The following is a 99,145-nucleotide window of genomic DNA, read 5'->3' on the forward strand; positions in this document are numbered from 1 at the left end:
TTTGTTCAAACCATCGATGAAAGCATTTGGATCTTTCTGATACGCAAAAGGAAGGTTTACGAAGTGATTGCCCAGTACCCACCACTCGCCATATCCGGTTTCAAAAGGGGTAATCCCTTGAGCTTGCAGCTTTTTAGCGGCATCTTCCAGCTGTGTGATTGTTTTTGGTAGCTCAGTAATACCCGCTTTCGCGAACAAATCTTTATTGTATTGGAAACCATAGCCTTCAAGGTTCAGCGGTTGGCCGTATAGTTTGCCATTTTTGGTCATTGGCTCTTTCGCCACGTCTACAAGGTCACCAACCCAAGGTTGGTCGGAGAGATCTTCCAGGTTGTCGATCCATTTATCCAGATCGGAGAAGCCGCCATTGTTGAAAATGTCCGGTTTGTCGCCGGAGTTGAACTTCGCCAGCAAAGCTGCGCCATAGTCTGCGCCGCCGCCTACCGTATCGATTTGAATTTTCACATTTGGATTCAACTTTTGATATTCAGCTACCAATTTACCCAATTGATCAGCAATTTCTACTTTGAATTGGAACATTTTAATCGTTACAGGTTTACCGGATGCAGCAGGCGCTGCTGATGCTCCCGCTCCTGCTGAAGCAGCCGGTGCAGGTGTCTCTTCTTTTTTAGCGCAGCCAGCAGCGACCAAAGATAGTGATACTAGAGCCGCCATACTGATCATCGTTAATTTTTTCATTGAGGTGAAGCCTCCCTTTTTTTGTTTACTCAGCTTACCCTGATAACAGGCCGTTCATTCCCTCGTCATCAGCTTACATGGTTTATTGTAAACACTTTCTTGAACCCTTAACACAGAGGATATTGAACATAAAGGTGGAAGATTTTGAACTTCCTAACAAAAATGTCACCCTTTTACGGAACCTGCCGTGATTCCTTCAACAATATGTTTCTGCATGGCCAGGAAGAAAATAACGATCGGTAGAACACCTAGGGTTAGACCCGCCAAAGCCAAATCCCATTGCTTCGTATATTGTCCAAAGAAGGAGAACGTCGCCAAAGGAATGGTTCGCAGATCAGGGCTGTTCAGCACGAGTGATGGCAGCAAATAATCGTTCCAAATCCATAAACTGTTTAAGATTACGACCGTCGTAGACATCGGTTTTAACAACGGGAACACGATTCGCCAGAACACGCCATAAGGCGAGCAGCCATCCACCGTAGCCGACTCTTCGATTTCGAGTGGAATGGATTTGATAAAACCGTGGAACAAGAACACGTTTAGGGATACACCGAAACCAAAGTAACAAATAATCAAGCCTATTTTGCTGTCCATCAGTCCGACACTGCTTGCTACACGAACCAACGGGATCATAATGGACTGAAACGGAATGACCATCGCCGCAACGAAGGCCAAGAAGACAAGATTGTTGAATTTACTTGGCTTCCGTACCATGCGATAAGCAGCCATAGAACTAATAACGACTAGCCCGATATTACTGAAAACCGTAATGATCAACGAGTTCATGAATGCGCTAGGGAACTTCATGATCGTCCATACTTTTTTGTAATTATCGAAATACAATGTTTGCGGCAGCTTTGCCGTACTGGCAGCGAGCTCCGGGAACGTTTTGAGCGAGTTGACAATAACAAAGTAGAACGGAACTAGGAAGAGCAGAGCGATCAGGATACCCAGCACTTCAAGCGTGAATAACCGTCCGGAATATTTTTTGACTGTTTCCATTACACTTCAACCTCCTTGCGTTTCGTATACATCACTTGGATGGTCGAAATAATGGCCACTACGATGAAGAACACTAAAGCTTTCGCTGTTCCTAAGCCATAGTTATTGTTGCGGAACGCTTCTTGATAAATATTGATCGATACGGATTCTGTGGAGTTGAACGGTCCGCCTTTCGTCAAAGAGAAGTTCAAGTCGAACATTTTGAAGTTCCACGAAATCGTCAGGAATAAACATACTGTCACCGCTGGCATAATGAGCGGAACAATAATACTTCTAAGTACTTGAAAACGGGTCGCTCCATCAATATATGCAGCTTCGATCATATCTTTGGGCACATTGGAAAGCGCCGCAATATAGATGATCATTAAGTAGCCAGCACCTTGCCAAATACTAACGATCGCAATCGCCCAGAAAGCCGTAGGCGCGTCGCCCAGCCAAGGCAGTTGGAAAAAGCTCCAGTTCGTCAATTCGCCCAGTGTTCCGAAACCTTTGACGAAAATAAACTGCCAGATGAACCCAAGCAAAAGTCCGCCGATGACGTTCGGCATGAAGAAAATGGTGCGCAGCAAATTTCTTGTTTTCAGCGCTTGTGTTAACAGCAGCGCCAACAGGAATCCGACGACATTCGTTAGAATAACATCCGTTACGGTAATCCGCGTTGTGAACCAGAAAGCGTTGCGGTAATCCTTGTCATCAAATAGAAGGTGCTTAAAATTGTCCAAACCGTTGAATTTCACGTTTGTCGTGACACCATTCCACTCTGTAAATGAATAATAAATGCTCATGAGAAAAGGAACTACTACAATGAGCGCGAAAAATAGGAACGCAGGTCCGATAAACACCCATTGCTGTAATAGTCCTGATAACCCCTTGCTCTGTTTCATGGGAATTTCCCCCTTACGATTAGGTAACTATAACCTATAGTATAAATACCTTTATCCTCCTGAAACACAGATAATCGTGATGCATTAGGTGGAATTTGTTGACCTCTACTGCTACAATATAGGGTGAAAAGTCCACGAAGAAACCGAGTTGATTCGACATGTTTCGTCACAGCATACGCAACAAACTGATCCTTTTTCTGCTGATCGCCACACTCGTTCCGTTCATTACCTCCATCGTAGTCTCCTATATATTCACCAAGGAAAAAGTCACCGAAGACACCATCACCAACAATTCGGCCCTCATCTCCCAAGCGAAATTGAATATATTAAACTATTTAAATGGGGTTGTCCAAGCATCCACGACGATCTATACAGGTCAGCATTTGTCAGAGCTCGGACAATTATACGAAATTCTGGAGCGTAAGCAGGATATCGATTATATGAGTGATAAAGTGATCAAAAGCGGATTGCAGGTCATGTCGCATGCCATTAAGGAGTTTAAACAAGTTTACTTGTATGCTTCTGTAAGCGATCGCTCTTTTTTGTCGATTAACGATTTTACAGGAAGCACAATTGGTAAATACGCAGATCTGCGTCCTTTTCCGGAAGGCAAAACCGTTTATTTTGAAACCACTCATTCGAGCCATAGTTACAATATTGCAATTAACGTGTATTCTGCTCCAACACCTGTCCTGTCTATGCATCGCAAGCTGATGTACTCACCGAACAACACATCGATTGGAGAACTTATCATTGATCTTCATTTGGATCTGATATCGGAAATTTCCCAGAGCTTGTACACACATGACACAGAAGAGCTGTATATTCTGGATAATGAGGGCAATATTGTTTTTGGTCCGGATCCCTCCAAATGGGGGCAGCGGCTTGAAGGCAGCTGGGGGAATGAAGCGATTCACAGCACATTGGATAAGGGCTCGTATGAATGGAGCAAGGGGCCTTACGCCGGCGTCAATGTTTTTGAAAAAATGAAAACAGACTATGTCGACTGGACGATTGTCAAACGTCTTCCCTATGATCAATTAACCAAAAATGCCAAACAGTTAACACTCATTAACTCATTGGTCCTGACTTTTTTCATGTTGATCGTTATCGGTGGAACGATTTATATTTCCATTCGTTTTACAGAACCGATCAAGCAATTGATCCGTTATATCACGCGCATTCAAGCCGGCCAGGTACAACTGGGCCAATTGCATAAAGATATCGAATTGACGCGCACCGATGAAATGGGCATTCTGGCCAATCGCTTCCACGGCCTTATGCAGGATTTGAATCAAATGGTCATGCGCGAATACCGCCTGGAGCTTGCGAACAAGTCCAATCAGCTTATGGCGCTGCAAGCTCAGATCAATCCGCATTTTCTGAACAATGCGCTGCAATCTATAGGTACGCTAGCTCTGCAGCACAATGCGCCCAAAGTGTATGCTTTAATCGCTTCCCTGGCCAAAATGATGCATTACAGCATGAATACGAATGAATCCGTCGTCCCTCTGGGCAAAGAACTTGAACATATTAAAGCTTATCTGGAGCTGCAAAAGCAGCGCTTTGAACATCAATTTCAGATTGTCTATGACATCGAGGAAGGCACCAAGGCCATCTCAGTGCCCAAAATGATGATTCAGCCGCTTGTCGAAAATTATTTCAAACATGGTTTTAATCCAAGCGCAGCTGAAGATGGGCTCTTGCGTATTCAAGCATCCAAACGCATAGAGGAAGAATATGAATTTTTAGAAATAATGGTTGAGGATAATGGAATTGGCGTTACGGAGGAGCGTTTACGCGAAATTAGAAACAGGCTGAATGCCCCCTCCACGGGCGATGAGGCCTGCATTGGGCTTAGCAATGTGCTGACTAGAGTAAAATTGTATTTCACTGACGATGCTACTCTTGAAATTGAACATGCGCAGCCCCGGGGGTTAAGAATCGTCATCCATATCCCGATGAATAAGGGAGTCAACAGATGAAAGTTTTACTTGTCGATGATGAGAAACATGTGCGTGATGCCATCCGACTGCTTGTGAACTGGGAGCAGCATGGTATTGATACGATATTGGAAGCGCCGGACGGCGAATCCGCCACTGCGCTTATTGCCCAGCACCAACCTGAAATCATTATGACAGACATGATGATGCCTATCATGAACGGCGTAAAGCTGCTGGAGTGGCTGCAAGCGAATGCTCCAAACTCCAAAACGATTGTCATCAGCGGTCATGACGATTTCTCCTTACTTCGCCATACCTTGAAGTATGGAGGAACCGACTACATCCTGAAACCCATTGATCCGGATCAACTGAATGAAGCGCTGGATAAAGCGATCCAGGCTTGGTCCAAGGATGAAGAGCTTCGTCAAACCAATCGCGAGCTGAATATCGAAATGAATACGATTAAGCCGATGTATTGGGACAAGCTTCTTTCCGGCATCATCGCGGAGCCTTCCACGTACGAGAGCGCCGCTGACCAGCTCGACAAAGAGCTTCAGTTAACGCGGAACATTAACGAATGCCGGGTTGCCATTTTATCGCTGGATACCATGGAGCGCAGTGTGAAAAATAAGTTCAGCCAGAACATGGACCTCTTATTTTTCTCCCTCATCAATATTTGTAATGAATTTCTCACGACGGATGGCCGCGGCTACGCTTTCCGCCATTGGCACAGCGACACGGAAATTGTTCTTCTATTATGGAAGGATCTTCTCGGGGCTGAAGCTTTTTTGGAGAAAATTAATGAAGGCATGCGTACGACCCTGCACACACGCGTTGATTTTGGAATCGGCCGCTTGCATGTTTTCCCTGCTGATGTGACCTTATCCTATCAAGAAGCGCGTGATGCGCTTCGCAAACGCAACCTGAAAGCTAGGGATACCTGGATTCACAGCATGTTGAACCCTGCCAAAGCCCCTCAAGCTGCTCTAACTTTCACCCAATATGAGGAGAAAATCAATCTGGCTATCCGCAGCGGCAGCATAGAGCAGATTGAAGAAGCCATCCAGCAATGGATGGACACCGTAAAGCTTAGCGAGGTCATTACGTTGGAACAGCTCGATCTGTGGTGGCGGGAGTACACCGTCATGAAACGTCGCTGGGTGCAGCAGTTCTTTTCCGGCATTAGCGAGGACAAAGTCAAGGAGATGCTCTCGGATGAGCCAACGAGCTTTATTGTACCGCTTGACGAGCAGGGCATTTTGTCTCTTTCCCAGTGGCAGCAGGAGACTACACGAAGTATTGTGCATATGTCCAAGTTGCTGCTTGAGAATCAGCACAAGGACAAAAATGTGATTTTCGAAATTGCCGAATACCTGCAAAATCATTATCACGAAGATGTGACCTTGCAGGAAATTGCGAGCCGTTTTTTCCTGAGCCGCGAATATATCTCCCGCAAATTCAAGCAGGAATTCGAGGTGAACCTCTCGGATTATTTAGGCCAGATCCGCATGAGCAAAGCGAAGGTTCTGCTGCGTAATCCGCATCTTCGGATTTCCCAAGTGGCCGAAATGGTCGGTTATCAGGATGAGAAATATTTCAGCAAAGTTTTCAAGAAATTAGAGGGGATTACCCCCAATGAATATCGAAAAACATCGAATTCCATCTAAATTTCTGTATAAAATAGGGAATATGCTATACTAGGAGACAGAGGTGATTATCATGAGTATGCAAATCGAGACAACAACAGCGAATTCCTTCCCTCGCGCGGCCAAAGCCACAAAAGCTGGAAGAAAAACGTACGTTTACTTGTTTCTTGGTTGGGTCATGCTGATCGCAATCGGAGTGGCAGCAGCCATGCTGTATACAGAGCATTTAAGACAACAAATCGCAACCGATATCGCACAGCAAACCCAGCAGCAATTGCAAGTCGTGCAGGAAGATTATCAGAAGCAAGTGACCGATTTGAAAGACAACGTTTCAACAGAGATGAAAGCTTTACAGACCAAAGTAGACTCCTTGAATGAATTGCTTGCCTTTACGAAGGACAGCGCCAACAGCAAGACCGATAACAGCAACCAGCTCTACACCCAGTTGGCTGATGTGAAGAAGAAGCTCGATGAGCTGCAAAAGAACCTGGATGTGTTGAAATAATGACAACCATTCAAGGTATCAATCGCGTCTTTCTTCTGGCTTGCGCCCCGTTCGTGGGCATGTTGATTTGGCTGCTTTTCGTTACCGCGAGTATCCCTATTCATCCCTGGTCAACTGCTCCTGCAGTTCCGGTTTCCTTTCAGCAAGAATCGTCTGCGCTTGACGGCTTGCTGACCAAAGCAACGACGGATGCAGCGCAAACCAAGACGATTATTCAGAAATATTTTGAACTGTATGAGAAAAGCACAGCCGAAGTCACGGCTGCCCTACAGAGTGCCACAGCCCAAGTCGCCAAGCCCGGCATCATCTACGATGCGCGGATTACCGCGAAGCTGGGCAGCCCCATTCGACAAGCCTCATCGGGGAATATCGATTTGAAACTGTTTGCTTTGAGTGAAAATAACTACAAAGGTTATGCGCTTAAAGTAAACCTCAAAAGCGATAAAGCCATTAAGCTTGTTCTCGGCAAGGATAAGATGGGCTCCAGCGAGACCACTTTGGAAGCTGTGTCACGCTACGGTGCTATTGCCGGTGTGAACGCAGGTGGCTTTGCCGATGACAGCAAAGGCAAACGCTACCCGCTCGACACGACGGTGATGAACGGCAAGTACTTAAACGGCTTCTTCCCGACGAAAAACGATACGATTTTCATTGGCTTGAATAAAGACCGCCAGCTGATCGGCGGCAAGTTCAGCTCCCAAGCTGAGCTGGACAAGCTGAATCCTCTGATGGGTTCGACCTTCGTTCCGACGCTCCTCAATAACGGAGCCAAAGCGACCATCCCGTATCAGTGGCAGAGCTCGCCGGCGCGTGCGGCCCGAACCGTGATGGCCAATTACAAGAACGACCAGCTGCTGTTTATCGTAACAGATGGTTATGATGAGAGCGGCAACTCAGGTGCAACTCTTGCTGAGCTGCAGGACAAAATGCAGCAGTTAGGCATTGTTGACGCTTATAATCTGGACGGAGGCGGTTCTACCACGCTAGTCATGGGTGGAAGCGTCATTAACCGCCCGTCCGATGGAAAGCTGAGACCGCTCGCTACGAACTTTTTATTTTTCAAATAACCGCATTTATTCACATTTTATTCAATATTTTTTTTAGAATGTTTGGGGTATAATAAAGTTTAACTATATGCTTCTACGTTCTTTAACCTATAGGGGGTGCAGCAATGTTTGGCTTATCAGCAACATTTTGGCTCGTTAATTCCGTTTTTGTGCTATTTCTCGTCGCAATGATGACGGCTTCCTATAACGAGGACAAAACTAAGGGCCTGTAAGTTTACCAAAGACCATCGGAATGTCTCATTCCGGTGGTCTTTTTACGTTCGGCTGAACGAAAAAAGCACCTCTTTCCATGAAGGAAAGACGATGCTTTTTCATTATTACGCTCTCACTTTAAGTACATTCATTTCTGTTACACAAGTGCTGCATATGTAACGTTCTTTGAATTCACTTACGCTCTCCATACTGCCGCAAAATACGCATTTCGGGCGGTATCTCTCCAAAATGATATGATCACCCTGCACCAAAATCTCGACAGGATCCCCTTCATTCATCTGATATCGTTTACGTAACGATTTAGGCAGAACAATACGTCCCAATTGATCGACTTTACGAACGACTCCGGCTGGTTTCATCATAGGACTTCACCTCTCTTCCGCTATCATTTTCTATGCTCGCGTTTGGCTTAGCATATCTATACGGACTGATAGGGAATACTATTCGCCGTTGGTCAAGAAACTCCTTCTAATTAAAAGCCGAAATTTCTTTTATTGTCAATTTTGTCGACACAGACCTAAATAAGGTTGTCATTCTACGATCTAGTTAATCTAGTCAAGCCCCTCGAAACCGGTCTGCCGCAATGCCTCATAGAGCATAATGGCAACCGAATTGGATAAATTGAGCGACCGGACGTTATCCGACATCGGAAGCCGAAGCAGCGTTTCCGGGTGCTGACGCAGAAGATCTTCGGGGAGCCCTTTCGTCTCTTTGCCAAAAACCAAAAAGTCGCCATCCTGAAATGTAAATTCTGTGTAACGCTTCTTCGCCTTCGTCGTTGCAAAAAAGAAGCGATGCCCTTTATACATCTCCAGCACTTCATCAAATGAATCGTGATACTCGAGTTTTACGGAGTGCCAATAATCCAAACCAGCGCGCTTCAGTGTTTTGTCATCCGTCTGGAAGCCCAGCGGCCTGACCAAATGGAGATGCGTGCCTGTTGCCGCGCATGTCCTTGATATGTTTCCTGTATTTGCAGGAATTTCGGGTTCTACTAGTACAATATGGAAAGCCATCTCTGTCAAATTCACCTCATCTTCTATCCTATTATATGCGCCCAAGGATTGCAATTTTACACAGGGTTAACTTTATCTTAATATGTCGATGATAGAGCCCCCTCATAATAGAGTTATCCTTCTCGATAAAAGGAGTCAACCTAAATGCTGAAAAAAAAGATCCTCGTTGTCGATGACGAACCTTCAATCTCCATGCTTATAGAGTTCAACCTGAAGCTCGTGGGCTTCGAAGTATATTGCGTATTCGATGGTGAAGCTGTATTTGATGCGATTCAAACATTTCGACCTGACCTCATTGTTCTAGACCTTATGCTGCCGAAAATGGACGGCTTTCAAGTATGCCGCAAACTGAGAAACCAGAATAACCTCGTACCGATTATTATGCTCACAGCCATGCAGGACCTTACGGATAAAATTGCGGGGCTCGATAACGGGGCCGACGATTACATGACGAAGCCGTTTTCGCCGCAAGAACTTATTTCCCGTATTCATGCGATTCATCGACGGATTCAAACGTTGCCGTCTGCATCCGAAAACACGCCGATTACAATTGGCCAGATTTCCATCAAAGCTGACCAACGCGAAGTTACGATGAACGGCGCACCGATTGAACTCACACCCAAAGAATTTGAACTGCTGCTATTCCTATGCAAACACCGCGGTAAAGTCCTAAGCAGACAACAGCTGCTTCATGGCGTCTGGGACTATCACTTCCTGGGCGATACCCGAATCGTCGATGTGCACATTTCCCATTTGCGCGATAAAATCGAACAAAACGCCCGCAATCCGGAATATATCATGACGATCCGCAATGTTGGTTACAAACTGACAGAGCCTGTCGTGAAAGAATCACTAGCTTAAGAAATGACAAAATCGCCGCCCACTCAAGGATGCAGGGGCGGCGATTTTTCATTTGTCAGATATCTGCATAGCTTCAATCAGCATTCGGAATAGCTTCAAGTCCTCTTTCGCATCCTCCGGCGTTGTTTTCGGCGTTAAATCATTCACGACTACATCGTAAAAATATTCAAATTGACAAGTGTACGCATCCTTAAAGGTAGGTCGAACAACCGTTTCGTTATAAGCTTCCCCATTGGTTTCGTTCACCTGCAGTGTGGTAGGAAGATGACGCATGTACGGTGTATTGTACTGGACTTTCAGCGATTTGTTGTTGCCGTAAACTTCAATGTGCGCATCAAAACGTCTTATATTGTCTATTCCCGTTTCATAGGTAACATGAAATCCGTCATATTCCAATATCGCGCTCATAAATCGGCCGTTATTCCATTGCCGAGCGGAAACCACTCTTTTGGGGAATCCGATCACTTCCCGCATCGCGGAGAGATCATGGCTGCCTAGCCCGCAAAGCAAACGATAGGCTGAACGCAGGTCCGCGGAGGCTTCGCCAATGGCATCCTTCACTAATTTATCCGCCCGATCGGCACGGTCTAGTTTGGCATGCTCACTGATATCATCGAAACGGTGGATCTTGCTGGATTGGTCGATAAACAAATGATTTCCACCAATAATATCGCGGACCCTCACATAGTTGATTGTATCCAGCTTTTTCACTTCTTCAACCAGTTGCACGAATGCCGGGGCGTACCTTCTCATATAACCGACCATCACCTTCACGCCCATTTCATCCCGGACACGAATGATGTCATCGGCTTCTTGCAAGGTTAAGCACATCGGTTTTTCGATTAACACATGCTTTTTGTTCTGGAGTGCGGCAATTACACAATCCGCATGATATTCATCACTATTGCAGATGAGAACGGCATCCAGCTCTGAAAGGCTCGTCATTTCGGCAGCATCAACATAACGGTTCGGCACGTGATATCTATCCCCGACAACCTCTAATAGCTTAGGTGAAATGTCGCAGATGGCAGTGATCTCATACCTCTCAGACAAGGATTCCAAGACGGGAAAATGGATAATTTGGGCAACCTCGCCAAGACCGATAAGGCCAATTTTTATTTTGGACACGAAAATCCCCCCTTGTAGACGACCAGCATAGTTTTACGGACCGCTAACAAATGCAGCTATGAACACAGGTAGTATCTCTTCCCATATGTACGCTGGCATGGACAACTTCATACATGTTTGCGCTTACAATTCTTAGCTTACAAAAACCAAACACCCAACGCAACTAAAATTTCAGCGTTACTGAGCTACGTGGCGGGGCTAAACCTCATGAGGAACTACAGGCTGCTATACTAGCAAATTCAACCCGTTTCCGCGCTCAAGCGGAACTATAGGGCTTTATTTGACCGCTCGATCCAATTTTCTTTAAGATAACGGACAATTAGCGGCCCACAGTTCCTCTCCACGCGAAAAAGAGTCTATAGCGACCAAATAGCGCCCTGTAGTTTCCCTGCCAGGGAGGAACCACTCAAACGATTTTAATATGCAACAAAAAAAGGCACCCAAAGGCACCTTTTAATCAAAACCTTAAAAAACAAAATCATCATCCGTCAAAGCTTCAACGTGAATCGTCCGCACATACCCGTTCCCTTTTTTCGAGAAAAAGTCATGCTGCTTCGTCTTCGTGCTGAGTCCGTTCAGAACAATCGGGTTGATATCCTCTTCCGGGAACAACGGCTCTACCCCTAAGTTCATGAACGCTTTGTTCGCGTTGTAGCGCAGAAATGCTTTCACATCATCCGCTAGTCCCAGAGGCCCATACAGGCTTTCCGTATAGCCTTCCTCATTCGCATGAAGCTCTTTCAGCAGTGCAGACAGCGTCTCATATGCCTCATTTTGCTCAGCAGGGCTAAGCTCTGCGTAAACTTCCTGAGCCAATACACCAATGTACAGACCGTGAATACTCTCGTCGCGTAAAATCAAATCAATGATTTCCCCGCTGCTTGTCATTTTACCCTGTCCGGCCAAATAAAGCGGGTAATAGAAGCCGCTGTAGAACAAGTAGCTCTCCAGCAAAACCGACGATGCCATCGCTAAGTACAGCTCTTTGGTCGTTGTAATATTCTCATAATAATGGGAAATTTTATTCGCTTTGAACTGCAGATAAGGATTCTGCTCTACCCATGCAAATAATTCATTGATCTCTTCCGTAGTCGACAGAGTCGTGAAAATAGAGCTGTACGACTTCGCATGAATTTGCTCCATCATGCCCATGAAGCTGAGCACCGCTTTGCGCTGCAGCCCGTCAACATGCTCAAGAATCTTCGGCATGCCAACGCCGCCTTGCATCGTATCAAGCAGCGTGAGACCGCCCAGCACCTTCATGTAGAGTTCACGCTCAGCTCCGCTCAGCGTGATCCAGGACATTTTATCGTCAGACAATGGAATTTCTTCATCCGTCCAGAACTGCATAATGTTCTGATTCCAGAATGTTATCGTGAAATCATCATCCGGCCGGTTCCAGTTCACCGCTTTTTTGACGATTGGCTGATTAATGGTAGTTGCCGTGCTCATCTATGTTTGGTCCCCTTCCCAATTACACCGAACAGCTGACACATTCCTCAACGGATAGTTGATTCGTTCGCGTGTAGTAGAGCGATTTAAGTCCTTTGTGTGCCGCATACAGATACAATCTAGCAAGTTGTCTCGTAGACACATCACTATTTACGTGCAAAATAGTCGAAATGCCTTGATCCACATGCGTTTGAATTTCTGCGATTAGATCGAGAATTTTGAATTGATCCATTTGATACGCGGATTTATAGTAAAAATAATTGTCACGAGCCATGAATGGCATCGGGTAGTATGTCGTTGAGTTCGCATATGTACGAGTCTCGATCGGTTCAACAATTGGCATTACGCTCGAAGTTGAGTTTTGGATATACGAAATACTTTGTGTTGGCGCAACAGCCAAACGATACGCATGGTACAAACCGTGCTTCTGGACTTCTGCCTTCAGCTTGCTCCAGTCGCTTGGTGACGGAATCTCCATCCCTTCGAACAGATCCTTCACTTTATCCGTAAGCGGACGGTAATCGGTCTCGGTGTAACGGTTAAAATAAGCGCCGTTCGCATATTCAGACAGCTCAAAGCCCTCGAAGACCTGCCCTTTTGCTTTGGCAATTTCCATACTTTTTTCAATCGAATAGTAGTTCATCGCCATGAAGAACGTGCGGACGAAATCCTTCGCTTCTTCGCTCTCATAGCTGATTTTGTTCTTGGATAGATAGCCGTGCAGATTCATGACTCCCAGACCAACCGAGTGCAGCTCACGATTCGCTTTAGCTACGCCTGGCGCATTGCTGATCGTCGTCATGTCACTGACTGCTGTCAGAGCCGTCATGCCTTCATGAACGGTTTCACGCAGTTTCTTGTGCCCCATTACATTCGCAATGTTCATGGATGCCAAGTTACAGCTGATATCACGCAGAATCACATCATCTTGACCGTAATCATTGATTTCCGATGTTTCTTGCAATTGGAAAATCTCTGTGCAGAGATTGGACATTTTGATCGATCCGATACCTTTCAAGGCATGATCCTTGTTCGCATTCGTACGATTCATCATATAAGGATAACCGGATTCCAGTTGCGTTGTCGCAATTTTGACCAGCATGTCCCGCGCACTCATCACGACTTTTTTCTTCACTTTCGGATTTGCTAGCAGCTCATCGTACATTTCATCGATATCTAGATCATCCAGATGCTTGCCGTAAGCTTGCCACACCGTATAAGGAGCAAACACATGAAGAGGTTTGTTCTCTTCCGCCAGCTTGTAGAACTTATTCGGTACGATAAGACCGATCGAAAGTGTTTTCAGACGCGATTTCTCGTCCGCATTAATTTTCTTGCTATCCAGGAACTCCATAAGATCCCAGCCGAAAATATTATAATAAGCCGCTCCGGAGCCTTTGCGCTGTCCCATTTGATCCGCGTAGGAGAATGCATCCTCCATCAGCTTAAGAACAGGCATAATCCCTTTGGCTGCGCGTTCCACGCCTTTAATAGACTCACCGCGCCCGCGAAGTTTGGACAAGTTAACGGCTACGCCGCCGCCAATTTTGGACAGCTGCATGCATGTCGCCAGCACGTAGTTAATCGAGTTGAGAGAGTCATCCATCTCCAGCAGGAAGCAGGAAACCATCTCGCCACGGCGGCTTTTCCCTGCATTCAGGAATGTCGGCGTCGCCGGCTGCAAACGCTGCTCCATCATCGACACAGCAAGCGTACTGGCAGTTTCAACGTTACCGCGTCCCAAGTAAAGCGCTACGATCGCAACGCGATCCGGGAAATGCTCCAGGTATAAGGATTTATCGTCACTGCGCAAAGCGTAATCCGTATAGAATTTCGAAGCTGCCATATAGGAGGCGAACTCGAACTGATGATCGTGGGCCACTTGATAAACTTGATTTACTTCTTCTGAGGTGTAGTACTCATAGACATTCTCATAATAATTGTTATCAATCATATAACGAACCTTCGAAGAGGTATCGGGGAAAGTGAGGCTTTTACTGTGAACATCCTGCATAAAAACTTCAACAGCTTCTTTATCCTTCTCTAGTTGAAAAAAACCATCCGCTCCGCGTTGCATTAATAAATTATTCAGCTCAATGTGCCGCAATTGCATGTACCCCCTGAACAAATCGTTCTACATCATTTTTGGTGCCGGATAACTCAAACTTCGTTAACACAGGCACATCATACAGCTGTGAAATGGTGTCTGCGCTTTTGGCAAACCCGTCTCCCCAGTTGCGGTTGCCGCTTGCTGCCACTCCGATCAGATTGGAGGCGTTCGTTTCCAGGAAGGAACTTACCTTCTCAGGAACTTGGCCAAATCCGGTTGTGTAGGTAACGAGCACGAAAGGCTCGTCCACTTTCAACGCTTCCTCGATTTGGATCGCCGGCATTTGAAGTTTGTTAATAAAGCGGCGAACATTCCCCGTTTTCGAATCGTAAGCAATCAGCATGGGCTCCGTCTCCTAACATCTCTATCATTGGTTCAAGCATTCTCGTTCTTGTGTCTGTCTTATGTAGATAACCTATATGTAGTTAGTAATATAAATCTTACCGTCCATCCATATCTAGTATTGTCCTCTGTCTCCTCGACAAAATAAGCGAATTTCCGCAAGCAGGAAAACGGCTGAAAATAGCGGTAAATCGGGCATTTCCCCGGTATTACGCGGTATTTCTGCTGCGAATTCAGGAGTTGCCAAATCCGCTTTTTCCCACGACATCTAGTTGATAGATTCAAATTTATATCAATATATTGTGTTTGTCAACGTGTATTATGACACATTTCCGAGCCCAAAATAGGCAAACCCAGACGGGGCGTGGCTCGAGAGGATTTGAAAAAATATTTTCATTTTAGACTTGAAATTTTCACATTTGTCGAAAGGAACTTCGCTTGGAATCTCTTCGTTTCCCCTACTAGATCTAGTTCCGTACCTCTCTCAAAAAAAGCCTCTCAAACCGTCTCAGAGGCCATCTTAAGACATTGTAAACGACAATCCGACCCTTCTATCCTGAGACATAAAAAAAGCTATCCACGCGCACATGAGGGTGCCATGAATAGCTCATTGATTTAGCTCATTGATTTAGCTCATTGATTTCGTCCGTTACTAGCCGTTGCGTTTTTGGAAATCAATCATGAAATCTGCGAGTGCTTTGCAGGAAGCGTAAGGAACCGCATTGTAGGTAGATGCTCTCAAGCCGCCTACACTGCGATGGCCTTTCAACCCGACAAATCCGTTCTGCTCGGTTTCCTTGATGAATTTCTTCTCCAGCTCTTCATCCTGCAAGCGGAACGTGATGTTCATTGCCGAACGGCTGCCTTTATCGACAGGACCACGGTAGAAACCGCCGCTTTGATCAATTGCGCTGTAGATCAATCCTGATTTCTCCAGATTGTTTTTCTCGATAACAGCTAGCCCGCCTTGTTCCTGAATCCATTTCAGCACAAGGTTCACCATGTAGATGGAATACACAGGAGGCGTATTGTACAGAGAATTGTTTTTGCCGTGAATGTCATAACGAAGCATGGTCGGGATTGTTTTCGGCAGGTCCTGCAGAAGATCTTCTTTGACGATAACGACCGTCACGCCGGATGGACCTAGATTTTTTTGGGCACCGGCATAAATCATGCCGAATTTCGATACATCAACCGGACGGCTCAAGATATCGCTGGACATATCCCCGATAAGCGGCACCTTGCCTGTGTCCGGGTAGCTTTGGAACTGAGCGCCTTCGATCGTTTCATTGGAAGTCAAGTGGAGGTAAGCGGAATCCGAATGAATGTTGATTTCACTGAGATCCGGAATTTTCATGAATTTGTTCTCTTTGGAGCTGGCAGCAATCGCTACTTCTCCGAAAAGGGCTGCTTCTTGTACCGCTTTCTCAGCCCAAGCACCGGTCAGCACATAGCTGCCCACTTTGCCCTGCTTCAAGAAATTCATAGGAATCATAGCGAACTGCGTACTTGCTCCGCCTTGTAAGAACTGTACTTGATAACCGTCAGGAATAGCAAAAATTTGCTTCAATAATTGCTGCGTTTCCGTATGTACTTGCTCGTACTCCGCGCTGCGATGCGAAATTTCCATGATCGACATGCCGATTCCCTTAAATTCGACAAGTTCCTCTTGCGCTTTCTGCAAAACTTCGAGCGGTAATGCCGCAGGCCCTGCGTTAAAGTTATAGGCCCGATTTCCCATGAATGACCACACCTTTGCTTTTGTATTATGGCTATGATAGCAATATTCTCCTCATGCATCAAGTAAAACCTTAGTTGGCAATGCTAGTTGAAGCAGGAAACCGGAACCAGCATACACCGACATAAAAAGCCAAAAAGGAGTCCTCACTCGCATGCATCCTTCCGCTCATTCGACAAAAGCGCTTTCAACACCGTCCGACACGTACCGGCTTTTCGTCGGCATCCGGCTCCCGCAAGAAGCGCAGCGGGAGCTGGCTCTCGTGGCCGCCGCCCTCAAGGAGCGGCTGCCTTTCCAGAAGTGGACGCATCCGCAGGACGTCCACGTCACGTTAAGCTTTCTCGGCGACGCATCCGCCGAGAAAGCTCAGGCGCTGGCGCACGACCTGCGCCAGCTTGCAGCAGCTGCGCTGCCGCTGACCCTGCACGCCGACGGGCTCGGCGTGTTCGGACCTCCGGCAGCGCCGTCGGTGCTGTGGGCGGGCGTCGCCGGCGACCTGGACGCGCTGGCTGTGCTGCAGCGCGAGGTCGCGGGCGCCTGCGCCCGCCATGGCTTTCCGGCCGAGGCTCGCGCCTATCGACCGCATCTCACGCTAGCCCGCCGCTACCGGCTGGCGGCGGAACCGTTCTCGCGCGCCTCCCTGGCAGGCGCGCCTTCGCTGCCCGCGTGGCGGGTAGAGGACATCGTCCTCTACCGCAGCCACTTGGGCCGGCAGCCTTCGTATGAGCCGTTGGGCGTTTTTCCTTTGGGCCCCGGCGTATAATTTCCATTATTTTCACAAATAATGTATAAACTTAATGTAAAACTCGCCTACTGTTTCTGACATCATCCTCAATTAGAGGAACTATGGTCCTCTATTCAGCGTGGATTCAATGATTTAACCCTTCAATAGGAACTACGATCCTCTATTCAATCAATTTCAGCCTAAAACCAGGCTTATCGCTGTAAATAGAGCCCTGTAGTTCCCGCTATTCCTGAAAGCTGGATATTTCGCTCAAATAGAGCCCTGTAGTTCCATCATACTCGACAACTACTGCCTACCACCAAGTTCTTTTTGACATGTAAGGAGGAAATCACATGCCCGATGCTTATGAAGTCATCGTACGCACCCTTTTAGCCGTAATCGTATTGTTCATCATGACCAAGATTCTTGGCAAAAGACAAGTGTCCCAATTATCTCTGTTCGAGTACATCACGGGTATTACCATCGGAAATCTGGCTGGAGCGATATCCTTGGATATCGATGCGAAATGGTACCTCGGCCTGATCTCGTTAACCGTTTGGATCGCGTGTTCGCTGGGCATTGAACTATTACAGCTTAAAAGCAAAAAAATGCGCGATTTTATTGACAGCAAAGCCACTGTACTCGTTAGGGACGGGAAGGTTTTAGAAGATAATTTAAAAAAAGAGCGGCTCACCACCGATGAACTTATGGAACAATTGCGCAAACGTTCGGTATTCAAAGTAGCGGATGTTGAATTTGCAATCATGGAGCCAAGCGGTGAAATTAACGTGTTGCTGCATCGGGAGAATTTGCCGCTCACTGCGAAACATTTGGGCATCAAGGTTGCACCGGAGAAAGAACCGCAAGCCGTCATTATGGACGGTGAGATTTTAGATGAAGCATTAGCAACCCTTTCATTTAACCGGGGATGGCTGAAAACGGAGTTGGACAAGGTCGGAGTAACCGTCGAAAATGTATTTCTAGGGCAAGTCGATTCTTACGGCGAGCTGTATCTTGACTTATTTGACGATAAGATCAATGTTCCCATACCGCAGGAAAAAGCTACTCTCTTCGCGACACTGAAACAGTGCGAAGCTGATCTCATGCTGTATGGACTGACAACCAACAATAAGCAAGCCAAAGCGATGTACGAGCAATGCTCCAAGCAAATGGAGGATATTCTCGATCAACTTAAACCTATATTAACGCGATAATAATAAGACTCCCGCCGTGGCTACACGACTGGGAGCCTTATTATTTCAATCCAGCAGCACCTGTGATGCCGGGCCGCCTGCAAGCTCTATCATCCGTTTGACCTGCTTGACCGTATTCCGCTCGATCGAGAGAGGCGGCAGCTCATGTTCACCGAAAAAGCCAACTTCGGTCGTTTCCAAGCTAACCTCTAGCGCCTCACCGCCGACCAATTCGCATAGGATAAATATTTTGTAGACATAGTTGGGGGCAGGCGGGTGTGCATGGCACTTCTTGTCCAGAACCCCCAGCAAACGCACAGGCTTGACTTGGTAACCGGCTTCCTCGCGTGTCTCTTTGACTGCAACTTCGCTCGGTGTGTAGCCAATATCCGCCCAACCACCTGGCAAAGCCCATGCGCCGTCGGCTCTTTCCTTCACAAGGAGCACTTTGTTCTCCTTTAGGACAACCGCTCGAATATCAACCTTCGGCGTCTGATACCCCGTATCGCTGGCGAATAATTCCGTCACTTTGTCAATCGGAGTGTCCGTGAAGTGGCTCATCATCTCCACACTGATCTTGCGCAGCGCCTCGTAGCGCTCCAAATCATAGCCGTTCTCACCGTAGGCAAGCCCGGCTTGACTAATCGCTTGAATTTCTTTAGCCCATTGCAGCCATGGAATATTCATCCATTCCCCAACTCCATCCCGATAAATGTTTTAATTCCGGTATAGATAGCGACCATTTCTTCCAATTTCATGCGAACGAGCCCGCTGGAAGAGGGACATACGTACTCTACTACGCCTGGTACGATGGGATCTGGCTGGCTGCCCCAAGCCATCCCTCTGCGTCCGCTATACTGCTCGTAAACCCCCTTGCCTACAAAACATACAACCCTTGGCTGCATACTTTGAATCTTCTCCCTGAGAATGACACGGCCTTGCTTGTACTCCTCAGGCGTTATTTCAGCAGCCGTTAGTGAGGGTCTCGCTACGATATTCGTAAACCCGTAGCCAAGTTCAAGCAGGTCTTGATCTTCTTGCGGCTTATAGAGCCGTGGCGTTAATCCAGCTTGAAATAATATGCGATAAAAGCGATTGTTCGGATTCGCATAGTGATGGCCGGTTTCACCCGATCGAATACTAGGGTTGTACCCCACGAAAAGGATAGATAAGTGCTCCTTCAAATGATCCGAGATCGGTTTTATATCCACCATCCTTCAGCCCTCCTTCCATGCTTGTATCACTTTGTCTAACTTTTTTAGCTCCTTCAATTAGGTTACCACTTTCCCTATATAAACTTCAACGATTCATAAGGTTTCCCAAGAACAGCCGAAGCATCTCCTTTTAACCAATGATCCACCAGCGTACTGTACACAGAGCGGAAATCAACCTCATATTTCAAATCCCCGTTATCCAAATTGCTTAAACTCGGGTAAGCGCCATAGAGACCGCCTTTCACTTTCCCGCCAATCACAAACATCGGTGCTGCCGTGCCGTGATCCGTGCCGCCGCTCCCATTTTCCTTCACACGACGCCCAAATTCGGAAAACATCATAATCGCAACCCGATCCTGCAATCCTTGCGCTTCCAAATCCTTATAAAAAGCCGTCAGACCCTGATCGATCTGTGTCAAAACTCTGGCATGCTGCTCCTTTTCATCGGCATGATCATCGAAACCGCCAACTTGGACATTAAATACTCGCGTTCCCGACTTTCCCGCCAGCAGCTTGGCAACGAGTTGAAGATCACTGGCAAAATTCGTTTTGGGATACTCAACTTTGTTGGTATAAGAGGCTGTTAAAGATTGTATGGCTTCAACGCTTTTATAAGCTTCATACCCGCGCTCCGAAACGACCTGCAGCTGTTCCATCCTGTTCTGATTGCTATACATATCCAAAAAAGCTTTGGTTATCCGATTCTTATCCATCATCGGCGTTTTGGGATCTATCACATGATACGATTCCAGCGATTGTATGACGGGAAAGCTCATCTTCTCCGAGGCAAAAGCTTTGCTGCCCGCCGCACCGATCTGAACCGCTTTGAGCGGGTTCGCATTATCGCGCAGTGAAGACTCTGCATAGCGGGCTAACCAGCCGCTCCGGCTAATTTGGGCAGGCTCTGCGGTCTGCCAAATTTCCATAGAACGGAAATGGGAATGATTCGGCTCCGGGTAACCGACGCCTTGAATGATCGCCATGTTTCCATTTTTGAAAAGGTCAGCGAGCCCTGCCAGGCTAGGATGTAAGCCTACTTGATGATCAAGCGCAAGCACGTCCTTTTGCTGATAGGCTAATGTCGGTCTTGAATCGTAATAGACGCCTTGCCCATATGGAATCAGCGTATTGATGCCGTCATTGCCTCCGCTAAGCTGCACGACAACCAGCACCGGCTCGTCGACATCGTCACTGGCTCCCCCAGCGAATATCGATTTGCCGGTTTCTGTAAACAAAATGCCACCAAGGCTTAACGTAGCAAACATCGCCGTACCTTTCAGCAGAAATTCCCTTCTTGTCAATTTCATTGACATCACCTCCCTTATTTCATTTGCGCTTCCGGACTAATCAAAAGGAGTTGCACCAAGCCTCGTAAACCGGCATTTTTCTGCTTTGTATGTAAAATGGTATCTTCCGCATAAGCGCTTAAACCTTGCATCGTCTTATCAGACAGTTGAGTGATTCCAAGACGTTGACTACACAACTTCACCCATTCCTCCGGCCTTTCCGCCTGCTTCGGTGCAGTGCCCACCAACTTGTTGTTCATTTGCGTAGCAATGGACTCAGCGAATTGATACCTCGCGAGCAGCAAATTGGTGTTCAGCCATGATGCGCCCCCTCTCCAGCCTGCAACGTCCGGTGGTGAAAACAGTTCCTGCCCCATCTTCCTCATCGCTTGCGCATGCCCTTTGGCCACATGCAGCTGCGTGATTTTGAGAATGCCAGCAACATAATCAGCCGGTGTTTTAATAAGGGATAACCGCAAATCGGGGTTATAGAAATCATCCGACAAGAACAGCTCGTGAAGCACTTCGCCGATTGTCGCCTTCTCAGTGATCAGCTTTGCCACTTGCTGTTTCCAGCTGTCTGATGGATTATCTGTAGCGAAGTAGTTGAGCAATTTCAAGGCCAGAAAGGTAGACAACGACTTTTGATGAAAAATAATGTCAATAGCCTCATCGCCGTCGAGATTCCCCTTCACACCGAGCAGCGTTTTCGACTCATTGTCATGCTGTTTGGGATTAAACGCCACTTTGTTCTCCTTCTCATTATAGGTCCAGCCTGTGAAAGCCCTTGCCGCTTCCTTCACATCCGTTTCGGTATATTGACCAATTCCTAGTGTAAAAAGCTCCATCACTTCACGCGCATAATTTTCATTCGGTTTGTTTTTCTTATTGCGATTCACATCAAGCCAGATCATCATAGCCGGATCTTTGCCGATAGCGAGTACCAGCTCCTTGTAATTGCCTAATGCATACTTCCGGAACAGCTCATTTTGCTGAACCATCAGTGTGACATTCTTAACTTTGTAATTTGCTGTGGCAAAATGTCCATGCCAAAACAACGTCATCTTCTCAATCAACGGCGCGCTGGAATTCACCATCCGGTATAACCAGTACATTTGCTGATCGCCAAGCTGTAACGGATCCAGAGCTTTTTTGCTGTCTGCGCTTAATTGATCAAAAGGTGTCAGCGCCGCCGTTTCGGTCAATGCTTCACCTGCGATAAGCCGCCGCACCGTCTCCTCCCGCCCCAGCGCCACACAAGCGTTAACTTGATCCTCTGTCCCTCCAAATCCGGCCCGAAGCAATAAATGAACAGCTTCTGTGTTCGTCCAAGTTACTCCCATGATTTCCCTCCCCGCCTAATTTTCCATACCTTAGCACATAAATATGTCAAAAGTATGTAGGAACAAAAAAGATAGAGACTCAGAACCTGTCTGAATCTCTATCTTTATAAGGAGCCATCGCTTGCATCATCAAAAGCTCATAGGTAGCTGAAACGCCCCCTAATACACTAAACTTCGTCTCATACGATTTGTACATATCGACGAACAAACGCCTTCTGCCGATGCCTGGCGCAGCCACTGCTTCTGATGTGCTTGCTCCCATTGCTTTAACTGTAAGCAAAAAATCCTTTGGAGTCGGATACGTCTCCACATGAAGCAAGCGATCTTCTTGAATGTTCGTGTGCGTAAAGCCGCTGTCAACAAGCATACCTCTCCACCCTGCGCCGGATTGAAAAGTCAGCCCATGCCGCTGCGGTTGCTGTCCGTGCTGTCGGTATACTTCCCTGAATGACTCATGCAGCTCATAAAATGTTGCCGGCCCGAATGTCGTAAACACCAACACGCCTCCCGGGCGAAGAAGACGCCGAAGGTGCTGAAGCGTCTGTTTCGGATGCTGCAGCCACTGAAAGCAGGCGCCGGAGACGATCAGATCGAAGGAGGCCGGCGGTGCGGCTGCCGACCACTTTTCCACATCGCCATGGATGAAGCGGATGTCCCTGTCAGCTGGCAGGCTGCCTCGAACACGCTGCTCAGCCGCCTGAAGCATGCCAGGTGCAATGTCCAGTGCGGTGATCGACGCTTTGGGGTATTTTTCAACTAACCCGCTCGTCACAATGCCTGTGCCACATCCAATCTCGAGAATGCTGCCTACTCGCGCTGGCGTACTCTCACTTGCGCTTTCATGGAGAGCTGCTGCAAGCTGCTCAGCCATCATTTTCTGCACATTGGCATGTTCATCATAGGATCCCGCCGAGCTCCGATTAAATTGACGTTCAATTTCCATGGAGCTATTCATCACGCCACCGCCTCATTTCCGCTGCGATCTCTTCTTCCCTTCCTAGAAACGGTGCATGACCGCAATCAGGAATGCCATATAAATGGGCGCGAGACAATCCAGCTACAAGCTCTTCCGCCCCTTTGTAAGGGCATATCCGATCTTCCCTGCCATGGAACAGAAGCACTGGACACGCAATTTCCGAGAGTACAGCGCTGACTTCCACCTTCCGCAAAACTTGAAGTCCTGCCAGCAGAGCGGGCGCTGTCCAGCTGCCTATTGGAGGAAGTTGGTCGCCGATTCCTGACTCCCGCTCTGTTTCCGTCCATAACATTTGGCGAAAATTGGTTTCAACGGCAAACGCGTCTTGCGCAGCAGCTTTCATCATCTGCCTAACATAAGCATCGGGTTGGCCTAGATGGGCCTCGTCTCTAGAACGAATAAAACGTGCCGTCGCCGCGAATAAAATAAGACCGTCTGCAAGCCCTTTTGCTGCTAAATGGAGCGCCAGCAATCCGCCAAGCGACCAGCCTCCAATAAAAAGAGGTCGATGCAGCGCCGATATTTTCCATTTTCTCACCATTTCCTCCGTGTACGTCAACAAGTCTTCAGATGTTTCAGCCTCGCTATAGTTGAGATACATATGATGATATCCAGGCAGCACCTTACAGAGCTGATCAAACACCTGGGGCGGCATACTCCACCCAGGCAACCATACAATCGTTCCGCTCTTCTCTGGAGTCATCGTCATCGTCCCATCACTCCAAGCTGCAGCCCTACTTTACGAATGCACGCCGCTGCGTCCCGCAGTTCTTGATCTGTATGGGCTGCGGATAAAGAGAAGCGGATACGCGCTGTCCCTTCTTGAACCGTCGGCGGCCGGATCGCCACCGCTGCGATGCCTTTCTCTTCCAGCGCAGCGCTGAAACGCAAGGCAGTTTCATTATCGCCGACAATCATCGGCACGATAGGAGAATCACCGATTCCGAGGAGAAAGCCGAACTTTTCCAGATGAGATCGGAAAGAACCAAGATTGGCATGCAGCCGTTCGCGCCGCCAGTGTTCCTGCTGCACCAGCACTAGAGCTTGAGCAATGCCTGCGACCAGCGCAGGGGGCATGGCTGTTGAATAAATAAGCGTGCGCGCCTTGTTTACGAGAAAATCAATAAGCGTCCGGCTCCCGCACACATACGCTCCATAGGCGCCGAAGGCTTTGCTGAACGTTCCCATATGGATGTCCACCTCGTCCTTGACCCCGCGTATATGGCATAATCCCTCGCCATGTCTTCCATAAATGCCTCCGCTGTGCGCTTCGTCCACCATTAACATCGCTCCGTACTCATGCTTGAGCAGGATCAGATCTTCCAAGCGGGCTTGATCTCCGTCCATGGAGAAGACCGTATCCGTAACGATCAGCTTTCGCTTCCTGTCGCGGTGTTTATGCAATAACGCTCCCAAATGTTCCATATCGTTATGCCGGTAACGCGCCAACTCTGCACGGCTCATTAGAATACCGTCAACAATGCTGGCATGATTCAGTTGATCGCTAAACACCACATCATCCCGGCCAACCACGGCACGGATTACTCCAGTATTAGCCATATACCCATTGGCAAATACAAGGGCTGCTTCGCAGCTCTGCCAATCGGCAATGGCTTCTTCCAGTTCCGTATGCGCCGGCCGATTGCCAGTCACAAGGCGGGATGCCCCCGCGCCAACCCCTTCTTGGAGCAGCACCTCCCGCATCGCCTCGATCATCGCAGGATGCTGGGACAGCCCAAGGTAGTCGTTGCCGGACAGGTTGAGCAGGTTGGGCTCCCATGTTCCGCGGAACATGCGCCCAGGAAACCCTGGTATCACCGAACTTGCCCTCAAAGATCGCTTCAAAGAAGCCCCTTCCAGAGAGACAAGTTCCTGTTCCATCCATTTCAAAGAAGATTTTGCGTTCATTGTTCGTACCACCTTACAAAGCGTTAAGTTCAATCTCAAAACCCAAATCTTCAATCATTTGGTGATCCACGCCAATCGATTGGCCTGCCGTTGTTAGATAATCACCGACAAATAGCGAATTCGCCGCGTACAGCGACATAGGCTGCAGCGTACGAAGATTCACTTCACGACCCCCTGCGACGCGAATTTCTTTGGATGGGCAGATGAAGCGGAATAAAGCTAGCACCTTTAAAGCCTTCATCGCCGGAGTGCGGCCTGCATGCTCCAATGGCGTTCCAGGAATGGCATTGAGGAAATTAATTGGAATCGAATCGCTGTCCAGTTCACGCAGCGCACAGGCCATTTCTATAATTTCATGATTGGTTTCGCCCATTCCGATTATGACGCCGGAGCAAGGGGACATGCCGTACGTTTTGACTTTTTCCACCGTTTCAACACGCTGATCGTACGTATGGGTCGTCGTTATCGACGGGTAGTTCGCTTTGCTCGTATTGAGATTATGGTTGTACCGATGTACGCCTGCTTCTGCAAGCCGCTGCGCTTGCTCATCCTTCAAAATGCCTAAACAAGCGCAAATTTTTAGCGGCATCGTTTCACGGATTTCTTTTACAGCATCCACGACTTGCGCCAATTCCTTGTCTGTCGGTCCCTTGCCTGCCGCTACTATGCAGTAGGTTCCTGCTTTACGCGCCATAGCTTCACGTGCGCCGGCAAGCAGCGTATCTTTATCAAGTAAGGTATATTTACTTACCGGCGCCGTGGAAACAATCGATTGCGAGCAATAGCCGCAGTCCTCGGGGCAGAGGCCGCTTTTCGCATTAATAATCATGTTCAATTTGACCTTTTTGCCATAATAATGTTTTCTTACTTGAAAAGCGGCTTGCAGCAGCGGCAGCACCTCATCATCGCTTGCTTCGAGCACAGCCAGCCCTTCTTCTTCCGTCAAACGTTCGCCGTTTAATGCTTTTTGGGCCAACAAAGGCCACTCCTTATGGGTTGAAATGCTGTTCATATTCAAGTTCATGTTCTCCTCCTTGGCGTTCATTGGGGCACAATTTCTAGCGCTTTTGTAATCGGTGCAAGTTGTATGGATTTCCTGGCGGTATGTATTAAAAGATCTGTATGAACCTCATCAGCAGGCAAAAAAGGAAACCGGCCGAGAACGGGAAGACCGCTATACTGCTCGATAAGCTCCGCGTTTGTGACAATACTCGGATCGTTTTGAAGGTCTGGCTCATCCCCATCATTTAAGATGACGCCTATAATCGGGATTTTATAATGCGATAAAAAAGTTGCTGTCAAAATCGTATGGTTAATTGTGCCTAGACCGGAACGGGCAACAATCAGTGCAGGTATTTGAAGCTCTGCGATCAAATCCACCATCAAGGCATCATCGTTCAGCGGAACGGCAACGCCTCCTGCACCTTCGATCAGCAGAGCATCGTATCGCTCCACAAGCGGTTTGCCCGCGGCGATCAGCTCCCGCATCGTCAAAGTCACGCCAGCTTGCCTGGCAGCAAGCATTGGAGCCAGCGGCGCTTCAAACGTATATGGCGCAACGGTGTCCGGCCACTCATTTATCCCCGATAGCTGCAGCAGCCGTTCGGCATCCGTTTCACCGCTGCCCAAAAGCGCGCCTGATTGTACAGGCTTCCACACGCCCGCCTGGCAGCCGTCCGCACGAAGCGCCGCTGCTAGGGCAGCTGTCACCATCGTTTTGCCGACTCCGGTGTCCGTCCCTGTGATGAACAGTCCCCGTATCGGCTCCTCGTAGTCTTTGTTCATCGTCCACCTCATCCTTCCGTGACCTGAATAATGGATGCCGCCAAAATCTCCGTCATCTCTCCAAGCTCGGCTTCCGTGCTGGCTAATGGCGGGATGAAGACAATCACATTGCCCAGCGGCCGCGTCAGCATGCCAAGCTCTCTAGCCTTCTGGCTCGTCCGCACGCCAATTCGCTCTCCCCACTCGTACGGTTCTCGTGATCCTTTATCACGTACAAGCTCGATTCCGATCATCAGCCCTTTCTGCCGGATTTCACCGACGTGCGGTCTGTCTTTGAGCGCCGCTAGTTTATTTGCAGTGAAAATTGCCTTCGAACGAACACCTTTGAGCATGTTTCTCTCTTCAAAAAGCCTTAAGCTGGCCAAAGCTACTGCACATCCGAGTGGGTTCCCCGTGTAAGAGTGTCCATGGAAAAAGGTTTTCTGCTCCTGATAGTCCGCATAAAAGGCGCCATAAATCTCATCCGTCGCCAGCGTTGCCGCTACAGGCAAGTAGCCGCCTGTGAGTCCTTTTCCCACCACCATCAGATCCGGTGTTACCCTTTCCAGATCACAGGCAAACATCTCCCCCGTCCGACCGAAACCGGTCGCTACCTCGTCCGCGATGAGCAGCACGTCATGCTCACGGCAAAGCTCAGCCATCTCGCGCAGGCAGCCATCCGGCATCACGATAATTCCACTGGCTCCTTGGACAATCGGCTCCACGATAAGTGCAGCAATCTCATCTGCCTTTGTTTCCAGCAGATCTCGCAAAGCATGTATAGTCGCTTCTTTGGCTCCCTCTGCCCCCCCTTCATGCCGATAAGCATAGGGATAAGGGATGACATGCGACTGGAACAACATTGGGCGAAACACGTCATGATATAGAGGAATCGCCCCAACGCTCACAGCGCCAATCGTATCTCCATGGTATGCTTGCCCCATTGTGATAAAAGATTTTTTATGACGATGGCCCTTGTTATGCCAATACTGGAAAGCCATTTTAATCGCGATCTCCACTCCGGTTGCTCCAGAATCCGAATAAAACACTTTGTTTAATCCATGTGGCGCGATGTCTGCAAGCCGCTCCGCCAGTTCAATAGCGGGGATATTAGCCATACCTAGCAAAGTTGAATGAGCGACAAGCTCCAATTGGTTCGTAATGGCTTGGTTAAGCTCCGGTACATGATGTCCATGAACGTTTAGCCAGACAGATGAAAATCCATCGTAATACGCGCGTCCCCCAACATCATAAAGTCTAACGCCCTCTCCACGCTCAATGATAAGAGGATCCTCGTTATTGTAGTCTTTCATTTGTGTAAAAGGATGCCAGACATGCGACTTGTTGAGGGCCGCAAGTCGTTCGTAGGACTTTGACACAACATTCCCTCCTAAATAGAATTTATTGTTAACCAATAATTTCGTTATTAGGTTAACAATAGATAGAGGTCAGTTTAGCAGATCATTACATCATTGTAAACACATTTCACTCATCTACAGGTTAACAATAAAAAAAGAGCAATGCCAAGCGCCTGAACGCTTACATTACTCTTTATAAAAAATGTAGAATTAACTTATTTCTTGTCGAACATGCTATTGTCGAACTTTCAATACCGTTGTCAAATCCAGGAAGGAATTTACGACACGTCGCACGCGTTTATCGACATCAGGATGAATATCGCTGTAAGCCACTCCTGTTTGAAAACTTTTACGCTGATCGCCGCCAATGGAAACCCACTCCGGGCAGTTAATGCCATGAAGGTTGCGAACGATTGTTTGCAGCTGAGTCAACGAGCTGACAGCTACAGCACCGCCCGCTGAACTGACGGAAAGCACGGCTTTATTATTAAAATGATCTTGCCCCAGATGATCCAGTGCATTTTTTAGAACGCCAGAAATTCCGCTATGATATTCAGGCGTCGCTAACACGATGCCATCCGCTTCGTGCATTGCACGCTTCAGATTTTCAAGTGCTTGATGACCGCCATGAGCATCGTCCGGTGAATAAAACGGGACCGGTGTTTTGTTCAGATCAATAAGTGTGGCTTGATGCCCAAGCGATTGAACCAAGTGCTGAATGTACTCCGTGAGTCTTGTACTTGTAGCTGCTTGTTGGTTGCTTCCTGCAATTAGGGTGATTCTCATTACATATCTTCCTTCCCAGCGTTGGAATAATAAAGAATAAGAACTGATTGATGATTTTATTATACATGGTTTTCATTAAATTTCCAGACACAGATTATAATAATTATTAAATAGGTTTTATTATCAATTAAAAAAAACTGCCCCCACCATGGAAAACCATGATAGAAGCAGCTCATCTGTATAAACGATATAAGGGCTAAGAATTAGCAATCGAAGTACAGGTTGTACTCGTGCGGGTGAATACGAATTGCAACTTGTTTCGCTTCGCCACGTTTCAAGTCGATGTAGTTATCGATGAAATCTTGTGTGAATACGCCACCTTCTGTCAAGAACTCGGAATCAGCTGCAAGAGCATCAAGGGCTTCTTCTAATGTACCAGGAACGCTGCGGATTTCAGCTTTCTCAGCATCAGACATTTCATAGATGTTTGTATCGAAAGGACCGTATCCAAGTGCACGTGGATCGATTTTCTTTTTGATACCGTCAAGACCAGCCATCAACATTGCTGCGAAAGCAAGGTATGGGTTAGCTGTGCTATCCGGTGTACGGAATTCGATACGACAGCCTTTAGGTGTCACAGCCGCGATTGGAATACGAACTGCTGCAGAACGGTTACCTTTGGAGAATACAAGGTTAACCGGAGCTTCGTAACCAGGAACTAGACGTTTAAAGGAGTTTGTGCTTGGGTTCGTCAAAGCGATCAAAGCTGGTGCGTGGTAAAGGATACCACCGATATAGTTAATTGCCATTTCACTTAAGTTTGCATATGCTCCTTTTTCATAGAACAAAGGCTCGCTTCCGTCGAAGATGGACATATGAACGTGCATACCGCTACCATTGTCGCCAAACAGCGGCTTAGGCATGAAAGTAGCAACTTTGCCATATTCTCTAGCAGTGTTAGCAACGATGTATTTGTATTTGAGCAGGTTATCTGCTGTTTTAGTTAAAGTGTCAAAACGGAAGTTGATTTCAGCTTGACCAGCTGTTGCCACTTCGTGATGGTGACGTTCGATACGAAGACCTGCGTCAGCAAGTTTGTTACACATTTCGGAACGAATGTCTTGTTGAGAATCGATTGGAGCTACTGGAACGTAACCGCCTTTAACTGGAACTTTATAAGCAAGGTTACCGCCTTCTTCTTTGCGGCCTGTGTTCCAACCTGCTTCTTCGGAGTCAACTTCGAAGTAGGATTTGTTCATGCCATTTTCGAAACGAACATCGTCAAAGATGAAGAATTCGGATTCTGGTGCGAAGAATGCTGTCGTACCAACACCTGTTGTTTGAAGATATTCTTCAGCTTTTTGTGCGATACTACGTGGATCACGATCATAACGTTCGCCTTCTGGCGTGTGGATGTTGCTCATAATGATCAATGTTGGGTGCGCTGTGAAAGGATCTACATAGGCAGTTTCCGTATCTGGCATCATTACCATGTCAGATTGTTCAATACCACGGAATCCTGGGATGGACGAACCGTCAAAAGCTACGCCGTTTACAAATGTTTCTTCATCTACTTCAGAAGCTGGCAAAGAGATATGCTGTGCTTTACCGGAAAGACCTACGAAACGAAAATCTACCCACTCAATATTTTTTTCCTTGATAAGGTTCAACACGTTTTGAACTGACATTTAAAAAACCCTCCCATTTCCGTACATTCAACGTACTTTACATGATTAATGTTCAACTTTTTGTTGTTATCTTGCACATATTATATAGCGATTAAGCTTTCACAGTCAATACTTATGTCAGGTATTTTTTATTTATGTGTAAGCTATGCTTACACTATTTCACAGACTTTTCTTATATACAAATAAAGGAAACGAGTTTCTTCTATATAGAAGAAACTCGTTTCCTTGAACATAATATTATGCCAGAATAGCTTCTTTCTGCGTGTCGAACTTTTTGCCAAGCAATGGCGCAAGCTTCTCTAAATCTACGAGCAAGTTTGCGAATTGGTCCGGGAACAGGGATTGTACGCCGTCACCGGTCATGGAGTTGTCCGGATCCGTATGCATTTCGATGATCAAACCGTCCGCGCCTGCAGCTACGGAAGCTTTCGTCATCGGAACGACAAGTTCTCTGCGACCTGTACCATGACTTGGATCAGAAATGACAGGAAGATGGCTAAGCTGTTTAAGTACTGGAATGGCAGATAAATCCAATGTGTTACGTGTGTAAGTTTCGAATGTTCGGATTCCGCGCTCGCAGAGCATAACATTCGGGTTGCCGCCAGCAAGAATGTATTCAGCTGCATTCAGGAATTCGTCATAGGTGGAGCTGAATCCGCGTTTCAGCAGGACCGGCGTTTGAATCGTACCCAGCTTGCGAAGCAGGTCAAAGTTCTGCATATTGCGTGTGCCGACTTGCAGGATATCCGCATACTGTGCGCACACATCCACGTATTCAGGAGTCATAACTTCTGTAATCGTTAGAAGTCCATGCTTCTTGCCCGCTTCAGCCATCATGATCAAACCTTCAACACCTACGCCTTGGAAGCTGTAAGGTCCTGTTCTTGGCTTGAATGCGCCGCCGCGCAGCACTTGCCCCCCTGCCGCTTTCACCAAACGGGCGATTTCATCGATTTGTTCCGGCGTTTCCACGGCGCAAGGTCCGCCCATAACAACCAACTGCTCGCCGCCAATTTCCACGCCTTTAATATTAATAACGGTATCTGCCGGATGGAAGTCACGGCTTGCTAATTTGTATGATTTCGAAATTTTCACGACTTGTTCCACTCCTGACATTTGGCGCAGTTGTTCTGCTAATTTGGGATCTGCTTGACCGATAATACCGATAACCGTGCGATCTTCGCCTTTGGAAACGTGTGCTTGCACACCTTGCTTCTCAATAAATTGGACGATTTCTTGAATACGCTCGTCAGACGTTTTGTTAGAAGTAATGGCGATCATGATATACACGCTCCTCATTTATATGGGTTGTTCCACTTAAACACTTCAACGCTTGTTCGCTTCTACGCTTTTAATCACTAAAGTAAATATACAACGCTTGACGAAGATTCGTCAAGCGTTAATTTATTTGCTATTCTTCTTGCTTAGAAGGTGCTAGCTGATCCTTGCGGAGTCTGCGTTTTTCTTTGCGACGATTTGTATGGTGCTTGAGAAAGAGCACTACAGGGAAATAAGCAATAATACCGAGAATGGTTCCAACCACCATCCCACCCACAATCAAGTCCAAACCGCTTCGGATAATATTGGATAAGATATGAGGCAGATGATGAATCAGATACACCTTAACATGCTTCGGTACCAACCAATCTCCGACCTGCTTATTGAGGATTGAGAACGGGAGATAAATCACCTTGCCGAATACAAACCCAATTAATGCCGCAGGCAGATTAGCTCTTAACAAATAGACCAAAGGAAAAATAAGAACGAATGCAAATCCAGCTGTAGGCAGAGTAAACATTTCTATAGCCAGACCAATTGAAAAGCCGCGCGCTACCTTAGAAGGGCCGCCTTTGGCACGTAAAAGAAGTAAATATTTGTACCTAAACCAGCGTTTGCTGCTTTTCCAATCGTAGCGAGTTTTCATCATTTTCACCTTCTGAGTGCTCTGCATGCTGGTCACAATCCCGCCCTGTGGAATAAATACGAATCACTCACTGCTGGCTGCTTTGGACTTCATAGCCGGGATGAGCTTCTTCATATTAATAGTACGTATAACTGCCCAAGTGGTTTCATCTTTCGGATCGTAACTTTCCAGGTAAGAAATGACTTCTTTGGTAATCGGAGTCGGCGTTGAAGCCCCTGAAGTCACCCCAACTTTTCGGACATGGGTTAACCATTCCCGATTCAATTCAGTGATATCAGCTATTCTATACGCCCTGACTCCAGCAATTTCCTCTGAAACTTGCGCTAAGCGGTTGGAGTTATTGCTTTTGGGATCTCCGACGACGATAACCAGATCAGATTCTTTGGCTTGTTCGGCCACAGCTTCTTGCCGTACCTGCGTTGCAAGACAGATCTCATTATGAATTTCGGCCTTAGGGAACAGCTCTAAGAGACGATTCATGATGTGCCTGATATCCCATTGGCTCATCGTTGTTTGATTCGTAATGATGATACGCTCGGACTTAACGTTAAGTCGATCAGCCTCTTCCAGCTTCTCAATAAGATGCACAAGGCCAGGGGCAACCCCAACGGCGCCTTCCGGCTCCGGATGCCCCTTTTTACCAATATAGATAACTTCATAGCCGTCTGCTACTTTTTCGCGAATTAAATCGTGCGTTTTTGTCACATCTGGGCACGTTGCGTCGACAACCGTCAAACCTTTGTCTCTTGCCCGTCTTCGAACCTCGGGAGAAACGCCGTGTGCCGTGAAAATGACAGTACCTTTTTCAATTTGCTCCAAAATTTCCAGACGGTTCTCGCCGTCCAGTGTAATGACGCCCTCATCTTTGAAGAAATCGGTGACGTGCGCATTGTGCACAATCATACCTAATATATAAATCGGTCTTGGAAGATTTAAATTTTTTGCAGTTTGCATAGCCAATGCCATCGCGTCTACGACACCATAACAGTAGCCTCTTGGAGAAATTCGTACGACTTCCATGCCTTCCACCTGCCTACATCATCTGTTTTCCTTTTATTATAACGGATTACACAGGTAGAGGAAAGTTAGCCGGCAACCATATCATAAATGTACTGCCCTCATCTTTGCGTGTCGTCACTTCAACGGACCCGCCATGCTCATCAATAATCCATTTGGCAATCGATAAGCCTAGTCCTGTACCCGTAGTTAACCCTCTGGATAAGTCGGCACGATAGAATCTGTCGAAGATATGCGGAATATCTTCCTTGTCCATCCCAATCCCTGTATCTGCAATTTGAATGCCGATAAAATCATTCGTCCGCGACACATGAATCGACACCGTCCCGGCCGGCGTATACTTAAATGCATTCTCAATGAAAATAAACAGCAGCTGCTGTAAATAGTCACGATTCCCCTGTACGATGGCATGGTCCAGAACTTCCAGATCACCTACCTGCCATTCCGCCGTATGCTCTAACAACTGCGCCCTTCTCACAACTTCCTGCACGAGCGGCAGCATTTCGACAGAATGCTTTTCCATCACAACGCCTGCATCTGCTCTGGCAAGCGCGAGAAGATCGTTCACGAGCCTGCTCATCCGCTGCGCTTCCCCGGCAATGTCGTGCATCGCTTCCAGCGACATTTGCATCTGTTCCGGTGTGGCGAGCTCCGTCCCTGACGTCTTCTTCCACATTTTCTCCAAAAGATCCACATTCCCTCGAATCGTCGTCAGCGGTGTTCTCAGCTCGTGAGAAGCGTCTGATACGAATCTGCGCTGCGCACGGTAGGCTTCATCCAGCTCCAGATAAGTAATCTGGATGCGTGAAAGCATGCCGTTGATCGTTTGGGTGAGCCGGCCGATTTCATCAAGCGGTCCTTGGTACTCAATTCGTTTCTCCAAATCGTCTCCGCTTCCAATTTGATTGGCAGCATCAATCACGCGTTCAATCGGTTGCAGCGCCTTACGCGATAAAAACCACCCCAGCGAAGCAGCAACGATAATCGTAAACAATGCCCAGAACATGAGCGTATACTTAAGGGTAACGGCCGTTCTCTCATAACTGCCAATAGGGACGGCCGCTTGGAGAATACCAATCAGATTATTAGCTTGGTCGTAGATGCCTTGATAATAGATGAGAAAATCCTGCTCAAGCACTTTGGTTTTTTGAAAAAAACCATCGTCATCGCCCTTCAACTTATCAATGCTGGAAGTATCTAATGGCAGTGCTACATTATAAAATTGCAGATTCGCCGAGCGATTAAAGGTTTTGAGATTCACATTATATAATTGCAGGAACGTATTTGTAGAATAGAAATCTCTGTTCTCCAATTCTAATTCCACGACAAGCCCCTTTTGTGATAGGGCGATGCTTTTCTGAATCCGCAGGGAGGTATTCCCCGCTTCCCGTTTCAAGTCCTGACGGATCTGATCATACAAAAAGTAATTCAAGAAAACGTACAGCACGATCCCGAAAAGCAGCATCGTTAATGCCAAAACACCGGAATACCAAAGCGTCAGCCGCAAACGAAGCGACATATCAGGATTCCCCTCTCAATACGTACCCCGCTCCCCGGACGGTTTGAATCAAGCGTTTATGGCCAAACTCTTCGGTCTTTTGACGCAGCAGTGCTATGTATACTTCGAGAACATTGGATTCGCCGCTGTAATCGTAACCCCATATTTTCTCCATAATAATGTCGCGTGAAAGGACACGCTTCGGATTCTGCATGAACAGGTGAAGTAAATCAAACTCTTTGGTCGTAAGTTCAATTAATTTATCGCCACGGAATACTTCACGCGTATCCAAATCAAGAATCGTATCCTCATAGGTCAAACGGTTGGCCGGCTGCTCCGTCCGCTCCGTTCGACGGCGCAATAGCACTCGCACCCTTGCGAGCAGTTCCTCGAGCGCAAAAGGCTTGACCAAATAATCGTCAGCTCCAAGATCCAAGCCTTTCACACGGTCGCTAATTTCATCTTTGGCCGTTAACATCAAGATCGGCACCTCGCTGCCGCTTTCACGGATGCGCCGCACAACCTCCCAGCCATCAATATGCGGCATCATCACGTCCAAAATCAGTAAATTGGGTTCCGACCTCAGCATTTGCTTAAGTCCTTCAGCACCATTGCTTGCCGTTTCAACGGAATATCCTTCAAAAGCCAGGCCACGTCTCAACATAGACGTAATTTTCTCATCATCATCGATCACCATAATATTTTCCCTCATTGGTTGGCCCCCTTCTTCCTTTTCATTGTATCAAAATCAGCTCAGCAAGCAAAAAGAAGCAGAGCCTGCAAGCTTGCGGCCCGCGGGTCTCCACTTCCTTTTAACCGTACGCACGAATCTTTGTTTATAACTAAGCTACTTCTCTTATTCAGCAGGCGTTTCAGCCAACGTATTTTTGTCTCCGACTGTAAGCGGCACATCCATCCGTTTGCCGTCGCGAATAACACCTAACGTTACTTTATCGCCGACTTTTGTAGCTTGAACTTTCGTAATCAACTCTTGGGAGTTTTTGATCTTCGTACCGTTAATATCAACAATTACATCGTATTGGCGAAGGCCGGCTTGGAAAGCAGGACTTTTACGTTGAACGCTGCCAACTAATGCCCCGTCCGTATTGGAAAGCTTCAATTCGCTAACCCAGTCTTTACCGATATCTTGCAAGCCTACGCCCAAGTAAGGAACTGGTTCTTTAGGAATTTGAACGTTGTTTTTCAGGTTCTCCAAGACGGAAGAGATGGTGCTTGTCGGGATGGCAAATCCAATCCCTTGGGCTTGCGAGCTTACCGCCGTGTTAATCCCGATAACCTCACCGTTCAAGTTGAGCAGAGGTCCGCCGGAGTTACCCGGGTTAATCGAAGCATCTGTTTGAAGCAAGTGCTTATACTCGCGTGTACCTTTTGTATCTGGAATAGAGATCGGACGTTCCTTCGCACTCAGCACACCAACAGTTACCGTATGATCAAAGCCGTAAGGGTTACCGATGGCTACAACCCAATCTCCAACGTTCACATCTTCTGCTTTGCCAAGAGGGAGAATCGGGAAATCTTTGTCGCCTTCAATTTTGAGGACTGCCAAGTCTAAGTCGTAGCTGTTACCAAGCAATTTGGCTTTGAATGGTTTATCGTAGCCCTCAACCGTAATTTGCACTTCATCAGCGCCATCAACTACGTGTTCATTTGTTAAAATATAGCCGGTTTTCTCGAAAATAAACCCTGTTCCCATCCCTGCCGGCTGTAACTCACCGCTGCCCGAATCTTGCGTACCGCTTTTTGGTGCGGTATTGCCGCCGCCGTTATCCCCGAAGAATTGACGGAAGAACGGATCATCGAAAAGCGAATTGCCCCCGCGTGTCGACTGCTTCGGCTTCACCAAAGATTCAACCTTCACGATAGCTGGCCCGGCATTTTGCGCGATCGCGGAAATATTGCCAGGGCGGACCACGTCAAGCCCTACATTTTTCACTTCGCCGTTATCGCTGGAACCCTTCGTCGTAGCCGTAGTCGTGCTGCCCGATGCCAACGGCTGGTTGCCTGTGAACAAGTTCATTTTGTCAGCGGTGAACATGAGTCCTCCTACAACCAAGGCTCCTGCCATGAAAGCAGCGAAAACGCTTTTTACAGAAGAAGAACGTTTTCTAGTATGCGAATCCCAAGGACCAGGTCCTTGTGCAGAACTTACATCCGGGCCGAAGCTGAATGGGCGCAAGTTCTTAGGCGGGGTAACCTCGACGCTGGACGTTCCCTCTGTGCCTGATGCGGAGGTTGTAAGTGCTTCCTGTTCGTTACTCTCGTTAAAAGCGGACTTGTAAGGTCCATAAGAATAATAGTAGGAAGGTCTTTCTTTGTTCGGATCATGCGGTTCTTCAGGGTTCGTTTCTTTACGGTTCATGGAGTCGTTCGAATCGCTATTGTTATTCTGCGACTTGAAGAAGTCGCTATAGTCTTTTTTGTTGTCTTCCATATTTCTTACCTCCATTTGTTTATACGAGTTATAAAGTGCATGTTTGTTAGTTGGATGATGTCTTGCTGTCTATGGTACTATCATGCACTCACAACCTTAAACGAATATTAAAAAACAATAAAATGGAGGTAAAAAAAGGACAATTCTATTGTATCCAAGCTTGTTCGACTTTTTTGAGCAGTCCTGCGGCTTCTTTTACCCACTTGTCGTCTACGGTTGCATCCGGATCGAGCGGCGCCTGAAACTGATCAATCATCGCTCCATAGGTTTCCGCTTCTGCTTCTTGATCAAGGCCTTCATTATAAACATGTTTCAACACAAATGGAGTTCCCACCTCTACGATGGCATCTGTCGCCTCTGTATCGCCATCAATTCTTCCCGTCACCACTTGAAATGGAATACGCAACCACACTTTATTGGCTTCATCTAAAGAGCGGTCAAAATACCCATGATCATAATCCCAGTTACCGCCCAACGCAAAATCAAACTCCTGCAGGTGGTCTCTTACACTGTCGAAGGACTCTTTGACCTGTTCTAATGAAGAAGATATTGTTTTCATTCCGACACTCCTTAAGCGCTCATATTAATTTCCTTACGCATAGAGTGTTCCAAAATGTAGTTTTTATGTGTCATGAGGGCTTACTTGCTTAAACCCAACCTTTCCGGTGTGCAAAAATAGCCAATTGTGTACGATCATCCAATTCACACTTCATCAGCAGATTGCTGACGTGTGTTTTAACCGTTTTTATACTAATAAAAAGTTCCTCAGAAATGTCTTTATTGCTTTTCCCTTCTGCAATCAATAACAGCACTTCCTTCTCGCGTGAAGTTAAGCCCTCTTCCTCCGGCATGGCGTTGCGTTGTCTAACCCCTCTCGTCAGCGCCATGGACACCTCCGAATTCATCACAGGCATGCCGCGGTATGCGCTCTGGATGGCGTGAATCAATTGATCGGACGAGACGGTTTTCAGCATGTAGCTGATAGCTCCCGACTCTACGGCCTCAAGCACCTTGGCTTCTTCCAGAAAGCTGGTTAACATAATGATTTTGACCTGCGGATATTTGGCGTAAATTAATTTGGTTGCTCCGATCCCGTCGAGCACAGGCATCGTGAGATCCATCAAAATGACATCAGGGAGCCCTTGGGACAGCTCACCGTTTAACTTGCCGAACGCTTCTTGCCCATTACCGGCTTCCCCCACAACTTCCAGACCAGGCTCCATCGAAATATAAGTCCTTAATCCCACACGAACCATATCGTGATCATCAACAATCATTACCCTAATGTTACTCATGGCTTTCTCCCTCTCTTTCCTTTGTGACCATGCCAGTCTGACCTGTAAAGCGCGGAATGCGAACCCTGACACGGGTGCCTGAACCTAACTTACTGTCAATCTCCACATCTCCGCCCAGCTTTTGCGCTCGTTCTCTCATCGTGGATAGACCATGGGAAGCTGAGGAGATATCCTTTCGCTCGAATCCTTGGCCATCGTCTTGCAGTTGAAGCACATACTGATGCTCTCTTTCATAAATAGCCAGCCTTACTCCTTTGGCAGAAGCGTGCTTCACCACATTCGCAAGACCTTCTTGGATAATCAAGAAAAACTGATGCTCAATCGCTTCTGATATCGGATCACGCAATGAAACGTCAAGCTGGCCCTGCAGCTCATGGGTCCGGCAATATTCCGGAAACCACTTCTCCAGGGCTTCTTGAAGGCTCATATCATTCAATTCAATCGGTCTAAGCTGTGAAATCAAACCTCGCATCTGCTTCTGGGCATGGTGCGACATTTGAATCAGCTGATTCATGACTGCCCCCGCTGCATCCGGGTTTCTTTCCAGTATTTTGGGCAGAGAGGACGCTGACATATGAATAGCGAAAAGCTCCTGGCTCACCGTGTCGTGCAAATCGCGCGCAAGCCGGCGCCGTTCTTCCATAACGGCATTCTCTGTAAGCTCTTGATCGCGAATCGCCTCGGCCTCGCCAAGTTTCTGCAGCAGCTGAACACGTTCTTCGACAGAAGCCGCCATGTTATTAAAAGCATCATATAAGTACATAAACGGCTCCACAGGCTCAAGCTCAATACGGCTGGCGAAATTCCCTTTGGATAGTTCGAGCATAGCCACATGAAGTTCATCGACCTTACGCTGCCATCTCTTGGTTGCTACATAACCTACTGTTAAACAGACCGCTAAAATGGCAATGAGAAACCACATCCGGAACTCCCATGACGCAAGCTCCCGGCTGTAGTATTCCAGCACAATAAAAATACTTGTGACGGTGAGTAAACTCGAGATCAGAAAGTAATTCAGCAGCTGCCACTTCATATTGAACATTCGCAATTTGTACATGCTCCATCCTTAACCTATCTTTTTGATTGTTATATCACCAATAAACATGCTTGTCGTGACGATAAGCTTTCGTTCGGCTTCATCATAATGAGAGGTCTGTGTTCTCACGCTGCGCAGAAACCCACTCTCACGGCGATCAAGAACTTTCATGTCCCCAATAAAAGAACTTGCCATCACACGAACTTCTACATCCAAATCGTTAGGAATAAAAATTTTCACGTCGCCGATAAAGGCAGTTACATGGATCGTTGTTTCTCCTAGCGGAATGGCCGCACGGGTCAAGTCAATCACAGAATCTCCAATGAAATGAGAGATTTGAATCGGCTTCAGCTCCCAAGCTTCCTGCCCCAGATGAACATCCCCGATGAAACCGTGACGATGAAGAACATCACCTGAATCAAAATTGCGCACGAAGTCATCGTAATGATGGCCGTGAACGTGCCTGTGATGGTTTCTTGTTTTCGGCTGACCATGCGATTCCGGTTGAGCTGTAGGTGCCTTCGCGCGTGAATCCCCGGAGCCAAGCCATTCGTCCGCATGCTTTTGATGAAATTCGCCATGAATATCTTTGAGAACTTCTTTTTCCTCGTCGCTCAGTGTATGCTTGGTTTCGTTTCCTGTGAAAAGGTCCCGCTCTACTTTCTCCTTATGGTTCCAGCCGGCGGAGTCCCAAGGATTACTATGTCTCTCATGCTCCTTGCGTCTTGCTTCCCGTCTCTCTCTTCTTGCTTGCTCTTTGGCTTCTTTCATGGAAAGCCAGTCCGGTGACTCTCTGCGGCCAGGGCGGAAGATAACGTTCAGGCCAAATAAGATTAAGGCAACAGGGGCCAAAAATTTAAACATGTCTCCCAGCGATCGATCGGTGAGATTCAGGTTCTTAAGAAGGAAAATCGTTCCGACACCGCAAACGAGTAAGCTCCAAATCGAACCTCCCCAATGATACTTACGCTGCCATAGGAATCCGACGAGCCCGTAAAAGATGAGAATGACAGGCCAATACGTGGAAAACATATAAGCAAGGTCAATATGAATGAACCCCAGTTGATTAAGTAAAAATAGGATACCTGCCGTCACAAGGACAAGCCCCCAAATCATGCGTTGAAACATATGCGGATTCATACATTCTTCCTCCATTTGTGTGCATCGTTGTTAAGATACTTCTAGTCTATAAGATACAACCAAGATTGAAAAGAGACGAGGGATTGAAGACCGCCTCGGTCTAGAGACTGAGTTTTTCGAGCACAACCACGAAATAACTGACATGGATTTGGAAGATACGAACAATACTTTCTTTATGTTATGTATTCTTACGTATTTCGTTGACATGCTTATCATGAGAACCGTATAATTGTTCCATTAGAACGCTTCGAATATAAGGGAGAGATTACAAATGGATCAAATCCAACAGCTTTCCAGCGGTCTAGATACCATATGGGTGGTACTAACGGCTGCCATGATTTTATTGATGGAAGGGGGCTTTGCGTTACTGGAAGCAGGCTTTGTCAGGCAGAAGAATGCCGTAAGCATCATTATGAAAGTGTTTGTTGATATCGCTTTCGGAGCACTTATTTTTTATTTTATCGGCTTCGCCCTCATGTATGGTAAAGACGCAGGGGGAATCATCGGTACGAGCGGCTTTTTCATGGGAGGAGATTTGACACACATCGTGCTTAACATCTCACATGAAACCTACTGGCTATTCCAATGCGCTTTCGTTATCGCTGTTATCTCCATCGTATCGGGCGCAGTTGCCGAACGCATCAACTTCCGAGCTTACATCCTTTACACCATTGCCATGACAGGGTTAATTTATCCCATTGCCGGTCACTGGGTGTGGTCAGTTGGCGGATGGCTCGGCAAGCTAGGCATGGTTGATTTCGCCGGATCTGCTGTCATCCATGCACTTGGCGGCTTCTCGGCACTCGCCGCAGCTGTGATCATCGGCCCGCGGATCGGTAAATTCTCTGCGGATGGATCGGCCAACATCGTCCCACCCTCCAATTTGCCGCTAGCTTCCGTAGGCGCATTCATCCTATGGTTCGGTTGGTTCGGCTTCAACTCCGGCAGTACGCTAAGCGCTACCAATACATCGATCGGCCATATTGCCGTAACAACTATGTTAGCTGCAGCAGCAGGCTGCGCAACCTGCATCCTGTTTACGATGTTACGCTATCGCAAAGCTGACCCGCCAATGGTTATCAACGGCGCGCTTGCAGGGCTCGTCGGCATTACCGCCGGCTGCGCATTCGTTAGTGATGTTGCCGCCATTTTCATTGGAGCTGTTTGCGGCATCGCGATGGTCTATGCTACTGAAATGCTGGAAGCCAGACAAATCGATGACCCCGTTGGAGCGTTCCCCGTGCACGGCATCAGCGGCAGCATCGGAACATTGGCTGTAGGCTTGTTCGCGCAGCCTGACGCTATCCGCGAAGGTACAGCCGGTTTATTTTATGGCGGCGGATTCGGTCTGTTAGGTGTTCAAGCATTAGGTCTTGTTACGGTTTGTATTTGGGGCTTCGCCCTCACATGGGGCGTCATGAAGCTCATTAATCTCATCGTACCTCTGCGCGTAAGCAGTGATGAAGAGCTCGTAGGCTTAGATGTAGGGATCCATGGGGTTCCCGCTTACAGCCAGGAGGACGGTTTCCTGGACTTGGAGCAATTGAAAAAAGGATAAAACGACAGCAAAAAACCCTTCCAGACGGAAGGGTTTTAATTTGTTATTAGTTAAGCAGCTCTTCGAAATCATCTGGAATGGTGATGTCCTCGCCAGGCTTGGATTCGTTCATAATCTGTCTGGCACGCGCAATTTCGGCACGCAGCTTGTTCACTTGCTCCATCGGCTTCTTCACATAATGGATATACTCAACGGCCAGATGATGGTCAGGTTTCTTCCCCGTAAACATGCGACGAAGTGAAGACATTGCCTGATAAGCCCGCTCTTCCTTCATTCTCTTCATTTCGTAACGCTCCACTACCTGCTCGATCTCTAAAGCCTGCTGCTCCTTGCGGGCAATGTAAGCTTCCAGGAAAGGAAATACCTCCGCGGCTTTCCTTGATGTCTTTTGAGAATTACCGTCCAGTCGCATAGCATTCAGCACAGTCACTTCACCTATCTCTCCATGTTAACATTCATTACAGTAATCTTATTTTACACTAAAATATTGGTTTTGAGAACCATTATTTCAAGATTAAATCGATTCCTATGACGCCAATCGGGGTTCCCGTGTCACCTATTATCGCTTTAGATAAAGTAATGCACGGTTTTTTCGTAATAGCTGACACGTATTCCTCCGAAACAAAGAGTTCACCGGCCATCGCCCGCTTCCACCACTCTCTTCCTTTCCCATTCACAAGACCGGCTTCAGGCAGTGAAAAGATGAAGGTCCCGTCTGCCCGGTTCGACCAGATCGCCTCAATCCCATCTGTTTTCTTCAAAACTGCGCTTAATTGAGCGGCATGATTTCCATCGATCAAGGAAGTGATGTCAGGTTTGAGGACAAGAGCACTGAGCAGCTGCTTCATCTCTTGAATATTAACGTTGGTTGTCCCCTTCGTATTTTGTAAACCAACGGCTTGAATAGCTTGGATAAGCTCTGATGAGGAGCGATCAAGATTTTGGTTGATGTGCTGCAGCATCGAAACTTCCTGGCGCTGCTTTTTCATTTGCATAAGCGTGTTCTCCACGCTGTTCATGGTTTCGTTCATCAAGTCCACCACTTGACCGAGCGAAGACCTCGTGCCTGTGACTAAGGTAGACTGCGTCTTGGTTGAGGTTGTCGTACTTGCAACGAGATTGTTGACATGCAGGATAAGCGAGAAGATCGTATCGATCTTTTCCTTCATCACTTTCATTTCGCTAATGCCTAAAGCAACCGACTTCTTTTCTTCTGCAACTGCAGCCACAACTTGTGCAACGCCGCTCTCGATGGCGGCCAAAATTTCCGATGAGGTTGTCACCGCTTCATGGCTTTGCGCCGCCAGCTTCTTAATCTCCTGTGCGACAACCGAAAACCCGCGCCCTTGCTCGCCTGCTCTAGCGGCCTCGATGGAAGCATTAAGAGCAAGCAACGACGTTTGATTGACCACTTCGGCAATGAACGTATTGATTTCTTCGATTTTAGAAGTATGTGTGGTAAGATCCTGAATCTTGCTCTGCATCGTATCATTATTGATATGCAGATCGCTCATGACTTCGTCTGTGGCATTCAGGGAGCGGCATACATCGACAACCGTGTCTTTGGTCTGTTCGCTCTCTTTGTGCATATGTAACGATGAATCTAAAATATGATCGGCTGCCGCCGCCACCTGCTGAATCGCTGCGAACGCTTCCTGCAGCTGTCCTACCGCTTGATCGCTGCGAGCCTTGAGATCCTCTTCGCCTTGAATGGACGCATCGGCAATGTGCAGCAGTTGGCTAATAGAGCGGTTCACTTCTTCTACCGCCGCTGCCAAGCGATCCGCCACGACCTGTGATTCCTGAATAAAGGTTCGGAATTGCTCCTGCTGCCGCTTTTCAGAGTCGAGTGAAACGCTTGATGACCTATTCATAACAGTGATCAATAACCCTAAAAACAAAAAAACAGCCAAACTCGCAGCCGTAAACCAAAAAGATGTTGAAAATAAAGCCACTACACTTAAGGCAATACCGATGAGAATAAGACCATACAACCAAGCTTTCAGTTTCGTCTCTGCCTGCATAAGCAATTGGCACTCCTCCCAGATGGGCAAATGTTAGATTTTGCTACATTATATCGAAAATAGGCGACGATGAAAAGAAATAAAAAAAGCAGAGACCCTTAAGGATCCCTGCTTTTTTAACATCGCTATGGTCATTCGTTATTTGTTTTGGTTTTGTGTGTTCGTTTGTTGCTGCTTGTTAGGTACCGCAGTTTCCGTAGCGAATTCTACGTCTTGTGCTGCTTTCTTGTTGTTTTTGTTCTTAGCCATGTTCAATCACCTCCTGTATGTATATCGTTTCCCAAACAGGATTTTTTATGATGAAAAAATTTAGCCCGAACCATTTTTATAACGATTTGGTAGGAGACAAGATCTCATCCTTCAATTGATTCCAAATGAGCTCCGTCACCTTGCCGCTCCCCTGCTTGACGATAAAAACTTTGACGGTTTTCTTGCCCCATTCCTTGTAGACCTGATCTTTTGTGTCAAAATACAAGTCAATTTTCTTCCCTTTAATCGCGCTTCCCGTGTCGGCAACTACCCCGTAACCGTATCCCGGGATAAACAAAACTGTGCCTAGCGGAAAAACTTTCGTGTCTGCAGCGATGGTCGATAACGCTTTGTCGTCCCGCTTTACTTTGATCCCTGAAAAGGTAATGCCGTATTCAGGATGATCCGGATTTTTACCCGTAGATTCTTTACCCGCATAATACCCGGTAGCCGTCACTTCAACCGACTTAAGCTTGGACAAATCGGAGTCCAGTTTAGGCACATAGCGATAATTAACTTGCTGCCCACGATCTTGTGTTACTGGCACAGAAACAGGTTCCGAATTGCTCGGAGCATCCATTTGGTGCGGCACTTGTATATGGCTTACGGTTTCTGCCGTGTTTCTTGTTTCTTGTCCGAAAAGCGCAATCAAAACGTTCATGATCATCCAGGTTCCAAGCCATTTGGGCTTCATAAATAACGCAGTAAACATTGTTTTGATACCTCCCCTACTATTGCAGGTTGTCCAGTTCATTCCAGAATTAAACCTCCATATGCAGACTCACTGATTAAAATGCCCCCTTTGCGTTCCCTTATACATACCAAAATGCCTAATTTTGAAAACAAAAAAAGCAGAGAAGAATGACTCTTCTCTGCTTTCGTTGTATAAGATTATAGTTTTTTGCTTATTTCTTCATTGATCATACCGATCACTTGATCAATCGGATGTGTACCCAGATCCCCTTGACCGCGTTTGCGGACAGACAGGCTTTCATTCGTTACTTCATTTTCCCCGACAACGAGCATGAACGGAATTTTCTCCAGCTGCGCTTCGCGAATCTTGTAGCCCAACTTTTCATTGCGGTTATCCGCTTCGACACGAATACCTGCAGCCAACAGACGCTCAGTTACCTTGTTTGAGAATTCCTCAAAAGCAGGCGATACCGGAATGACTTTGGCTTGTACCGGCATTAACCAAGTCGGCAGAGCACCTGCGAAATTTTCCAGCAAGAACGCTGTCATCCGTTCCATAGTCGAGATGATCCCTCTATGAATAACAACCGGACGATGTTTCTGGCCATCTTCGCCTGTGTACTCAAGCTGGAAGCGCTCCGGCAGTAAGAAATCGATTTGCGCAGTAGAAAGAGTCTCCTCTTTCTTAAGAGCAGTTTTGATTTGAACGTCAAGTTTAGGACCGTAGAAAGCAGCTTCCCCTTCAGCCTCGTAGAATGGAAGGCCTAGCTCTTCTACAACTTCACGCAGCATGCGTTGGGAAGTTTCCCACATTTGATCATCTTGGAAATACTTCTCCGTATCCTTTGGATCGCGGTAGGAAAGGCGGAAACGATAGTCTGTAATGCCGAAATCAGCATAAACTTGACGGATCAGAGTAACTACACGCGAGAACTCTTCTTTAATTTGATCCAAACGACAGAAGATATGAGCGTCATTCAGCGTCATAGCGCGAACACGGTGTAAACCGGTTAATGCGCCTGACATTTCATAACGGTGCATCGTGCCAAGCTCTGCGATACGAACCGGCAGATCACGGTAACTGCGCATGTCGCTCTTATAAACCATCATATGATGCGGACAGTTCATCGGACGAAGTACTAGTTCTTCATTGTCCATGACCATTTTCGGGAACATATCTTCGCTATAGTGGTCCCAGTGTCCGGAAGTTTTGTATAGATCCACGTTGGCAAGAACCGGTGTATATACGTGCTGGTAGCCTAAACGCTCTTCCAAGTCTACAATGTAACGTTCCATTGTACGTCGCAATTTAGCACCGTTTGGCAGCCAAAGCGGTAAACCTTGACCAACCTCGCGGGAGAACGCGAACATTTTCAGCTCTTTACCCAGCTTGCGGTGGTCACGTTTCTTTGCTTCTTCAAGCAAATGCAAGTGCTCATCCAGCTGCGCTTTTTTAGGGAACGCAGTTCCGTAAATACGCTGCAGCATTTTGTTTTTCGCGTCTCCGCGCCAGTATGCACCCGCTACGCTTAACAGTTTGAAAGCTTTGATCTTGCCAGTGGATGGCAAATGCGGTCCGCGGCATAGGTCGAAGAACTCACCTTGATCATAAATCGTGAGCACGGAATCTTCCGGCAAATCACGGATTAACTCAAGTTTGTACGGATCTTCCATTTCAGTGAAGATGCGAATCGCTTCCTCACGGGAAACCACGCGGCGAGTAATCGCCAGGTTTTCGTTAGAGATGCGTTCCATTTCCTTCTCGATTTTCACCAAATCCTCTGGATTCAGCGGCGTTTCCAAATCGATGTCGTAATAGAATCCATCTTCAATGACAGGTCCGATTCCTAATTTTACAGCCTTGTCGCCATAAATGCGTTTAATAGCTTGAGCCATTAAATGAGCTGTACTGTGACGATACATTTCCAATCCCGCTTCATTGTCGAGTGTTAAAATCTCAACGTCAGCATCATTTTCCAAAGCGAACGACAAATCAACCGATTTTCCGTTGACTTTACCGCCTACCGCATTTTTCTTTAATCCGGAAGAAATGGACTCCGCCACTTGCTCAATGGTCGTTCCAACTGCGTACTCTCTCACTGCGCCATCTGGTAATTTCACTTGTACAACCATCTTCGTTCCTCCTGTATGTGTGATTGAACGCAAAAAAGCACACTGCATCCCATAAGGGACGAGTGCGCTCAGCTCGTGGTTCCACCCTAGTTCGATTCGCTGCATCTCTTATCAAGTATGGCGAATCCTCATCAGCATTCGGTAACGGGAATGATTCCGGTGTTGTATACTAACAGTCTGCAGATCAGGCCGAATTCCACAACACGGCTACAAAGGGGTAAACAATCTGTTTCACTGAAGGAGATTGCAGCCTGGTCTCCTCTCTCTGTACAGTTCTTGCAGAAAGTTCTTGTCTTTGATTAACGCCTTCGCTCACTATTATAATTGGCTCTTCGTTCAAGGTCAAGGGGATAGTTGGTCTTGTTTTTTCGCTTCCCCTAAATAAATGTCACATGTCCGGCAGTAGGAGCACACCGTCGTTCGATCCTCGAAGATCTGCCTAATCGTTTTGATGATCGTCATGTCAGCGTCTCTTGTGTGAATATAGATGTTTGCAGGAGATACCGTTATCAACGTGCTCACGATCATATCTTCGAAATTAATGTCCTTTTCCAACATTTCCATCTTAAAAGAAGCATCAAATTCATTGGCGTCAATGAGTTCCATACGATCATTCAAAATAACGAATTCATGCCCGCCTTTGTGAATGAGATGAACAACCGGAATTTTGGCTTCTTGGATATACACAAAGTATTGCAAAAGAGAAATAAATTCCTGGTATTGGCGATCCATCATAAATTCGTCTATCGCATATTCCGCGATTTCCCGGAGCTCGTCCGTGTAATCTTGCAAACGGAAATGCAGGAAGCCGTCCAAACTGAGTCTTGAAGTTTCTTCTAGAGCCAATATGAGCTGGTCGACTAAGACTTGTCTGCGCCGCTGAATGCCGAAACTGTTGGTAAGAACAGGGGAATCCTCTGTCCCTGTGTCTGTATAAACCGTTGGTTTACAGTATCCTTCGATAGCTTCCAAATCTTCCTTAGCCTCATATTTAAACTCTTTAATAAGCAATTGACGCAAAATACTTGATTCCTTGTCCGCAATGATGTGATCTGCCAATGCACCAGCCAGATTCGGCAGCATTTGGCGTCGCACCGCTGAAATTTCCTCGTCAGTCAACTTCGATTCCAGGCGGATATATGCATGTGTTTCTGACCATTCGTATGCAATAGTCCATCCACTTTCAACCATATGTAAAAGTTGCAGCTCACGTTCGATTTGAGCGCTTAGCGAACGCACATAGGACTCATCAACCTTCATGATCACGATAGTAAACAGCTCCATACCCTCACTCCTTCCATCAATACATCCTCCTCTTAAGAGTATATGGTCGATAGGTAGGAGATATACAACGAACAAATTGCCATTTCCTTTCAGCATTCTTTATCAAATCTTTAAGTAAAGTTATTCCAATCGCGCAAATGTTCATGCTATGATAATCATCGTAGTGCTTTAGTCTCAAATTGGAGTGAATATCCATGCAAATAGACGCATACCAACTGCACAGACACGCTTGGAACCGCAAGCTGCTGAACACCTACTGGTTCCTTGTCCTGCTTCAATTACCTTTCGAATTACTCTACTCTTTCACTACAAAAAGAGATGCATCCTTCACATCAGGGCATCTTATTGTCTCCGTCCTCACCATGATCTTCATCCTGCTTATGCTGGAAACAACCAATAAATTTTATAAAAATCAGCTGGATTACCAAATCATAAGCGGCGGTGCGATCTTATCCTTCACCATTATTTACTTCAATTATGAAATTAATCTTGTTATCCTTTATCTTTTGCTTCCGATTTTCGTTTCTATTTTTTACCTGCAATTTTCCAAGATCATATACTCCATAGCCTTATCTCTCGTCTCCTTCTCCATTCTTTTTATTGTCAAATTGCGCTTACTCGCAGATTACACCTTCATAGATCTGCTGACGATATTGCCAGTGCTAACCATTATTTCGATCATTACCTTCGGCATTATTAAGCGCGGCGTTGAAATCCTGAACAATTTGCAAATAACAACGGAGCTGAAACAGGAATTATTGATCAAAAACATAATCATGGACAAGCTCTCCAAAACGGATGCATTAACTGATTTGTACAATCATATTACCTTCCATGAATACTTGGATGAGCTTATCGTGCAAAACGCTTTAGGTCATTTCTGCATTCATATCGCTGTGCTCGACATCGACAATTTCAAGAAAGTCAATGATACCTACGGACACAGAGCCGGTGACGCCGTTTTGAAAAATGTCAGCAGCACCTTGAAACATCATGTGGGCCTTAATGATTTTGTAGCACGTTACGGCGGCGAAGAGTTCGCTATCATTTTCACAGAGAAGAACACCGATGTAGTGTTTGACCTGCTCGAACGCATTCGTTGGCAAATTTCTCAAATGAAACAGGAAGAGCTGAACGGCCAACCCGTCACCATCTCTATCGGTCTCAGCGAGTATCAGCCTGGAACTTCCAAAGAGCTGCTTTTCGCCGGCGCCGATCAATCCTTATACACAGCGAAGAAAACGGGTAAAAATAGAACGATCATTCACACTGCTCCCCTGAAGGAAGTGCAATAAGTAACGCAGAAAAGCCCCCAACCACTACACTAGTGGAAGGAGGCCTCTTTATTTATTAATTCTGCATGACAAAATCTTTATCAATTTTCACGTTTTCGTCATCGAAAACACGCAAAATTTGATATTTCGTGTTCCGCTGCGCAGGAATTTTGCCTGCTTGACGGATAATGTCCAGCGTTGAAGTAACGTTGACTTTGTGCGTCGTGCCCGCCGCGGATACCACGTTTTCTTCAATCATCGTAGAGCCGAAGTCGTTGCAGCCATAACTTAAGGTCTGTTTACCCACTTCAGGTCCCATTGTAACCCAAGAAGATTGGAAGTTCGGCACATTGTCGAGCATAATCCGGCTAATTGCCAATGTTTTCAAGTATTCTTCAGGTGTTACTTTCTCCGCCTTCATGTTTGTATTATCCGGTTGGAACGTCCACGGAATGAACGCAAGGAATCCAGGCGTATTCAGCTTCTGCATCAATACGTCGTCTTGTGCGTCACGGATACGCAGCATGTGAAGCGCGCGCTCCTCCATCGACTCGCCAAAACCGATTACCATGGTACCCGTTGTGTGCATACCAATTTTGTGCGCGGTTTGCATGACGTCCATCCAGTCGCGCCATGAACCTTTAAGCCTGCTGATTTTGCGTCTAGTACGGTCATCCAAAATTTCGGCGCCACCGCCAGGCAAGGAATCCAATCCGGCTTCATGCAATTGGCGAACAACCTCTTCTAAGGATAAGCCGTCTGAAACGTCTTTCATTTTCATAATTTCTGCCGGTGAGAAAGAATGCATTGTAATGTCAAAACGCTTCTTAATCTCACGCAGAATGTTCGTGTAATAGCTGAATGGCAAGTTCGGGTTGGTACCGCCTTGCATCAGAATCTCCGTACCGTTTACGTCCAGTGTCTCTTGTATCTTCTGGAAAATCGTCTCGTCCGGCAATACATATCCTTCAGCTGAACCAGGAGCACGATAAAACGCACAGAATCTGCAGTATACATCACAAATGTTTGTATAGTTGATGTTCCGGCCAATAACGAATGTAGTAATCGGGTCCGGATGCCATTTCTTCATAATTTGATTCGCGGTATCGCCAATTTTTTCTATTTGATCGGATTCGAACAGTGTAATGCATTCTTCTACATCAATTCGGCCGCCTGATTGTGCTTTATTTAAAATACGATCGATCGGTTTCACAACTCTTCACTCCTTTAATTTCTGATGGCTCGTATCCATTTATCGTACCATACTCATGCCAAAAAAGCAGCAAATTGCTGCTTTTCATAAGTAGGAACCTTTTTCAAATATGACTATTCTGGGAATTCCGGAACGTTTAACCGCGAAGCGCTTGCTCCAGATCTTCAATGATGTCTTCGATGTCTTCCAGACCAACCGAATACCGGACAAGACCGTCCGTAATGCCTCGCTGCAGGCGAACTTCCTTCGGCATTGCAGCATGAGACATCATAGCCGGATAGGACAAAATGCTTTCTACAGCTCCTAGGGAAACGGCTACCAACGGAATGCGCACTTTGCTCAGCATCTTTTTAGCCTTTTCACCGGAGCCAACATCGAAGGAAACAACGGCCCCATAACCAAGGGACTGCTTTTCATGAATCTCTCTACGTGGATGATTCGGAAGACCCGGGTAATACACGACCTCAACGTCAGGCTGTTCAGATAGCCATTGCGCCAATCGTTGTGCGCTTTTCTCCGACACTTCCATACGGGCTTTCAAAGTTTTCATTCCGCGGATGAGCAGCCATGAATCTTGTATGCCAAGAACATTGCCTAACCCGTTCTGGATCTGCTTCATTCTGCGGCCCAAGCTGTCATTCGCAACTACGGCAAGTCCAGCCAGGACGTCACTGTGTCCGCCCAGGAATTTGGTTGCGCTGTGAAGCACGATATCAATTCCTAGTTCGATCGGACGTTGATGGTAAGGCGTCATGAATGTATTATCCAACATCGTCAGCAAATCGTGCTCTTTGGCAAAAGCAGCTACTTCCGCGATGTCCGTAATTTTAAGCGTCGGATTGGAAGGCGTCTCCAGAAACACTGCTTTAGTGTTAGAACGCAGCGCTGCACGAACTTGGGCGATATCCGTCATATCAACAAAGGTGGATTCGACCCCCATACGATTCATAATCGTTGTAAGCAAGCGGTATGTACCGCCATACACGTCTTCCGTCACGATCACATGATCTCCTTGTGAAAGAAGCATGAAGGCCGAGGAAATCGCGGCCATGCCGGAAGCAAAAGCGAAGCCGCGGGTTCCGCCTTCGAGTAGGGCAATATAGTCTTCCAGAGCTTGACGGGTTGGGTTCCCGGAACGCGTATAATCATACTCCGGAGAAACTTCCAAGTCAGCTTGATGGAACGTTGATGCTTGATATAAAGGCACGCTGGAAGCGCCTGTCACTTCATCAATCTCAGCGCCAAAATGTATGAGTTTGGTAGCGAATTTGCCGTGCGGCTTGCGTTTATCGTTCGGTGAATGGCTCATTACAGGGATTCTCCTTCTAATTCTGCTTGTGCTTGGCTAAGCGCATTCGCTAAATCAGCGATAAGATCATCCTGATGCTCGATGCCGACAGAGAAGCGCAGAAGGCGATCATCCACGCCGATTTGCTGGCGAATTTCAAGAGGAATATCCGCATGTGTTTGTACAGCCGGATATGTCATCAGCGATTCGACGCCGCCCAAGCTCTCTGCGAAGGCGATAAGCTGAATGTGACGCAAAATCGGCTCAACCAGTCTGGCGTCTTTCACTTTAAAGGAGAAAATCCCTGTATTTCCGCTCGATTGTTTGTTTTGAATAGCATGGCCTGGATGAGACTCCAGTGCCGGGTAGTAAACATCACTGATGAGCGGGTGCTCCAGCAGGAAGTTTGCGATGGCTGTTGCATTTTGTTCATGACGCTCCATACGAAGCGCTAGCGTCTTCATACCTCGCATCAAAAGCCAGCTGTCTTGAGGCCCAAGCACGGCTCCAATCGAATTGTGAAGGAAGGCCATCTGCTCCGAAAGCTCCTTGCCCTTTGTCACAATCAAACCGGCAAGCACGTCGTTGTGTCCACCCAAATATTTGGTCGCGCTATGAACGACAATGTCTGCCCCCAGCTCTAATGGGCGCTGTAAATAAGGAGTTAAAAGCGTGTTATCGACAATGGACACAATACCCTTCTTACGGGCCCATGTACATACAAGCTCGATATCTGTAATCATCATGAGTGGATTCGTCGGCGTCTCAATGATCAGCCCTTTGGTATTCGAACGGTAGGCAGATTCCAAGCCGTCCAAATCGTTGGTATCTACGTACGTAGCCGTTACACCGAAGCGAGACATGATTTTCTCGAGCAGACGGTACGTACCGCCATATAAATCCAAGGAAACGATCAAATGATCGCCTTGGCTAAAGTAGGCAAAAACCGTTTGCAAGGCTGCCATGCCGGATGAACATGCGAAACCCGCATCTCCGGATTCCAATTGCGCGATCGCATCCTCAAGCACTTTACGAGTTGGGCTTTTGGTACGCGCGTAGTCAAAACCAGTGCTTTGACCGAGCTTCGGGTGACGGAAAGCAGTAGCTTGATAAACAGGGAAGCTGACAGCTCCGGTTACAGGTTCTTCGATGGAGCCAATTTGGGCGAGACGACTTTCGATTTTCAACAAAGGGAGTTCCTCCTCATGATTTGGGTTCGAATTACAGTTGCGCACTTGCCAGGCTTTCGTTGATATTAGCGGTAAGCTCAAAAGGCGTTTCTTGGTACACATAATAGTTCAACCAATTGGAAAACAGCAGGTTCGCATGAGCTCTCCAAGTGTTATAAGGCTGTCGGCTAGGATCATTGTTGGGGTAATAATTTTTGGGGATATCAATAGGAAGTCCCTTGCTCACATCCCGATCGTATTCCCATTTCAATGAATTCGCATCATACTCGGAATGGCCCGTTACGAAGATATGCTTGCCATCACGTGTTGCCGCGATATAGACACCGGATTCCTCTGATTCGGATAAAATCTCCAGATCCGGACATCGCTCAATGTCATCACGACGAACGTCCGTGTGGCGCGATTGCGGCACGTGGAAAATTTCATCAAAACCGCGAAGCAGCTTCGTATTCGGCACCTCTACCGTGTGCGGGAATACACCGAATATTTTGTTGTCCAGCGCAAATTTACGAACCCCGAAGTGATGATACAAACCCGCTTGTGCTGCCCAGCAAATATGCAAGGTAGAAGTGACGTTTTCTTTGCTCCAATTCAGGATTTGCGTCAACTCCTCCCAGTAATTCACATCTTCAAACTCCATCTGTTCGACTGGAGCGCCTGTAATAATCATGCCGTCCAGCTTTTCTTCTTTAATATCGTCAAAAGTTTTATAGAACATCTCCAGATGTTCAACGGAGGTATTCTTGGAAGTATGAGTTTTCGGATGCAGAAGAACGAATTCCACCTGCAGCGGCGTATTCCCGATCAAGCGCAGCAATTGCGTCTCGGTCGTTTCTTTGGTAGGCATCAAGTTTAACAAAGCAATGCGAAGTGGACGTATATCCTGGTGATACGCGACAGATTCGTCCATGGTGAAGATGTTCTCTTGGTTTAAAATTTCTTTGGCAGGCAGGTTGTCAGGAATCTTGATCGGCATCCTGTTCACTCCTCTTCAATGGTTTATTTTGGGTGTATGAAAATGCAAAAATGGCCTTCTCTGGAATCAGAGAAAGGCCATGGAATGTCACTGTCAATGTCCTTCTCTTATCTCCCAGATTCGCTTTCTACAAGCGGTTCCGCAAGAATTAGCACCGTGCATCCCTTTGCTTGCAAAGGTTTGTCGGTTGCCGGGTGTCATAGGGCTAGTCCCTCCACCTACTCTTGATAAGAAAATGAAACGTATGCGATTAAAATCATCATACTATAAAATAATGTAAAGTCAAGACATTAACCGATCCCGACAACCTGTAAAACAAAGAAATTGCAACAGGCTGTCCATCTGTGGTAATATTGATACGAAATGTATCGTGATTTGGTGTTTAAATAACGCGAAACAGGGTTAAATAAATATCAAACTGATTACATGATCTAACTATTAAAGGGGGTCCATTATGTCCGCACCATCTTCGGATAACTTCTCTGCTTTCGCTTCATTAAATCGATATTTCGCTTTAATTGAAACATCGAAGCCAACCAGGCAACAAGCTGAGGATGCCGCTGCCTTATTATGTCGAGTCTACGGCGCAGAGAGTGAAGAAGATCTGCTGCTCCGAGGCAATCCTGAACTGATTGACATTTATCAAGAAATGAAAGGCAAGATTTTGAAAGCCGCCATGTAATTCATGGCGGTTTTTTTTGACACCGAACAAGCCCTGAATCCATAGAGTATCTAAAGCGAATTCTTACTTGTTTGCACCAAACTTTTTGGCTTGAAACGGGATATATGAAGGGTTATACTAGACAAGTATTATTCGACACGGACGCAAAAGGGGGGCATACGTTTGGACGGGGAACCGAGGAGTAGCACCTGCAAGTTGTGTAAATTTTATAGTGTAGGAATGCAGTCGGTTATTCCATCATTCGTAGTCTCGCGCACATGATGAACGTAACCGGCTGATTCCATGCAAAGGGGTGGATCAGATGAAAACACGGTGGGTTCAGAATGGCATTTTCACATTGGTCGAAGACGTGTCTGTCGCACTAACACCTCCAGAACAAGGCTTTTATTGGATTGATGCAGGGATCGAGGATTTAGAACTTCTTCAGCCTTTATTCCATCTACATGATTTGGCCGTGGAGGACTGCTTGAGCGAAGAGGAACAGCGTCCTAAGATTGAATTTTATGATTCGCATTATTTTATCGTTATAAATAGCATTCGTTTTGATGATGAGGAAATTTTCCTCCGCGGACTTAATCTATTTCTTAGCAAACATGTCATTATTACCGTTACTAGGCAAAAAATTAATGAACTTCGCGCTTTAAAGCCGTTTCTCTGGGAAGAGGAGGTCAACAGCGCCGATCGTTTCCTATACCATCTAGTCGATCTTGTCGTCGATAACTACGTTGCGGTTGGTGACCGTATCGAGGCCAAGATTGAAAAGCTGGAAGAAGATATTTTGGTAGCGACCAAAAAATCGCATTTGAATGAGATCATCGGACTTCGTTCGGAAATTCTCTGGCTCAAAAAAGTGCTTGTTCCACAACGTGATGTGATCGGTACGCTAGGCAAGAAGGATCTCAGGCTGATTGACCACCAGCTCCAGAAATATTTTGGCGACATTTATGAGAATGCCGTCAAAATTGTGGATACGTTCGATACGCTCCGCGATTTGATGGGGAACTTACGAGAAGCTTACCAGTCCAGCCTGGCGAACCGCGCGAATGATATCATGCGTGTTTTTACCGCGCTGACAACCATTTTCATGCCGCTGACGTTTATTACAGGAGTGTTCGGAATGAACTTCGATAACATTCTAGGGCTCCACGTCGCTCACGGCGATGAGTTCGTCTTAGCGTTTATGGGTGTGTTAGGGATTGCCATGTATATTTTATTCCGTAAAAAAGAATGGCTATAATAGAAGGAAGGGCTTCTTGAAGCAGCAGATTGCTGTTCAAGAGGCCCTTTTTATATGCTCTGGTTAAACTCGTTTGATTTTCACAAACTTTCGTTTGCCTACCTGAACAATATCGCCATCCTGCGGTTGGCGTATTTCATGGATATTCGATATTTTCGTTTCATTGATTTTCACCGCGCCTTGCTCAATACTGCGTCTTGCTTCTGCGTTGGAAGCCTGCAGCCCCATAGAAACAAGCAGCTTAATAATGGAGATCTGGCCAGCATCGAGCAGTTCCTCGCCGATCTGCATTTCTTCGATATCCTCCGGCAGCGCCCGCTTCTGAAAAACCGTAATGAAATGCTGCTCAGCCTCTTGAGCTGCTTCTGCACCATGATACATACGCACATATTCCTTGGCCAACTTCATCTTGGCATCTCTTGGATGGACAGAACCCGCTTCCAGTCCCTCTTTCAACTCCTGAAGGGCCTCGCTCGAGATCGCAGTCGTTAACTCATAATATTTCAGCATAAGCGAATCCGGAATCGACATCGTTTTGCCGAAAATTTCATTCGCGGCCTCATCGATACCGATGTAATTTTTCAAGCTTTTGCTCATCTTCTGCGTGCCATCCAGCCCTTCGAGCAGTGGCATCAGAATAGCCACTTGGCCGTCTTGCATCTCATAGGCGCCTTGCAGTGTGCGTCCCATTAAAATGTTAAACGTCTGATCCGTGCCCCCAAGCTCAATGTCGGTCTCCAGTGAAACAGAATCGTAGCCTTGCATTAGCGGGTAGAAAAATTCATGTACATGAATCGGTTGATTGGCCGCGTATCTTTTGGCGAAATCGTCCCGCTCCAGCATCCTCGCCACCGTTACTTTGCCCGCCAGCTTCAGCACATCATCAAATTTCAGTTCACCCAGCCAACTAGAATTGTAGTAAAAGGTTGTTTTCGTGAAATCCAAAATTTTGGACAGCTGCGTCTGATACGTTTGGGCATTATGCTGAACATCCTCTTCTGTCAGCTGTTTGCGCGTTTCCGACTTCCCTGTTGGATCGCCAATACGACCTGTGAAATCTCCAATGATCAGCTGAACTTCATGGCCCAGCTCTTGAAATTGGCGAAGCTTTTGCAAGACAACCGTGTGCCCAATATGAATATCAGGCGCAGATGGATCCAAGCCCAATTTCACTTTCAACGGTTTTCCCGTCACAATTGCCCGGGTAATTTTCTGTTTCAGCGCGTCTTCCGGTATGATTTCAGCCGCACCACGTTTGATGATTTGCAGTTGGCGCTCGACTTCCTGCCTTTGTGCATCGGTTAATTCGATCCCCGTCATCTTGCAATCCCTCCTCATCATTATGAAAAAACAAAAAGACAACCTAATCGTCCACAAAGGGACGAGACGGTTGTCTCGCGGTACCACCCTAATTAAAGCGAAGGATCTGCGACTCTCATTCGCAGCCTTCTCTTTCACTTAGTCATTGTAACGGCATCGAATGCCGGGTATAAGCTACTGATGCTCTCAAGGTGAGCATGTTCCCTCAACCAACTCGGAACGGTAATTCGGAGCCATGCTTGCATCGGTTTGCACCTTCCACCGACTCTCTGCAGCAGCGGCATTACTCCTACTAAGGGCATAACCCCAGTTCGTCATCGCTTTGATTGCTATTAAGATTATTGACCATTTAATCATATCTGCCTAAGCTCTGTCAATACTAGCTTGCAGCTTGCGCACTCATGCTTTCCTTGTCCTTGCGAAAACGCAATCGCAGCAATCGAAGCCATTCATAAGCACGGTCGAGTTCTTTGCCTTTCAACTCTTCCGTACCGACGATACGCTGAAGAACCGGCTTCAGATAACGGTCACCTTCGGATTCAAAAGCGTTCCATGCCTTGATCTGTTCCTCCTCCGGGACCGAAGCCAGTTCTGCTTCCACCAGCAGATCCATATCATAGCCTTCGCGGTCCAGTTCCTCTACCCACAGCAGAAGCTCTCTGCGCGGCATCGTCAAATCGGTTTGAAGATCAGCCAAGCTGCCTCCGCGAGCCGTAATCTCGAGGAGTTTGCGTTTGCTGACCTCACGGTCCAGCTCCATACGCAGCTTCTGCTCCTTCTGAGCGAGGAGCCATGACTCGAACTTGACGATATCGACGCTCTTGGCAACCCAATCCAGCGGAAAACCATTCGAACGCGTATACTCCGCAGTAATTTTTAAAATATCCCCTACATACATATTCGTCTTCTGCTCACCAAAGCCGGGGATTTGCTGAAGTTCTTCCTTGCTTTGGGGTAAGAAAACAGATATCATGCGCAGCACCCGATTCGTGGCGAGAATATACGGCGCTTTGCCTTCGCGAGAGGCTTGTTCGCGTCTCCATGCACGAAGCTGCTCGTACACTTCTTCGCTTGGGTTTTCTTCGCAATAATATGTCAGCATCTGCGTCATTCTCGCTTTGCCAGATAGCACTTGGGCGGATTCCAGCTCCGAGCTCACAATAGGACGGAAACCGCTGCGAAACTTCTCGCGCAAACCATGACGGAAGGTGCTTAGCATCTCATCCCAACTCATCCCTTGGTACCACTGATCTTGCTGCAGCTTGCCCGCGCTGTCGGGCTCGTTCCAGAACACATTCCACACGCCTTGCTCTTCAGCAATTGATACCTGCGCAGATAATACGCGATGCCCCCCCGTTTCTTTCTCCAATGTGTTCAAAAAAACAATGTTCATACTTACCTCCTCCAAACGTCTACAAAAATAGGTTAAGAAAAACGAAAAAGCACCTCTTCAGCTAGGCTGAAAAGGTGCTTCCCTTTTTCCGATATCCAAATCATACCATGTTTGTAAGATGGGCGCAACCTATGTTTTGTTGACAAGCCTATTTCGGTTATAATGAAAGACATACCAGAATGAAAAGAGGGCCCTTATGTCTGATTATGACTTTTTATACGACCATCAAGAAGAGACGACAACGCGTTTTGTATGCTTCGTCGGCAATGCGCTGCACCGTTTTGACCTTGCGATCATGACTACAACCCGTTATTATGGCAAAAAACTTGTGATTGATTTACAATCAGGACGCAGTGCGGTAATTGGTCCGGATGACTTGGCCGAAGAGGGATACCTCGAATACGCTTTCAAGCTCAATGAAGAGCAAGCACTGGAACTGAATGGATTTTTATCGCAAATTATCGGTTCCATTCATTTCACGGATATTTAACGGATCAGCGGGGGACACTGGAAAAAGCACGCGCAACCCAGATGAGGAGGCATTTTCCATGAGTGTTGAAGAATCCGCGAAAGATAAGTATACCGAAACAAAAGGGTTCATACCCGAGCAGCGAGATGTATACGCCGATTTGGAGACGGTCGAATCCCAGCGAAACGACCTGATCCCCGAGGAATTTCCCGAAGGCCCATATGGCACAAGCCTAAACACGGAATCGCTGGGAAAAAGCACACCTTGGCGTAAAGATCAGCGCCCGCCGAACCGGTTTTCCTATGAAAATCATGAGCTGCATGAAGGGCTTAAACGGGACTATCCAGGCGCAGATGATAACCGGAATGAACCTTCCAATCAAGAATAAGAAAGAGGCCATCTTCAAGCAGATTAGAATGCTTGAGAATGGCCTCTTTTTTATTATTTACCGAGCAGCTCCAAATGTTTGCCAATATGGTGGCGCAAACCTTCAGCGAATACGTCTTCCTGCTCCGTCATCGTCCGGAAGAACTCTTCAGCAAATTGCTTGCTGCCATCGGCATTTTTGGCTTGCAGCAGCAGGCCGTATGTGATGTGCAGCAATTGGCGCGCATTGTTTTCTTCCATGTAGTTTGGCAGATCGGCATCCTCGACTTCAGCAAGCGGAACGATGGCATTGATGTCCGTCGTCACGTGATAATACGCCGTCGCTTCTGTGAAATGATCCAAAGCAAATTGATGCATGCGGCGGTACAGGGAAGGGTTCACTTTTGCTACAACACGTACCGCTTCGAGCCAATTTGTACCTGCCGTTTTGATGTGGAACAAACCTTTTGTGTATTGCCCGATTAGCGGGAACACACTGAACTTGTCGCTGCCGGAATGAATGCTTAGCTTGTATTCAAAATGTACGGCAATCGCCGCATGGCTCGCCAGCTCACGCTCAAATTGCGCGATATCGCCAATGTAGTCGATCCCTTTTTGGAATTCTCCGCAGAAGCGCGGCGCCATGCTGAAAATAGTAACCCCACGGTCACGAAGCTCGTTCGCTACCAAGTAGTGGGCTTCAGGCGATGTCGGTGTAGCCGTCTCATCGATCGAAATTTCAAAATCAACCGCACGATCCAGTGTTTCGATATATTTGCGGTAAATAGCTTCCATAAAATTAATGGCTGCGTCGTAGATCAGCACATCTTTTTGGAGCGCTTCGCGCGTGTAGTTAAGTGCTGCTCCTGGTACATTAGCAGGCGTCTCCAAGTAACGCTTCTCATAGTGCTCACGCAAGCCGGCTGGCAAAGCCGCATACTTCACTGCGACCTCATCTGCAGACAATGTTTCAATCGTGTTGTCGATGTTCTCGGAGCAATCGAGCGTCAGCATCGTAAAGCCAAGACGCAGTGCATACTCGATGTCTTCCTCTTTCTTCAAATGGTCGCCGTCTGCGCCATAGCCATCTTTGTAGCCTTCTTGGAAAACCGCATAAGCCGCCGCGTCCAAAACATCCTCATACGTTCGGCCTGTAAGCGCAAGCTCACGAATACTTTGCTGCGCCAACACGGGACGGATATCTCTGCCGCGAATCGTTTGAATATGTCCAGGGCTTGCAATACCAAGGCGATCACCCAGACCCATCGTAGCTACCTGCGTGCCAAATGCTTGCGGGGCCGTATAAGGCAAGAATTGATTCAGTGTCAAACGGTTCTCGTGCGTTAATGGAGCCACTTTCGCGCCATCCACAACTTCTCCGTTTAATTGATTGAACAAATCACTCTCACCAACCGCAACCAGCCGCTTTCCAGCCTCCGTACGTACCATAACAAGCGAAGCATCTCCAATTTGTGTAAAAGATGAACCATATACTTTAACGCCTGGCGCTGATAATGTTGATGTATTTCCTGATTTGATTGCGTCTATAAGCTCTTTCATTCTGTGTGTTCCTCCCTTATTTTGCAAACGTTTGCTATTTTCTTATAGCTTAATCATATCGCAAGTTAGGAGCGTTTTCTCTTCATCTATTCCTATTTTCAAGGAAAACTATTCATATTTTTCACTACGCTTATGTTATACTTTCATTACAACAACTTGAACAAAAGGAGTACTCAGATGCCCAGCACCGTCACCTTCGGCAATGAGGATGAAGGCCCATTTTATATTCAACATATTCATCGTCATGGATCGTTCGAGAGAACACAGCACATGCATGATATGTATGAGCTCTATTATTTGTACGAAGGTGAGCGCATGTATTTCATTCGGGACCGCTCGTATCTCATCCTTCCGGGAGACCTAGTGCTCATTAATCGGCGCGAGCTTCACGCTACTTCGGATTCCGATAAGCTTGGGCATGCGCGTGTCGTGATGAATTTCAGCGATCACTTCCTGGAAAGCATGAAATCCGATGCTCCTTTCCTGCTCGATGCCTTCACGCATGCTGCGCCTGTGCTTAGGCTCGATCTCCCGACCCGTCGGTTTGTGGAAGACATTCTCGGCAAAATGATTCATGAAGCGAAAGAATCTCAGCTCGGACAAACCTTCGCTTTGCGTCATTTTCTGATCGAGCTGCTGCTGTTCACGACACGTCTTATTCGCCAGCATCCGGTCACATCACCTGAGCATGTCTCTCCTTTACATCGGAAAATTTCAACGATCGTGCGTTACATTAACACCCATTTTGCCGAAATTTTGCGATTGGAAGAGCTTGCGGAAAGATTTGAAATCAGCCCGGCGTATTTAAGCCGTATGTTCAAGGAAATTACCGGATTTTCACTGGTCGAATATATCAATCTTGTTCGTGTCCAGGAAGCGCAAAGGCTGCTGACGGAGAGCAAAATGAAAGTCATCATGATTGCTGAGCAGGTCGGCTTCGGCTCCTTGGTCCAGTTCGGCCGTGTTTTTCGGCAGATTACCAAAACGACGCCACTTCGCTACCGGCAATCGGCGATACAATTCTGAGGGAAGTAGCTCATTTCTCGCCAAAACGATAAGAAGCAGCGTTAGGGCTGCTCGTTAAACAGCTTGCTCGCTTTTGTGCTAGCACACGCAAAAAGGAGGATGCCGATTCCTATTCGGCACCCTCCCTTTTATATTAACCGATTAACTTAATTAATCCTTTGTACGCAATCTCCTCGAACTTCGCGATCACTTTCTCCCGCTCCATCGCCCAACCGCAGTCCTCAAGCGCACAGGCAACAGGCGCATCCAGACGAATCGTCGCCAAGTCACGCGATAAATGCAGCATCTCCAGCTCCGCTTCGATTTTTGCGCGCACCCCTTTTGGCAGTGACGCCAAATTTTCCAAAATACCTCCAATATCCTGATACTCGTTGAGCAGCTTGGTCGCTGTTTTCTCGCCGATCCCTTTGACACCTGGGTAGTTATCAGCCGTGTCGCCGGTGAGGCCTTTCAGGTCAATAATCTGCGCAGGCGTCAGACTTTTCTCTTCCATCAGCGTTTCCAGCGTATAAACCATGTAGTTGGAGTGCCCTTTTTTCATAATAATGACTTCCGTGCTCTCATTCACAAGCTGGAGCATATCATGATCTCCGGTCAAAATTTGAACTTTCGTCAGCGGGCTGTATGTACGGGCTAGTGTTCCAATGCAATCGTCAGCTTCATAACCGACAACACCAATGTTCGGAATGTTAAAGCTAGCTGTAACCTCTTTCACTAAATCGAACTGCGGAATTAACTCCTCCGGGGCAGGTCCGCGATTCGCTTTGTATGCTTCAAATTTCTCCGTGCGGAATGTTTTACTCCCCATATCCCAGCAGCATACCACGTGGGAAGGCTTAAAGGTTTGAATCGCATCAAGTAAATATTTCAGAAAACCGTATACCCCGTTAATCGGCACGCCGGTTTCTGTTCGCATAATATAACCGCTCGATGAAGTCGCGTAATAACCGCGAAATAATAACGCCATCCCGTCAACAAGCAGCACGGAACCAGATGAATTCTCTGACAACATAATCGCTCCTATCCAAATAAATATATGTTCAGTATAGCACGGCAGCGCTCTCCCCGGCACAAAAAACCACCATCAGTAAAAGTTACCAATGGCGGTTTACAACATCTCTATTCCTATTATCGGCTGGTATGCCAGTTAATTTCTTGTATAAACTGTGTTACGGACTCATGTAATCTTGTTGAGATTTCATCTTCCAGAATGGCTTGTCCTTGTTCGCCCCAAGTCACCTGTTTATCGAGCACATACACACCTTGCAAAATATTTTGTGCGCCCAAGGCGGACAGCACCGGTTTAAGCGCGTAATCGATAGCGAGCAAGTGAGAAAGCGTGCCGCCTACGGCTAAAGGTAGCACGATTTTACGCTCCAGCCCCTTTTGCGGGAGCAGGTCAAGAAATGCTTTTAGCACACCGGTATAGGAGGCTTTGTAAACAGGCGTAGCTACGAAAACAGCATCGGCTGCAGCAACAAGCGCATTCGCGCTCACAATGGCTTCGCTGTCAAACTTGGCGTACAGCAAGTCTTCTGCAGGGATATCGCGCACTTTGATCCAGTCTACGGTAAGACCCGCTTGCACCAATTCACTCTTCGCTACTTCAATAACCCCGTGTAATCGGGATGTAGGGGTTGGACTTCCTGAGATAATGACTACCTTCGCCATTTCGTTCACACTCCATCTTCGTTTTTTGATAAAAAAGAGACCCCGCTTCCATTATTCAATGTAAGGTCGGAGTCTCCTGTTGTTCGGTCGACTTTTAATTCATAGTATTTTGCTTGGAATTATCTTACCATCGCCTGTCAGGCACGTCAACCACTTTTCTCAAAAGAAGTTCCAGCCCGGCAGCCACCGGAGGAAGAAGGAATATCTGGATGGAATCATCATACCCGAAAGAATCGGATAGAACAACGCAAACAAGACGATTACGCCTAGTAAATAGCCATAAACCCATCTTCTTTTATGAAGCGGACCTTCTTCCAAATAATCTTTGATATAGTAGGTCAGAATGAGCACCAGGAACGGCACCATGGCAAAATAGTGATAAATAAAAGTAAGCCTCGGTACCAACATCCATGGCAAGTATTGGGAACAATAAGCGATTAACAGCATGCGCAGCAGCTTATCTTTCCTCTTCACAGCCACATAGAACGAGCAGATGACCGCGATAAAGCCAGGCCACCAAACCAGCGGATTTCCGAACGAGACGATGCTCGACAACATGCCCTGCGGCATAAACTTGGCTTGATAATACCAGATCGGGCGCAGCATCATCGGCCACTCCCACCAAGGGGAAGAGAACGGATGAGTCGCTACCAAATCTTTATGATACTTGTACATGTGCACCTGATAAGTAACTACATCCTTCAGCTGATGCCCAGGTCCGGGTACCATCATGAAAGGAATATACGATAGCGTATAAATGCCTAACGGAATAATAACAAACGTTAGTACACACCACAGGAGAGTAAGGAGCGTATTTTTTGCAAATAGCTTCTGCACAAGCAGTAGTCGGCTGCGCTCCGAATCTGATAGAGCCGGCTGCGTATCCTCCTCGGCTTCATCCCAAGATGAGATGATCTGCTCTGAATCATCCGTATCCACCTGCATCTTAGATGGCGCTCTATGCGCATCCTCCTGCAGCAAGCGCCGAGCAAACCGGTATTCGCTATAACGTTCTAATAAAGATAATAGCAGCAGAAGGGCTAGGCCGGCACCGCCGTAGATCACGATCCATTTGGAAGCAGCGCCTATTCCGAAAAAGAGGCCGGACAGCCCTAGCGGGATCAGAGTGGCCCAAAGCTTTTCCCGATAAAAGCTTAGCGTCGTATAGCGGTACATGAAATAGAACATCAGCATGATAAAAAATACGCCGTAAACATCGATCGTCGCAATGCGTGTCTGCGCAAAGTGCATGAAGTCAAACGTTAAGAGGAATGCCGCAATAAAAGCATATTCAGAACGGCCGAACATCCGCTTGGCGAATACATAGATGACGGGTATCATTCCTACACCAAACAGCGTTCCAATAATACGCCATCCAAACGGATTAAGTCCGAATATGTAAATGCCGATCGCCATGAGCACTTTACCTAGCGGCGGATGCGTGCTTTCATAAGGCTCTATTTTGTGAAGATGCTCATAGGCCGTTCTTGCGTGATAAATCTCATCAAAGTAAGTCCCGTTCATGTAAGTAGGCGTGTACGGAACTACGCTGGATTCGTCGAATAAATTCGCTGTTTTTCCTTCGTCCGCCGGGTTTATATCCTGCTCTTTCAGGTCAGTAATCGGTAAGATGGTCGAATTGCCATCCCCGAAAATCCCGATTTCATGCAGGTGCAGCGGCGCGCTTTCCTGACCGTCAATGACCACTTTAACATATCGAGCGTCTTTCATCGGTTCTACCGCGTTCCATGTGAAAACCTTGGTATGATCGGATTTGACAGAGATTTGATCCTGCCACTGCTGGCCATCTTGTGAGAACCAGAAGGAATAGGAACCTTCCCCAACGCCGGCAAAGGTGTTAATTCTAGTTATGTTGTGCGAGCTTCCGAGGTCAGCAATGACGGCTTCCCCCGTGGTTGTCGGCTTCCAAAAAGTAGTAGGCGCTTTGTGACCGCCTAGATGAAATAAAGCGATAATGGTGTATATGACGACCAGTAAACCTAGGTATAACGCATCCTTTTTAGAGAAAAAACGTCCCTTCGGGCTTCGTTCTACCCCATCCTTACTCTCTTTGAAAATGGCATTCCAGCGCTCGGTCCACTTGTCCGTGGTCGGGACTTGCGGAATCGGGACGAGCTCATCCTGATTACTCTGTTCTTGTTGTGATTGCACGAAAAGCCTCCATCCCAAAATACATGCATAAACAAATAATATAACATTGACGGCAGATACAGCCAGCATCAAGGGATCATAGCGTGGAATATGATAATCTTGATGAAAACTTCGCAGCAGCACATCCGCGATATTGATGAAATGAGTCAAACTAAAGCCAATAAACAGACCAAGAATACGGCGATCCTTGATATAAATAAAACTCATAAGAGCTAGCAGCAGCCCGTAGTGCAAATAGCGCTCATGCATTTTGGTCATACACATAAAAACAGCCGTTATAAATAAGAAAGATACGTACAGAACGGCACCCTTCTGGCCTTTGCTGCGGATATACAGATAGCAAGTGTACAAGATCGAAAGGATCATGAGCACTATGCCCAATTTTTCATAGGAGATATGTAAGAAACTCTTTTTTATGTCGATAAAATTGCCGCCTAAGAGCGCCATAAGATTAAACGCATTCAGGGAAGCATAGGGATACGAGGCCAGCGTGCCGGAGTAAAGTCCGATTAACCATCCATAACCTCTTCCAATGGCAAAAGGAAGGGCAACTACCGCTATGGTCGTCATGCCACTGAGCACGCTCAGCAGGAATACCATCAAATTGCGCTTGCGCAGTACATCAATGAGCAGAAAAATGCCGAAAAGAAGCGCCTGCGGCTTGAGCAATAAAGCCAAGGCGATAAACACGGAAGCTTGAGGCAGCTTCCCGCGCTGCTGCATCAGGAATGTCGCCGCAATAAACAGCATAAAAAACGAATCAACCTGTCCCCAAATCGCTGAGTTCGACCAGATCGCTGGATTAAAAGCAAATAATGCAGCTATTCCTATCGCTTGCAGCCATGTTCTCGCGCCGTCCTTCCCGCTGAATGCAAGTCGAAACAACAAATAAACAGTTACGATATCCGCCAGAATGGCAGGAAATTTCAGCAGTAATAACGATTGTCCACTCTCCCAGGGGATGGACAGCTTGTGGTGCAGCATGCCAATAACATATAAGACATACATATAGCCTGGCGGGTAATCCAGGAAATATTCCTTAGCATTGTTATACATGCCGGACAAACCAACCGTATAAGCACGGTCCGACCAAGCCAGAAACGTTCGGACATCCGTATCATAGCCCATCCAGATTGGTGCAAGATAGAGTCTTATGAATAGCGCTGTCAGTAGCAGTAAACCCAGAAGTAAGAATTTATAGGGCCCTTCGCCCGCTTGCTTGAACCAGCTTACCATGAGGCATCTCCTTAAAAATAGACTACTACCATTATACCCGTCCACTCTCTAGCAGAAAAGGAAAAAAGCACCGACCTTCTAGGTCAGTGCTTAGGTTCAATCTTTTCAATGCGCTCGCAAATATCGTGCAGCCAATCATAATCTCCTGTAAGCGAGGCGCAAAGCGATAAATTTTCTAGTTTTAAACGGTTCCAAACATAGGTCGCGTTAGCTTCCATGCACAGCATTAACTCATCCTGCTCTGCTCGCGTTAACTCCCGCGCTCTGCGTAATGTCCATAACTCCGCCATGCGTTGATGAACGGCCAACATGGTTCCAAGACCCTCCTGCTCGATAAGGTGCTAACATTATGCAGTATGGACAAAGTTGGGAGCGCTGAAACAAGCGGGTGACGATAAAAATATCTAGCATTGAATCCCCCCACGTTCCACCACACTTGTCGTACGCTAACGGACCCCACTGCCGTTATTTCTCATATTTCGCCCCTGTTCCATATCTAACGGACTCCAGAGGCGCTATTGGACCATAATCGGGCTAATTTCCACGTAATTTACGTGAATAACTGCGCTGGTGTCCGTTAGAATTTCATACGATCGTTTTTTGACCGAATAAGGTCCAACCGGTCCATTAATCCCCAATAAGCTTTATGGACCTATGTTCCGTAAACAATACGTGCGATACCTTTTGTGACCACTATGCACAACGAAAAAGTCACGCTCTACTAAATCATGAAGGAGCCTCCGCGCATGGCGATCCGTGACTCGTAAATGGTCTGCTAACTCCATTGCTGTAAAAGGGCGCAAAAGGCGACGAGAAAAGCGCACAGCTTCAGCTTCAAGAAATGTTAACTCAGACGCCACCTCTGTCGAGAGAAAAATACCAATAAAGGAAAGGACGAGCTGTCGACACCGCCAAGGTTCATCTTTAATAGAAAGATACGCGACAGGTAGAAATATCCAACGATCAAGTGCCATCAAACTATGCCGCCAACATAAATCCTTGAATCTTCACGACCGAATATAGTAAGTGTAACGTGAAATAAAGAGACTGTCCCTCAGATCATTTCTGACCTTTCCAGACAGTCTCTTCCAACTTTTTTAATTAAGGGATGTGGATAACGGAGATTCTATCTACCGGGAAAAAGAATACAGTATTATTACTTGCAAGAACAACGTTACCATGTTCAATACCTAGGAATCTACCTGTGTGGTTCGGAGTAGTACCTGCATGGATTGTGATGACTGTACCAAGGCTGATGCGAGACAATGTAGCATATACGGAGCAACTCATCGTTTTCTCCTCCTTTCAATCTTTATAGTACATAGTATTCTAGTGACCTTTTTTGGTATAGACGAATGACGGAAGATATTCGTATATTTCGTATTTTGGTAGATTATCCGCTTCTATTCTTCCATTATTGGTTTGGATGAGACGAGCCTCCGCAAATCAAAAAGCCTTCCTCTCACAACACTCGTTGAGAGAGAAAGGCACTGGGTCAAGCCTATTATGCTGTTGACTCTTCTTCTTCTTCCGACGCATTCGCTGATTCTGTGCCTTCGAGGAAGAATTGTACGAGTTTTACATGCTTTTTCAATGATTTTTCGTGAATCAGGTTGATTTTGCCGTTATCCAATGCACCGAAGACATAAATCAATTCCTCATTCTCATGGGACCAATCAAATCCTTCAAGAATTTGCAAGCAATCTGTCCATTCCTCGTTATATTGCCCGTTCGGGAATAAGAAACGGTTCGAGTAGAGAGCGATGCTTTCTTGGATCACCCGATTCGCTGAAGTATACTGCGCGAGACCCGGTTGCTCCGGCATCATCGGCAATAACGTATTGAAGAATTGGTGCAGGATCTCCACATACGTCGAAGGATCGTGGCGGATTTTGCGCTGAAGCTCATAAGACGGCTGCATTCTGCCCGAAAATAACATGGTTGCTGTCGCATATAACCAGCTGAAGCATGTGAAATTACGGTTAAACGACGTCAAATTGCTGCGTCGCTCTACGCCGACAGCTTTGAGGTACACGTTATGATCAACAACCTGCTGAATAACGAGATTAAGCGGATCAATGGAATCGAAAGAGTGACCGAGCTCTTTGCTCACCAGCTGAACTTTGGAGTTGATGTCGCCAAATAGCTGCTGCTCTTCTTCCTCCGTTAAGCCAATGTAGATTTGCACGGCAAGTTGTGTCTCCATCAAATCAAGACGTCTGCTCTCAAGTTGATTGATCGTGCCTTCCGTTTCTTCCACTTCTTGCTTAATATCTGCATCTTCAGGCATCTTACGTTGTTTAATTTTCAGAAGCACCAGCTTCTTCTCGTAGCGTCGAACTTCCTTCTGCATTTGCTCATTCACATAACCAAGCGCAAGGATCCGATGCTGTCCGTCCAAAATAGAAAGCTTCGAACCATGCTTTAGCAAAAATTCTTTTTCACCCTTGGACAATTGATTCACTTCACGCAGTGAAAGCGTAACCGGGCCGAAAAAGACATGATCCAGTTCGCGTTCTTGCAGATACGTGGAGATTTTACGTCTTTGCATATTACTTAGCTTCCGCTGTACCATAGGGTCGATCATCGTATAATTGAGCAAATCCTGAACGCGCAAGGCTACGGTTGAAAGCCCGAATTTCTCGCAAAACGGATGAATCGTCATTTTGAGGCGTAATCCTTCCATTAGCTCACATCCTCCTTATCGCTGATTAGGAAAGCATTCTGCTCTGTATAGAAATTTTTGATGAAATTATAAGCTTTCATGATCCGGGTACGTCTAGGTAAACGATCTTTCTCGTCTCCCGCGTAAATCCCATTCCAATTCACATGAGGAAGTATTTTCAAAGCATGCTCAAGCGCATAACGATTGAATTTGCCTGTTTTCGTTGCTTCTTCATGGATAAACAAAGCAAGCGCGATTTGGATATTTTCAGTCCAAACGATTTCACCTTTGGCCGGCGCGTCCAAATAATTCAGCAAACCGTTAAAGTAGGTACCCGCTAAAGAGACCAGATCCTGAAGATCTTTGTCCTCATATTGGTAACCGTTATTCCGAGCTGCGGATTTCATTCTTCCTTCGAACAAGGCAATCAAAATCTCAATCAGCAAGTGATACGAGAACAAGTACTCAGGCGATTTGCCGCGTTCAGAGAACATGTCAACGGTCAGCTTTTGCATAGCTGGGGCTTTGGAAGCAAGCTCCGTTGCAGCAACATGGTAAAATCTGCGTTGATCCCGAAGCACAGCCAAGTTGCCGCCAAGCTTGCGTGGAAGTTTGTTAATGTCTGAGAACAATTGGCGTTCTTGACGAGCGTTAATATCTAAATACGTCATCGTGGAAATCGGGAACGCATACAAGCGGCGAAGCTTCTCTGTAATCTCTTCCATCTTTTCGTATTCCCGACGGTCTTTGGCACGTGCCATCTGGCTTTGCAACGTTTCCATAATGCGTTGGAAAGCTGCCAGTCTGTGCTGGCCATCTACCACGTACAACTTCTCAATCGGTTGCAACCGAAGCGCTTGTTGTTCATCGTCATATTGTCCCGCGCCTCTTGCTGAGAAAATAATGCCCGGGAAATAGATCGGTTGGCGATTCTCCAAGTACAGATTAACATAATCAATTAATTTAGAAAGATTGCGCGGAATAATCGCACGCTGAACTTCTAAATCAACTTCATAGAGTGAAAATAATTTGCTCATAGGTAATGTTGCTGCAATTGTCGCTTGCCCAAACGTCTGTCCCAAGACTCCAGGAATTTCTACATACGATGAAGGCTTCTGCTCAGCTAAGAGCTCTGATAATGAGGAAATGGCGTCCATATGCTTACCCCTTTCAACTATTAAGGTTTCATCTTCTTGTGCAAAAAAATCATATATATCTCATTCTCCTATTTTTACCAAAATCTCTAATTTTCATTCTACGGTTCGAAGCCAATCGCCTATGCGTCTTGCCGCCTCAAGTAATCTGGCTTCATCCTGCACCAAAGCAATTCGTACAAAGCCTTCTCCTTCTGCTCCGAAAGCGTCTCCAGGTATAACAACGACACCGGCACGGAACAGCATTTCCCGGGAAATTTGTCGAGATGTCCATCCTTTTGGAATGGGTGCCCAGATAAACATGGTTGCCTTGGGTGGCGGTATCCTCCAACCAGCATCTGCTAAAGCCGAAATAAATACATTTCGCCTTCTTTCATAAACGCCGGCAACGGAATGATCGTGTTCCATATCTTCCTCTAATGCTGCAATTCCGGCCGCTTGGATGGCTCCGAATACGCCATAATCGATATTTGATTTGAGCGTTCGCAGCGCTTTTACCGCAGCCGCATTTCCGGTTAGGAACGCGATCCGACAACCTGCCATATTAAAGCTTTTGGACAGTGAATGAAACTCGACAGCAACCTCCTTAGCGCCCTCGATCTCTAAAATGCTGATCGGTTTAAAGCCGTCAAAAGCCATTTCAGAGTAGGCTAGATCGTGTACGACAAGCAATTCATGCTTTTTGGCATAAGCTATCAAATGCTCAAAAAAAGCACGATCTGCAACAGCAGACAACGGATTGCTCGGATAGTTTAACAGGATGAATTTCGCTTTGGCAGCCACGTCTACTGGGATGTCATCTAATTGGGGCAAAAAATCATTTGCAGCGCGCAGGGGGATCAAGTAAGGCTCAACTCCCGCTAACACGAGACTTGCCGAATATATGGGGTAACCTGGATCGGGAACAATGGCAATGTCCCCAGGATCACAGAGTGAAAGCGCCAAATGAGCAAGACCATCTTGAGAACCCATTAACGTTAAAATTTCATTATCGGGATTAAGCTCTACACCGAATCGGAACTGGTACCATCTAGCTACCGCTTCACGAAAGGCTAAGCTTCCCTCCGATGATGGATATCCATAGTGTGCCGGGTTGCGCACAGCCTCTGTAATGGCTTCAATAATGCGTTCAGACGGCGGTAGGTCAGGACTTCCTATACCTAAATCTATGACGTCTACCCCTTGGTTCATAACCTCTCTCTTCCAATCCGCCACTTCCGAAAAAATAGCCGATCCTAGCTGGCTAAGCCGTTTTGATCCCACAATTGTCATGATAGTTATCCTCGTTATGTTGTATTAAACAGTCAATCCATAATTCCTGCTTGATGAACCAGTCTGATCATATAAAGTAAAAATAAAATGAGCCCGAAATAAGCTGCTCCGAATTTCCAACGGGTTTTGGCCGGAACCTCATAGTATCGCTCCTGAATGCCTAAAGGTGTAAAATCGACCTGTACCTGCAGACCTAGATAAAATCCGCTTTCTTTCTGCAAACGGTCTACTTTGACAAGCTGTACTCTTCGAATCAAGGCTTGCTGAGGCAAATAGGCCTGTCCTTCAAAACCGATTCCTTGCCAGTACATGACAATCGTTTGCCTGCCGTCACCTACGCCCTGTAAATCCGAATACGTCGTAAAATCCAAATCGCGGGTGTGATTCTCGCCAGGTATCATATACCCTTGCTGAAGTAAATGGTCGGCAGCAAATTCAAAACGGGTAGCTACGGAAACTAACTGCTCTTTATGTCTGTATTTCACGTATTTCTTATACAAATCCCAGGCAAACATCGCCCAGATCGCAAAGAAAATAAGCTGATTCACATAATGGTCCAGATAAAAAATAAAGACTAAACCGCCAATTAAACCGACAATCCATAACCAACGGGTGACAGCCGTTGCAATTCGACCGCCATCAAGCGGATGAATCGGCAATAAATTAATTAAATTCAGGTAAAACGCAGCATAAGCTACCGAAACAATAACAGGGGAATCGACATACATGCCTAGTGCAAATGCAGCAACGCCGCCTACCGTCCCGAGAATTGGCCCTCCGATACCGACAAAAGCTTCTGTTGCTGCATCGGACGGATTTTTCTTCATTGTTATCAATGCACCTAGAAAAGGGATAAAAACAGGCGCCGAGACAGGAAGCCCTTTCAACTTTGCCGCTAAAACATGACCAAGCTCATGAATCAGAATCATGACCACTATACCAATAGCAAAAGGAAGCGGTGCGAGATAAGCGTAAGCCCAAATCGTAATAAACATCGAAATGACGGCCCCGCCGACCTTACCGAGTTTTAAGGCTGCCAAAAGCAGCTTTCCTTGCGATAACAAAACCGCAAGGAAACCGCCTATGGCTAGCGGTGATTTCTTGCGTGGTGGTTTCTGTTTCTCATCCAACTCACCTCACCCCTTTGCCCATGCTTCCTCAAATTCAGCTTCTTTAAAGCCGACCGTGACTTTCGCACCATCTGTTACAATAGGACGTTTGATCAGTCTGCCGTTTGAAGCTAACAGTTCCAACATTTGCTCTTCCGTCATGCCCGGGAGCTTATCTTTCAAATTCATTTCTTTGTACACTTCACCAGAGGTGTTAAAAAACTTCTTGATGCCAAGTCCGCTGTCGCTTAACAGCTTGGCCAATTCGGCTGCAGAAGGCGGCGTCTCGAATAACGGAACGTTCTCCGTGATTTCGACGTCATGCGCTTTCAGCCATTTCAGGGCTGCTCGGCAGGTGCCGCATTTATCATAGCAAAATACTTTTACTCTCATGATGTAAGGACTCCTTTATGTATGTGGAAAGCTAATTCATAATTACTTAAAATTTTGGGCTAATTTAATTCGAAAGTCAAGTTATTCCAAACAAAAACCATCCTAAAATTTGGATGGTTTTTGTAAAACTAGTTATTTTTTTGTAGCCACGCTTGCAAATCGGCTAAATCTGCAGGAAGCGGAGCGTTAAATTCTGCCCATTCCCTTGTCCCAGGGTGAACAAAGCCGAGCCTGAAAGCATGCAGCGCCTGCCGGTTCAGCCGCTTGCCAGCCTCTTCAGCCGCCGGGCTCGTCTCAAATTCGGGCAGTGTATACATTTTGTCCCCGATTAGCGGGTGACCTAAATGCCGCATATGTACGCGAATTTGGTGCGTTCTCCCGGTCTCGAGCCAGATTCGAACTAAAGCAGCCTGCGCATATTGTTCCACGACTTCATAATGGGTGACAGCCGAATAACCCTCCGGAGTGACGATACGGACATGCGGTTGTTCGGGATCGCGGTCGATAGGCTCGTTAATCGTTCCTTTCGTTTCCTCAAAACGTCCCCAAACAAAGGCCAAGTATTCCTTTTTCACCTGATGCTGTATCATCTGCTCGGATATTTGCTGGTGCACATATGGCGTCTTAGCGATTGCCAATACACCCGATGTTTCTTGATCCAGCCGATGCACAGGGCGGAAACGGCATGTGATGCCAGCCTGCTGCCAGTGATACACAACACCGTTAGCAATCGTATTCACGTAGTGTCCATGTGTGGGATGTACGATGATCCCTGGGTCTTTGGCCAGGATCAGCAGATGCTCATCTTCATGAAGAATATGCAGAGGAAGGTCTTGCGGCAAAATATCCTCGGACGCTTCCTCCTCCATACGGATCTCTACACGGTCTCCTGCTTTTACCTTAATATTAATGTACTGCCTGATGCCATTCACGGTAATGCCTTGTTCCGTCAATTTAATGCGGGACAGCAGCTTGCGTGAAACCATCAATCTTTTTTGCAGCACCGTCTTCAGAATAAAACCTTCTTCTTCAGGCGGCACCATATATACTAGCGGTTCATAATAGCTCATGATTTACGTCTAAACACCTCGGCGCTGCGTACATACTCCACATCAGCAATCCCTTCGCGGTGATTCGCTGTGCGGGCAATCGTAAAGAACAAATCGGACAGCCGGTTCAAGTATCTGCGTACTTCCGGATTAATTTCCTGTGTGCGTGCGAGGGTGACGACCCGACGTTCCGCTCTGCGGCAAACCGTGCGGCATACATGCAGCGTAGAAGACACGCTTCCACCGCCAGGCAGGATAAAGCGCGTAATATCCGGCGTTTCCGCATCGTATTTATCGATCCACGCCTCTAGCGAATCCACCATTGCTGCAGTAACTTTGTATGGGCGCAGTTCCTGCTTCAAGAGCGCAAGATCCGACCCGCAATCGAACAGCTCATGCTGCACCTGGAGCAAATCCGGCAGAAGATCCGGATATTTGGCAGGGTCCATAAAGCTCATGGCCTGACCCACATAACAATTCAATTCGTCCGTCGTGCCGTATGCTTCAACGCGAGCATCGTCTTTATCCACACGACCGCCAATTACGCCTGTCTGTCCGGCATCCCCGGTACGAGTATAAATTTTCATTCTTTGACGTCCTCCCTTTGACAAGGCTGTGATACCTTCATCATCTCATAAACGCGCTGCATATCCAAGTGACTTCTAACATGGTCAGCCAGCCTATCAAACTCGGCCTCTCTGCGTTCTTTGAAGCGCAAGCCCCCGTCAACAGGCGTGAGCCCTTTCATTTTCCGAATCCGGTTCAGCCACGCTCTCCGAAAATCATCATTATGCAAAATCCCGTGCACATAAGTCCCCCAAACACGCCCCTGCTCCACAGCTGCTCCGTCTCCGTGCAACACATGATCCGAGGCGATGGCCTCATCATTGGTATACGCTCTAATTTGAAAAGGCATGTCGACATGTTCCAAAAACCTCGTACGCCCCATATGGATTTCATATCCATCAATTTCGAACATCCGGAAGGCATCAGCATCAGCGTCATCTGCAAAAAGCGAGGAACTACCCTGCACTAGAACCGTACGTTTGTCCGGAGTAAACACGGTCTCTGTCGGCAAAAGCCCGATTCCCTCAAGCTCAGGATGATCGGATTCATGGCCTTGCGGATCAAGCAGCCTAACACCAAGCATCTGATAACCCGCACAAATGCCGGTGACCCATCCATTCTCGGACAACGCAAAAGCTTTGATACGTGCAGCCAATCCGGACTCGTTCAAATACCGCAGATCATCCATCGTATTTTTGCTTCCCGGGAGCAAGACAACGTCGGGATCTCCCCAATCAGAGAGATGCGTAATGTATCTGAAATGAACATCCTTTTCTTCCTGCAGCGGATCAAAATCCGTAAAATTAGAAAGACGAGGCAAGCGAATCACAGCAACGTCCAGTTGATCTTTTGCTTTCTCAGGCGTGCTCTGTGCCCTCTTCTGCATGCGTTTGGAGTCCAGAGAGGCGGAATCTTCATCCTCAATGCCTAGCTGCGGCAAATAGGGGATCACGCCTAACACAGGTTTCCCTGTCTTCTCCTCCAACCAATCCAACCCCGGTTTCAGCAGACTGACATCCCCACGAAACTTATTAATGATAAAACCTTTTACACGATCTCGTTCTTCCGGCGTCAAAATTTCCAGCGTGCCTACAATCGATGCAAAGACACCACCGCGATCAATATCGGCGACGAGAAGCACCGGCGCATCCGCCCATCCTGCCAAACGCATGTTAACGATGTCGCGATCTTTCAGGTTAACTTCGGCAGGGCTTCCCGCACCCTCCAGCACCACAATCTCATATTCGCTGCGCAGCCGGCCTAAGGCGTCTTTGACAATCGCTTCCGCCTTCGGCAGGTACGACTCGCGATAGGTCCTTGCATCTAAATCAGAGTATGGCTTGCCGTGCACAATCACTTGGGCGACCATATCCTGCTTCGGCTTAAGCAAAATGGGATTCATATCCGTTGTAGCTAAAATGCGGCAGGCATCAGCCTGTACGCCTTGAGCCCTTCCAATCTCTTTCCCGTCAAAGGTCACGTAGGAATTTAGCGACATATTTTGTGATTTAAAAGGGGCTGTCTGCCAGCCATCCTGAACGAGAATACGGCATAACGCTGCCGTAAGAATGCTTTTGCCAACATCCGATGCTGTGCCTTGAATCATTAACGTTGCGGCTTTAGCCATGCGTTCGACCTCGATTCTGTGCCAAAGCTGCCACTGTCTGCCGGAGCCCTTCAATTAACCGCTCATTGTCTTCGCGAAGCCGAATCGCGACTCGACAATATTCTTCGTTCAAGCCTTCATACAGCGAGGCGTCTCTAATCAAAATCCCCATTTGTCCCATATGATTTTGCGCCTGTTTTACCGTTAAGCCTAGTGCCGGAGGAAAAGAAAATAATACAAAGTTCACATCCGTAGGCACTACATCTAAGCCCAATTGCTGCAGCTGTCCAGTGAGCCACGCTTTCTCATCCTGCAGCCAATGGCGGCTCGCCAGCTCAAACTCCTCGTCCTCAAGTACAGCTGTACCTATGCGCTGAGCCAAATAATTAACGCTCCACTGCACTTGCTGCTGCCTGATTTCCCGAATCAAGTCCGGGTGCGCCACCATAAACCCTAGCCGAATGCCTGGAATCGAATAAAATTTCGTCATAGAACGAATAACAATAAGCTTCCGATTCGTTGAAGCCAGCTTAAGCAACGAGTGCTCCTGCTCATCAGGCACAAAATCCATGAACGCCTCATCGAGCACGCAGCTGCGACCACTCTCTAGAAGGCTATCTACGACGTGGCGAGGAAGCAGCCGGCCTGTCGGATTGTTCGGATGTCCCAGGAAAAAGAGATCCACAACCGGTATTGCGGCTTCCAGATCCTGCTGCTGCAATTCAAACTGATGGGATGCTCGCAGCGGGATATTGTGAATCCTGCCGCCTGTTTTGTGAATCGCTTCCTCATATTCGCTGAATGACGGCCTTGCAAGCCCTGTCACGGACGGCTTCAATACCCTTGCTGTCAAATCGATCAGCTCTGCCGCCCCATTGCCAACCAAGATGCTCTCCATCTCAATTTCATATTTCTGAGCGAGCTTACGCCGCAATTCACGGACCGCAGGATCTGGATACTTCACGACATCGCTCCAGGCGTCCATCCATATCCCTTTCATAGCGGGAGGCGGTCCTAACGGATTCATATTTGAGCTAAAATCAAGAAATTCATCTCTCGACCGGCCGAACGTTTCTTCAGCAGTCCAGAGATCGCCTCCGTGTCCGTAGCGTTCTAACATGAATTCCACTCCTTTCTTTATGGTGTTGCACAAATAACGACGCCAAGCAGGAGAATCGCTTCAAGCAGCTCGTTCAAAGCACCATAGGTATCTCCGGTGAGTCCCCCTAATTTGCGGCTGATGTAAGTCGCAATTAGCCATCCTGCCAACCATGTGGCACAGGCAAAATAGAGAGGGACAGGCCAAACGGCTGCATCCGAAACGGTATCGCCAAAATAAACAAATAGAGTAGTTGTAAACAGAGCTACTACTACCGAAATAGCAACATGCCACTTTGTTACTCCTTGAAAAAAACTGCCTAAACCCGACTCTTTCCTCGCGTAAGGCCACCCCTGTATGGCTGCCGTCATAAACCATCTGCTCCAAATAGGGACAATAGCCAGGAGTAAATATCCCCTAATCCCAGTGGCTCCATCCCACTGATTGGACTCCAGCAGCGTGTAGAGAAGCGCGAACTTGAGCAGCAAATGAAGCACGGCTACAATGACGCCCATCGCTCCAACACGGCTGTCCTTCATGATTTCGAGCATTTGCTCGCGCGGTCTATGGCTGAGGATACCGTCTGCGGTATCCATCAGCCCGTCTAGATGCAGCCCGCCTGTCAGAACAACCCACAGTCCCAGAAGCAGCACAGCTGCCGGGAGTGGAGGAAGGAACAGGCTTAGACCTTCACTCGCGAGAAGCAGCAAGAGACCTATCACGCCGCCGGCTAGCGGATAAAAGATCACACTGCGCCGAAAGACAAGGTCTGTATACGTTATTTGCACGGGAATCGGCAAACGTGTTAGAAATTGAAAGGCTGCTATGCAAGCACGCAGCCAATCTAGAACCATACGAGCAGTACGCACAGCAATCCTCCCATCACTACAAAGCTGACGCCGTAAAGCATCCTGACGGCGTAGACAATATCCTGCTGCGTCCGCGGACGCAGCGGCCAGCCCAGGCGGGCGCGTTCGCTCGCTACGCCGCCGTAGACGTTCAGCCCGCCAAGCTCAATTCCGAGTGCCCCGGCGACCGCCGACTCCGGAATTCCGCTGTTCGGGCTGGGGTGCAGATGCGCGAAGCGGCGTATCGCCGCCGCTGCGCGCTTCGCCGAGAGGCCCGGCTGCAGCAGGGCGACGAGGATCAGCAGGAGGCCGGTCAGCCTGGCCGGGATCCAGTTCATGGCGTCGTCCCAGCGGGCCGACGCCCAGCCGAAATGACGGTAACGGTCATTTCGGTAGCCGACCATCGAATCCAGCGTATTCGATGCCCGGTACAGCATAGCGAGCGGCGCTCCGCCGATCAGCGCATAGAAGAGCGGCGAAATCACCGCGTCAACGATGTTCTCCGCCACAGTCTCCACGACCGCGCGCGTTAGCTCTTCTTCGTCCAGGGCTTCCGTATCGCGGCCGACGATGTAACCCGTATACTTGCGAGCGTCGGCAAGTTCGCCATTGCGCAGCGGATTGTACACGAGATACGCGGCATCCTTGAGTCCCTTGATCGCAATCGTCGTTGAAATCAACCACGTACAGACGGCATAACCGAGCCATTCGTGAACCGAACGGGTGGCTAGAACGAGGACGAGTGCACTCCCTGTACTGACAACCAAAGTAGTAGTTGTAAGCAGTACTCCTTTTAATTTTTCACTCGCGGGTGAGTCGCTTTTACTGCGCAGTAACCCTTCCATCCAGCGAATCCAACGCCCGATAAGAATAACGGGATGCGTCGGCCATCTCGGATCGCCAATGAGCCAATCCAGTACAATGGCAGCAGCCGTCATACAGACGATCTCCTGCCAGGAATAAATCCACATCAATTATCACCGCACCGATCCTCTTAAGGCTGCTTGCTTCCATCCAGCCGGTAAGCCATACTTTTCAGCTCAATAGGGATCCCTACCGTTACCAGGAATACCTTCTCGCACACCTCAGCTAACCGCTGGTTCATTCTTCCGGCCAAATCGCGGAAGCTGCGGCCAAGCGGGTATTCCGGCACAATGCCGTCTCCGACTTCATTCGTTACCATGATGAGCTGTCCACGTCCACGGTAACCTGACACTGTATTCACCAGTTGTTCAACCTGCTTCATTACCAAAGTGGAAGCGTCTTGTTCGCCTTCATACTGGAGCAGCCAGTTGCTTAACCATAGTGTTAAGCAATCAACCAGAACAACCGCTTCCTCGCCGCTCTCGTCCAGCTGCTGCAAGAGCTCGCACAGCCGAAACGGCTCCTCCCGGGTATCCCATGTATACCCCGAACTGAGCCTTGTCTGCTGGTGCAGACGAACCCGCTCCCTCATTTCCTCATCGTAGATGTGGGAGGTCGCGATATAGATCCCACGCTCGCTGCCATGCATCGCGAGCTTCTCTGCAAAAGAGCTCTTGCCGCTGCGCGCGCCGCCCGTTACCAAAACCGCCATGGCGCCTCCGCCTCCTTCTCCTGCTGTCTACTCCCGTGACACGCCTGCGCTTTCGAATGTCGCCATCTCTCGCATGATCTTGCCTGCGGCTTCGATCAAGTTAAAGGCAAGCACCGCGCCTGTTCCTTCGCCCAAGCGCATATCCATTTGCAGCATCGCAGAGAGGCCCACGGCCTCGAGCATCTTCGCATGCCCCTGCTCTTGAGATAAGTGCGAGGCGAGCATGTAGGACGCGCTTAGCGGGGCTAATCGGCTCGCCACAAGCGCTGCCGCCGACGAGATGTAGCCGTCGACGACAACCGGACACCGATTCTTCGCTGCGCCAAGAATCACGCCAACCAGTCCGGCGATCTCCAATCCGCCGACCTTGCTTAACACTTCAAGCGCAAAATCGCCGCTTGTGCTAATCGCGTTGTCCTTTGCCGGACGAAGACCGTTCACGTGGAGCGCCTTGTTGACAACCGACCGCTTATGCAGCCATTTCGCGTCGTCAATGCCCGTTCCGCGGCCTACGGATATTTCAGCATCCACACCGCCCAATGCGCATAAAATCGCCGCGCTAGCCGTTGTGTTGCCGATCCCCATCTCACCGGTCGCGAAAAGTCGATAGCCCTGCTGAGCCAGGTCATCCACTAACTCAATGCCCGCCTCAATCGCTTGTACGGTTTCATCTAACGTAAGCGCCGCTTCGCGCGCCATGTTGCGTGAACCTTTTCTTACTTTGCGTGAAACGAGGTTCGGATGCTCCAGGTCCGCGTTAACCCCCATATCCACACAAATAACGTCTGCTCCTGCATGTCTGGCCAACACATTAACCGCTGCACCGCCATGAAGGAAGTTCAGCACCATCTGCGGAGTGACTTCCGCTGGGAACGCGCTGATGCCTTCCTCACAAACACCATGGTCGCCTGCCATCACAATGACCGCTTTTTTATCAAACAACGGCTTCACTTCACCGGTAATCCCGGCAACTTGTCGCGCAATATCTTCCAGCTTGCCTAAGCTCCCCTGTGGTTTGGTCAATTGATTCAAATGATCATTCGCCTGCTTCACCACATCTGCATGAATAGGCTCAATAGCGTTGATCATCGTTTGCAAATTACTCATCATCCATTCCTCCGTTACCAAGTTGATTATTTTCCCGGCTGCAATAAAATCTGTGGTGCTTGGTTCGTTGGGTGCTGCAGAACAATAGGTTCTGTTCCATAGACCTCTGTAATTAATTTGCTTGTAATAATCTCATCAGGCGTTCCTATCGCTGCCAATTCTCCGTTATGTATCACCATTAACCGTGTACAGTATTGCGCGGCCAAATTCAAGTCATGCAGAACCGCCACTACGGTTAACTGCGACTCGCGCTGCCATTCACGAATATAATCCATCATCTGCACTTGATACCCAATATCCAAAAAGGTTGTAGGCTCATCCAACATAAGCAATCGCGGCTGCTGAGCCATGACTTTCGCAAGCGCGACACGCTGCCTCTCGCCGCCGCTAAGACGCTCAATCGTTCGTTCAACAAGCGGTTCCAACTGCAGTTTCCGAATAATCGCCTCGATTAATTCCTCCGCTTCCACAGTATCCTCGCCAAGCCAATTCTGAAAAGGATAACGGCCCATCTCCACGACTTCGCGAATCGTGAAGCCTACCGGCGGCAGTGCATCCTGCTGCAAAACTGCCAGCCATCTGGCCAGTTCCTTTCGTGAATAAGCAGACGCCGGTCGACCATCCAGCTCTACCGAGCCATTTTTAACCGGATCAATCCCGGAAAGAAGGCGTAGTAACGTCGATTTTCCGCTGCCATTTGGCCCTATAATGCCAAAAAACTCACCGTGTTGGACCTCAAAGCTTATATTTTCAAGTACCGGCCGTTCATGAAAGCTTTGGGAAAGCTGCTGCACTTTAATCATCGTTTTCAACCTCTTAACGTTTTCTTATCCTTATGTAGCAAATAGGCAAAAAATGGCGCGCCCAAAAACGCTGTGATAACACCAAGCGGAATCTCCGTCGGACTTAGCAAGGTACGAGCGAGCGTGTCCGCCCACAGGACATAGATACCGCCGCCAATCGCCGACAAAGGAATAATAAGACGATAGTCCGGACCGACGATCAGACGAACCAAGTGCGGAATGATGAGCCCTACGAAGCCGATAACACCTGCTACAGAGACAGCTGCCGCCGTAATAAATGTAGCAACAATTAGAACAATCAGCTTCGTGCGTTCTACATTTACTCCCAAATGGGAAGCCTGCCGCTCTCCCAACGCGAGCAAATTCAATGATCTTGCATAACTAAGCAGTACTACTAAACCTATGACTAAATATGGCGAAATTATCGTTATGTACGGCCAGCCCCGCATCGCCAAGCTTCCCATTAACCAAAAAACAATTTCATTAATGACCTGCTTGGAAATCGAAACCATAAAGGAAACGATCGCGCCAAGAAAAGCCTGCATGACAACGCCGGACAAAATAAGCGTCTCCATCTTCAGCTTGCCATCGATCTGAGCCAGCTTAAGCACGAGGAAAAGGGAAATAAGTCCCGTTACAAAAGCAACAATCGGAACCGACCATTGCCCAAACAAAGCCATCTGCAGACCAAAATAGATTAAAAACGCCGCCCCGACCGAAGCGCCTGAAGAAACCCCCAGCGCGTATGGATCTGCAAGCGGATTGCGCAGCACGCCCTGGAAAGCAGCTCCGGCAACGGAGAGAGAGGCCCCTACGAGAATCCCCAGCAATACGCGAGGCAAACGCACCTTATTTATAATTTGCTCCGCAGACTGCTGCCAAGTGACGTCGATGTAGTCGCCTGCCCAAGGAATATGCTTCCCTAGGATGCCCGCAATTTGGAGTACTGGGAGATTAGCTGTTCCCAGCGATAAACTTGCCAGAATAGAAAGAAGAAGGAGTATAACCCCTACTCCTCCCCATAGCATTAGTTTTTTTTTCATTTATTTCACCAGTTCAGGATAAATGCCTTTCGCCATTTCCAGCAGTCCATCGGTCAATCTCGGTCCCGGACGGCTCAGCAGGTTCTGGTCAAGACCGATTACCTGTTTGTTCTTCACAGCTTCAATAGCATCCCAGCCACTTCGTGTGCGGATAATTTCATCAAGCGACATCTTGTTTTTGGTATCTACGACACCATTCGCAAAGAGAATAACAGCCGGGTTTTGTGCGATAATTTTCTCTTCGCTGATTTGATACCAGCCTTTACCGTCGCCGGCTACATTAATGCCACCCGAAAGTTTGATCAGCTCATCCATGAATTCGCCGCTGCCGACGGTCCAACCCGGACTGAATTCTATGTATACTTTTTTCTTATTTTCCTGCTTTACATCTTTCACGGCGTCGACAACTTTCTTACGATCCGCTTTCATCTTGGAGACGATTTTCTCAGCTTGTTCCTGACGATCTGTAATCAAACCATAGGTTTGAATGTTTGCAATCGCATCATCCAACGTCTTGGGCTCCACCTTAAACACATTGATGTTCGATTCGCGCAGTTTTTCAACCGTGTCCGCTTTCATCGAGACACCCGTAAAGACAATATTCGCATTAGTCGCAATCAAAGCTTCCTGGTTCGGCTTCGTGATACTTCCCAATTTGGGTTTGGACTTCGCTGCTGCCGGATAATCATCGAAATCGGAGACGCCGACAATCTTATCATCCAATCCAAGTGCAAAAAGTGCTTCCGTTTCTGCAGGAGAAACCGATGCGATCCGCTCCGGCGCCTTGTCAAAAGTGAATTCTTTCCCCGTTGCATCTTTAATTTTCAGCGGATACGCCGTCTTTTTGGATGTCGCAGCTGCTGTTGCAGCAGGAGTAGGCGCCGTCGTTGTCTCTCCGCCAAGCTTAGATGGACTGGTAATTTCCGCTTCTTGCTTACCACAAGCCGCTAAGCTAACCGCTGTCGCTAAAGCAACCGATAAGAGGAGCGCCCTCTTGATCCCGTTCTTTTTCATTTGCATGGTGTAGCCCCTCTCTCTGAAACCTGTAATTTCGATAAATTCCAAATAAAAAACCCCTCTGTTCCTAAGGAACAAAGGGGACGATAAATCGCGGTGCTCAGCAACGAATCCGTTGCTTCCTGATTTAAAGCGATCCTTTTCCTCGAAGGATGTCGTAACGGCACCATGGCAGGTATCCTGGCTCCCCGGCAATACTTCTCTTCCGGATTACAGTGGCGGGACCGCGCCGGACTTCAACCGGCTTCCCTTTTAAGCGGCAATGAAATTCATATGTGAATTCGTTGCCGGCACCAATGGCTGCATATTTGACTATCAATCTAATTGTCGATTATAGACTTCTTGCTACTTTTGTGCAATAACCTTGAGTACTTGCTTAGCTTCCTCCATTTTCGGGGCATTGACAGGAATGAAAGCAATAAGTCCTTTTCCTTCGAAGCCTTGCTCCTTCATCCACTTGTTGCCTGAGAGCGGAATTCCATACAGATGCTTTTCAGCAGGCTTGCCCTCTTCCGCAATTTCGATGACCCCGTCCGGATAATCCGAAGGGTTAATCGTCTCGTCCAAAGATACGAACCCTGCTTGATTGCTTAATGTTTTAAATTGGTCATCCGCCAGGATAAAGATGCCGTTTCCGCCTGCCGCCAATTCAACGATCATTTTTTCCATGGAGAAAATGGGAGAGGTATTCAGCTTAACGGTAGGAGTTTCACCGATCTTCGATTTCAAAGATGCCTCCAGCTTCTCACCTGCATCACTTGGAAATCCATTTTGACCCATGACAAAGATAGAAACATCCGGCTTTGGTCCTCCACAACCCGCAACTATCACCATAAGCGCTGACACTAGCATGACCATTAGAAATTTCAATTTCATGATGTAAGAGTACCTCCGTATACGAATCTAGATATATCGATAGTCGCGAGAAAAGTCGGCTTTCACCGACTTTTCTTCCAATTATTCATATATTCATTTATTTTGAGATCAAGTATCGTACTGAGTTCCACGACAGATTCGGATGTCATTTCTTCTCCGTCCAGAACCATCTGTTCTAACCTGCGTCGCAGAGAATGAATCTCTTCTTCTAATAAGTTTAGGGAGTTACGTTTCTTAGCACGCTTAGTCAACCAACGTTGTTCGAAATCTTGTTCATTAATTTGCAGATGTTTTCGATAGGTTGATAGTTGGTATTCCATGAAAGCCATGCTCATCCCTCCTTACTACAAGAATACCAGTTTTCATGAATAATTAACATAGATTTTTCAGATTGAATCACAAATTTCTTAGAAATTTTCCAATTCTCTCTAAAGCTTCATTCAGTTGAGATACACTATAGGCATAAGAGCAGCGTAAGAAACCTTCCCCACCTAAACCAAACACATCTCCCGGCACGGCAGCAACCTTAGCTTCGAATAAAAGCCTCTGGGCAAATTCGTCTGAAGTAAGTCCTGTGGCAACAACGCTTGGGAAGGCGTAGAAAGCGCCCTGCGGTTCATGACACTCCAGTCCAATATCGCGGAACCCTTTGACGACCAAGCGCCTGCGTTGATTGTAAGACTCTATCATACGGTCTTTCTCTTCCAAACCATTTGTCAAAGCCTCATGTGCAGCTACTTGACCCATCACAGGTGCGCACATCACCGTATACTGGTGAATTTTGGTCATAGCGGAAATCAACTCTCGGTGACCGCATGCATATCCCATTCTCCAGCCAGTCATCGCAAATGCTTTGGAGAAGCCGCTGACTAGAATCGTCCGATCCTTCATGCCTGGAACAGCTGCAAAACTTACATGCTTCTGCCCATAGGTCAATTCCGCATAAATTTCATCCGAAATCACAATAAGATCGTTCTCTTCCACGACTTTGGCAATAGGGAGCCAGTCCTCATAGGTCATAATGCCGCCAGTAGGATTGCTTGGATAACATAGAATTAAAATCTTGGAGCGTGGCGTAATGGCATCACGAAGTGCCTTCTCTGTCAGCTTGAACTGATCCTTCGCGAATGTTTCGATTCCGACTGGAACGCCGCCGCTAATACTCGTAATAGGCGAATAAGAGATATAGCAGGGTTCTGGAATCAGAATCTCATCCCCCGGCGTAATCAAAGCGCGCAGAGCCAAATCGATGGCCTCACTGCCTCCGACGGTCACAAGGACTTCATTCGACGGCTCATATTTCACTTTAAAGGATGTATACAAATAATCCGCAATCGCTTCGCGAAGCTCAGGTATCCCTGAGTTCGGCGTATATTTCGTTCTGCCGCGCTCCAAAGAGTAAACGGCTGCTTCACGAACATGCCAAGGGGTTGAGAAATCCGGCTCCCCCACACCAAGGGAAATAATATCATCCTTGCTGTTGCTTACTAGATCAAAAAACTTCCGAATACCTGAAGGCTTCATTTCACGTACGGCAGGAGCAAGGTAACCCTGCATCGATTTCACTTTGTTCGGCTCTACGATTGTCTCATTTTTGATCATGGCTTTACCTCTTCCTTACGGAGAGACAAGCATCCGATGATCATCAGCCTGATCCTCGAAAATGATGCCGTCTTGTTTGTATTTTTTCAAGATAAAATTCGTTTTGGTTGAAAGCACGCGATCAATTGGCGATAGCTTGTTAGAAACAAAAGAAGCGACTTGTTTGAGCGAATGGCCTTCAACCTCTACAAGTAAATCATAAGCGCCAGACATGAGATAGACAGATTTGACCTCTGGATATAAATAGATCCGTTCCGCAATAGCGTCGAACCCGCGTCCGCGTTCAGGCGTAATTTGCACTTCAATCAGGGCGGTAACCTTTTCGTCATCTACCTTGCTCCAGTTAACAACTGTCGCGTACTTGACGATGACCTTATCCGCTTCCATCTCGCTTATCGCTCGCGCCACCTCGTCCTCCGCCGTTCCTAACATTGTGGCGATGAGTTCCGCACTCCGGCGGGCGTCTTCTTTCAGTAATTCGAGAATTTTAAGCTTCAAAGCATCCATGGTTAACCAACCTTTCTGTGATCGTATTCATTCATCCTTTAATCTTACAATGAATTGCTGTCCTAATTCAATTACTCCGCTCATCAAATTTTCAGATAATTTGTGTATAAATGAATTTTCTTGCATGAGAATAACAAAAAGCCGCCTGATCCAGGCAGCTTTTATTTATACAACCCGTTTAGATGCCAACTTTCAGCAATTTAGCAACGGTATGTTCAATTTCACGGTGTTCATACGTAGGGCGCACATGGATACTCGGTTCTCCGGCCATACAGCCGATCCCGACAAGCGTATTTTCGTCATACACAGAAATCACAGTCTGAGACTCCAGCTGATTCCAGTCGACTTGGTTCTGAGCACCGGTTGTTATGCATTCATTTGTATATGACTGTATAAAATCATGAAGTTGATCATTTTCGGGATGTCCATTAATATAGGCTAATTTCAAGCTAAATCCACCTCTCTGCGATCGCTTTGCTACTTCTATAATTATACTCAATCGTGGATTTTTATTCAATATTTTTTATCGATTTACAAAAAAAATACGACTTCCGGACATTCTAGTCCAGCAGCCGTATTCATCGCCTATCTTTTAATCAAAATAGATCCATACTTAAATATCGTTCACCGGTATCCGGCGCGATACAAAGCACCCTTTTCCCCGCTCCAAGCTTACGAGCGACCTGCAGTCCCGTCCAAACCGAAGCACCGGCGGATGGTCCTACGAGGATGCCTTCTTTACTAGCCAAGTCTTTCATCGTACCGATTGCGTCCTCATCTGTCACTTGAACAATCTGATCATATATGCTCGTATTCAAAATAGACGGTACAAAACCAGGGCTCGTGCCAACCAGCTTATGAGGTCCTGGGCTTCCTCCGGATAAAACAGGAGATCCCTTCGGCTCCACGACATAAATCTGGATGTCCGGCAGCTTCTCGCGAAGCACCTCGCCCGTTCCGGTAATGGTTCCTCCGGTACCTGAAGTAGCAACGAAAGCATCCAGACGCCCTTCCATCTGCTCCAAAATCTCAGGGGCAGTCGTAACCCGGTGAATGCTCGGATTCGCCGGATTCTCGAACTGCTGAGGGATGTAGCTGTTCGGGATGTGATCCCTCAGCTCCTGTGCTTTGGCGATAGCTCCTGGCATCCGCAGCGCGGCAGGAGTCAGGACGACCTCTGCGCCATAGGCCTTGAGCAGGTTAATCCGTTCCTTCGACATATTATCCGGCATGATGAGAATGGCTTTGTATCCTTTGGCCGCTGCATTCATCGCGAGGCCAATGCCTGTATTGCCGCTCGTCGGTTCGATGATCGTGGCGCCCGGGCTAAGAAGCCCATTTTTCTCCGCCTGCTCGATTAAATTAAAAGCCGCCCGATCCTTCACACTGCCGCTTGGATTAAAATATTCAAGTTTGACATACAATTCTGCATCGCCAGGCTCCACCAACCGTTGAATTCGGACAGCAGGCGTATCGCCAATGAGCTCTGTGATGCTGTTCACCATTTTTTTATGTGTCAAGGGTTGCCCCCTCCTCTTCCAATTAACCAACACTATCCACATTTTTATCGGGAAGCCCTAATAATGTCAAGTTTTAATTACAGATAACTGCTTTTTCATAAAATACCAGCTAAAAAGGGGAGAACTGCCGATGATTAATAAAAGCACATTAATGACAAGTGGGGCCTTGCTCCACGAAATTACGCAAATGAACAGCAGAACCCCGGAGACCCTGCCCACATTCAAGGCAAGCTCACGAAGCACGATATACTCCTCTCGTTGCCTGGCGCTTTCTTCCGTAGAACCAATCAAATCAAATACGGCCGATACCATCGGTACGGAATACATAGGAAAGAAAAGGGCTGACCCCAATCCGAAAAGAAGTAAAGTGCTGTAACCCATTTTACAGAAAAAAGGAAGAATAATCGCTACCACCATAGCTGCGCCGATAAACATGCTCACCTTCCGGAACCTCGGTTTTATAAACCGGCCTGCCGCCCAGAAGCTAACTAAAGAAACCGCTGACGTAATCAGCACAAAATTCCCCAGACTCGCTTCACTCGATGTAGAAATATAAACAAGCAGAGCGATCATGAAACCGAAGACGCCTTCTCTAACCCCTTGAAAAACCAACGCCAAACTGACGCGCTTCCAAGGCGTTTCCGCTTTCCTAAGGCTTCGAATAGGAAACATCCACTCGTAAGTACCTTGTACTTTTCTCTTTTTCAGAAAAAAACTAATCACTACGCCAAGCAGAAAGATGCCAAGTGAAATGGAAAAGATTAATCGATAACCTTTGATATCGCCTAAATTCACAATCAATAAGCCAGAAATCCATGGCGCAATGATGCCCGCTCCAGCTCCGAGCAAGCCTACCGATCCGTTAAATCGATCCCGATTGTCAGGGTCCGTTACTTCAAAATAAACAACGTTAAAGGCAACCCAGAACAAGCCTGCAGAAATTCCTTGCACGATGCCCAGCCATACAAAATATTGAAAGCTGTTCGCTCCCAGCCAAAGAACCAACATATAAAATACGGCAGAAATAGCTACGCCGATGCGCAAGCAGTTCATTTTATTATGTTCCTTCACCCATTTCCCTGCTAACCAGAAGGTGATGGCCATCGTCAAATGAGTCGCTAACGTGAACCAACCAATTAGCGTGTAGTCATTTTTGGCTTTCCACAAATAGACGCCGACAAAAGTTCCCGATAGCGCGTTTGCGCTCCCAAATAGCGTATGAACGATAATCAGAAGAATCGCTTGTGAATCTAATCGCCCTTTTTTAGCCGGGTTGTTATGATCAGTAGGTTGTTGATCGCGCTCTTCGAAATAATTGCCCTTCTGTCGTTCTTTCCCTTTACCTGGATGCATTCGCTGCATACTCTGATCATTGTTCATAAATAATTCCTCACCTTTCCCCGCGGAAACGAAATAGTTCTAGTTAAACTTCCCCATTCGGGTGAAAATATGAGGTATTCCATATAAAAAAACCGAATCCACGAGGACTCGGTTTCCTTTTTACTCCGATTTAATGCGTTCAACCATCAATAGTCGATCTGTATCGGACAACACTTTTTCAACTTTAAAACAGGACGGGCACACATACACATTCATCGTGAACGGAGCCGTCAGGAACGCGCTGCCCAGCGTTTTTGGAATGGTTGGCGTGAAGGAAGTTTCGTTTACAACTTCGTTCCCAGCGAGCAGAAGCAGTTCATGACAATTCGAGCACTCCGGCGCTTCTTCCTGCTCGTCTGTGATATGCTGTACCTTTTCTCCATATTTATCAAGCGGTTCATCTGAGTCATCCCATGCCAAAGACAAATCCTCATCCGCATCCGGAAACTCCTGATCTTGAAACCGGAGCGGTTGACCCGTTAATTTCACTTTCAAATCAATACTGCGATAATCCTTCAACTCGTTAAAACAATGCGGACATTCATCCTCCGGCCCAATCTCAGGATCCCAAACGATTTCTGTTTGGCACCAAGGACAAACCACTTCTTCATTCGCACTCATGACGTAATCCTCCATCTATTGCACTCAAGCAAATTTCATTAAATAATAAATCCCTGCCGCCATAAACACAAATGCAATAGCAAACAAGGTGCCCCACAGGTATTTCATGTTCGAGCCTCCAAGACTATGTATGATTCTAGGTTACGCATGCGCCTACTACGTAAGATAAGGAGACAGATAGCGTCAAAGACAAGAACCCTACAGCGCGGTTATCTTTTTTGATTTCTTCATCAATTTTAAAATAAGGCGTTAAAAACTCAAAAATGAAGTAGGCTGCTAGCAACAGCAAGAATCCGTAGCCTGCCCAAATGAGAGAGTGAATCATCGTGTCATTATTCAAAATGGAAAACCGGAACAAGTTGCAAATCCCAAAAATTTTCCCGCCTGTCGCCATTGCCACAGAGAGATTGCCCTTTTTGATCTCCGCCCAGTCATCATACTTCGTGACCATTTCGAAAATTGTTAAAAATACCACAAGGGCGATGACAGCTACTGCAAAAAATGCAAGCGTCGATAAATACGGATTACTCAGCAACACATCCACCTCTTCATTCATTTCGTCTCCTGCCTTCCTTCCACGTAGAGAGTTTAAACGTTGATTTAAAAATCCCTATATACGGTAGAAGAGACTGAGTTTGGCTCAGTCTCTCGCAGGTACTATTAGTATATCATTAAGATTGTTTTTTTTCAGCAAGCTTTGCTTTCATAGCGGCCAATTCATCATCGATGCCACTTTTGCTGGCGCCAAGTCCTTCGAGCTCATCATCCAAGCTGCGGTTTTTGGAACGAATCTCGCCGCTTGCTTGCGCTTCAGCTTCCATTTGAAGGACTTTCTCGCTCATGCGGTCAAAGCCTTTGGCTGCGTTGTCTGTACCGAATCCGGACATCGCTTGATTGATTTGTTTTTGCGCTTTGGCTGTTTCAGCACGGGCAATCAACAAATCTTTTTTGTTTTTCATTTTGTTGAACTCGTCTTTCATCTCCGTCAACTGGCCGCGAAGTTGATCCGCATTGGTTTTGGCAAGATCATATTGACGCTTCAACTCATCGAAACGAACTTGCTGCTCTTTCTTGTCTTCAAGCGCGCGACGGGCCAAATCTTCATTGCCGGCTTCAAGAGCTCTCATCGCTTGCTCTGTCCGTTTGGTAACCATTTCTTCTGCTTCTTCGAACTGAAGTTTGAATTTCTTTTCGATCGCGATTTGCTTAGCTACTGCGGATTCTGCTTCCAAAATGTCTTCTTCCATGTCACGCAAAAACTGATTTAACATTTTGACAGGGTCTTCTGCTTTGTCCAGCAAATCATTGATCGAAGCCATTGTCATATCACGCAGTCTTTTAAAAATACCCATTTTGAATTCCTCCTAAGGTTAATCCTTATTTATTTTATAATTGGTATTGCGTTTTGTTTTCTAATCACCGGTGCTTACACACATTAAATACGCAGTCCCAAAGAATGAGTTTCAAAAAGTTGAAAATATTTTTAAAAGTTATTTCAATTCCACTACGGTCACTCCGGCTCCGCCTTCATTGTAGTTCCCCATACGGTAGCTTTTCACGTGTTTGTGGCGGCGCAGATACTCCTGCATGCCTGTGCGGAGCACGCCTGTTCCTTTGCCGTGAATCAGGTATACTTGCCCCAGATTGCCGAGGAACGATTCATCCAGGAAGCGATCTGCCTCAATCAACGCTTCCTCCATGTTCAGCCCGCGCATATCCAACTCCATACGAATGCTGTCATTCCTTGTTCGTTTGACGGTGGTCGCCACCTGATGAGCCGGCTTCTTCTGAGCCGTACTGCCGATTTTCTCGAGGTTGGCTATCTCAACCTTCATCTTCATAATCCCCAGCTGCACAGTCGCTTCCGTAGCGCTAACGATTTCGACCACGTGACCCTTCTGACCCAGGCTCACGACACGCACTTCATCACCGGCCTCGATTCTCTCCGGCCGCTTCTTCGCTGCGCGAACCTGCTTCTCGCGCAGTTCAGGCGCCGCCTGATCGAGGCGGCGCTTCGCTTCAACCAGCCGGTGGTCCTTGACCCCACCGGCTTCTTCTTGCGCCATGCGCCGCAGGTCGGCGATTACTTCGTCCGCCTCGCGGCGCGCCTTGGCGACAGCCTCACGCGCGTCGCGTTCGGCTTTCTCGAGCAGCTTATCGCGCTGCTCGTCGAACTTGAGCTGCTGCGCCTCCAACGCCCGGCGCATCTCTTCCGCCTCGCGCCGCAGCCTCTCGGCGCTCTCGCGCTCCGCTTCCGCGATTAAGCGGTTCTCTTCGAGAGACGCGATCATCGACTCTACGCGTTTCTCCTCTTCGCCGACCTGGGTGCGCGCATGCTCAATAATTCGGCGTGACAAGCCCAAACGTTCCGCAATGGCAAACGCATTGCTTCGCCCTGGAACCCCTACAAGCAAACGATAAGTTGGGCTTAACGTTTGGATATCAAATTCCATGCTCGCATTTATCGTGCCGCGCGTTTGGTACGCGTAAGCCTTAAGCTCCGAGTAGTGGGTCGTTGCAATGATTCGACAGCCTATTTGGTGGATATAATCAAGAATTGAAATCGCCAGGGCAGAGCCTTCTGCTGGATCTGTACCTGCTCCAAGCTCATCCAGCAGGACCAAGCTTTTAGGCGTCATATCCCGTAAAATACTGATGATATTTGTCATATGACTCGAAAATGTACTTAGATTCTGCTCGATGCTCTGTTCATCCCCAATATCGGCATAAATCGCATCGAATACACATAACTGACTGCCTTCTTCCGCGGGTACAAACAAGCCGGACATCGCCATCAAACTTAATAAACCAACCGTTTTGAGAGAGACTGTTTTTCCCCCTGTATTCGGTCCGGTCACAATAATTTGCGTAAAATCATTCCCTAACTCCAAATCAAGCGGAACAACGATATCTGCCGCGATTAGCGGATGACGCCCGCGCTTGATTTTGATAAAGCCGCGGTCATTCAACCTTGGCATCGTAGCTTTTAGTTCCCTGGCCAGGCCCGCTTTGGCAAATGTAAAATCGAGCTCAGCCAATTGATCTACATCATATACAAGGACATCAACTTGTTCAGCGACAAGCGCAGTTAAGGCGCGCAAAATCTTCTCGATTTCCGCTTCTTCCTTGAACTTAAGCTCGCGAATCTTATTGTTCAGCTGAACGATAGCGTCAGGTTCAATGTATAGGGTCGCTCCCGAAGCCGATTGGTCATGTACCATCCCGCCGAAGTTAGAACGATATTCGGATTTGACCGGAATCACGTAACGATCGTTTCGGATCGTGATCAACACATCCTGCAGCATCTTCTGTACCGACGAGTTGCGGAGCATTTGCTCCAAGCGTTCACGCACTCTGCTCTCGCCTGTACGCAGCTCACTGCGCACGCGGCCTAATTCAACACTTGCGCTATCGACAACAACAGCATTCTCATCAATGCAGCTATTAATTTTATCTTCCAAGGATTTATTCTCGGTCAGTAACTCAACCTGCCCCTTGAGCATCGGGATTGAATACTCCTCGTGAACAGCCAGTATAAATCTTTTCAATCTGCGGGTACCAAACATCGTCGTCGATATGTCCAGCAATTCAGCCGGATTCAGCATCCCGCCAATTCTGGCACGGTGCAAGGAGGAACGAATATCCCGTATCCCGCCAAACGGGGCGTTACCTTTCAGGCGTTCTACATTTACCGCTTCATCGGTTGCTTGCAGCCGCAGCTTAACGAGTTCAAAATCCCCGATCGGTTCAAGATGCTGGACAGCGTCCTTCCCGAGAGAAGTAGCCGCGTGATGAGCTAGTTTATGTAAAATTTTCGCATATTCCAATGTTTTAATAATTTTCTGATTCAACTGTCCCAACCTCATTTCTATCCTATATTATAAACCATTTTGCGTATGATTAGCTACGGAGACAATTGTTATATGGAAGATGCTGCCTGCCATAATCTGTTCAAAAGTTGGATACACTAATTTGTGCACCTATTCCTTCTGCCAAGGAAGCGAAGTAAATGTCAAACACACCAAGCAAAATTCAACAAAAAACATCTTTTCTAGCCATGAGAGCACGGTTGTCTCATCGTAGAAAAAAGGAGGTTCTTGAATGCATCTTCTAGGACATCTGGTTAGGTTTATTGTATCTGCTTTGGTATTAATGTTTGTAAGTTGGTTAGTGCCAGGATTTCAAGTCGGGGGATTCTGGAGCGCATTTTTCCTTGCCTTGGTCATTGCCATTGCGGCATGGATCATTGAAGGAATTTTTGGCAAGCAAATCACTCCTTTTGGCAGAGGAATCGTAGGCTTTCTGGTGAGCGCGCTCGTCATCTGGGCCGCGCAGTTCGTCGTGAGCAATGTTTCAACGAGCATCATAGGTGCGATATTAGCCGCTTTAGTCATTGGGATCATCGACTTATTCATTCCTGTGAAAACCCCCTTCGAACAAGGGATCTCAGGAAGAGAAGATCGTCGATAACTGTATCAGTTTGTAGTCCTGATAGCCATGATAAAGCCCAAAAAAGATCGGTCTGCTGCGTACCACTCGCCGGGCCGATCTTTTCCTTTTTTCAAACCTATCCGAACGCTTTCACTAGTTTGTCACTGTTTTTTCCATATCGGTGATGTACAATTGAAAGGAAAACAAATACATTTATTGTCGGAGGGTATTTATGAAAAAACTACTCGTTCTTTTAATGGGAGTTGCTATAGTTATCGCAATCACTGCTTGTGGAAGCAAAGCGTCCAAGCCGGCAGATACGACTTCTCCTGCTGCAACTACACAAGCGGCCGGTGGTCAGAACGTTACTTTGAAAGCAACGAACTTCAAATTTGATCAGACTGAATATCGCGTGAAAAAAGGCGAGCCTGTCACGATTACGCTTGATAACTCGCAAGGTATTCACGGTGCTTCGATCAAAGAATTCAACGTTAAACTGGATAACAGCAACAAAACTTTTACTTTTACACCAGATAAAACGGGTTCATTTCCGATTACATGCTCCATCATGTGCGGAAGCGGCCATGCCAATATGAAAACAACTTTGATTGTTGAATAACTACTTGCTCAAAAGGCCTTGTCGCGGCAAACGCGGTAAGGTTTTTTTGTTGTTTCGGAAATAATAAAAAGCCGCCTTTTTCTATAAAAAATAGAAATCGGCAGCTTTCATATGGGGATTCCTTGCTTCCAAAGTTCTTGCAATTTACCGGCAATATCGGGCAATTCATTAATCAGGTAAGGGGCTACCGCTGAACTCGAAAGCATCTTCTGAAGTCCATCCGATGGAATGATCGTGATGACGTTCACGGCGATAATGACGATTAAAAGGGCTTCAGCTAAGCCGAGCAACGCCCCGCTCCAACGATTAATGACATTCAATCCCGGCGTTTTCGCTAAAATATTTAATGCTCGTCCGATGAAGACCAACGCGAATTTCACACCAAAAAACAAGATGGCAAAGGCGATTGCATTCGAGATATAGGTATCCAGATTGAGGCCTTTCACGATAAATTCGTATTTTTGATAATTTTGATACGTAGGCAGTGAGATCGCATTTCGAAGCACCGGTGCAAAATCCTTGTAAAAATAAAAGGCCACTAAATAAGCGAGCACAAACCCGGAGATGGACACAATTTGCGCAATAAACCCTCTAAAGTAACCAATCAGCAATCCCAAAGCAACGATAGCCAATAAGAAATAATCCAGTTTGTTCAGCATCTCCCGGATTACCTGGCCGGGCTGTCTGTTTCAGCTAATTCAATCCATTCGTTATACTCGTTCTGCAGCTTAGCGTATTCCTCGCGCAGTGCACTGTATTCTTTCTTAATCTGTTCTAACTCTTTTTGCAAGGCATCGTCATTCAAACTCTGATTTAGCAATTCTTCTTTCTCACTGTTGTATTGTTCTTGAAGACGCTCTTTTTCTTCTTTCAAATAGGTATTCAACAACGTTCTTTCTTGCTGTTGCTGCTGAATGATCGATTCAATTTGACCGTTGTATAGTTGAATAATGGTTAATTTTTGATCTTCATACTTTTGTACGATGTTGGTTTGTTGTTCTTGGAAATCGGCTACAAAGTCAACTTTTTCTTGCAAATACTGCTGAACAAGCGCTTCTTTTTCTTGTTCAAATTTTTCCTCTATTTTTGTTGTCTGACTTCTCTCTTCTTCCAACTCTTGCTGTAATTCTAATTGCTCCTGCTGGATCTGCTGTAATTGCTGTTTCAGCTGCTCTTGTTGTTGCTTGCCTTGTTCGATTTGCTGTTTGGCTAGCAAATATTGGTGGTTCTCTTGTTCCAGCTGTTGTTTGATTTGCTCTTGAATAAGAGTGACTTTTTCATTCTGCTGACTGGTTTGTTCTAATTGTTGCTCCAACTGCTCTTGGATTTGCTTATTCTGGTCTAGTTGTTGTTGCATTTCCAATTGCTGCTGTTTGGCTTGCTGCAGATGCTGTTTCAGCTGCTCTTGTTGTTCTTTTTCTTGTTCGATCTGCGTTTTGGCTTGTAAGTGCTGCTGCTGCTCTTGTTCAAGCTGTTGGCCAACTTGTTGTAATTGTTGTTCCATTAGTTCTTGCACTTGTTTATTTTGTTTGATCTGCTGTTGTAGATCTAAGAGCTGTTGCTTTTCCTGTTCAAGCAACTGCTGCGCTTCCGTAACCTGTTTTTTCTCTTGTTCCAATTGCTCTGTGAGTCGTTGCGCGTTTTGCTCGTTAAGCTGCTTCGCTTTAACTTGCTCCTCTTTAACTTGCTGCAATTGCTGGATTAGCTGTTCTTGTTCTTGCTCTTGTTCTTGTTTACCTTGTTCAAGCTGCTTGACAACTTGCAAATGCTGCTGTTTTTCCTGTTCAAGCAGCTGCTGATCTTGCATTCGTTGTTTTTTCTCCTGCTCCAACTGCTGTTTGATTTGTTCATGAATCTGTTTAGCTTGATCCTGTTCCTTTCTAACCTGCTGCAATTGCAGTCTCAGCTGCTCCTGCTGTTGTTTGCCTTGTTCAATTTGCTTTTTCGCTTGTTGATGCTGCTGTTTTTCTTGTTCAAGCTGCTGTTTGATTTGTTCATGAATCTGTTTAGCTTGATCCTGTTCCTTTTTAACCTGCTGCACTTGCAGTCTCAGCTGCTCCTGCTGTTGTTTGCCTTGTTCAATTTGCTTTTTCGCTTGTTGATGCTGCTGTTTTTCTTG

At 47.1% G+C, this 99,145-nt stretch carries 93 protein-coding genes, 1 pseudogene, 2 riboswitches and 1 other annotated feature (1 of these 97 running past the window's edge); of the genes and pseudogenes, 16 read left to right on the forward strand and 78 right to left on the reverse strand.

Translation table 11 applies throughout. The features are described 5' to 3' along the window. The 3 genes from AC3WTJ_RS26320 to AC3WTJ_RS26330 form a co-directional block, all read right to left on the reverse strand. Positions 1-699, reverse strand: the 5' portion of a protein-coding gene (locus tag AC3WTJ_RS26320; protein WP_492524356.1) for an ABC transporter substrate-binding protein. Its footprint begins 621 nt before the window's first position; only the first 699 of its 1,320 coding nucleotides appear in the window; its start codon is at positions 697-699; its stop codon lies off the left edge, out of view. Positions 700-864: 165 nt separating this feature from the next. Then, on the reverse strand, positions 865-1,701 hold the full coding sequence (locus AC3WTJ_RS26325) for a carbohydrate ABC transporter permease (protein ID WP_127457582.1): 837 nt from the start codon (positions 1,699-1,701) through the stop codon (positions 865-867). Further along, positions 1,701-2,585 carry a carbohydrate ABC transporter permease gene (locus tag AC3WTJ_RS26330; RefSeq protein WP_127457581.1) on the reverse strand — a complete coding sequence of 295 codons (885 nt, stop codon included), beginning with the start codon at positions 2,583-2,585 and terminating at the stop codon, positions 1,701-1,703. Before AC3WTJ_RS26330 ends, AC3WTJ_RS26325 begins: the two co-directional genes overlap by 1 nt. A gap of 158 nt (positions 2,586-2,743) precedes the next feature. Between AC3WTJ_RS26330 and AC3WTJ_RS26335 the strand changes: the two genes are divergently transcribed. The 4 genes from AC3WTJ_RS26335 to AC3WTJ_RS26350 are packed head-to-tail and all read left to right on the forward strand — an operon-like array spanning position 2,744 to position 7,746. After that, entirely contained in the window at positions 2,744-4,570 is a 1,827-nt protein-coding gene (locus AC3WTJ_RS26335; protein WP_492524357.1) for a cache domain-containing sensor histidine kinase, read from the forward strand. Continuing rightward, positions 4,567-6,195 carry a response regulator gene (locus AC3WTJ_RS26340; RefSeq protein WP_492524358.1) on the forward strand — a complete coding sequence of 543 codons (1,629 nt, stop codon included), beginning with the start codon at positions 4,567-4,569 and terminating at the stop codon, positions 6,193-6,195. Before AC3WTJ_RS26335 ends, AC3WTJ_RS26340 begins: the two co-directional genes overlap by 4 nt. A 52-nt stretch (positions 6,196-6,247) precedes the next feature. Continuing rightward, on the forward strand, positions 6,248-6,679 hold the full coding sequence (locus tag AC3WTJ_RS26345; RefSeq protein WP_157319491.1) for a hypothetical protein: 432 nt from the start codon (positions 6,248-6,250) through the stop codon (positions 6,677-6,679). Beyond that, positions 6,679-7,746, forward strand: coding sequence for a phosphodiester glycosidase family protein (locus AC3WTJ_RS26350; protein ID WP_492524359.1), 1,068 nt, complete (start codon positions 6,679-6,681; stop codon positions 7,744-7,746). Before AC3WTJ_RS26345 ends, AC3WTJ_RS26350 begins: the two co-directional genes overlap by 1 nt. Positions 7,747-8,063: 317 nt before the next feature. Here the strand turns inward: AC3WTJ_RS26350 and AC3WTJ_RS26355 are convergent, their stop codons facing one another. Continuing rightward, positions 8,064-8,318, reverse strand: a complete 255-nt coding sequence (locus tag AC3WTJ_RS26355) for an AbrB/MazE/SpoVT family DNA-binding domain-containing protein (protein ID WP_127457616.1) — start codon at positions 8,316-8,318, stop codon at positions 8,064-8,066. 192 nt (positions 8,319-8,510) lie between these two features. Beyond that, the gene (trmL, locus tag AC3WTJ_RS26360) at positions 8,511-8,975 is read right to left on the reverse strand and encodes a tRNA (uridine(34)/cytosine(34)/5-carboxymethylaminomethyluridine(34)-2'-O)-methyltransferase TrmL (protein ID WP_127457615.1); all 465 of its coding nucleotides are present in this window, start codon (positions 8,973-8,975) and stop codon (positions 8,511-8,513) included. 144 nt (positions 8,976-9,119) lie between these two features. Between trmL and AC3WTJ_RS26365 the strand changes: the two genes are divergently transcribed. Continuing rightward, positions 9,120-9,836 carry a response regulator gene (locus tag AC3WTJ_RS26365; protein WP_127457576.1) on the forward strand — a complete coding sequence of 239 codons (717 nt, stop codon included), beginning with the start codon at positions 9,120-9,122 and terminating at the stop codon, positions 9,834-9,836. A gap of 48 nt (positions 9,837-9,884) precedes the next feature. Here AC3WTJ_RS26365 and AC3WTJ_RS26370 read toward each other — a convergent pair whose 3' ends face one another. The 5 genes from AC3WTJ_RS26370 to serC all read right to left on the reverse strand — a co-directional run bounded on the left by AC3WTJ_RS26370 (position 9,885) and on the right by serC (position 16,609). Beyond that, positions 9,885-10,964, reverse strand: a complete 1,080-nt coding sequence (locus AC3WTJ_RS26370) for a Gfo/Idh/MocA family oxidoreductase (protein WP_492524360.1) — start codon at positions 10,962-10,964, stop codon at positions 9,885-9,887. A gap of 465 nt (positions 10,965-11,429) precedes the next feature. Then, positions 11,430-12,416: a class 1b ribonucleoside-diphosphate reductase subunit beta gene (nrdF, locus tag AC3WTJ_RS26375; protein WP_492524361.1), complete on the reverse strand. Its 987-nt coding sequence runs from the start codon at positions 12,414-12,416 to the stop codon at positions 11,430-11,432. 22 nt (positions 12,417-12,438) lie between these two features. Then, positions 12,439-14,523 (reverse strand): class 1b ribonucleoside-diphosphate reductase subunit alpha, encoded by a 2,085-nt coding sequence (gene nrdE, locus AC3WTJ_RS26380; protein ID WP_492524362.1) that lies wholly within the window; start codon positions 14,521-14,523, stop codon positions 12,439-12,441. Next, complete coding sequence (nrdI, locus tag AC3WTJ_RS26385; protein WP_127457572.1) at positions 14,510-14,869, reverse strand: class Ib ribonucleoside-diphosphate reductase assembly flavoprotein NrdI; 360 nt, start codon at positions 14,867-14,869, stop codon at positions 14,510-14,512. The genes nrdE and nrdI overlap by 14 nt, the downstream gene beginning before the upstream one ends. Before the next feature lie 651 nt (positions 14,870-15,520). After that, positions 15,521-16,609: a 3-phosphoserine/phosphohydroxythreonine transaminase gene (gene serC, locus AC3WTJ_RS26390; RefSeq protein WP_492524363.1), complete on the reverse strand. Its 1,089-nt coding sequence runs from the start codon at positions 16,607-16,609 to the stop codon at positions 15,521-15,523. Positions 16,610-16,760: 151 nt separating this feature from the next. Between serC and thpR the strand changes: the two genes are divergently transcribed. Beyond that, positions 16,761-17,369, forward strand: a complete 609-nt coding sequence (gene thpR, locus AC3WTJ_RS26395; protein WP_492524364.1) for an RNA 2',3'-cyclic phosphodiesterase — start codon at positions 16,761-16,763, stop codon at positions 17,367-17,369. 314 nt (positions 17,370-17,683) lie between these two features. Continuing rightward, entirely contained in the window at positions 17,684-18,544 is an 861-nt protein-coding gene (locus tag AC3WTJ_RS26400; RefSeq protein WP_492524365.1) for a DUF421 domain-containing protein, read from the forward strand. 45 nt (positions 18,545-18,589) lie between these two features. On the opposite strand, the gene AC3WTJ_RS26405 is transcribed toward AC3WTJ_RS26400, so the two are convergent. From AC3WTJ_RS26405 to liaF, 22 genes are all read right to left on the reverse strand, one after another. Beyond that, a complete protein-coding gene (locus tag AC3WTJ_RS26405; protein WP_492524366.1) occupies positions 18,590-19,210 on the reverse strand; it encodes an NUDIX hydrolase in 621 nt (206 codons plus the stop codon). Next, positions 19,207-19,728, reverse strand: a complete 522-nt coding sequence (locus tag AC3WTJ_RS26410; protein WP_492524575.1) for a mismatch-specific DNA-glycosylase — start codon at positions 19,726-19,728, stop codon at positions 19,207-19,209. The genes AC3WTJ_RS26405 and AC3WTJ_RS26410 overlap by 4 nt, the downstream gene beginning before the upstream one ends. Before the next feature lie 83 nt (positions 19,729-19,811). Then, positions 19,812-21,044: a DUF1501 domain-containing protein gene (locus AC3WTJ_RS26415; RefSeq protein ID WP_492524367.1), complete on the reverse strand. Its 1,233-nt coding sequence runs from the start codon at positions 21,042-21,044 to the stop codon at positions 19,812-19,814. Positions 21,045-21,058: 14 nt separating this feature from the next. Beyond that, entirely contained in the window at positions 21,059-22,366 is a 1,308-nt protein-coding gene (locus AC3WTJ_RS26420) for a DUF1800 domain-containing protein (RefSeq protein ID WP_492524368.1), read from the reverse strand. A gap of 79 nt (positions 22,367-22,445) precedes the next feature. Then, positions 22,446-23,321, reverse strand: coding sequence for a malonyl-ACP O-methyltransferase BioC (bioC, locus tag AC3WTJ_RS26425; RefSeq protein ID WP_492524369.1), 876 nt, complete (start codon positions 23,319-23,321; stop codon positions 22,446-22,448). After that, positions 23,314-24,051, reverse strand: coding sequence for an alpha/beta hydrolase (locus AC3WTJ_RS26430; RefSeq protein ID WP_492524370.1), 738 nt, complete (start codon positions 24,049-24,051; stop codon positions 23,314-23,316). Before AC3WTJ_RS26430 ends, bioC begins: the two co-directional genes overlap by 8 nt. After that, positions 24,048-25,250, reverse strand: a complete 1,203-nt coding sequence (gene bioF / locus AC3WTJ_RS26435; RefSeq protein ID WP_492524371.1) for an 8-amino-7-oxononanoate synthase — start codon at positions 25,248-25,250, stop codon at positions 24,048-24,050. The genes AC3WTJ_RS26430 and bioF overlap by 4 nt, the downstream gene beginning before the upstream one ends. 13 nt (positions 25,251-25,263) lie before the next feature. After that, complete coding sequence (gene bioB / locus AC3WTJ_RS26440; RefSeq protein WP_492524372.1) at positions 25,264-26,274, reverse strand: biotin synthase BioB; 1,011 nt, start codon at positions 26,272-26,274, stop codon at positions 25,264-25,266. A 17-nt stretch (positions 26,275-26,291) separates the two neighbouring features. Further along, positions 26,292-27,035: a dethiobiotin synthase gene (bioD, locus tag AC3WTJ_RS26445; RefSeq protein WP_492524373.1), complete on the reverse strand. Its 744-nt coding sequence runs from the start codon at positions 27,033-27,035 to the stop codon at positions 26,292-26,294. Between the two features lie 8 nt (positions 27,036-27,043). Continuing rightward, on the reverse strand, positions 27,044-28,393 hold the full coding sequence (gene bioA, locus AC3WTJ_RS26450; RefSeq protein ID WP_492524374.1) for an adenosylmethionine--8-amino-7-oxononanoate transaminase: 1,350 nt from the start codon (positions 28,391-28,393) through the stop codon (positions 27,044-27,046). Positions 28,394-28,606: 213 nt separating this feature from the next. After that, positions 28,607-29,158 (reverse strand): NADPH-dependent FMN reductase, encoded by a 552-nt coding sequence (locus AC3WTJ_RS26455; protein WP_492524375.1) that lies wholly within the window; start codon positions 29,156-29,158, stop codon positions 28,607-28,609. A gap of 203 nt (positions 29,159-29,361) precedes the next feature. Further along, positions 29,362-30,786, reverse strand: coding sequence for a type I glutamate--ammonia ligase (glnA, locus tag AC3WTJ_RS26460; protein WP_492524376.1), 1,425 nt, complete (start codon positions 30,784-30,786; stop codon positions 29,362-29,364). A gap of 237 nt (positions 30,787-31,023) precedes the next feature. Continuing rightward, on the reverse strand, positions 31,024-32,067 hold the full coding sequence (gene aroF, locus AC3WTJ_RS26465; RefSeq protein WP_145659934.1) for a 3-deoxy-7-phosphoheptulonate synthase: 1,044 nt from the start codon (positions 32,065-32,067) through the stop codon (positions 31,024-31,026). Between the two features lie 130 nt (positions 32,068-32,197). Continuing rightward, positions 32,198-32,713, reverse strand: a complete 516-nt coding sequence (locus tag AC3WTJ_RS26470) for a DUF2062 domain-containing protein (RefSeq protein ID WP_246069306.1) — start codon at positions 32,711-32,713, stop codon at positions 32,198-32,200. A 60-nt stretch (positions 32,714-32,773) separates the two neighbouring features. After that, complete coding sequence (locus AC3WTJ_RS26475) at positions 32,774-33,730, reverse strand: 4-hydroxy-3-methylbut-2-enyl diphosphate reductase (RefSeq protein WP_407871068.1); 957 nt, start codon at positions 33,728-33,730, stop codon at positions 32,774-32,776. 46 nt (positions 33,731-33,776) lie between these two features. Further along, positions 33,777-35,246: a sensor histidine kinase gene (locus AC3WTJ_RS26480; RefSeq protein ID WP_492524377.1), complete on the reverse strand. Its 1,470-nt coding sequence runs from the start codon at positions 35,244-35,246 to the stop codon at positions 33,777-33,779. Position 35,247: 1 nt separating this feature from the next. Then, positions 35,248-35,937, reverse strand: a complete 690-nt coding sequence (locus AC3WTJ_RS26485) for a response regulator transcription factor (protein ID WP_492524378.1) — start codon at positions 35,935-35,937, stop codon at positions 35,248-35,250. Positions 35,938-36,081: 144 nt separating this feature from the next. Beyond that, the gene (locus AC3WTJ_RS26490) at positions 36,082-37,677 is read right to left on the reverse strand and encodes a S1C family serine protease (protein ID WP_492524379.1); all 1,596 of its coding nucleotides are present in this window, start codon (positions 37,675-37,677) and stop codon (positions 36,082-36,084) included. A gap of 145 nt (positions 37,678-37,822) precedes the next feature. Then, positions 37,823-38,236, reverse strand: a complete 414-nt coding sequence (locus AC3WTJ_RS26495) for a YugN family protein (RefSeq protein ID WP_492524380.1) — start codon at positions 38,234-38,236, stop codon at positions 37,823-37,825. An 88-nt stretch (positions 38,237-38,324) separates the two neighbouring features. Beyond that, positions 38,325-38,972 (reverse strand): response regulator, encoded by a 648-nt coding sequence (locus AC3WTJ_RS26500; protein WP_492524381.1) that lies wholly within the window; start codon positions 38,970-38,972, stop codon positions 38,325-38,327. Further along, the gene (locus AC3WTJ_RS26505) at positions 38,965-40,029 is read right to left on the reverse strand and encodes a sensor histidine kinase (protein WP_492524382.1); all 1,065 of its coding nucleotides are present in this window, start codon (positions 40,027-40,029) and stop codon (positions 38,965-38,967) included. Before AC3WTJ_RS26505 ends, AC3WTJ_RS26500 begins: the two co-directional genes overlap by 8 nt. A 9-nt stretch (positions 40,030-40,038) precedes the next feature. After that, the gene (gene liaF / locus AC3WTJ_RS26510; protein WP_492524383.1) at positions 40,039-41,148 is read right to left on the reverse strand and encodes a cell wall-active antibiotics response protein LiaF; all 1,110 of its coding nucleotides are present in this window, start codon (positions 41,146-41,148) and stop codon (positions 40,039-40,041) included. Positions 41,149-41,419: 271 nt separating this feature from the next. On the opposite strand from liaF, the gene AC3WTJ_RS26515 reads away from it, so the two are divergent. Then, positions 41,420-42,706, forward strand: a complete 1,287-nt coding sequence (locus AC3WTJ_RS26515) for an ammonium transporter (RefSeq protein ID WP_492524384.1) — start codon at positions 41,420-41,422, stop codon at positions 42,704-42,706. A 46-nt stretch (positions 42,707-42,752) separates the two neighbouring features. Here the strand turns inward: AC3WTJ_RS26515 and AC3WTJ_RS26520 are convergent, their stop codons facing one another. The 5 genes from AC3WTJ_RS26520 to ytxC form a co-directional block, all read right to left on the reverse strand. Next, complete coding sequence (locus tag AC3WTJ_RS26520) at positions 42,753-43,136, reverse strand: hypothetical protein (RefSeq protein WP_338114059.1); 384 nt, start codon at positions 43,134-43,136, stop codon at positions 42,753-42,755. Between the two features lie 73 nt (positions 43,137-43,209). After that, positions 43,210-44,730 (reverse strand): methyl-accepting chemotaxis protein, encoded by a 1,521-nt coding sequence (locus AC3WTJ_RS26525; protein WP_492524576.1) that lies wholly within the window; start codon positions 44,728-44,730, stop codon positions 43,210-43,212. Between the two features lie 325 nt (positions 44,731-45,055). After that, a complete protein-coding gene (locus AC3WTJ_RS26530; protein ID WP_492524385.1) occupies positions 45,056-45,691 on the reverse strand; it encodes a 3D domain-containing protein in 636 nt (211 codons plus the stop codon). 179 nt (positions 45,692-45,870) lie between these two features. Continuing rightward, complete coding sequence (gene thrS / locus AC3WTJ_RS26535; RefSeq protein WP_127457781.1) at positions 45,871-47,805, reverse strand: threonine--tRNA ligase; 1,935 nt, start codon at positions 47,803-47,805, stop codon at positions 45,871-45,873. Positions 47,806-48,147: 342 nt separating this feature from the next. Beyond that, positions 48,148-49,089 (reverse strand): sporulation protein YtxC, encoded by a 942-nt coding sequence (gene ytxC / locus AC3WTJ_RS26540; protein WP_492524386.1) that lies wholly within the window; start codon positions 49,087-49,089, stop codon positions 48,148-48,150. Between the two features lie 194 nt (positions 49,090-49,283). On the opposite strand from ytxC, the gene AC3WTJ_RS26545 reads away from it, so the two are divergent. Next, positions 49,284-50,384 (forward strand): GGDEF domain-containing protein, encoded by a 1,101-nt coding sequence (locus tag AC3WTJ_RS26545; protein WP_492524387.1) that lies wholly within the window; start codon positions 49,284-49,286, stop codon positions 50,382-50,384. Positions 50,385-50,439: 55 nt separating this feature from the next. Here AC3WTJ_RS26545 and mqnC read toward each other — a convergent pair whose 3' ends face one another. The 4 genes from mqnC to metA all read right to left on the reverse strand — a co-directional run bounded on the left by mqnC (position 50,440) and on the right by metA (position 55,030). Further along, complete coding sequence (gene mqnC, locus AC3WTJ_RS26550) at positions 50,440-51,576, reverse strand: cyclic dehypoxanthinyl futalosine synthase (RefSeq protein WP_492524388.1); 1,137 nt, start codon at positions 51,574-51,576, stop codon at positions 50,440-50,442. A gap of 136 nt (positions 51,577-51,712) precedes the next feature. Beyond that, entirely contained in the window at positions 51,713-52,885 is a 1,173-nt protein-coding gene (locus AC3WTJ_RS26555; RefSeq protein ID WP_157319530.1) for a trans-sulfuration enzyme family protein, read from the reverse strand. Further along, complete coding sequence (locus AC3WTJ_RS26560) at positions 52,885-54,051, reverse strand: aminotransferase class I/II-fold pyridoxal phosphate-dependent enzyme (RefSeq protein WP_276562821.1); 1,167 nt, start codon at positions 54,049-54,051, stop codon at positions 52,885-52,887. Before AC3WTJ_RS26560 ends, AC3WTJ_RS26555 begins: the two co-directional genes overlap by 1 nt. Positions 54,052-54,085: 34 nt before the next feature. Continuing rightward, positions 54,086-55,030, reverse strand: a complete 945-nt coding sequence (metA, locus tag AC3WTJ_RS26565) for a homoserine O-acetyltransferase MetA (protein ID WP_492524389.1) — start codon at positions 55,028-55,030, stop codon at positions 54,086-54,088. Positions 55,031-55,134: 104 nt separating this feature from the next. Further along, a riboswitch (SAM riboswitch) is annotated at positions 55,135-55,264 on the reverse strand. A gap of 220 nt (positions 55,265-55,484) precedes the next feature. Here metA and AC3WTJ_RS26570 point away from each other — a divergent pair. Beyond that, positions 55,485-55,712, forward strand: a complete 228-nt coding sequence (locus AC3WTJ_RS26570) for a hypothetical protein (protein ID WP_127457775.1) — start codon at positions 55,485-55,487, stop codon at positions 55,710-55,712. Between the two features lie 301 nt (positions 55,713-56,013). Then, positions 56,014-56,949 (forward strand): magnesium/cobalt transporter CorA, encoded by a 936-nt coding sequence (corA, locus tag AC3WTJ_RS26575; protein ID WP_127457774.1) that lies wholly within the window; start codon positions 56,014-56,016, stop codon positions 56,947-56,949. A gap of 63 nt (positions 56,950-57,012) precedes the next feature. Here corA and tyrS read toward each other — a convergent pair whose 3' ends face one another. Both tyrS and AC3WTJ_RS26585 read right to left on the reverse strand, forming a co-directional pair. Continuing rightward, complete coding sequence (gene tyrS / locus AC3WTJ_RS26580; protein WP_492524390.1) at positions 57,013-58,269, reverse strand: tyrosine--tRNA ligase; 1,257 nt, start codon at positions 58,267-58,269, stop codon at positions 57,013-57,015. A gap of 54 nt (positions 58,270-58,323) precedes the next feature. Then, positions 58,324-58,596: a binding site (T-box leader), on the reverse strand. A gap of 52 nt (positions 58,597-58,648) precedes the next feature. Beyond that, the gene (locus AC3WTJ_RS26585; protein WP_492524391.1) at positions 58,649-59,662 is read right to left on the reverse strand and encodes an HRDC domain-containing protein; all 1,014 of its coding nucleotides are present in this window, start codon (positions 59,660-59,662) and stop codon (positions 58,649-58,651) included. Between the two features lie 196 nt (positions 59,663-59,858). Here AC3WTJ_RS26585 and AC3WTJ_RS26590 point away from each other — a divergent pair, with 196 nt between their 5' ends. Together AC3WTJ_RS26590 and AC3WTJ_RS26595 are read left to right on the forward strand one after the other, a co-directional pair. After that, complete coding sequence (locus AC3WTJ_RS26590; RefSeq protein ID WP_127457771.1) at positions 59,859-60,152, forward strand: DUF3055 domain-containing protein; 294 nt, start codon at positions 59,859-59,861, stop codon at positions 60,150-60,152. A 58-nt stretch (positions 60,153-60,210) separates the two neighbouring features. Further along, positions 60,211-60,519 (forward strand): hypothetical protein, encoded by a 309-nt coding sequence (locus AC3WTJ_RS26595; RefSeq protein WP_407871054.1) that lies wholly within the window; start codon positions 60,211-60,213, stop codon positions 60,517-60,519. 53 nt (positions 60,520-60,572) lie between these two features. Here the strand turns inward: AC3WTJ_RS26595 and AC3WTJ_RS26600 are convergent, their stop codons facing one another. Further along, a complete protein-coding gene (locus AC3WTJ_RS26600) occupies positions 60,573-62,057 on the reverse strand; it encodes a tagaturonate epimerase family protein (protein ID WP_492524392.1) in 1,485 nt (494 codons plus the stop codon). A gap of 177 nt (positions 62,058-62,234) precedes the next feature. Here AC3WTJ_RS26600 and AC3WTJ_RS26605 point away from each other — a divergent pair, with 177 nt between their 5' ends. Then, a complete protein-coding gene (locus tag AC3WTJ_RS26605; protein WP_492524393.1) occupies positions 62,235-63,083 on the forward strand; it encodes a helix-turn-helix domain-containing protein in 849 nt (282 codons plus the stop codon). A 133-nt stretch (positions 63,084-63,216) separates the two neighbouring features. Here AC3WTJ_RS26605 and AC3WTJ_RS26610 read toward each other — a convergent pair whose 3' ends face one another. From AC3WTJ_RS26610 to AC3WTJ_RS26765, 32 genes and pseudogenes are all read right to left on the reverse strand, one after another. Beyond that, entirely contained in the window at positions 63,217-64,095 is an 879-nt protein-coding gene (locus tag AC3WTJ_RS26610) for a 5'-3' exonuclease (RefSeq protein WP_157319537.1), read from the reverse strand. Between the two features lie 116 nt (positions 64,096-64,211). Next, the gene (ssuE, locus tag AC3WTJ_RS26615) at positions 64,212-64,754 is read right to left on the reverse strand and encodes an NADPH-dependent FMN reductase (RefSeq protein ID WP_492524394.1); all 543 of its coding nucleotides are present in this window, start codon (positions 64,752-64,754) and stop codon (positions 64,212-64,214) included. 159 nt (positions 64,755-64,913) lie between these two features. Beyond that, positions 64,914-68,162 (reverse strand): glycosyltransferase family 39 protein, encoded by a 3,249-nt coding sequence (locus tag AC3WTJ_RS26620; RefSeq protein WP_492524395.1) that lies wholly within the window; start codon positions 68,160-68,162, stop codon positions 64,914-64,916. Positions 68,163-68,245: 83 nt separating this feature from the next. Next, positions 68,246-68,473, reverse strand: coding sequence for a DUF7667 family protein (locus AC3WTJ_RS26625; protein WP_127457765.1), 228 nt, complete (start codon positions 68,471-68,473; stop codon positions 68,246-68,248). 333 nt (positions 68,474-68,806) lie between these two features. Further along, a pseudogene (locus AC3WTJ_RS26630) lies at positions 68,807-69,169 on the reverse strand (transcriptional regulator); the annotation flags it as partial. Between the two features lie 497 nt (positions 69,170-69,666). Then, positions 69,667-70,848: a DNA sulfur modification protein DndB gene (locus AC3WTJ_RS26635; protein ID WP_492524396.1), complete on the reverse strand. Its 1,182-nt coding sequence runs from the start codon at positions 70,846-70,848 to the stop codon at positions 69,667-69,669. Next, complete coding sequence (locus AC3WTJ_RS26640; RefSeq protein ID WP_157319542.1) at positions 70,848-71,984, reverse strand: DNA sulfur modification protein DndB; 1,137 nt, start codon at positions 71,982-71,984, stop codon at positions 70,848-70,850. Before AC3WTJ_RS26640 ends, AC3WTJ_RS26635 begins: the two co-directional genes overlap by 1 nt. A 93-nt stretch (positions 71,985-72,077) precedes the next feature. Then, positions 72,078-73,253, reverse strand: coding sequence for an aminotransferase class I/II-fold pyridoxal phosphate-dependent enzyme (locus AC3WTJ_RS26645; protein WP_492524397.1), 1,176 nt, complete (start codon positions 73,251-73,253; stop codon positions 72,078-72,080). 32 nt (positions 73,254-73,285) lie between these two features. Beyond that, on the reverse strand, positions 73,286-74,383 hold the full coding sequence (locus AC3WTJ_RS26650) for a site-2 protease family protein (protein ID WP_492524398.1): 1,098 nt from the start codon (positions 74,381-74,383) through the stop codon (positions 73,286-73,288). A gap of 6 nt (positions 74,384-74,389) precedes the next feature. Continuing rightward, positions 74,390-74,755: an arsenate reductase family protein gene (locus tag AC3WTJ_RS26655; RefSeq protein ID WP_492524399.1), complete on the reverse strand. Its 366-nt coding sequence runs from the start codon at positions 74,753-74,755 to the stop codon at positions 74,390-74,392. A gap of 128 nt (positions 74,756-74,883) precedes the next feature. Continuing rightward, on the reverse strand, positions 74,884-75,825 hold the full coding sequence (locus AC3WTJ_RS26660) for an RluA family pseudouridine synthase (protein WP_492524400.1): 942 nt from the start codon (positions 75,823-75,825) through the stop codon (positions 74,884-74,886). After that, positions 75,822-76,391 (reverse strand): cob(I)yrinic acid a,c-diamide adenosyltransferase, encoded by a 570-nt coding sequence (locus tag AC3WTJ_RS26665; protein ID WP_492524401.1) that lies wholly within the window; start codon positions 76,389-76,391, stop codon positions 75,822-75,824. The genes AC3WTJ_RS26660 and AC3WTJ_RS26665 overlap by 4 nt, the downstream gene beginning before the upstream one ends. Beyond that, positions 76,388-77,998, reverse strand: a complete 1,611-nt coding sequence (locus AC3WTJ_RS26670; RefSeq protein WP_492524402.1) for a cobyric acid synthase — start codon at positions 77,996-77,998, stop codon at positions 76,388-76,390. Before AC3WTJ_RS26670 ends, AC3WTJ_RS26665 begins: the two co-directional genes overlap by 4 nt. Beyond that, positions 77,991-79,097: a threonine-phosphate decarboxylase CobD gene (gene cobD, locus AC3WTJ_RS26675; RefSeq protein ID WP_492524403.1), complete on the reverse strand. Its 1,107-nt coding sequence runs from the start codon at positions 79,095-79,097 to the stop codon at positions 77,991-77,993. Before cobD ends, AC3WTJ_RS26670 begins: the two co-directional genes overlap by 8 nt. Before the next feature lie 17 nt (positions 79,098-79,114). Then, positions 79,115-79,945 carry an adenosylcobinamide-GDP ribazoletransferase gene (gene cobS / locus AC3WTJ_RS26680; RefSeq protein WP_492524404.1) on the reverse strand — a complete coding sequence of 277 codons (831 nt, stop codon included), beginning with the start codon at positions 79,943-79,945 and terminating at the stop codon, positions 79,115-79,117. Beyond that, positions 79,921-80,895 carry an adenosylcobinamide-phosphate synthase CbiB gene (gene cbiB / locus AC3WTJ_RS26685; RefSeq protein WP_492524405.1) on the reverse strand — a complete coding sequence of 325 codons (975 nt, stop codon included), beginning with the start codon at positions 80,893-80,895 and terminating at the stop codon, positions 79,921-79,923. The genes cobS and cbiB overlap by 25 nt, the downstream gene beginning before the upstream one ends. A 23-nt stretch (positions 80,896-80,918) precedes the next feature. Next, a complete protein-coding gene (gene cobU, locus AC3WTJ_RS26690) occupies positions 80,919-81,500 on the reverse strand; it encodes a bifunctional adenosylcobinamide kinase/adenosylcobinamide-phosphate guanylyltransferase (protein ID WP_492524406.1) in 582 nt (193 codons plus the stop codon). A 27-nt stretch (positions 81,501-81,527) separates the two neighbouring features. Beyond that, complete coding sequence (gene cobT / locus AC3WTJ_RS26695) at positions 81,528-82,610, reverse strand: nicotinate-nucleotide--dimethylbenzimidazole phosphoribosyltransferase (RefSeq protein ID WP_492524407.1); 1,083 nt, start codon at positions 82,608-82,610, stop codon at positions 81,528-81,530. Positions 82,611-82,633: 23 nt separating this feature from the next. Next, positions 82,634-83,410, reverse strand: a complete 777-nt coding sequence (locus AC3WTJ_RS26700) for a heme ABC transporter ATP-binding protein (RefSeq protein WP_492524408.1) — start codon at positions 83,408-83,410, stop codon at positions 82,634-82,636. Positions 83,411-83,415: 5 nt separating this feature from the next. Beyond that, positions 83,416-84,453 carry a FecCD family ABC transporter permease gene (locus AC3WTJ_RS26705; RefSeq protein ID WP_492524409.1) on the reverse strand — a complete coding sequence of 346 codons (1,038 nt, stop codon included), beginning with the start codon at positions 84,451-84,453 and terminating at the stop codon, positions 83,416-83,418. Continuing rightward, on the reverse strand, positions 84,454-85,473 hold the full coding sequence (locus AC3WTJ_RS26710) for an ABC transporter substrate-binding protein (protein ID WP_492524410.1): 1,020 nt from the start codon (positions 85,471-85,473) through the stop codon (positions 84,454-84,456). It abuts the gene before it with no gap. A 150-nt stretch (positions 85,474-85,623) separates the two neighbouring features. Beyond that, positions 85,624-85,784: riboswitch (cobalamin riboswitch) on the reverse strand. A 31-nt stretch (positions 85,785-85,815) separates the two neighbouring features. Beyond that, on the reverse strand, positions 85,816-86,346 hold the full coding sequence (locus AC3WTJ_RS26715) for a hypothetical protein (protein ID WP_127457310.1): 531 nt from the start codon (positions 86,344-86,346) through the stop codon (positions 85,816-85,818). A 62-nt stretch (positions 86,347-86,408) separates the two neighbouring features. Continuing rightward, positions 86,409-86,675, reverse strand: a complete 267-nt coding sequence (locus AC3WTJ_RS26720) for an aspartyl-phosphate phosphatase Spo0E family protein (protein ID WP_127457311.1) — start codon at positions 86,673-86,675, stop codon at positions 86,409-86,411. Positions 86,676-86,742: 67 nt separating this feature from the next. Beyond that, positions 86,743-87,948, reverse strand: coding sequence for an aminotransferase class I/II-fold pyridoxal phosphate-dependent enzyme (locus AC3WTJ_RS26725; RefSeq protein ID WP_157319555.1), 1,206 nt, complete (start codon positions 87,946-87,948; stop codon positions 86,743-86,745). 15 nt (positions 87,949-87,963) lie between these two features. Next, positions 87,964-88,455, reverse strand: coding sequence for an Lrp/AsnC family transcriptional regulator (locus tag AC3WTJ_RS26730; protein ID WP_127457313.1), 492 nt, complete (start codon positions 88,453-88,455; stop codon positions 87,964-87,966). Between the two features lie 178 nt (positions 88,456-88,633). Beyond that, positions 88,634-88,903: a hypothetical protein gene (locus AC3WTJ_RS26735; protein ID WP_492524411.1), complete on the reverse strand. Its 270-nt coding sequence runs from the start codon at positions 88,901-88,903 to the stop codon at positions 88,634-88,636. A 148-nt stretch (positions 88,904-89,051) separates the two neighbouring features. Beyond that, on the reverse strand, positions 89,052-89,960 hold the full coding sequence (cysK, locus tag AC3WTJ_RS26740; protein ID WP_492524577.1) for a cysteine synthase A: 909 nt from the start codon (positions 89,958-89,960) through the stop codon (positions 89,052-89,054). An 81-nt stretch (positions 89,961-90,041) separates the two neighbouring features. Beyond that, a complete protein-coding gene (locus AC3WTJ_RS26745; RefSeq protein ID WP_492524412.1) occupies positions 90,042-91,355 on the reverse strand; it encodes an MFS transporter in 1,314 nt (437 codons plus the stop codon). A 120-nt stretch (positions 91,356-91,475) separates the two neighbouring features. Continuing rightward, positions 91,476-91,976, reverse strand: a complete 501-nt coding sequence (locus AC3WTJ_RS26750) for a hypothetical protein (RefSeq protein WP_157319559.1) — start codon at positions 91,974-91,976, stop codon at positions 91,476-91,478. A gap of 136 nt (positions 91,977-92,112) precedes the next feature. Beyond that, a complete protein-coding gene (locus AC3WTJ_RS26755; protein ID WP_127457316.1) occupies positions 92,113-92,532 on the reverse strand; it encodes a DUF350 domain-containing protein in 420 nt (139 codons plus the stop codon). A 115-nt stretch (positions 92,533-92,647) separates the two neighbouring features. After that, positions 92,648-93,328, reverse strand: a complete 681-nt coding sequence (locus AC3WTJ_RS26760) for a PspA/IM30 family protein (protein WP_492524413.1) — start codon at positions 93,326-93,328, stop codon at positions 92,648-92,650. Positions 93,329-93,466: 138 nt separating this feature from the next. Next, positions 93,467-95,827, reverse strand: coding sequence for an endonuclease MutS2 (locus AC3WTJ_RS26765; protein ID WP_492524414.1), 2,361 nt, complete (start codon positions 95,825-95,827; stop codon positions 93,467-93,469). 250 nt (positions 95,828-96,077) lie between these two features. Here AC3WTJ_RS26765 and AC3WTJ_RS26770 point away from each other — a divergent pair, with 250 nt between their 5' ends. Then, positions 96,078-96,446, forward strand: a complete 369-nt coding sequence (locus AC3WTJ_RS26770) for a phage holin family protein (RefSeq protein WP_477502766.1) — start codon at positions 96,078-96,080, stop codon at positions 96,444-96,446. A gap of 193 nt (positions 96,447-96,639) precedes the next feature. After that, positions 96,640-97,026 (forward strand): cupredoxin domain-containing protein, encoded by a 387-nt coding sequence (locus AC3WTJ_RS26775; RefSeq protein WP_157319562.1) that lies wholly within the window; start codon positions 96,640-96,642, stop codon positions 97,024-97,026. 107 nt (positions 97,027-97,133) lie between these two features. Here AC3WTJ_RS26775 and AC3WTJ_RS26780 read toward each other — a convergent pair whose 3' ends face one another. Together AC3WTJ_RS26780 and AC3WTJ_RS26785 are read right to left on the reverse strand one after the other, a co-directional pair. Further along, positions 97,134-97,685 (reverse strand): CvpA family protein, encoded by a 552-nt coding sequence (locus tag AC3WTJ_RS26780; protein WP_246239089.1) that lies wholly within the window; start codon positions 97,683-97,685, stop codon positions 97,134-97,136. Positions 97,686-97,693: 8 nt separating this feature from the next. After that, positions 97,694-99,067: a hypothetical protein gene (locus AC3WTJ_RS26785; RefSeq protein ID WP_492524415.1), complete on the reverse strand. Its 1,374-nt coding sequence runs from the start codon at positions 99,065-99,067 to the stop codon at positions 97,694-97,696. Positions 99,068-99,145 lie beyond the last annotated feature (78 nt).

The organism is Paenibacillus sp. FW101-FHT12H11, assembly GCF_058790355.1.

Coding starts and splice junctions, on each gene's coding strand:
- AC3WTJ_RS26720 (WP_127457311.1), bottom strand. CDS start 86,675: ATGGCTTTCATGGAATACCAACTATCAACCTATCGAAAACATCTGCAA.
- AC3WTJ_RS26325 (WP_127457582.1), bottom strand. CDS start 1,701: ATGGAAACAGTCAAAAAATATTCCGGACGGTTATTCACGCTTGAAGTG.
- cobD (WP_492524403.1), bottom strand. CDS start 79,097: ATGTTAGAACGCTACGGACACGGAGGCGATCTCTGGACTGCTGAAGAA.
- AC3WTJ_RS26495 (WP_492524380.1), bottom strand. CDS start 38,236: ATGAAAACAATATCTTCTTCATTAGAACAGGTCAAAGAGTCCTTCGAC.
- AC3WTJ_RS26715 (WP_127457310.1), bottom strand. CDS start 86,346: ATGAAATTGAAATTTCTAATGGTCATGCTAGTGTCAGCGCTTATGGTG.
- cobU (WP_492524406.1), bottom strand. CDS start 81,500: ATGGCGGTTTTGGTAACGGGCGGCGCGCGCAGCGGCAAGAGCTCTTTT.
- AC3WTJ_RS26745 (WP_492524412.1), bottom strand. CDS start 91,355: ATGAACAATGATCAGAGTATGCAGCGAATGCATCCAGGTAAAGGGAAA.
- AC3WTJ_RS26330 (WP_127457581.1), bottom strand. CDS start 2,585: ATGAAACAGAGCAAGGGGTTATCAGGACTATTACAGCAATGGGTGTTT.
- AC3WTJ_RS26775 (WP_157319562.1), top strand. CDS start 96,640: ATGAAAAAACTACTCGTTCTTTTAATGGGAGTTGCTATAGTTATCGCA.
- AC3WTJ_RS26600 (WP_492524392.1), bottom strand. CDS start 62,057: ATGAAAGAGCTTATAGACGCAATCAAATCAGGAAATACATCAACATTA.
- AC3WTJ_RS26760 (WP_492524413.1), bottom strand. CDS start 93,328: ATGGGTATTTTTAAAAGACTGCGTGATATGACAATGGCTTCGATCAAT.
- bioB (WP_492524372.1), bottom strand. CDS start 26,274: ATGAACTTGAATATGAACAGCATTTCAACCCATAAGGAGTGGCCTTTG.
- AC3WTJ_RS26595 (WP_407871054.1), top strand. CDS start 60,211: ATGAGTGTTGAAGAATCCGCGAAAGATAAGTATACCGAAACAAAAGGG.
- cobT (WP_492524407.1), bottom strand. CDS start 82,610: ATGATGAGTAATTTGCAAACGATGATCAACGCTATTGAGCCTATTCAT.
- ssuE (WP_492524394.1), bottom strand. CDS start 64,754: ATGGCGAAGGTAGTCATTATCTCAGGAAGTCCAACCCCTACATCCCGA.
- AC3WTJ_RS26635 (WP_492524396.1), bottom strand. CDS start 70,848: ATGGAAGGATTACGCCTCAAAATGACGATTCATCCGTTTTGCGAGAAA.
- AC3WTJ_RS26555 (WP_157319530.1), bottom strand. CDS start 52,885: ATGAGCCATTCACCGAACGATAAACGCAAGCCGCACGGCAAATTCGCT.
- AC3WTJ_RS26645 (WP_492524397.1), bottom strand. CDS start 73,253: ATGACAATTGTGGGATCAAAACGGCTTAGCCAGCTAGGATCGGCTATT.
- AC3WTJ_RS26625 (WP_127457765.1), bottom strand. CDS start 68,473: ATGTTGGCCGTTCATCAACGCATGGCGGAGTTATGGACATTACGCAGA.
- AC3WTJ_RS26620 (WP_492524395.1), bottom strand. CDS start 68,162: ATGGTAAGCTGGTTCAAGCAAGCGGGCGAAGGGCCCTATAAATTCTTA.
- AC3WTJ_RS26415 (WP_492524367.1), bottom strand. CDS start 21,044: ATGAAATTGACAAGAAGGGAATTTCTGCTGAAAGGTACGGCGATGTTT.
- AC3WTJ_RS26405 (WP_492524366.1), bottom strand. CDS start 19,210: ATGAATATTCCATGGCTGCAATGGGCTAAAGAAATTCAAGCGATTAGT.
- AC3WTJ_RS26530 (WP_492524385.1), bottom strand. CDS start 45,691: ATGTTTACTGCGTTATTTATGAAGCCCAAATGGCTTGGAACCTGGATG.
- AC3WTJ_RS26525 (WP_492524576.1), bottom strand. CDS start 44,730: ATGCAGGCAGAGACGAAACTGAAAGCTTGGTTGTATGGTCTTATTCTC.
- AC3WTJ_RS26725 (WP_157319555.1), bottom strand. CDS start 87,948: ATGATCAAAAATGAGACAATCGTAGAGCCGAACAAAGTGAAATCGATG.
- AC3WTJ_RS26610 (WP_157319537.1), bottom strand. CDS start 64,095: ATGTTGTCAGAGAATTCATCTGGTTCCGTGCTGCTTGTTGACGGGATG.
- AC3WTJ_RS26350 (WP_492524359.1), top strand. CDS start 6,679: ATGACAACCATTCAAGGTATCAATCGCGTCTTTCTTCTGGCTTGCGCC.
- AC3WTJ_RS26500 (WP_492524381.1), bottom strand. CDS start 38,972: ATGAGTAACATTAGGGTAATGATTGTTGATGATCACGATATGGTTCGT.
- AC3WTJ_RS26475 (WP_407871068.1), bottom strand. CDS start 33,730: ATGGAAGTCGTACGAATTTCTCCAAGAGGCTACTGTTATGGTGTCGTA.
- AC3WTJ_RS26545 (WP_492524387.1), top strand. CDS start 49,284: ATGCAAATAGACGCATACCAACTGCACAGACACGCTTGGAACCGCAAG.
- AC3WTJ_RS26340 (WP_492524358.1), top strand. CDS start 4,567: ATGAAAGTTTTACTTGTCGATGATGAGAAACATGTGCGTGATGCCATC.
- AC3WTJ_RS26710 (WP_492524410.1), bottom strand. CDS start 85,473: ATGCAAATGAAAAAGAACGGGATCAAGAGGGCGCTCCTCTTATCGGTT.
- cbiB (WP_492524405.1), bottom strand. CDS start 80,895: ATGTGGATTTATTCCTGGCAGGAGATCGTCTGTATGACGGCTGCTGCC.
- AC3WTJ_RS26590 (WP_127457771.1), top strand. CDS start 59,859: ATGTCTGATTATGACTTTTTATACGACCATCAAGAAGAGACGACAACG.
- serC (WP_492524363.1), bottom strand. CDS start 16,609: ATGGGAAATCGGGCCTATAACTTTAACGCAGGGCCTGCGGCATTACCG.
- AC3WTJ_RS26755 (WP_127457316.1), bottom strand. CDS start 92,532: ATGAATGAAGAGGTGGATGTGTTGCTGAGTAATCCGTATTTATCGACG.
- AC3WTJ_RS26345 (WP_157319491.1), top strand. CDS start 6,248: ATGAGTATGCAAATCGAGACAACAACAGCGAATTCCTTCCCTCGCGCG.
- aroF (WP_145659934.1), bottom strand. CDS start 32,067: ATGATCGCCATTACTTCTAACAAAACGTCTGACGAGCGTATTCAAGAA.
- AC3WTJ_RS26420 (WP_492524368.1), bottom strand. CDS start 22,366: ATGGGAGTAACTTGGACGAACACAGAAGCTGTTCATTTATTGCTTCGG.
- AC3WTJ_RS26485 (WP_492524378.1), bottom strand. CDS start 35,937: ATGAGGGAAAATATTATGGTGATCGATGATGATGAGAAAATTACGTCT.
- AC3WTJ_RS26660 (WP_492524400.1), bottom strand. CDS start 75,825: ATGAGCTATTATGAACCGCTAGTATATATGGTGCCGCCTGAAGAAGAA.
- glnA (WP_492524376.1), bottom strand. CDS start 30,786: ATGTCAGTTCAAAACGTGTTGAACCTTATCAAGGAAAAAAATATTGAG.
- AC3WTJ_RS26665 (WP_492524401.1), bottom strand. CDS start 76,391: ATGAAAATTTATACTCGTACCGGGGATGCCGGACAGACAGGCGTAATT.
- AC3WTJ_RS26730 (WP_127457313.1), bottom strand. CDS start 88,455: ATGGATGCTTTGAAGCTTAAAATTCTCGAATTACTGAAAGAAGACGCC.
- AC3WTJ_RS26515 (WP_492524384.1), top strand. CDS start 41,420: ATGGATCAAATCCAACAGCTTTCCAGCGGTCTAGATACCATATGGGTG.
- AC3WTJ_RS26705 (WP_492524409.1), bottom strand. CDS start 84,453: ATGAAAAAAAAACTAATGCTATGGGGAGGAGTAGGGGTTATACTCCTT.
- thpR (WP_492524364.1), top strand. CDS start 16,761: ATGCATCCTTCCGCTCATTCGACAAAAGCGCTTTCAACACCGTCCGAC.
- AC3WTJ_RS26655 (WP_492524399.1), bottom strand. CDS start 74,755: ATGAGAGTAAAAGTATTTTGCTATGATAAATGCGGCACCTGCCGAGCA.
- cysK (WP_492524577.1), bottom strand. CDS start 89,960: ATGGTGAACAGCATCACAGAGCTCATTGGCGATACGCCTGCTGTCCGA.
- AC3WTJ_RS26430 (WP_492524370.1), bottom strand. CDS start 24,051: ATGACGATGACTCCAGAGAAGAGCGGAACGATTGTATGGTTGCCTGGG.
- metA (WP_492524389.1), bottom strand. CDS start 55,030: ATGCCGATCAAGATTCCTGACAACCTGCCTGCCAAAGAAATTTTAAAC.
- nrdI (WP_127457572.1), bottom strand. CDS start 14,869: ATGCTGATTGCTTACGATTCGAAAACGGGGAATGTTCGCCGCTTTATT.
- ytxC (WP_492524386.1), bottom strand. CDS start 49,089: ATGGAGCTGTTTACTATCGTGATCATGAAGGTTGATGAGTCCTATGTG.
- AC3WTJ_RS26335 (WP_492524357.1), top strand. CDS start 2,744: ATGTTTCGTCACAGCATACGCAACAAACTGATCCTTTTTCTGCTGATC.
- AC3WTJ_RS26480 (WP_492524377.1), bottom strand. CDS start 35,246: ATGTCGCTTCGTTTGCGGCTGACGCTTTGGTATTCCGGTGTTTTGGCA.
- AC3WTJ_RS26770 (WP_477502766.1), top strand. CDS start 96,078: ATGCATCTTCTAGGACATCTGGTTAGGTTTATTGTATCTGCTTTGGTA.
- liaF (WP_492524383.1), bottom strand. CDS start 41,148: ATGAATCCGCATATGTTTCAACGCATGATTTGGGGGCTTGTCCTTGTG.
- AC3WTJ_RS26355 (WP_127457616.1), bottom strand. CDS start 8,318: ATGAAACCAGCCGGAGTCGTTCGTAAAGTCGATCAATTGGGACGTATT.
- AC3WTJ_RS26750 (WP_157319559.1), bottom strand. CDS start 91,976: ATGAGTGCGAATGAAGAAGTGGTTTGTCCTTGGTGCCAAACAGAAATC.
- tyrS (WP_492524390.1), bottom strand. CDS start 58,269: ATGACGGGGATCGAATTAACCGATGCACAAAGGCAGGAAGTCGAGCGC.
- nrdF (WP_492524361.1), bottom strand. CDS start 12,416: ATGAGCACGGCAACTACCATTAATCAGCCAATCGTCAAAAAAGCGGTG.
- AC3WTJ_RS26780 (WP_246239089.1), bottom strand. CDS start 97,685: ATGCTGAACAAACTGGATTATTTCTTATTGGCTATCGTTGCTTTGGGA.
- bioD (WP_492524373.1), bottom strand. CDS start 27,035: ATGAACAAAGACTACGAGGAGCCGATACGGGGACTGTTCATCACAGGG.
- AC3WTJ_RS26700 (WP_492524408.1), bottom strand. CDS start 83,410: ATGATTAAAGTGCAGCAGCTTTCCCAAAGCTTTCATGAACGGCCGGTA.
- AC3WTJ_RS26670 (WP_492524402.1), bottom strand. CDS start 77,998: ATGGCTAAAGCCGCAACGTTAATGATTCAAGGCACAGCATCGGATGTT.
- bioC (WP_492524369.1), bottom strand. CDS start 23,321: ATGAATAGCTCCATGGAAATTGAACGTCAATTTAATCGGAGCTCGGCG.
- AC3WTJ_RS26400 (WP_492524365.1), top strand. CDS start 17,684: ATGCCCGATGCTTATGAAGTCATCGTACGCACCCTTTTAGCCGTAATC.
- trmL (WP_127457615.1), bottom strand. CDS start 8,975: ATGGCTTTCCATATTGTACTAGTAGAACCCGAAATTCCTGCAAATACA.
- AC3WTJ_RS26490 (WP_492524379.1), bottom strand. CDS start 37,677: ATGGAAGACAACAAAAAAGACTATAGCGACTTCTTCAAGTCGCAGAAT.
- AC3WTJ_RS26470 (WP_246069306.1), bottom strand. CDS start 32,713: ATGATGAAAACTCGCTACGATTGGAAAAGCAGCAAACGCTGGTTTAGG.
- AC3WTJ_RS26365 (WP_127457576.1), top strand. CDS start 9,120: ATGCTGAAAAAAAAGATCCTCGTTGTCGATGACGAACCTTCAATCTCC.
- bioF (WP_492524371.1), bottom strand. CDS start 25,250: ATGAACGCAAAATCTTCTTTGAAATGGATGGAACAGGAACTTGTCTCT.
- AC3WTJ_RS26455 (WP_492524375.1), bottom strand. CDS start 29,158: ATGAGAATCACCCTAATTGCAGGAAGCAACCAACAAGCAGCTACAAGT.
- AC3WTJ_RS26605 (WP_492524393.1), top strand. CDS start 62,235: ATGCCCAGCACCGTCACCTTCGGCAATGAGGATGAAGGCCCATTTTAT.
- AC3WTJ_RS26505 (WP_492524382.1), bottom strand. CDS start 40,029: ATGTACAAATTGCGAATGTTCAATATGAAGTGGCAGCTGCTGAATTAC.
- AC3WTJ_RS26640 (WP_157319542.1), bottom strand. CDS start 71,984: ATGGACGCCATTTCCTCATTATCAGAGCTCTTAGCTGAGCAGAAGCCT.
- AC3WTJ_RS26570 (WP_127457775.1), top strand. CDS start 55,485: ATGTCCGCACCATCTTCGGATAACTTCTCTGCTTTCGCTTCATTAAAT.
- AC3WTJ_RS26585 (WP_492524391.1), bottom strand. CDS start 59,662: ATGAACATTGTTTTTTTGAACACATTGGAGAAAGAAACGGGGGGGCAT.
- thrS (WP_127457781.1), bottom strand. CDS start 47,805: ATGGTTGTACAAGTGAAATTACCAGATGGCGCAGTGAGAGAGTACGCA.
- corA (WP_127457774.1), top strand. CDS start 56,014: ATGAAAACACGGTGGGTTCAGAATGGCATTTTCACATTGGTCGAAGAC.